This window comes from Marinomonas sp. BSi20584 (assembly GCF_002792415.1).
GTDB lineage: Bacteria > Pseudomonadota > Gammaproteobacteria > Pseudomonadales > Marinomonadaceae > Marinomonas > Marinomonas polaris.
In genome coordinates, this window is sequence record NZ_KZ454875.1 from 57,672 (window position 1) to 173,014 (window position 115,343).

At 43.6% G+C, this 115,343-nt stretch carries 114 protein-coding genes (2 of these 114 cut by a window edge); 85 read left to right on the forward strand and 29 right to left on the reverse strand.

The genetic code is table 11. The features are described from left to right. The 3 genes from TY87_RS08180 to TY87_RS08190 all read left to right on the forward strand — a co-directional run. On the forward strand, positions 1-707 hold the 3' portion of the coding sequence (locus TY87_RS08180; RefSeq protein ID WP_100186691.1) for an SDR family NAD(P)-dependent oxidoreductase. 64 nt of this gene lie to the left of the window's left edge; the window shows 707 of its 771 coding nt (coding positions 65-771); the start codon falls outside the window, past its left edge; the stop codon is at positions 705-707. Next, positions 704-2,464, forward strand: a complete 1,761-nt coding sequence (gene araD / locus TY87_RS08185; protein ID WP_072840813.1) for an L-arabinonate dehydratase — start codon at positions 704-706, stop codon at positions 2,462-2,464. Before TY87_RS08180 ends, araD begins: the two co-directional genes overlap by 4 nt. Before the next feature lie 170 nt (positions 2,465-2,634). Then, positions 2,635-4,143, forward strand: coding sequence for an aldehyde dehydrogenase (NADP(+)) (locus TY87_RS08190; RefSeq protein WP_100186692.1), 1,509 nt, complete (start codon positions 2,635-2,637; stop codon positions 4,141-4,143). Positions 4,144-4,288: 145 nt separating this feature from the next. Here TY87_RS08190 and TY87_RS08195 read toward each other — a convergent pair whose 3' ends face one another. Both TY87_RS08195 and TY87_RS08200 read right to left on the reverse strand, forming a co-directional pair. Next, complete coding sequence (locus tag TY87_RS08195) at positions 4,289-5,233, reverse strand: LysR family transcriptional regulator (protein ID WP_100186693.1); 945 nt, start codon at positions 5,231-5,233, stop codon at positions 4,289-4,291. A gap of 133 nt (positions 5,234-5,366) precedes the next feature. Next, positions 5,367-6,377: an ABC transporter substrate-binding protein gene (locus TY87_RS08200; protein WP_100186694.1), complete on the reverse strand. Its 1,011-nt coding sequence runs from the start codon at positions 6,375-6,377 to the stop codon at positions 5,367-5,369. A gap of 567 nt (positions 6,378-6,944) precedes the next feature. On the opposite strand from TY87_RS08200, the gene TY87_RS08205 reads away from it, so the two are divergent. From TY87_RS08205 to TY87_RS08240, 8 genes are all read left to right on the forward strand, one after another. Continuing rightward, positions 6,945-8,303, forward strand: a complete 1,359-nt coding sequence (locus tag TY87_RS08205) for an amidohydrolase family protein (RefSeq protein ID WP_100186695.1) — start codon at positions 6,945-6,947, stop codon at positions 8,301-8,303. Between the two features lie 63 nt (positions 8,304-8,366). Then, the gene (locus tag TY87_RS08210) at positions 8,367-9,611 is read left to right on the forward strand and encodes a multidrug effflux MFS transporter (RefSeq protein ID WP_100186696.1); all 1,245 of its coding nucleotides are present in this window, start codon (positions 8,367-8,369) and stop codon (positions 9,609-9,611) included. A gap of 100 nt (positions 9,612-9,711) precedes the next feature. Beyond that, on the forward strand, positions 9,712-11,046 hold the full coding sequence (locus TY87_RS08215; protein WP_100186697.1) for an MATE family efflux transporter: 1,335 nt from the start codon (positions 9,712-9,714) through the stop codon (positions 11,044-11,046). 80 nt (positions 11,047-11,126) lie between these two features. Continuing rightward, entirely contained in the window at positions 11,127-11,969 is an 843-nt protein-coding gene (locus TY87_RS08220) for an AraC family transcriptional regulator (protein ID WP_100186698.1), read from the forward strand. A 74-nt stretch (positions 11,970-12,043) separates the two neighbouring features. Next, positions 12,044-12,628 carry a LysE family translocator gene (locus TY87_RS08225; protein WP_100186699.1) on the forward strand — a complete coding sequence of 195 codons (585 nt, stop codon included), beginning with the start codon at positions 12,044-12,046 and terminating at the stop codon, positions 12,626-12,628. Positions 12,629-12,778: 150 nt separating this feature from the next. After that, positions 12,779-13,003, forward strand: coding sequence for a DUF1127 domain-containing protein (locus TY87_RS08230; protein WP_100186700.1), 225 nt, complete (start codon positions 12,779-12,781; stop codon positions 13,001-13,003). Positions 13,004-13,077: 74 nt separating this feature from the next. Then, complete coding sequence (locus TY87_RS08235; RefSeq protein WP_157789878.1) at positions 13,078-13,479, forward strand: hypothetical protein; 402 nt, start codon at positions 13,078-13,080, stop codon at positions 13,477-13,479. A 105-nt stretch (positions 13,480-13,584) separates the two neighbouring features. After that, on the forward strand, positions 13,585-14,220 hold the full coding sequence (locus tag TY87_RS08240) for a DUF305 domain-containing protein (protein WP_100186702.1): 636 nt from the start codon (positions 13,585-13,587) through the stop codon (positions 14,218-14,220). 76 nt (positions 14,221-14,296) lie between these two features. Here TY87_RS08240 and iadA read toward each other — a convergent pair whose 3' ends face one another. After that, positions 14,297-15,466: a beta-aspartyl-peptidase gene (gene iadA / locus TY87_RS08245; protein ID WP_232617096.1), complete on the reverse strand. Its 1,170-nt coding sequence runs from the start codon at positions 15,464-15,466 to the stop codon at positions 14,297-14,299. Between the two features lie 184 nt (positions 15,467-15,650). Between iadA and TY87_RS08250 the strand changes: the two genes are divergently transcribed. The 10 genes from TY87_RS08250 to TY87_RS08295 all read left to right on the forward strand — a co-directional run bounded on the left by TY87_RS08250 (position 15,651) and on the right by TY87_RS08295 (position 24,564). Further along, a complete protein-coding gene (locus TY87_RS08250; RefSeq protein WP_100186704.1) occupies positions 15,651-16,322 on the forward strand; it encodes a GntR family transcriptional regulator in 672 nt (223 codons plus the stop codon). Between the two features lie 256 nt (positions 16,323-16,578). Further along, the gene (locus tag TY87_RS08255; protein WP_012071755.1) at positions 16,579-17,598 is read left to right on the forward strand and encodes an amino acid ABC transporter substrate-binding protein; all 1,020 of its coding nucleotides are present in this window, start codon (positions 16,579-16,581) and stop codon (positions 17,596-17,598) included. A gap of 97 nt (positions 17,599-17,695) precedes the next feature. Continuing rightward, positions 17,696-18,829 (forward strand): amino acid ABC transporter permease, encoded by a 1,134-nt coding sequence (locus TY87_RS08260; RefSeq protein WP_100186705.1) that lies wholly within the window; start codon positions 17,696-17,698, stop codon positions 18,827-18,829. A 1-nt stretch (position 18,830) separates the two neighbouring features. Next, positions 18,831-19,949 (forward strand): amino acid ABC transporter permease, encoded by a 1,119-nt coding sequence (locus TY87_RS08265; RefSeq protein ID WP_100186706.1) that lies wholly within the window; start codon positions 18,831-18,833, stop codon positions 19,947-19,949. A 12-nt stretch (positions 19,950-19,961) separates the two neighbouring features. Continuing rightward, entirely contained in the window at positions 19,962-20,705 is a 744-nt protein-coding gene (locus tag TY87_RS08270; RefSeq protein ID WP_100186707.1) for an amino acid ABC transporter ATP-binding protein, read from the forward strand. A 309-nt stretch (positions 20,706-21,014) separates the two neighbouring features. Then, positions 21,015-21,968, forward strand: a complete 954-nt coding sequence (gene corA / locus TY87_RS08275) for a magnesium/cobalt transporter CorA (RefSeq protein WP_100186708.1) — start codon at positions 21,015-21,017, stop codon at positions 21,966-21,968. A gap of 197 nt (positions 21,969-22,165) precedes the next feature. Continuing rightward, complete coding sequence (locus TY87_RS08280; protein ID WP_100186709.1) at positions 22,166-22,846, forward strand: MotA/TolQ/ExbB proton channel family protein; 681 nt, start codon at positions 22,166-22,168, stop codon at positions 22,844-22,846. Then, positions 22,836-23,258 carry an ExbD/TolR family protein gene (locus TY87_RS08285; RefSeq protein ID WP_072840788.1) on the forward strand — a complete coding sequence of 141 codons (423 nt, stop codon included), beginning with the start codon at positions 22,836-22,838 and terminating at the stop codon, positions 23,256-23,258. Before TY87_RS08280 ends, TY87_RS08285 begins: the two co-directional genes overlap by 11 nt. Next, positions 23,255-23,686 (forward strand): ExbD/TolR family protein, encoded by a 432-nt coding sequence (locus TY87_RS08290; protein ID WP_072840787.1) that lies wholly within the window; start codon positions 23,255-23,257, stop codon positions 23,684-23,686. Before TY87_RS08285 ends, TY87_RS08290 begins: the two co-directional genes overlap by 4 nt. Next, positions 23,683-24,564, forward strand: coding sequence for an energy transducer TonB (locus TY87_RS08295; RefSeq protein WP_100186710.1), 882 nt, complete (start codon positions 23,683-23,685; stop codon positions 24,562-24,564). Before TY87_RS08290 ends, TY87_RS08295 begins: the two co-directional genes overlap by 4 nt. Positions 24,565-24,649: 85 nt before the next feature. Here TY87_RS08295 and mltA read toward each other — a convergent pair whose 3' ends face one another. Next, positions 24,650-25,837, reverse strand: coding sequence for a murein transglycosylase A (gene mltA, locus TY87_RS08300; RefSeq protein WP_100186711.1), 1,188 nt, complete (start codon positions 25,835-25,837; stop codon positions 24,650-24,652). Positions 25,838-25,982: 145 nt separating this feature from the next. Beyond that, on the reverse strand, positions 25,983-26,561 hold the full coding sequence (locus TY87_RS08305; RefSeq protein ID WP_100186712.1) for a DNA-J related domain-containing protein: 579 nt from the start codon (positions 26,559-26,561) through the stop codon (positions 25,983-25,985). Positions 26,562-26,671: 110 nt separating this feature from the next. Here TY87_RS08305 and TY87_RS08310 point away from each other — a divergent pair, with 110 nt between their 5' ends. Both TY87_RS08310 and TY87_RS08315 read left to right on the forward strand, forming a co-directional pair. Beyond that, positions 26,672-27,349, forward strand: coding sequence for a zinc metallopeptidase (locus TY87_RS08310; RefSeq protein WP_100186713.1), 678 nt, complete (start codon positions 26,672-26,674; stop codon positions 27,347-27,349). 445 nt (positions 27,350-27,794) lie between these two features. Beyond that, the gene (locus TY87_RS08315) at positions 27,795-29,729 is read left to right on the forward strand and encodes a bifunctional 2',3'-cyclic-nucleotide 2'-phosphodiesterase/3'-nucleotidase (protein ID WP_100186714.1); all 1,935 of its coding nucleotides are present in this window, start codon (positions 27,795-27,797) and stop codon (positions 29,727-29,729) included. A 104-nt stretch (positions 29,730-29,833) separates the two neighbouring features. Here TY87_RS08315 and betA read toward each other — a convergent pair whose 3' ends face one another. The 3 genes from betA to TY87_RS08330 form a co-directional block, all read right to left on the reverse strand. Next, the gene (betA, locus tag TY87_RS08320) at positions 29,834-31,501 is read right to left on the reverse strand and encodes a choline dehydrogenase (protein WP_100186715.1); all 1,668 of its coding nucleotides are present in this window, start codon (positions 31,499-31,501) and stop codon (positions 29,834-29,836) included. A gap of 35 nt (positions 31,502-31,536) precedes the next feature. Further along, positions 31,537-32,994 carry a betaine-aldehyde dehydrogenase gene (betB, locus tag TY87_RS08325; protein ID WP_100186716.1) on the reverse strand — a complete coding sequence of 486 codons (1,458 nt, stop codon included), beginning with the start codon at positions 32,992-32,994 and terminating at the stop codon, positions 31,537-31,539. 306 nt (positions 32,995-33,300) lie between these two features. Further along, a complete protein-coding gene (locus TY87_RS08330; protein ID WP_072840777.1) occupies positions 33,301-33,606 on the reverse strand; it encodes an isoamylase early set domain-containing protein in 306 nt (101 codons plus the stop codon). A gap of 353 nt (positions 33,607-33,959) precedes the next feature. On the opposite strand from TY87_RS08330, the gene TY87_RS22460 reads away from it, so the two are divergent. Further along, complete coding sequence (locus TY87_RS22460) at positions 33,960-34,136, forward strand: hypothetical protein (RefSeq protein WP_157789879.1); 177 nt, start codon at positions 33,960-33,962, stop codon at positions 34,134-34,136. Positions 34,137-34,143: 7 nt separating this feature from the next. On the opposite strand, the gene TY87_RS08335 is transcribed toward TY87_RS22460, so the two are convergent. The 5 genes from TY87_RS08335 to TY87_RS08355 form a co-directional block, all read right to left on the reverse strand. After that, positions 34,144-35,874 carry a bifunctional ornithine lipid synthase OlsF gene (locus TY87_RS08335; protein ID WP_198432059.1) on the reverse strand — a complete coding sequence of 577 codons (1,731 nt, stop codon included), beginning with the start codon at positions 35,872-35,874 and terminating at the stop codon, positions 34,144-34,146. Between the two features lie 193 nt (positions 35,875-36,067). Then, entirely contained in the window at positions 36,068-36,277 is a 210-nt protein-coding gene (locus TY87_RS08340; protein ID WP_100186717.1) for a hypothetical protein, read from the reverse strand. Between the two features lie 187 nt (positions 36,278-36,464). After that, positions 36,465-36,647: a hypothetical protein gene (locus TY87_RS08345; RefSeq protein WP_072840774.1), complete on the reverse strand. Its 183-nt coding sequence runs from the start codon at positions 36,645-36,647 to the stop codon at positions 36,465-36,467. A gap of 125 nt (positions 36,648-36,772) precedes the next feature. Further along, positions 36,773-37,468 (reverse strand): ChrR family anti-sigma-E factor, encoded by a 696-nt coding sequence (locus TY87_RS08350; RefSeq protein ID WP_100186718.1) that lies wholly within the window; start codon positions 37,466-37,468, stop codon positions 36,773-36,775. A 5-nt stretch (positions 37,469-37,473) separates the two neighbouring features. After that, positions 37,474-38,049: an RNA polymerase sigma factor gene (locus tag TY87_RS08355; RefSeq protein ID WP_072840772.1), complete on the reverse strand. Its 576-nt coding sequence runs from the start codon at positions 38,047-38,049 to the stop codon at positions 37,474-37,476. 266 nt (positions 38,050-38,315) lie between these two features. Here TY87_RS08355 and TY87_RS08360 point away from each other — a divergent pair, with 266 nt between their 5' ends. The 10 genes from TY87_RS08360 (at position 38,316) to TY87_RS08405 (ending at position 47,050) form a co-directional block, all read left to right on the forward strand. Beyond that, on the forward strand, positions 38,316-38,759 hold the full coding sequence (locus TY87_RS08360) for a nuclear transport factor 2 family protein (RefSeq protein ID WP_100186794.1): 444 nt from the start codon (positions 38,316-38,318) through the stop codon (positions 38,757-38,759). A gap of 10 nt (positions 38,760-38,769) precedes the next feature. Continuing rightward, on the forward strand, positions 38,770-39,528 hold the full coding sequence (locus TY87_RS08365) for an SDR family NAD(P)-dependent oxidoreductase (RefSeq protein WP_100186719.1): 759 nt from the start codon (positions 38,770-38,772) through the stop codon (positions 39,526-39,528). A gap of 65 nt (positions 39,529-39,593) precedes the next feature. Continuing rightward, on the forward strand, positions 39,594-40,844 hold the full coding sequence (locus tag TY87_RS08370) for an NAD(P)/FAD-dependent oxidoreductase (protein ID WP_100186720.1): 1,251 nt from the start codon (positions 39,594-39,596) through the stop codon (positions 40,842-40,844). Continuing rightward, positions 40,838-41,629 (forward strand): DUF1365 domain-containing protein, encoded by a 792-nt coding sequence (locus TY87_RS08375; RefSeq protein ID WP_100186721.1) that lies wholly within the window; start codon positions 40,838-40,840, stop codon positions 41,627-41,629. The genes TY87_RS08370 and TY87_RS08375 overlap by 7 nt, the downstream gene beginning before the upstream one ends. A gap of 45 nt (positions 41,630-41,674) precedes the next feature. Further along, on the forward strand, positions 41,675-42,943 hold the full coding sequence (locus TY87_RS08380) for an SAM-dependent methyltransferase (RefSeq protein WP_072840768.1): 1,269 nt from the start codon (positions 41,675-41,677) through the stop codon (positions 42,941-42,943). A gap of 14 nt (positions 42,944-42,957) precedes the next feature. Beyond that, complete coding sequence (locus TY87_RS08385) at positions 42,958-43,467, forward strand: DUF2878 domain-containing protein (RefSeq protein WP_100186722.1); 510 nt, start codon at positions 42,958-42,960, stop codon at positions 43,465-43,467. 32 nt (positions 43,468-43,499) lie between these two features. Continuing rightward, the gene (locus TY87_RS08390) at positions 43,500-44,228 is read left to right on the forward strand and encodes a hypothetical protein (protein ID WP_100186723.1); all 729 of its coding nucleotides are present in this window, start codon (positions 43,500-43,502) and stop codon (positions 44,226-44,228) included. 32 nt (positions 44,229-44,260) lie between these two features. Beyond that, positions 44,261-44,812 (forward strand): DUF3833 domain-containing protein, encoded by a 552-nt coding sequence (locus tag TY87_RS08395; protein WP_084122490.1) that lies wholly within the window; start codon positions 44,261-44,263, stop codon positions 44,810-44,812. 247 nt (positions 44,813-45,059) lie between these two features. Then, on the forward strand, positions 45,060-46,613 hold the full coding sequence (locus tag TY87_RS08400) for an EAL domain-containing protein (protein ID WP_100186724.1): 1,554 nt from the start codon (positions 45,060-45,062) through the stop codon (positions 46,611-46,613). 86 nt (positions 46,614-46,699) lie between these two features. Beyond that, positions 46,700-47,050, forward strand: a complete 351-nt coding sequence (locus tag TY87_RS08405) for a DUF6164 family protein (RefSeq protein WP_100186725.1) — start codon at positions 46,700-46,702, stop codon at positions 47,048-47,050. Positions 47,051-47,074: 24 nt separating this feature from the next. Here the strand turns inward: TY87_RS08405 and TY87_RS08410 are convergent, their stop codons facing one another. Further along, on the reverse strand, positions 47,075-48,040 hold the full coding sequence (locus TY87_RS08410; protein ID WP_072840763.1) for a DMT family transporter: 966 nt from the start codon (positions 48,038-48,040) through the stop codon (positions 47,075-47,077). A 112-nt stretch (positions 48,041-48,152) separates the two neighbouring features. Here TY87_RS08410 and TY87_RS08415 point away from each other — a divergent pair, with 112 nt between their 5' ends. The 4 genes from TY87_RS08415 to TY87_RS08430 all read left to right on the forward strand — a co-directional run bounded on the left by TY87_RS08415 (position 48,153) and on the right by TY87_RS08430 (position 53,393). Then, positions 48,153-49,085 carry a LysR family transcriptional regulator gene (locus tag TY87_RS08415; RefSeq protein WP_072840762.1) on the forward strand — a complete coding sequence of 311 codons (933 nt, stop codon included), beginning with the start codon at positions 48,153-48,155 and terminating at the stop codon, positions 49,083-49,085. Between the two features lie 110 nt (positions 49,086-49,195). Further along, a complete protein-coding gene (gene rlmF, locus TY87_RS08420) occupies positions 49,196-50,179 on the forward strand; it encodes a 23S rRNA (adenine(1618)-N(6))-methyltransferase RlmF (RefSeq protein ID WP_072840761.1) in 984 nt (327 codons plus the stop codon). A 115-nt stretch (positions 50,180-50,294) separates the two neighbouring features. Continuing rightward, complete coding sequence (locus tag TY87_RS08425; protein WP_100186726.1) at positions 50,295-52,601, forward strand: GGDEF domain-containing phosphodiesterase; 2,307 nt, start codon at positions 50,295-50,297, stop codon at positions 52,599-52,601. A gap of 63 nt (positions 52,602-52,664) precedes the next feature. Continuing rightward, positions 52,665-53,393 carry a 1-acylglycerol-3-phosphate O-acyltransferase gene (locus tag TY87_RS08430; RefSeq protein WP_100186727.1) on the forward strand — a complete coding sequence of 243 codons (729 nt, stop codon included), beginning with the start codon at positions 52,665-52,667 and terminating at the stop codon, positions 53,391-53,393. On the opposite strand, the gene TY87_RS08435 is transcribed toward TY87_RS08430, so the two are convergent. Both TY87_RS08435 and TY87_RS08440 read right to left on the reverse strand, forming a co-directional pair. Further along, positions 53,390-54,754, reverse strand: a complete 1,365-nt coding sequence (locus TY87_RS08435) for a DUF3482 domain-containing protein (protein WP_100186728.1) — start codon at positions 54,752-54,754, stop codon at positions 53,390-53,392. The two genes, TY87_RS08430 and TY87_RS08435, sit on opposite strands and share 4 nt — an antisense overlap. A 3-nt stretch (positions 54,755-54,757) precedes the next feature. Further along, positions 54,758-56,083 (reverse strand): DUF2868 domain-containing protein, encoded by a 1,326-nt coding sequence (locus TY87_RS08440; RefSeq protein WP_100186729.1) that lies wholly within the window; start codon positions 56,081-56,083, stop codon positions 54,758-54,760. 354 nt (positions 56,084-56,437) lie between these two features. Between TY87_RS08440 and TY87_RS08445 the strand changes: the two genes are divergently transcribed. Then, entirely contained in the window at positions 56,438-58,051 is a 1,614-nt protein-coding gene (locus TY87_RS08445; RefSeq protein ID WP_100186730.1) for a methyl-accepting chemotaxis protein, read from the forward strand. A 117-nt stretch (positions 58,052-58,168) separates the two neighbouring features. Here TY87_RS08445 and TY87_RS08450 read toward each other — a convergent pair whose 3' ends face one another. Beyond that, positions 58,169-58,630, reverse strand: coding sequence for an Lrp/AsnC family transcriptional regulator (locus TY87_RS08450; protein ID WP_072840755.1), 462 nt, complete (start codon positions 58,628-58,630; stop codon positions 58,169-58,171). A 136-nt stretch (positions 58,631-58,766) separates the two neighbouring features. Here TY87_RS08450 and TY87_RS08455 point away from each other — a divergent pair, with 136 nt between their 5' ends. The 21 genes from TY87_RS08455 to TY87_RS08555 all read left to right on the forward strand — a co-directional run bounded on the left by TY87_RS08455 (position 58,767) and on the right by TY87_RS08555 (position 78,329). Beyond that, entirely contained in the window at positions 58,767-59,723 is a 957-nt protein-coding gene (locus TY87_RS08455; RefSeq protein ID WP_100186731.1) for a DMT family transporter, read from the forward strand. 335 nt (positions 59,724-60,058) lie between these two features. Continuing rightward, positions 60,059-60,541, forward strand: a complete 483-nt coding sequence (locus TY87_RS08460) for a TRAP transporter small permease (protein ID WP_100186732.1) — start codon at positions 60,059-60,061, stop codon at positions 60,539-60,541. Further along, on the forward strand, positions 60,538-61,818 hold the full coding sequence (locus tag TY87_RS08465; RefSeq protein ID WP_100186733.1) for a TRAP transporter large permease subunit: 1,281 nt from the start codon (positions 60,538-60,540) through the stop codon (positions 61,816-61,818). Before TY87_RS08460 ends, TY87_RS08465 begins: the two co-directional genes overlap by 4 nt. A gap of 16 nt (positions 61,819-61,834) precedes the next feature. After that, the gene (locus TY87_RS08470; RefSeq protein WP_198432060.1) at positions 61,835-62,827 is read left to right on the forward strand and encodes a TRAP transporter substrate-binding protein; all 993 of its coding nucleotides are present in this window, start codon (positions 61,835-61,837) and stop codon (positions 62,825-62,827) included. Positions 62,828-62,949: 122 nt separating this feature from the next. Next, entirely contained in the window at positions 62,950-63,645 is a 696-nt protein-coding gene (locus TY87_RS08475; protein ID WP_100186734.1) for an L-ribulose-5-phosphate 4-epimerase, read from the forward strand. Positions 63,646-63,654: 9 nt separating this feature from the next. Then, positions 63,655-64,488, forward strand: coding sequence for a Cof-type HAD-IIB family hydrolase (locus TY87_RS08480; protein ID WP_100186735.1), 834 nt, complete (start codon positions 63,655-63,657; stop codon positions 64,486-64,488). Next, entirely contained in the window at positions 64,485-66,014 is a 1,530-nt protein-coding gene (locus tag TY87_RS08485) for an FGGY-family carbohydrate kinase (RefSeq protein ID WP_100186736.1), read from the forward strand. The genes TY87_RS08480 and TY87_RS08485 overlap by 4 nt, the downstream gene beginning before the upstream one ends. Before the next feature lie 18 nt (positions 66,015-66,032). Continuing rightward, positions 66,033-66,677 carry a 3-keto-L-gulonate-6-phosphate decarboxylase UlaD gene (locus tag TY87_RS08490; protein WP_100186737.1) on the forward strand — a complete coding sequence of 215 codons (645 nt, stop codon included), beginning with the start codon at positions 66,033-66,035 and terminating at the stop codon, positions 66,675-66,677. Positions 66,678-66,683: 6 nt separating this feature from the next. After that, complete coding sequence (locus TY87_RS08495) at positions 66,684-67,442, forward strand: IclR family transcriptional regulator (protein ID WP_100186738.1); 759 nt, start codon at positions 66,684-66,686, stop codon at positions 67,440-67,442. 9 nt (positions 67,443-67,451) lie between these two features. Next, complete coding sequence (locus TY87_RS08500; RefSeq protein ID WP_100186739.1) at positions 67,452-68,321, forward strand: L-ribulose-5-phosphate 3-epimerase; 870 nt, start codon at positions 67,452-67,454, stop codon at positions 68,319-68,321. 361 nt (positions 68,322-68,682) lie between these two features. Beyond that, the gene (gene yiaK, locus TY87_RS08505; RefSeq protein WP_100186740.1) at positions 68,683-69,690 is read left to right on the forward strand and encodes a 3-dehydro-L-gulonate 2-dehydrogenase; all 1,008 of its coding nucleotides are present in this window, start codon (positions 68,683-68,685) and stop codon (positions 69,688-69,690) included. 69 nt (positions 69,691-69,759) lie between these two features. After that, entirely contained in the window at positions 69,760-71,268 is a 1,509-nt protein-coding gene (locus TY87_RS08510; RefSeq protein WP_100186741.1) for a sugar ABC transporter ATP-binding protein, read from the forward strand. Between the two features lie 82 nt (positions 71,269-71,350). Beyond that, positions 71,351-72,400: an ABC transporter permease gene (locus TY87_RS08515; protein ID WP_100186742.1), complete on the forward strand. Its 1,050-nt coding sequence runs from the start codon at positions 71,351-71,353 to the stop codon at positions 72,398-72,400. Between the two features lie 77 nt (positions 72,401-72,477). Beyond that, entirely contained in the window at positions 72,478-73,590 is a 1,113-nt protein-coding gene (locus TY87_RS08520; protein WP_100186743.1) for an ABC transporter substrate-binding protein, read from the forward strand. Between the two features lie 91 nt (positions 73,591-73,681). Beyond that, positions 73,682-74,608, forward strand: coding sequence for an SMP-30/gluconolactonase/LRE family protein (locus TY87_RS08525; RefSeq protein WP_100186744.1), 927 nt, complete (start codon positions 73,682-73,684; stop codon positions 74,606-74,608). A 50-nt stretch (positions 74,609-74,658) separates the two neighbouring features. Next, positions 74,659-75,333 (forward strand): hypothetical protein, encoded by a 675-nt coding sequence (locus TY87_RS08530; protein ID WP_100186745.1) that lies wholly within the window; start codon positions 74,659-74,661, stop codon positions 75,331-75,333. Between the two features lie 175 nt (positions 75,334-75,508). Next, positions 75,509-75,691 (forward strand): type II toxin-antitoxin system HicA family toxin, encoded by a 183-nt coding sequence (locus TY87_RS08535; protein ID WP_100186746.1) that lies wholly within the window; start codon positions 75,509-75,511, stop codon positions 75,689-75,691. A gap of 31 nt (positions 75,692-75,722) precedes the next feature. Then, positions 75,723-76,127 carry a type II toxin-antitoxin system HicB family antitoxin gene (locus tag TY87_RS08540; protein WP_100186747.1) on the forward strand — a complete coding sequence of 135 codons (405 nt, stop codon included), beginning with the start codon at positions 75,723-75,725 and terminating at the stop codon, positions 76,125-76,127. A 32-nt stretch (positions 76,128-76,159) separates the two neighbouring features. Beyond that, complete coding sequence (locus tag TY87_RS08545; RefSeq protein ID WP_198432061.1) at positions 76,160-76,318, forward strand: hypothetical protein; 159 nt, start codon at positions 76,160-76,162, stop codon at positions 76,316-76,318. A gap of 286 nt (positions 76,319-76,604) precedes the next feature. Continuing rightward, positions 76,605-77,726, forward strand: a complete 1,122-nt coding sequence (locus tag TY87_RS08550) for a Fic family protein (protein ID WP_100186796.1) — start codon at positions 76,605-76,607, stop codon at positions 77,724-77,726. A gap of 36 nt (positions 77,727-77,762) precedes the next feature. Continuing rightward, positions 77,763-78,329: a HEPN domain-containing protein gene (locus TY87_RS08555; protein ID WP_100186748.1), complete on the forward strand. Its 567-nt coding sequence runs from the start codon at positions 77,763-77,765 to the stop codon at positions 78,327-78,329. Between the two features lie 64 nt (positions 78,330-78,393). Here TY87_RS08555 and ettA read toward each other — a convergent pair whose 3' ends face one another. Together ettA and TY87_RS08565 are read right to left on the reverse strand one after the other, a co-directional pair. Further along, positions 78,394-80,055: an energy-dependent translational throttle protein EttA gene (gene ettA, locus TY87_RS08560; RefSeq protein WP_100186749.1), complete on the reverse strand. Its 1,662-nt coding sequence runs from the start codon at positions 80,053-80,055 to the stop codon at positions 78,394-78,396. Between the two features lie 155 nt (positions 80,056-80,210). Continuing rightward, complete coding sequence (locus TY87_RS08565) at positions 80,211-81,116, reverse strand: DMT family transporter (RefSeq protein ID WP_072840750.1); 906 nt, start codon at positions 81,114-81,116, stop codon at positions 80,211-80,213. A gap of 162 nt (positions 81,117-81,278) precedes the next feature. Between TY87_RS08565 and nrdR the strand changes: the two genes are divergently transcribed. From nrdR to TY87_RS08595, 6 genes are all read left to right on the forward strand, one after another. Continuing rightward, positions 81,279-81,791 carry a transcriptional regulator NrdR gene (gene nrdR, locus TY87_RS08570; protein WP_072840749.1) on the forward strand — a complete coding sequence of 171 codons (513 nt, stop codon included), beginning with the start codon at positions 81,279-81,281 and terminating at the stop codon, positions 81,789-81,791. Continuing rightward, positions 81,788-82,942, forward strand: coding sequence for a bifunctional diaminohydroxyphosphoribosylaminopyrimidine deaminase/5-amino-6-(5-phosphoribosylamino)uracil reductase RibD (gene ribD / locus TY87_RS08575; RefSeq protein ID WP_072840748.1), 1,155 nt, complete (start codon positions 81,788-81,790; stop codon positions 82,940-82,942). The genes nrdR and ribD overlap by 4 nt, the downstream gene beginning before the upstream one ends. 277 nt (positions 82,943-83,219) lie before the next feature. Next, a complete protein-coding gene (gene nusB / locus TY87_RS08580; protein WP_100186750.1) occupies positions 83,220-83,744 on the forward strand; it encodes a transcription antitermination factor NusB in 525 nt (174 codons plus the stop codon). Between the two features lie 216 nt (positions 83,745-83,960). Then, a complete protein-coding gene (locus TY87_RS08585; RefSeq protein WP_072840746.1) occupies positions 83,961-84,257 on the forward strand; it encodes a DUF6172 family protein in 297 nt (98 codons plus the stop codon). A 214-nt stretch (positions 84,258-84,471) separates the two neighbouring features. After that, positions 84,472-85,422, forward strand: a complete 951-nt coding sequence (gene thiL, locus TY87_RS08590) for a thiamine-phosphate kinase (RefSeq protein ID WP_100186751.1) — start codon at positions 84,472-84,474, stop codon at positions 85,420-85,422. 29 nt (positions 85,423-85,451) lie between these two features. Beyond that, a complete protein-coding gene (locus tag TY87_RS08595) occupies positions 85,452-85,934 on the forward strand; it encodes a phosphatidylglycerophosphatase A family protein (RefSeq protein WP_100186752.1) in 483 nt (160 codons plus the stop codon). Between the two features lie 345 nt (positions 85,935-86,279). On the opposite strand, the gene hydA is transcribed toward TY87_RS08595, so the two are convergent. The 3 genes from hydA to TY87_RS08610 form a co-directional block, all read right to left on the reverse strand. Continuing rightward, positions 86,280-87,719 carry a dihydropyrimidinase gene (gene hydA, locus TY87_RS08600; RefSeq protein ID WP_100186753.1) on the reverse strand — a complete coding sequence of 480 codons (1,440 nt, stop codon included), beginning with the start codon at positions 87,717-87,719 and terminating at the stop codon, positions 86,280-86,282. 119 nt (positions 87,720-87,838) lie between these two features. Beyond that, positions 87,839-89,323 carry an NCS1 family nucleobase:cation symporter-1 gene (locus tag TY87_RS08605; protein WP_198432062.1) on the reverse strand — a complete coding sequence of 495 codons (1,485 nt, stop codon included), beginning with the start codon at positions 89,321-89,323 and terminating at the stop codon, positions 87,839-87,841. A gap of 114 nt (positions 89,324-89,437) precedes the next feature. Then, a complete protein-coding gene (locus TY87_RS08610) occupies positions 89,438-90,679 on the reverse strand; it encodes a Zn-dependent hydrolase (RefSeq protein ID WP_100186755.1) in 1,242 nt (413 codons plus the stop codon). A 249-nt stretch (positions 90,680-90,928) separates the two neighbouring features. Here TY87_RS08610 and TY87_RS08615 point away from each other — a divergent pair, with 249 nt between their 5' ends. From TY87_RS08615 to TY87_RS08650, 8 genes are all read left to right on the forward strand, one after another. Beyond that, positions 90,929-91,576 (forward strand): TetR/AcrR family transcriptional regulator, encoded by a 648-nt coding sequence (locus TY87_RS08615; RefSeq protein ID WP_100186756.1) that lies wholly within the window; start codon positions 90,929-90,931, stop codon positions 91,574-91,576. A 271-nt stretch (positions 91,577-91,847) separates the two neighbouring features. Continuing rightward, a complete protein-coding gene (gene cofG, locus TY87_RS08620) occupies positions 91,848-92,978 on the forward strand; it encodes a 7,8-didemethyl-8-hydroxy-5-deazariboflavin synthase CofG (RefSeq protein WP_100186757.1) in 1,131 nt (376 codons plus the stop codon). Next, entirely contained in the window at positions 92,975-94,180 is a 1,206-nt protein-coding gene (gene cofH, locus TY87_RS08625; protein ID WP_100186758.1) for a 5-amino-6-(D-ribitylamino)uracil--L-tyrosine 4-hydroxyphenyl transferase CofH, read from the forward strand. Before cofG ends, cofH begins: the two co-directional genes overlap by 4 nt. Further along, positions 94,180-95,139, forward strand: coding sequence for a 2-phospho-L-lactate transferase (cofD, locus tag TY87_RS08630; RefSeq protein WP_100186759.1), 960 nt, complete (start codon positions 94,180-94,182; stop codon positions 95,137-95,139). The genes cofH and cofD overlap by 1 nt, the downstream gene beginning before the upstream one ends. After that, positions 95,139-95,855 (forward strand): 2-phospho-L-lactate guanylyltransferase, encoded by a 717-nt coding sequence (gene cofC, locus TY87_RS08635; RefSeq protein WP_100186760.1) that lies wholly within the window; start codon positions 95,139-95,141, stop codon positions 95,853-95,855. Before cofD ends, cofC begins: the two co-directional genes overlap by 1 nt. Next, positions 95,848-96,621 (forward strand): coenzyme F420-0:L-glutamate ligase, encoded by a 774-nt coding sequence (gene cofE, locus TY87_RS08640; protein WP_100186761.1) that lies wholly within the window; start codon positions 95,848-95,850, stop codon positions 96,619-96,621. The genes cofC and cofE overlap by 8 nt, the downstream gene beginning before the upstream one ends. A gap of 43 nt (positions 96,622-96,664) precedes the next feature. Continuing rightward, positions 96,665-97,354, forward strand: coding sequence for an NADPH-dependent F420 reductase (gene npdG / locus TY87_RS08645; protein ID WP_100186762.1), 690 nt, complete (start codon positions 96,665-96,667; stop codon positions 97,352-97,354). 181 nt (positions 97,355-97,535) lie between these two features. Continuing rightward, positions 97,536-98,540 carry a TIGR03842 family LLM class F420-dependent oxidoreductase gene (locus TY87_RS08650; protein WP_100186763.1) on the forward strand — a complete coding sequence of 335 codons (1,005 nt, stop codon included), beginning with the start codon at positions 97,536-97,538 and terminating at the stop codon, positions 98,538-98,540. 268 nt (positions 98,541-98,808) lie between these two features. Here the strand turns inward: TY87_RS08650 and TY87_RS08655 are convergent, their stop codons facing one another. After that, positions 98,809-99,615 carry an amino acid ABC transporter permease gene (locus tag TY87_RS08655; RefSeq protein ID WP_100186764.1) on the reverse strand — a complete coding sequence of 269 codons (807 nt, stop codon included), beginning with the start codon at positions 99,613-99,615 and terminating at the stop codon, positions 98,809-98,811. Positions 99,616-99,724: 109 nt separating this feature from the next. Then, positions 99,725-100,513 (reverse strand): transporter substrate-binding domain-containing protein, encoded by a 789-nt coding sequence (locus tag TY87_RS08660; protein WP_100186765.1) that lies wholly within the window; start codon positions 100,511-100,513, stop codon positions 99,725-99,727. 178 nt (positions 100,514-100,691) lie between these two features. Between TY87_RS08660 and TY87_RS08665 the strand changes: the two genes are divergently transcribed. The 8 genes from TY87_RS08665 (at position 100,692) to TY87_RS08700 (ending at position 111,215) form a co-directional block, all read left to right on the forward strand. Beyond that, a complete protein-coding gene (locus TY87_RS08665) occupies positions 100,692-101,537 on the forward strand; it encodes a hypothetical protein (protein ID WP_100186766.1) in 846 nt (281 codons plus the stop codon). A 31-nt stretch (positions 101,538-101,568) separates the two neighbouring features. Continuing rightward, positions 101,569-102,072: a GNAT family N-acetyltransferase gene (locus TY87_RS08670; protein WP_100186767.1), complete on the forward strand. Its 504-nt coding sequence runs from the start codon at positions 101,569-101,571 to the stop codon at positions 102,070-102,072. 39 nt (positions 102,073-102,111) lie between these two features. Then, complete coding sequence (locus TY87_RS08675) at positions 102,112-102,663, forward strand: DJ-1 family glyoxalase III (RefSeq protein ID WP_100186768.1); 552 nt, start codon at positions 102,112-102,114, stop codon at positions 102,661-102,663. A gap of 262 nt (positions 102,664-102,925) precedes the next feature. Then, entirely contained in the window at positions 102,926-104,056 is a 1,131-nt protein-coding gene (carA, locus tag TY87_RS08680) for a glutamine-hydrolyzing carbamoyl-phosphate synthase small subunit (RefSeq protein ID WP_100186769.1), read from the forward strand. A gap of 23 nt (positions 104,057-104,079) precedes the next feature. Beyond that, entirely contained in the window at positions 104,080-107,295 is a 3,216-nt protein-coding gene (carB, locus tag TY87_RS08685; RefSeq protein ID WP_072842349.1) for a carbamoyl-phosphate synthase large subunit, read from the forward strand. After that, complete coding sequence (gene greA, locus TY87_RS08690; RefSeq protein WP_072842347.1) at positions 107,295-107,771, forward strand: transcription elongation factor GreA; 477 nt, start codon at positions 107,295-107,297, stop codon at positions 107,769-107,771. Before carB ends, greA begins: the two co-directional genes overlap by 1 nt. A gap of 309 nt (positions 107,772-108,080) precedes the next feature. Beyond that, complete coding sequence (locus TY87_RS08695) at positions 108,081-109,973, forward strand: methyl-accepting chemotaxis protein (protein WP_100186770.1); 1,893 nt, start codon at positions 108,081-108,083, stop codon at positions 109,971-109,973. Between the two features lie 228 nt (positions 109,974-110,201). Further along, a complete protein-coding gene (locus TY87_RS08700; RefSeq protein ID WP_100186771.1) occupies positions 110,202-111,215 on the forward strand; it encodes a lipoate--protein ligase in 1,014 nt (337 codons plus the stop codon). A gap of 105 nt (positions 111,216-111,320) precedes the next feature. Here the strand turns inward: TY87_RS08700 and TY87_RS08705 are convergent, their stop codons facing one another. Next, positions 111,321-111,584 carry a hypothetical protein gene (locus TY87_RS08705; protein WP_232617097.1) on the reverse strand — a complete coding sequence of 88 codons (264 nt, stop codon included), beginning with the start codon at positions 111,582-111,584 and terminating at the stop codon, positions 111,321-111,323. A gap of 99 nt (positions 111,585-111,683) precedes the next feature. On the opposite strand from TY87_RS08705, the gene TY87_RS08710 reads away from it, so the two are divergent. From TY87_RS08710 to TY87_RS08720, 3 genes are all read left to right on the forward strand, one after another. Next, complete coding sequence (locus tag TY87_RS08710; protein ID WP_232617098.1) at positions 111,684-112,466, forward strand: AraC family transcriptional regulator; 783 nt, start codon at positions 111,684-111,686, stop codon at positions 112,464-112,466. A gap of 219 nt (positions 112,467-112,685) precedes the next feature. Continuing rightward, on the forward strand, positions 112,686-112,937 hold the full coding sequence (locus TY87_RS08715; protein WP_072842339.1) for a type II toxin-antitoxin system Phd/YefM family antitoxin: 252 nt from the start codon (positions 112,686-112,688) through the stop codon (positions 112,935-112,937). Next, the gene (locus tag TY87_RS08720; RefSeq protein ID WP_100186773.1) at positions 112,934-113,188 is read left to right on the forward strand and encodes a Txe/YoeB family addiction module toxin; all 255 of its coding nucleotides are present in this window, start codon (positions 112,934-112,936) and stop codon (positions 113,186-113,188) included. The genes TY87_RS08715 and TY87_RS08720 overlap by 4 nt, the downstream gene beginning before the upstream one ends. Before the next feature lie 22 nt (positions 113,189-113,210). Here the strand turns inward: TY87_RS08720 and TY87_RS08725 are convergent, their stop codons facing one another. The 4 genes from TY87_RS08725 to pgi all read right to left on the reverse strand — a co-directional run. Then, positions 113,211-113,507, reverse strand: coding sequence for a type II toxin-antitoxin system RelE/ParE family toxin (locus TY87_RS08725; RefSeq protein ID WP_100186774.1), 297 nt, complete (start codon positions 113,505-113,507; stop codon positions 113,211-113,213). Next, positions 113,504-113,719, reverse strand: coding sequence for an addiction module protein (locus TY87_RS08730; protein ID WP_100186775.1), 216 nt, complete (start codon positions 113,717-113,719; stop codon positions 113,504-113,506). The genes TY87_RS08725 and TY87_RS08730 overlap by 4 nt, the downstream gene beginning before the upstream one ends. A 275-nt stretch (positions 113,720-113,994) precedes the next feature. After that, positions 113,995-114,612, reverse strand: coding sequence for a hypothetical protein (locus TY87_RS08735; RefSeq protein ID WP_100186776.1), 618 nt, complete (start codon positions 114,610-114,612; stop codon positions 113,995-113,997). A 661-nt stretch (positions 114,613-115,273) separates the two neighbouring features. Beyond that, positions 115,274-115,343 carry the 3' portion of a glucose-6-phosphate isomerase gene (gene pgi, locus TY87_RS08740; RefSeq protein WP_100186777.1) on the reverse strand. Its footprint extends 1,577 nt past the window's final position, so 70 of the gene's 1,647 nt are visible here — the last part of the coding sequence; its start codon lies beyond the right edge, outside the window; the stop codon is at positions 115,274-115,276.

Sequence of the window (115,343 nt, forward strand, 5' to 3'; positions counted from 1 at the left end):
GTGCAACCGGTATCGGTGCTGCTATTGTCGAAGCGTATGCCAAGCAAGGCGCGAAAACGGCCTTTGTGGATTTGGATGAAAAAGCCGGCACGGCGCTCGCCAAACGTCTTAAAAAAGACGGTTTTGAAGTGCGCTTTGAAGTGTGTGATATCACTGATATTCAAGATTATCAAAGCAAAATCCGTGCAGCCGCAGAGACGTTTGGGCCTATTTCTGTGTTGATGAATAACGCAGCTAACGATGTGCGCCATTCGTTGGAGTCGCTGACTGAAGAGCGTTTTGACGAACTGGTTGGGGTGAACATCAAACATGCTATGTTTGCCGCGCAAGTAGTTGCACCGATGATGCGAAAACTGGGTGGTGGTTCGATTATCAATTTTGGTTCTGTGGGATGGATGATGGCGACAGCAGGTTATCCAACTTACGGCACGAGCAAAGCGGCAACTCATGGCTTAACTCGATCCCTTGCTCGTGATTTAGGTGGCTCTGGTATTCGTGTGAATACCTTGGTGCCTGGCTGGGTGATGACAGAAAAACAACTGCGCATGTGGGTTGATGACGCGGCAGAAGAAAAAATTAAACAAAGCCAATGCCTAACAGGCAAGGTGCTACCTGAACATATCGCCAATATGGCGCTGTTTTTAGGGTCCGATGCGGCGGCAATGTGCTCGGCGCAAAACTTTATCGTTGATGGAGGTTGGGTATGAGTGATTCTGAGAAAGGCACGTTCGTACCGAAAACATGGCCCCGCAAATTACGTTCAACCGAATGGTTTGGCGGTACCTCACGTGATCATATTTACCACCGCAGCTGGATGAAAAACCAAGGCTTGCCGGCGGACTTATTTGATGGTCGTCCAGTGATTGGCATTTGTAATACTTGGTCGCAGCTTACACCTTGCAACGCCCATCTTCGTGATCTTGCTGATCGAGTAAAACACGGTATTTATGAAGCGGGTGGTTTGCCACTAGAGTTCCCTGTGTTCTCTGTGGGTGAAAGCTCACTGCGTCCGACGGCTATGATGTATCGCAACATGGCGGCGATGGACGTCGAAGAAGCTCTACGTGCCAATCCGCTTGATGGTGTTGTCTTGTTGGCAGGTTGTGATAAAACCACACCAGCGCTGCTTATGGGCGCCTGTAGTGTCGATATTCCTGCAATTGTTGTGTCTGGTGGCCCGATGTTGAATGGCTACTTCAGAGGCGAGCGTGTGGGATCTGGCACGGCGCTGTGGCAAATGTCAGAAGACATTAAAGCTGGCAAGATGACCCAAGAAGACTTCCTTGAGGCAGAGCAATCTATGTCTCGCTCTGCAGGTTCTTGTAACACCATGGGTACCGCCAGCACCATGGCCTCTATGGCGGAAGCCTTGGGCATGGCGTTATCGGGTAACGCAGCGATTCCAGCGGTAGACAGCCGTCGTCGAGTCATGGCGCATCTTACGGGTCGTCGCATTGTTGATATGGTTAAAGACGATTTGAAACCGTCTGATATTTTGACTCGCCAAGCTTTTGAAAATGCGATTCGTGTCAATGGCGCTATTGGTGGTTCTACCAATGCCGTAATTCACTTATTGGCTATTGCTGGTCGTGTTGGTGTGGATTTAACCCTAGATGATTGGGATAAATTAGGCCAAGAAATCGCCACTATTGTGAACCTGATGCCGTCAGGCAAATACCTGATGGAAGAATTCTTCTACGCAGGTGGTTTGCCAGTCGTAATCAAGCATTTGGCTGAAGCGGGCAAGCTGCATAAAGACGCGATTACTGTGTCCGGTGAATCAATTTGGGACGAAGTGAAAGAGGTTCGCAACTGGAACCCAGACGTTATTTTGCCAGTTGAAAAAGCACTGACACAAAAAGGCGGTATTGTTGTATTGAAAGGCAACCTTGCGCCACAAGGTGCAGTACTGAAACCTTCTGCCGCGTCACCACATTTATTGCAACATCGTGGTAGAGCGGTAGTTTTTGAAGACATTAATGACTACAAAGCCAAGATCAATGACGAAGCTTTGGATATCGATGAAAACTGTGTCATGGTGCTAAAGAACTGTGGTCCAAAAGGTTACCCAGGCATGGCGGAAGTTGGCAACATGGGCTTACCACCAAAAGTGTTGCGTAAAGGTATTAAAGACATGGTGCGCATTTCTGATGCGCGTATGTCGGGAACGGCTTATGGAACCGTGGTTTTGCATACTACGCCAGAAGCTGCTGCTGGTGGACCATTGGCCGTCATTCAAAATGGCGACATGATTGAACTAGACGTAGAAAACCGCCGCCTTCATGTGGACATTTCCGATGAAGAAATGGCAACACGTTTAGCAAACTGGAAAAGTCATTTGGAACCACCAAAAAGTGGTTACATCAAACTATTCCATGATCACGTACAAGGTGCTGATACGGGTGCCGATTTTGACTTCTTAAAAGGTTGTCGAGGCGCTGCGGTGCCAAAAGATAGTCATTAAATTAAGTTTTTAAGTCTGACCCTGCCTTGTTATGGCAGCACCGCCCCAACGGACATCCCTGTCCGCGAGGGGCGTAACGCCCATCCTTGGGCTTGATGCTTGCCATCACTAGGCTACTTCAGAGCTTAACTTAATGTGTTGAATTTCATTTATTAAAGAGAGGAGTGAGTATGTTAACGGGACAGCATTTTATTGCCGGTAAATGGGTAAAGGGCGACGCAACATTTTCTTCAACGCCTGCTACAGGACCTTCTCATGAATTTGCTGTTGGTCGCGTGTCTGATGTGGATGCAGCGGTAGAAGCAGCCGAAGCAGCGTTTGAGGAGTTTGGCTATTCCTCTCGTGAGGATCGCGCGGCTTTTCTAAATGCTATTGCTGACGAAATCGATGTGCTAGGCGATCAAATTACTGAAGTCGGCGTACAAGAAACCGGTTTGCCAGCAGCACGCTTGCAAGGCGAACGCGGTCGTACAACAGGGCAACTTCGTTTGTTCGCTGAGCGTATTTTATCAGGTGAATACTTAGATCGTCGGTTTGATGAAGCCTTGCCAGATCGCGCACCATTGCCACGTCCAGATATGTACATGGTACAACGTCCTATCGGCCCAGTTGCTGTGTTTGGTGCGTCTAACTTTCCATTGGCGTTTTCAACAGCTGGTGGCGACACCGCAGCGGCTCTAGCGGCAGGTTGTCCTGTTGTGGTGAAAGGACATTCTGCTCATCCGGGAACGGGCGAGCTTGTGGCGCAAGCGGTTGAGGCCGCGATAAAACGTTGCAAGATGCCAGCGGGCGTTTTTTCCTTGATCCAAGGCGGTAACCGTCAAGTTGGTCAAGCTCTAGTTCAGCATCCGTTAATTAAAGCGGTTGGTTTTACTGGCAGCTTGGCTGGTGGTCGTGCCTTGTTTGACTTGTGTGCAGCACGTCCAGAGCCGATTCCTTTCTTTGGTGAACTGGGTTCTGTGAACCCAATGTTTGTGATGCCAGAAGCTGTTAAAAATCGTGCTGAAGAATTGGGCAAAGGTTGGGCAGGCTCATTAACCATGGGTGCTGGACAGTTTTGTACCAACCCAGGTATTGCGGTGATGCTGGATAACGCAGACTCAAAAGCCATGATAGCTGCAGCGAGTGCAGCTCTATCCGAAGTCGCAGCACAAACCATGCTTACTGATGGTATTGCGGATGCTTATCGTTCTGGTGTGGCGGCGATTGAGAAAACCGGTATTCAGGCCGTTGTGCGTTCGGCAGATACAGAAGATCGTACCGCACGACCAAACTTGTTCACGGTAGCAGGTCAAGCGTGGTTGGATCATCCAACATTGCATCACGAAGTGTTTGGTCCTCTTGGCTTGGTTGTTTTAGCAGATAGTGTTGAGCAAATGGTCGAGCTTGCTCGTCATTTGGAAGGTCAGCTGACGTGTACCATTCACCTTGATGAAGGCGATTATGCAGCGTGTCAGAAACTCCTACCTGTATTGGAACGTAAAGCAGGGCGTTTGCTAGCAAATGGTTTCCCGACTGGTGTTGAAGTGAACGATACCATGGTGCATGGCGGCCCTTATCCAGCGTCGACAAACTTTGGTGCAACCTCAGTCGGCACCTTGTCGATTCGTCGTTTCTTGCGTCCTGTTTGTTACCAAAATATTCCAAAAGCATTGTTACCAAAAGATCTAGCTGGCTAGTTCTTATGTGTTGAATGAAATTTATCGATTTTTATTGAAAGAAAGCCCAGGCGGGTTGTTAAGCGAGTTCGGTTTTGAAAGCAACCGACTCGCTTTTTTTTCAGTTTTTTTGTGGTTTATTTCGAGAAGATTAACAACGAGTTATTTACGCGTTGGTAGGTTTCTGTTCCAGTTCGGCAAGCACCAAACGCTTGAGCTGGTTGGCAAGAGGGGATAACTGGCGGCCGCGCATTTGCAATAAATAATAAGGGCTCATGACAATTTTACGGTCTAGTTTGAGTGCTTTTAGATCGGCTTTCACTTTATGACCAACCAACAAGTCACTCACTTCTCTGGCCATAGGCGCTATGGCGTTGGAAGACACAAGAATGGCAATTAAGGCTAGTAAAGACGTACTGTTGGTGATGCTTAATGGCAGCTCGGCACGTTCTTCCATGAAGGCCGCTTCGACCGCTTCACGTATTGGTGCTCGGTGAGATTGCATGACCCATTCAAAGTGCGCTAAGTCGCGAATTTTGACGGTATCTAAACTGGCCAATGGGTGATCTTTGCGAACCATTAGCGTGACGGATTCTGTACGAGCTGGGTAAATTTCAAACTCGTTGGCATCGTATTGTTTGGGAATTCGCGCGAGGACAAAGTCATTATGTCCGGCAATTAAATCCCGCACCAAAATATCACTGGTATCAACATTGATGTCAATCTCGGCTTTTGGGGCGATGGCTCGCAATTGCTGGATAGCGGGAATTACAAAGCCGACTGCGGCGCCTGTTACTGCACCGATGGCCGTGGTTCCGCCGCCGCCTTCTTTTAGTTCGCCTACTTCACGGGCAAGATCTCGCAGCTCAACCAGAAGATTGTGCGCACGACGTGCAACAGCTTGACCTACCAGTGTTGGCTCCATGCCTTTGGCATGGCGAATAAATAAACGTGTCCCAATAGTTTGTTCAATTTCACTCAGCATACGTGACGCGGCAGGCTGTGTCATCGCCATTTCATCCGCAGCGATGCCAAGTTGACCATGCTCTGAAATGACCGAAATCAAGCGCAACTGATTGAGTTTTAAATGCTTGGCCAGACCTATGTCCATATCGACCTCTGTTGTTATTATTTAATCAGGCTATATTAGCGTAAAATGATACGAAATGTTTTTAAAATCAATAAAAAAGCCCAAATAAATGGGCCTTTTAAACGTCTTCTATTTCATGAAATTATGGTATTAATTAAGGAATAAATTGACGATTTATAGCTGACTCTGGATCAAAACTGTCGACAGAAATGTTCTGCGCTTTGGCTGTCCATTTCCATGTGGTGGCGAGTCGTTCTTTGGTAAATGCGCCGTAGCCATCTTTATCGCTGACTGCGTTATAAACTAAGGATTTGATTGAGTTGATAGTGTCTGTCGCAGTGCTTGCATCTACTTCTGGCACCATGTCATGAACGATCCGCCCGCTTTCTTCTGGATGCTCCCAAGTGTATTCAATGGCTTTTTTATAAGCTGCAACAAAGCGTTTGGTCACGTCTGGGTGTTTATTAATAAAGCGATCAGATGCAATGATAGAAGTGGAGTAAAACTCTAATCCGGCATCGTACCAAGGTAATACTCGTAAGGTTTTTCCTGCACTTTTGGCTTGTAGTTGATAAATCACCGTGTCAGTTACCCACGAAATAACCACATCGGTGTTACCGGAAAGTAACATTGGGTTTAAGGCGCCAGCGTCTGCTTTCATCAATTTTATGCTGCTTGGATCAACGCCATTCACGTCTAACAGCAAAGGTAAGAAGACATTTGAAGAAGTATAAGGCGAGGTTGCAATACGTTTTCCTGCGACGTCTTTGACACTCTTAATATCTGAGTTAGAAGGCACAAAGAAAGCATGGGGAGCTTTACTGAAAACCGAATAAACCGCAGAAACCGGCACATCGTTTTGAGCTTTTGCCATTAACAGTGCGACTAGGTCGGACAATCCCAAATCGGCATTACCAGTGGCGAGTTTGCTAATAGCGTCGGTGGAGCCACGGCCGCTGGCAACGGTTACGTCTAAATCGGCGTCTTTGAAAAAGCCTTTTTTGATACCCACATAAATCGGCGCTTTGTCGCCACCCGGTAGCCAATCAAGCTGAAACTTCACTGCATCAGCAGCGAATACGGTACTGCCATTTAAAGCTGTAAATGCCAGGGCCCCAGCTAGGCATAGATTACGAAATAGCGGTGTTTTTAGTTGGTTGTTCATTGTTTTCTCCATGCTTCATCATAGATTCGGCGTTGCTTTTTAAGCAAACCAAACTCAGTCACTGAAACAACCACAAAGAAAACAAGATGAGGAAAGAGCGAGAGGGCTGGGTACACAGTCGAGTTAGGTTGAAACGGCTGTCACTTCCCTTTCGACATCCTCTTTGGGTTGTCGACAAGGCAGTGAGCAATGCCCGAACTTGGTTTGTTGGAACTCGACACCAAATTTGACCGCTTCTACTCATTGCGTCACGCAAACTATTTGCGCTATTTATAACTAAGCAACAAGCAGGCCAAATATATTTGTCTATAAATTCAGCAATTTTGTGGCTTTACGTTCTTGGTCATGCACTTGAATTGGGCGTGTTGCGGTCTCGTCGCACCATAAATATGATTAATAGCATGCGAAATATGATGATTGGTTCGTGCTTGCTGTGTGCTCATTGGCGTTGTGCAGACTGGTATAGGGTTTGCTTGTTGATCTAGTTAAATTGTATGTGAAATAAAGAGTAGAAGCGGTTAAGCCTTGCGGCCTGGACATTGCTCTTTCCTAAAAAAGGAGAGTGTTTTGCCCCAGTATTTAATCCGCCAAGCCAAAGCGGTTTTTGGTTATGAGCTTCCTCAAGACATCCGTATCAAAGATGGCGTAATTTCAGCCATTGCTCCTACACTAAATCGCGAGCCTGACGACGAGTTAATAGACGCGTCTCATTGTGTGGTTTATCCCGGTTTTGTGAATACTCACCATCATCTTGCACAGTCGATACTAAAAGGCGTTCCAGCGGGTTTGAATCAAGGTTTAGGGGAATGGCTGGCAAGCGTTCCCTATCGTTTTTGGCCACAAATCACGCCAGATTTAATGTATGTCGCGGCGAAATTAGGTCTTTATGAACAGCTGCGTTCTGGGGTGACAACCTGCGCGGACCACCATTATTTGTACCATGCGAGCACCTCGCCTGAGTTGGAAGACGCCGTTTGGCGCGCTGCCGAAGATTTAGGTATTCGCTTAGTTTTATGCCGTGGTGGCGCAACGGTTCAAGGCAGTCATAAAGGCATGCGAAACAGCGGCATCGTTCCAGAGTCATTGGATTTATCATTGGATCGTCTTGAAGCTTCCTACAAACGCTATCATGATGACAGCCCATTCAGTATGCGGCGCTTGGTCGTCGCGCCTACCAGTTTGGTTCACACCTCGCCAGCCGAAGATTTACGCAGTTATGCTCAGTGGGCAAAAGAACGAAAATTACTGCGTCATTCGCATTTATTAGAAGTATCTTTTGATGAGCAAATGGCACAACAAAACTTCGGTATGAGCGCCATTGATTACGCCGCCCATTGTGATTGGTTGGGTGACGATGTGTGGTTTGCTCACTTGGTTCAAGCGGATGCTCATGCGATTGAATTACTGGCGCAAACGAAAACGCGAATTGCCCATTGCCCTACGTCAAATTGTCGCCTTGGTAGTGGTCTTGCGCCAGTTCTTGCAATGGAAAAAGCGGGTATTCCGATTACCCTCGGTGTTGATGGCTCCGCGTCTAGTGAAAGTGCTTCTATGTTGCAGGAGTTGAATTTAGCTTGGTTATTACATCGAACCCATAGCGGGCCCTCGGCAACGAATGTCTCGCAAGTGCTTAAATGGGGGACCCAAAACGGAGCCGAGCTTTTGGGCCTAAAAACGGGAAAAATAGCAGAAGGCTTTGCTGCTGATTTAGTATTGTATTCCCTTGATGCACCACGCTTTTCTGGGGTACACAGTCCGTTAGAAGCACCAATCTTATGTGGTGAACCGGTGCTGATTAAACACAGCTTTGTAAACGGTAAGCAAGTGGTTGAAAATGGCCAAGTGCTGGGTGTGGATGAAGCCAAATTAATACAAGACGTAAAAGCAGCTGTGCTGGAATTGTTAGCGAAATCGCCTGTTAATTGATTGCGAGATATTGAAAGAGGCGAGTAAACTATTGATCCATTTTGCTAATCGCTAAGGAAAGTGATGTCACTTTTAAATTCACAGCAGACCATTGAAACTCAGGTAAAGCGTTTGCCAGAGAGAGAATTAGTGGCGCTGTTCGCTTTGATGATGTCTCTCACGGCGTTGAGTATGGACGCCATGTTGCCGGCGTTTCCCAATATTGCTGAGTCTTTAGCGATTGTGGATTATCAGAAAACCCAGTGGATCGTGTCGGCGATGATTCTGGGTATGGTGTTTGGCGAGATTCTTTTTGGTCCTTTGTCTGATGCGATTGGTCGCAAGAAGAGTATTCTGCTCGGCATTAGTATTTATATTATCGGTTCCGTGGTTGCTTTGTCAGCGTCGTCTATCGAGGTGTTTTTACTGGGGCGTATGATACAAGGTTTTGGTGTAGCTGGGCCAAAAATCGCCTCTCGCGCCTTGATTCGAGACATGTACAAAGGCGCGGCAATGGCGCGCATTATGTCGTTTGTGATGATGGTGTTTATCTTGGTGCCCTTGTTGGCTCCAAGTGTTGGGCAGTTGGTGTTAAAAGTAGCGGATTGGCGTTGGATTTTTGCTTTGCTGATCGCGCAAGCGGCGATTGCTGGTGGTTGGTTATTACTGCGTCAGCCAGAAACTCTATTAAAAGAAAATCGCATCCCGCTTAATCGGAAACGCTTAATTGCCGATGTTCGAGTGATATTACGTCGTCGTGACGTGATGGCGTTCACCGTTTTGTTGGGCTGTATTTTTGGTGGTTTGATGCTGCACATTAGTACTGCACAATCGATTTTTCAGGATGTGTATAACACGGGAGATCGTTTTCCTTTGTTCTTTGCCATGTTGGCGATTGGTTCTTCTATTATCAATTTTTCGAACGGTAAAATTGTCCTGCGAGTAGGAATGCTGCGCTGTGTTATTGGCGCTTTAAGCGTGTTGTTATCGACCGCCTTTATCCTGTTGATTGCGGCTTTATATTTCAATGGCGTACCGCCTTTTGTGCTATTTATGGCCTTGGGCATGGTGATGTTTTCCTGCTTTGGCATGGTGTTTGGTAACGTGAACTCCATGGCAATGGAGCCGTTGGGGAGCATGGCTGGACTGGGCGCGTCGTTGATTTCGTCTTTATCGAGCATGATCGCGATTGTTCTGTCGACAATAGCAGGGCAGTTTTACAACTTCACCGTCATACCGTTAGCAAGCGGTTTTGTTATCTTTTCCCTCATTGCTTTAGTGATGCTGGGATATGGGTACAAGTACAGCCAGCGTTATGCTGAAGAATGAGATTTTTCATCGTATAGTTTGTTTGGTGAAGGCGAGTGTCATTCAGTTGTCAGTAAAGTAGGTTAGAATAAACGCTCAGTTTTTTAGTATGAGCACACCTATGTCCTCCCAAGTATCGTCATCCTCTTCCTTAGCTAAGCAACTTTTTTCCATGACATGGCCAATGATGTTTGGTGTTTTGTCGTTGATGAGTTTTCAGCTGGTGGACAGTGCTTTTATCGGGCAGTTGGGTCTTTTGCCTTTGGCAGCGCAGGGTTTTACCTTGCCGATTCAGATGATTGTGATTGGTCTGCAAGTGGGCTTAGGCATTGCGACAACGGCGATTATTTCTCGTGCTTTAGGCGCAGGGGACAAGCGTTATGCCAAGCAATTAGGCGGTTTGGTGCTGATGATGGGAAGCGTGGGGATTGCTTTCTTTAGCGTGATCATTTGGTTGTTACGTCATCCTATTTTGGCGTTATTGAGTGCGCCAGATTCTGTCTATCCTATTATCGACTCTTATTGGCCTCACTGGCTACTCAGTGCTTGGGTAGGCGCGTTAATCTATTTCTATTACAGCATTTGTCGTTCCAATGGGAATACATTGTTGCCTGGCATTATGATGATTGTTACCAGTGTACTAAATTTGGTGCTGGATCCTATTTTCATCTTCACTTTCGATCTTGGTTTGAACGGTGCTGCTATGGCCACCACGGTGGCGTTCGGTTTGGGTACCTTGATTGTTGCACCTAAAGTGGCTCGTAAACATTGGATTACCTTTGATTGGCAAGATCTAAGCATCGCTAAAAGCTTAGGGTCTATAGGCCATATTATGGGACCTGCGATGATCAGCCAGTTGCTACCGCCAGTGTCTTCTATGTTGGCGACTAAACTCATCGCAGGGTTTGGCACGGCCGCGGTGGCGTCTTGGGCATTGGGCTCGCGTTTTGAATTTTTCTCTATTGTGGCTGTGCTGGCACTGACTATGTCCATGCCGCCAATGGTAGGGCGATTGTTAGGCGAAGGCCGTTTGGACGATGTGCGGTATGTGGTGCGCTTGGCGTGTCGCTTTGTATTGTCGTTTCAGTTGGTGATCGCAGTGATTACTTTTTTCATCTCGGGCGTGTTGGCAAACTTGATGACCAGCGACGAAGAAGTCTCGACGATCTTACATTGGCATTTGATGATAGTGCCGGTGAGCCTTGGTTTACTTGGTATATGCATGTTAATGGTGTCTATCTCTAACGCCTTGGGGAAATCCTATACTGCGTTGACGATATCCGCCTTACGATTGTTTGCTTTCTTCTTACCTTGCTTGTGGGTTGGCTCGGAACTTGCTGGACTCAAAGGACTTTTCTTCGGTGTCCTGATTGGCAATATACTTGCCGGTATGTGTGCTTGGCGTATGTACCGAAGAGCGCTTGAGCAGGTTGAGAAAAAGCTGAATAAGATCTAATTCCGCAATATCGTCCAATCTTTTCTGTTTGTCATTGGTTAGTCTATTGTTATGGATTGGGCTAGTTCCGAGAGGGTGTGATGTCGACAGAAAATCGTTTTCAGTTTGCTAAAAGTGCAGTCCTTGATGAGATCATGTTGCTGGAAGCCTCTATGAGCGATTTTTCTTATGGTACTCATGCCCATGAGGAGTTCTCTTTCGGCGTAACTTTATCGGGTCGCCAAGACTTCTTTGCTTTGGGTGAACATCACAAGAGTCATGCTGGCAATGTGATTGTATTTAATCCTGAAGATGCTCATGATGGTCATTCCGGTGCTGACGACCCGCTTCACTACAAAATGCTTTATGTTCATCCTGACCAATTAAGTCCTATGCTTGAGAGTGCTGGCGTTCGCCGAGCACGAGACTTTCGAATCGAACATCCAGTGCAAAACGATACTGTGCTAAAAACGCATATTTTACGTTTGGCAGCTTTAGTGGAAAGTTCGTCAACGTCTGCATTGGAATACTCGTCTGCGTTGTTTGAATTTGCGGAATATTTAGCGCGCCAAAAGGGAATTCAGCGCTCTGTTAGTCTAGTTAAGTCCAAACGTCGCACGAAAGATCCTGTCTTTGAGCGAGTACGCGACTATTTACATGCTCATGTAGGGGAAGAAGTGTCTCTCGATGAGTTAAGCCAATTGGCGCATATGTCTAAGTATCATTTGTTGCGTTGCTTCCGCGATTATTTCGGTATGACGCCTCATCAATATTGGCAAAATTATCGTATTAATCGTGCTAAAGAAGCGCTTGAACTGGGGATGCCATTGGCCGATGTGGCGTTTACTTTTGGCTTCACAGATCTGAGTTACTTTAACCGTCGATTCAAGCCCATGTTTGGGCTCACCCCTTACCAATTTAGGCGTACATTGCTGCGTACCTAGCAGCAACACTCGCTCGATATTTAACTCTTTTTACTATTACTTCTTTTAATCAAATATCCATTTGAGGGATTCCTATGTTCGAAATACTCATCTACGCCTTTGGTGTTATGTACAGTCCTGGCCCTGCGAATATGCTGGCGCTTTTTGCTGGTGTGAACGGTCAGGGTTGGCGCGCTTTTCTGTATTGTGTGGGCGTAGGGCTTGCTATGTTGATCTTGTTCTTACTTATTGGCTATGTAGGTGGCGAAATCATTCCCAAAGAATACCAATCGCTTATTGCCATATTGGGAGGAATTTATATCGCCTATCTTGGTGGGAAAATCCTGCAAGCGAGCTTTCAGTCTGCAACGATGAAGGCTAAAAATACAGAGGTGAGTTTTAAAACAGGGCTGATATTACAGCTTTGTAATCCTAAAGCTTTAGTCGCAATCGTGCCTATTGTCACTGTGCAATTTCCTCGAGAGCACATAAATGGCTGGCAAATTGCTGTATGGTCATTTGGGCTGGCTGTAATGGCTTGCGGGGCGCCGAGTGTTTATTTAATAGCCGGTTCCTGTCTTAAAAAAGCCGCGATGAACCCCAAGATAATGGCATGGGTTAACCGTATTATGGCGCTGTTGCTATTCTATGTTGCCTATCGATTTATTGTTAATCCGTAAAACACACAGAATTTCTAAGAAAATACCATACAGATCGCCTGTATTGTTGTCTGTGTGTCTTTTTAATGATCTGTCTGCGTCTGTTTGATTGCTATTAATGTGCTTAGTATTGTTCGCTCACATACATCTAATTCGGCAAACGAGGTTGATATGATCATTATTGCGTTACTTAAGCATTTTTCTAGTTGTTTTGAGCGCTACAAAACGCGCAGAAAACTCAGCGCGCTGTCTCATGATTTACGCAAAGATCTTGGCATCATGCAAGATAGCTTCGAAGCGGAAGTTGGCAAAGGTAATGTGTTTACTTTGATCAAAGAGTTGAGTGCTTTTTCAAAAGTAGAGGCCGTCAAAAAGAGTCGTGTTCAAGGGGAGTAATTCGTTGTAGCGATGTTTGTCGATTTCGAATTTGAGGAGTATGCTGCTCAGATGTTTTTAATAGGTTTGATGATGTGTTGAAGGTGCCGCGAATCGTTTGGATTATGATGTGTTGTTTGTCTGGGTTGTGGCTGTTTTTATCCGCTTCGACACAGGCGACTTCTTATGCATCTTTGTCCTATACGAATTCTTCGCACGCGGCGCATCAGAACATTGCGTCAATGTCTCAGTTGTCATTATTTCAGTCGTCAATGTCTGATATGAACCTTGCTTCTGCTTCGCATGATCATGCTAAAAACATGAGTTACTCTGATTGTGTTGATCATTGCGCTTTGGCTGTTTTACCACCTTTATTGTTACTATTGGCCATTACGGTTATTTATTGGCCAGCTTTGTCGTTGATTGAAAAATGGCGACATAATTTATTAGAACTGATCACTCCTCCTCCCCGTTTATCTTCGTTAATTGCGAGTTAGCTGTTTATTTAACAGCACCCAATATCACTGATGATCTTAGCGCTATTCATAATGATGAATAACGTCTGAGCTGTTTGTAAATACTCAATAACGTGAGATAAAACCATGACACTTTTTAAAAAATATTTTTCTGCTGCAGCGATGCTAACTGTGAGTTTGGCGATTGCTGGCTGTACTGCTTCGTCATCAACGGACGATATGGACCATCATCAAATGGATCATTCGGAGCATGCTTCTCAGTTTATGCAAGGCAACCAGCAAATGATGATGGATATGCATTCAACGGAACTGACCGGTGATGTTGATTACGACTTTGTGGTTGGTATGATTCCTCATCACCAAGGTGCGATTGATATGGCGACGCAGTTGCTTGCATCAGCGCAAATTTCTGACAAGTTAAAACCTTTGGCGGTTAATATTGTGGCGGCGCAATCGAGCGAGATTGCATTTATGCGAGATTGGCTTGCAAGCCATGGGAAAGCGAGACCATCCGCTGACGCTGAGAAAATTAAAGCAGCGTATGCAGCTATTAATGCAAAAATGATTTTGGATATGAATCAATTATCAGCAAGTGGTGATGTGAATCGTGACTTTGTAGCGGGCATGATCCCACACCATGAAGCGGCTGTTGCCATGGCAAATGTACTTCTAGAGTTTAGCCGTGACCCAGCGCTAATAAAGATGGCCAAAGCGGTTATTAACGACCAAAACCGCGAAATCGCCTTCATGCAGCAGTACTAAGCGCCTCCTTGATAAATAATCACTCCCATAACCCCTCCCGATAATGCTATTGGAAGGGGTTATTCTTGAGGAATTCTTAGTCTTCAAACGTGCCTTTGATTTGAGCTATCCCGTCTCTTACGTGACAAACGCCTTTCGCAAAGGTGTGTTGTATATCGAGGTTTCCATCAAGAATTAAGAAGTCAGCGTCTTTTCCTAGCGATATTTCGCCTTTGTCATTTGCCAATCCTAGGCATTGAGCTGGTGCTTGAGTGAAAGGAATAACCGCGTCAGTGATCGACATATTTTCGACCTGAATCATTTCTTTTAGCTGATAGAGTAAAGAGCCAAATCCCGCTACTTTTAGACCAATCAGCTCGCGTTTTTCATTGAATATCGGCACAGAGCCATTACCGTCAGAGCTGATGCAAACTCGGCTAGTATCAATATTTTGTGCTTTGCAGCGAGTGAGGAACGTGGATGCTTTAACGCTGCCTGTCGCACCTTTGTCTGGGTTGATACCAGCGGTCAAATCAACAAAACCTCCTTGCTTCAACCATTCCATACCTTGATCTGCCAGTAATTCGGTACGATTGACGTGAGTCGGAATGAACTGAGAAACCGGAATGTCGGATTGTTCTACTACCTCAAACAGCGGGCCAAAGCCTTTCTGGGAATTGCCAAGATGTACGACCACGCGACCACACTTTCCAGAAATAAGACCCGCAACACGGGCTTCTGAAGCCATGCGAGATAGTTCTTCGATTGTTGGTTGTGAAGATCGATGGTCGGAAAGGGCGGTTTTTAAGCCAATGACTCTGTCGATAAAGACAATATCTCGCTGAATTGATTGAGTAATTGTTTCGGTTGGAACCTTGTAGCCCCCAGTAAACATATAGGCGCTTACACCTTCAGTAGTCAGGGCTTTTGTTTTCGCGTAAAGGCTTTCATTGTGGCGCGTTGCGCTGTCTGTTCCTAACAAACCAACAACAGTGGTAATGCCTGCTCGTGTTAAATGACTGAGTAACACTTCGGGTGTACGGGTGTGATAGCCGCCTTCACCACCGCCACCAATCAAGTGCACATGACCATCGACAAAACCAGGGATGAGAGTTTGTCCTTGTGCATCAACAATATAGATATCAGCGATGCCTGTGATATCTATATTGCTTTCTATCTTTAAAATTTTGCCCGCAGCGATCAAAATATCTTTGATACCAAGTGCTTCTGGTGCATACACATTTGCATTTTTGACGAGAGTGAACATATATAAAACCATAATGGATACATTTTATTGGTGTTTTTATATTAAATGAATACATTAATCAAGTTTCTATCGTTGTATTTCTATCGTCTACAGTCGCAGATATGACGACTCTATGTTAAAATCTTGTGCATATTTTATGCGGTTTTATTTAGAAACCTCATTAAACTCAATTAGATAGGCTTTCATGAGCGAAAATAACAAACAAAAAGCAGTACTGTCGGTTACGGAAGACATACGAGCTAAGATCTTGGATGGTACTTATCCTGAAGGCATGGCTCTTTCGCAAGTGGATATTGCCAGTACTTATCAAGTTAGCCGCACGCCAGTGCGTGAAGCCTTGCAGATACTAGCTGGAGAAGAGCTGGTTGAAATTCGCGATACAGGTCGAGCAACCGTTACGACAATATCGCCTGAGAGCTTTCTTGAAAAATGTGAGCTTAGAGCTTTAATTGAAGTGAAATTGCTAGAGTTATCGATTCCTTTAATGGGCGCGGAAGACATTGCAAAAGCCCGTGAAATCAATGAAAGTCTGAAGAAATGCGCGCCAGAAGAGTGGACGCCATTGAACTATCTATTCCATGAAGTCTTATATAAACCTGCCAATCGTCCGTTGATGCAAAATGTAATCAAAGACCTACATCATCGTCATTACGCGCGCTTAAAGTCTTTTATTTTGAGTCACCGTAATACGCCTCGCTCCTTACGTGAACACGATGAATTGATAGATCGATGTGAACGCCAAGACATAGAAGGCGCTTGTTACGCGCTAGAAAGTCATATCATGATGAGTGCTTATGCACTGGCTGAACAGCTAAAATCACAGCAATTAAAGCGCCGCCAAACCTCCTCGTTGTAAATTTTCTGCATTAATTGACTTATTATTTTTTATTGCCTTCTTAGGGATTTTCCCTAGGAAGGCGTCGTCTTTCATGTGTTTATCTTCTATGTAGATGTTCCTTTCATAGTTTAACCCTTCTTATTTTGAACTATGTATGTTCTAAAAACTGTAATCATTCTTGTATTTATGTATCCATTTATTCATTATTGACTCTTAATATGTATCCAAAGTATTCTTTGTTTGTCACATCGGAACTCAATATAGGATTACAACAATGAAAAAACTAATTGCGACTGCGATCATTGGTGCTGGGGTTTTATCCGCTAGCGCTTCTGTTTACGCAGCAGATAAGCTTGAAGAAGTAAAAGCTCGTGGTGTTATGAAGTGCGGTATCCATCCTGGTAAAGCGGGTTTTTCAACGCCTGATACAAAAGGCAATTGGACTGGATTGGATGTTGAGCTTTGTAAAGCTGTTGCTGCGGCTGTATTTGGCGATGCCTCTAAAGTTGAGTTCATTACAATGAACTCGCGTAACCGTTTGACGGCTTTAGTGACGGATGAAATTGATATGTTAGCGCGTTCTACCACTTTCACCGCAACGCGTGATGGCTTGAATGGTGTTGATGTCACCACACCTTGGTTCTATGACGGCCAAGCCTTGATGGTTAAAAAAGAATTGGGTGTGAACTCGATTGAAGAATTAGACGGCGCGACTATTTGTACTTACCCAGGTACGACGAGCGAGAAAAACATTAACGACTACTTTGAGTCGCGTGGTTTAAGTTATAAAGCACTCATCGTAGAGGGTAGTGCAGAATCTACCGCTGCTTATCTAGCGAATCGTTGTGATGCAGTGACCAATGATGCTTCTGCACTGGCGGCTGATCGCCAAGGTATGCCGGATCCATCAGCAAACGTCATTTTACCTGAGCGTATTTCTAAAGAGCCACTTGGTGCTTATGTCAAACAAGGCAATGATGAATGGCGTCAAGTTGTCACTTGGACGGCAATGGCATTGATTGAAGCAGAAGAGCAGGGCATTACTCAAAGTAATGTCGATGAAAAACTAAAAAGCACAAAACCTGATGTTATGCGCTTACTTGGCACTGAAGGTAGTTTAGGTAAGAACTTTGGCTTGGATGATAAATGGGCTTACAACGCCATTAAAGCAGTAGGCAACTACGGCGAAATCTTTGACCGTAACTTAGGTAAGGATTCCGCGCTTAAGTTTGATCGCGGCTTAAATAACCTTTATACCAAAGGCGGTCTGTTATACGCCTACCCGTTCCGTTAATCATAATTTGAGCCAGTTTGCCCTTAGGTAAGCTGGCTTTTCATTGTCATTAGCGTTTTAAAGCTCCACTTGTAAGCATCATCTATGGCAGTTGTTTATGCATTCTTTTTTATATAACCGAAAAGTTCGAGACACTCTGATACAGCTCATATTTTTTGCAGTCATTTGTTTTGGGATTACTTATCTTGCCCTAAATGCTGCGACCAATATGCGCGATGCGGGTTTGACTAGCGGCTTTGACTTTCTTTTTCAGCGAGCAGGCTATGATATTAGCTATAGCTTGATTCACTACGATCCAAAAACCTCTACGCATTTAATGGCGTGGGCAGCGGGTATGGTCAATACGATTGCGTTTGCCGTTGTGGCTATTTTGCTAACAACTGTGCTTGCTTTGTGTTTGGCTATTATGCGTTTGTCGCAGAATTTCTTATTGTCTAAAGTGTCTCTTTGCCTTGTTGAATATGTTCGTAACGTACCTATTTTGGTGCATATTTCAGTTTGGTATACCTTGTCGCTGATGCTGCCGAGTGTGCGTCAGGCGTTTAATTTTGGTGATGTGTCGTTTCTTTCAAATCGCGGTTTATCCATTCCTAGCGTTGAATGGAATTACGGTCTGCTGGCATCTTTAGTCTTTGCTGCGTTATGTATTGTATTGTGCTTTTGGGCCAAAAAAAGAGTCTCTACAACTGGACGACGTATTGTCTTTGTGCTGCTGATGACCGTCGTTTTGGTGGTGTTGGCAAGCCTCGTATTTACGCCCGTTATTAGCTTTACCGCACCTAAATTAGTTGGCTTTAACTTCAAACATGGTTGGACGCTTCCTCCTGAATTCATAATGCTTATCATCGCGGTAAGTACTTACTCTGCGGCGCATGGTTCAGAAGTCATTCGAGGCAGTATTTTGGCTATTTCAAAAGGGCAAATGGAAGCCGGTTTAGCGCTTGGCGTTAAACATAATGTGGTGATGAATAAGGTGATTATTCCGCAAGCACTGCATTCTATTATTCCACCAATGACGTCTATTTATATCAACGTATTAAAAGCCGCTGCATTGGGTTCGGTGGTTGGCTTTATGGACATTATGGGCACCATGGGTGGCAGTAGTTTAAACATTACAGGCCAAGCCATTGAGTGCATCGTGATCGTGATGGTGAGTTATGGGGTTTTGAACCTGATACTGGCGGCCATTATGGGACGTTTCAACAAAGCTATGCAGTTGAAAGGGCGATAAGATGAATCATCAAGCGAGCATCGAAAAAATAACCGGTAAGCCGATTGAAGCGAGAGCAAAAAAATCGACTCCTTTAAGCTTTAGCCGAGTTGTTGTGTGGATAAAACGTAACCTTTTCAATACTTGGTTAGACAGTTTAGTCACTTTGGCCATTATTGCACTCTTGTGTTTACTGTTGCCAAAAGCTTTAGAATGGCTGTTTTTCTCTGCCACCTTTAGTGGAACAAGCCGTGCGGATTGTGCTCCGGGCGCTGCGTGTTGGATTCCGATCCGACAATACATGGATTATTACATCTACGGACCTTTTCCTGAGTCTGAGCAATGGCGAGTGAATTCGGCATTTGCTGTGGGGCTTTTTGCCTTTCCTTTATTGTTTAGCCAACGAATCCCACAAAAATGGATCGTGGTTTATATCCTCGTTTTGCCTGTAGCGCTTTGGTTGTTGCTAAAAGGTGGCTTCATCTTTGAAGACATTTCAACCAGTGCGTTGGGTGGCCTGACGCTGACCTTCTTCTTGGGCATTATTGCCATGTGTTTATCATTGCCTGTGGCCATTCTTTTAGCCTTGGGCCGACGTTCACAGTTGCCTATCTTACGTTGGGCTTGCACCGGCTACATCGAGATTATTCGTTCTGTACCTGTGATTACCTTCTTGTTCATGGCGTCTTTAGTGTTGCAGCTTTTCTTGCCAAGTGGTGTGTCTATTGACGTATTGTTCCGAGTCTTGTTCGTGCTGATTTTCGTTTCGGCTGTGTACAAAGCAGAGATCATTCGTGGTGCGATCCAAGCAGTGCCAAAAGGTCAAATTGAAGCATCCTATGCGATGGGCTGTGGCTACTGGAAAACTATGGCGTATGTAGTTATGCCGCAAGCATTACGTAATTCAGTCCCTGCGCTAATTACTAACTTCATTGGTTTATTTAAAGAAACCACCTTGGTGATGATTCTTGGTTTATTAGAAGTGATGGGCGCAATTAATGCGACTTTTCATAACGCGGAATGGCTTGGTCTTCATGCAGAAGGTCCAATCGTTATTTCGGCGTTTTTCTTCATCGCTTGTTTTTCTATTGCACAGTACGGCGCGCATCTAGAGCGACGTATCAAACGCACAAAACATTAATTGGAATGCATTATGTCTGAACAAACAGTAGTAAAGCTGGATCAAGTTAATAAATGGTACGGTAAATATCATGCGCTGCGCGATATCGATTTAGCAGTAGCCAAAGGCGAAACCATCGTAATTTGTGGACCTTCTGGTTCAGGGAAATCCACCTTGATTCGTTGCCTTAATAATTTAGAGCAACACGACGAAGGAGATATCACTATTTGCGATATCACCATCCGTGACAATGTTAAAGACATTGAGAAAATTCGTCGTCATACGGGGATGGTGTTTCAGCACTTTAATCTTTTCCCCCATATGACGGTGCTAGATAACTGTACTTTTGGTTTACGTCATGTGTTGGGTATGTCAGTGGCACAGGCGAATGAAGTCGCGCGTGATTTACTTAATAAAGTGAAAATCGGTGATCAAGAGCAGAAGTATCCAGGCCAACTGTCAGGTGGTCAGCAGCAGCGTGTTGCCATCGCCAGAGCGCTAACTATGTCTCCTGACATTATGTTATTTGATGAACCAACCTCAGCACTTGATCCTGAAATGATTTCTGAAGTGCTGGAAATTATGCGCTCATTGTCGAAAGACGGTATGACAATGATTTGTGTAACTCACGAAATGGGTTTTGCTAAAGAATTTGCGGATCGAATTGTCTTCATGGAAGCGGGCAGTGTGATTGAGATATCGCCGCCAGAAGAATTTTTCGTGAAGCCAAAAACAGAGCGGGCCAAAGTTTTCTTGGATCAAATTCTAGCGCATTGATTTTTTTGGTTTTAGCAATGAACTTTAAAGTTTCTTATCCAACTCGATAAGAAGTAGACCATCTCCTCCCAGGGAAAAGGTCTTTTTTGGGGCAATTCAGCTTAGTCTGTATTGCCTCTTTTTTTTGCTTAGTGATTTGTCACAGACGTGAGATATAACCTAGGTATAATGGTGGCCATCGTAACATCGTGTAATGGTTTCCAATACATCACCAAAAATACATCCACCACATTTATTTTGTGGGTTACGAGTCGTGCCAAATAACATGATTAGGCTGAAATAAGGTACCGAGTATATTGAGGAAGTAGCATGCTAAAATTTTTTAAAATCAGAAACGGGTTGATTCAAGAAGTTTCCAAAGAAGATGAGAATCTTACCACCCTTCAAAAAGAGGCGAATTGGATTGACGCCGCGGAACCTGATGACGACGATCGATTACAGCTTAAGGCGTTGTTGAGAACCGATCTTCCTGAATCTGATGATGTCGAAGAGATAGAAGCGTCCGCACGTTGTTTTGTTGACCAAGCGGGTATCCATGTCCACTCTTTGTTTTTAAATCAAACAGAAGGGCGCCATAAAACCTCAACTGTTGCCTGTATCTTGCAGCAGGACAGGCTAATCACCATTCGTGAAACAGAACTAGCAGACTTTAGATTATTACGAATGCGTGCGCGTCGGGGGCAAATTGCTGTTGATTCGCCAGCTCATCTTTTAGTCACATTACTTGAAAATAAAGTTGAGAATCATGCAGATGCTTTAGAAGATTTACACCGACAATTAGAAGAGGTAAGTCATCTAGTGCTTGAAGATAATGAGTCGGAACTGGATGTCATTATCGAAAAACTGGCGCGCTTAGAAGACAGTAACGGGAAGATTCGCCTGTGTCTGATGGACACACAGCGCAATATCTCATTTCTGTTGCGACACTTGCCTAATAGACAAGATTATTCAGAAACGCTGCGTGAAGTTATGCGTGACGTTGAAACCTTGATGTCACATACGACATTCTTGTTTGATAAAATTAACTTCTTGATGGATTCGACTCAAGGTTTTATTAACATTGAACAGAACAAAATCATCAAGATTTTCTCTATTGCATCTGTAGTGTTTTTACCGCCGACATTAGTTGCCAGTATTTACGGGATGAACTTTAAAATCATGCCAGAGCTGGATTTAAGTTTTGGCTATCCTGCAGCGCTGGGGTTGATGGTATTTTCTGCGTTTGCGCCTTATTGGTATTTTAAACACCGAGGTTGGTTATAAGCCGCCTATATTTTAGTGTCTGTAAAACTGCATGATCATGCTGACCTTGGCATGATTATGCAGCCTTTCCTGTAAGTATTTATTGTTACTGCGCCTTATCAATTCTCCATATCTTTCTATTTGAACATTTATTTATTGAAAATGCGGTTGAGAATGACTATTATTTGACTGATGTTTTTTATTCATTGGAGAAGATTGTGGAAGATTCAGTTCAGCAGAAAATTGTCGACTTTTTGCAGGTCGGTGGGCCTGTCGTTTGGATACTGATGGTATTTTCTGTCGTTGCTCTGACAATTGTCTTGTTAAAGCTATGGCAGTTTTCCTCACTTCGTGCAGAGAGCCTTAAAACAAGTAATTTAGCCTTAGATCAATGGCGCAATGAAGAAAATGGCGAAAAAGCGCTTGAGATACTAGATGAAAAGCGTCCTATTGATGCTTTAGTGGGTTACACAATGCGCGCTTTATTAGCGACAAATACCCAAGCAGATTTGATTCGTGAAGAAGTTGAACGTCGTGCGATGAACCAGCTAAACCAGCTGCGCTCTTATCTTCGTCCTTTAGAAATTATTGCGACCTTGAGTCCGTTGTTAGGTTTGCTAGGTACGGTATTAGGTATGATCACAGCTTTCCAGCAAATGGAAGGTGCGGGAAATCAAGTTGATCCGTCGGTGTTATCTGGCGGTATTTGGCAGGCATTACTGACAACGGCTGTTGGTTTGGCTGTAGCGATTCCGGTAGTGACATTGCACAGTTGGCTAGAACGTAAAGTAGAACGTATTGCTCATAATATGAACGATGCAGTTACTCAAGTATTTACCAGTAAACAGGCTAAAAAATTAGTTAAAAATGCCGACGAAGAGTTGTTACATGCCGCTTAATCTGTCCCAACCTAAACGTAAGAATGCAATCAGCTTAACACCATTGATTGATGTGGTATTTATCTTGCTGTTGTTCTTCATGTTGACTTCAAGTTTTGTGCCTTGGCGCATTGTAGATACACCTTTATCGGTGGCATCCGATGTTCAAAATCCGCCACAGGAAAAAGACAACCTTATTTTGACCTTGAAGCAAAATGATGATCAGGTTTGGGTTGACGGTCAAGCAGTTAGTTTCTCCGATCAATCTCGTTTTCAAACGCTCGTAACAGATCATAACGAGGGTGTTTTTATCATCAAAGCGGAAGATGGCGTCACGTTACAGACCTTGATGCATCTTGCAGATCGCTTAAAACTAAATGGTGCAAAAACCGTATCTATTGCGAATGCTTTTGCTATGCCGGAGACGAAATGAAAATAGGCGAAAAATACGCCGCGAGAAACGCCAGCAGCGATGACAACATGGTGCCACTGATTAACGTGGTGTTTCTGATGTTGGTGTTTTTTATGGTTGCTGGGCAAATTCAAAAAGCGGATCCGATTGCAGTGATTCCTCCTCAATCTATCAATGATAACCGTGCAGCAACCGACCCAAATATTGAAATTGTTTTGGGTGCGGATGACAGCCTTTATGTCGATGATAAATTGTTTGCGGTAGAGGATGTTCAAGCATATCTAGAGCAACAATTTACCTCAGCTCCTAATAAAGACGCTTTCTGGGTACAAATCAAAGCCGATGGTGCCATTTCACTAGAAAAGCTACGTCCGGTGTTTAATCAGGTGCGTTTAGCGGGGCTTACTAAGGTTAGCTTGGCAACACAGCTAGAGCGAGGAAACAAATGATTCCCAAGCGTCATTGGATTATTGCTGGTGGTCTGGCTATTTCTGTTCATGCTGGTGCCTTCTATGCAGTATTTTATGCTCCAACAGTAGGTAGTCAGTCTGCGGGCTCTCAGGGTATTGAGTTTGATCTTGGTATGGTTGGTGATCTTGGTGCTGCAGCACAAACCACAGCTGCTCAAGAAGAAGTGAAAGAAGTTGAAGAAACGGTAGCGGAGCCGATTGAAGAGGTTCAAGAGGAGGTTGAACCGGAAGTTGAACCAGAAGCAGAAGTTGAGCCAGAGCCAGAGCCAGAGCCAGAACCTATTATTGAACCAGAACCTGTGGTTGAACCTGAAATTATTAAAGAGCCAGAACCGGTTGAAGTTAAGCAGGAATCGCCAATTGAAGTAAAAAAACCAGAGCCTAAGCCCGAACCTAAGCCGAAACCCAAGCCCAAGCCAGAGCCCAAGCCAGAGCCAGAGCCGAAAAAAGAAGAGCCTGTAGTAAAAGCAGCTCCTAAGCAGGTTGCACCGCAATCAATGGCTAACCAGAAGGCAACAACAGGAAGTTCGAACTCGGCAACAAGTGGTGGTAATCCAGGTGCTAAGGCAAACTATTTTACACAGTTAAAATCGGTATTGGCCCAGAATAAACGTTATCCAAGAGCATCCCGTCGTCGCAATGAAGAGGGCGTTGTTTCCTTGTCTTTTGTTGCTCACGCGGATGGTTCAGTATCTGATGTGAAAATCACAGAAAGTTCAGGTCATAAACGTTTAGATGATGCGGTATTAGATATGATCAAGCGCTCGACACCTTTGCCTAAATTCTCAAAGGACATGTCGGAAACCGAGCTGCGGATTAACTTACCGGTTTCCTTTAAGTTAAGTGACCTTATGTGATGAGTTAGTCAGGTCATAGGTTTGAATGATAAAAAACGCCGTGCTTTAAATATTAAAGTGCGGCGTTTTTGCTTCAAAAAAGAACTTATTGGGCAATAAGTATCTTCGGTGTTGGGTTTTGCGGTAGCAGTAACCAAACCTTGCCAAAATGCTTTAGCTGACCTGCATGAAAGTGCGCTTCTTCGCCTATGCCTTGGTACCAGTCAATATGCCCCGGCCCTTTAATCGCACCACCTTTATCTTGTGCTAATAGCAGGCGGAATTCATGCCCGACTAAGTTACCATAGGTGTCTAGCTTCGGAACTTGAGCCAATAGAATCGAGCCAAGCGGAATCACTTTTGGATCAACTGCAGCTGAATATAAAGGCGTTAATGGCACGTTAGCGGCACCAACTGGGCTTTGTGGACCTTCGCTAAAAAACAAATAACTCGGGTTAGTGGATAGAATTTCACGATTACGTTCTGGGTGATCACTTAGCCATTGGCGAATGCTTTGTGCTGAAATATTGGCTCGATCAATCTCACCCCTCTCAATAAGTTCTTTTCCTAAGCTGCGATAAGCATGGCCGTTTACACCGCCCCAAGATAAGAGTTTGCGCTCGCCATTCTCATACTCGACTACGCCAGAACCTTGCACGTGCAAGAAAAAATTATCGACTAAACTGGAGGTATAGGCAATTTCTAATCCCTGCCCTGCGAGAGCATTTTCAAAATCTATTTCTTCGCGAGAAGGGTATTTTCCTTCGGCATTTCTTTGTACCGGTTTGCGGTAAAGCGGATAGCGATACACTTCATCTGGTAAGTGTCGAACTGGTAACACAGGCACATAATAGCCCGTGATTTGCACGTTGCCTCTTTGGTCTTGTCCCGCCAATTGATGGGCTATTAGCTGCGGCTGTTGTGCTGGATTTTGCAGCCAGTTGTTGATTTCCTCCGCGACGATTTTCAAATCGGCAACGCTGGTTTGCGTATTTTCAAGGACGAAATCTTTATCGCCAATGCGGTTCAAGTACTTTAGTTGTTGCTGTAAACCACTTTCGAAACTCGCGTCAGGCATTGGTAAGCCCGGTGGCAGGCTTTCTTTTAAATATAGCGTCTCACGTTTCAGTGCTGCTATGTCTCGGCCATTGTTTTCGAAGTCATTGGAACTATCGATCTCGTTAACACTGCAGCTGCTAAGCAGGGTAAAAGAAATGAGGCAAAGTGGACGAATTAGGAAACGGTGATGTGTTTTAGGCGGTAAAAGGTGTCGTAAAAAAGAAGAAAAAATCATAAGCCCTGTTTCTATAAAATGAATCGGTAAAATAATAAAAGGTCGAGTTTTGACCACAAATAAAGAGCGAGGTTCATCTTGAGTTTTTATAGAATCGAAAGCAACGATAGAAGAAGAGTTTTACACTTTGCCAACGCCTTAGAGATCAGAACATTAGGTATTCATAGGCTTGCCTGAGTCCAATGAACGCATCTTGATCGCCGCCTCTGTCTGGATGATGTTTTTGGGCCAGCTTGCGATACTGTTGTTTTATCGTTGCTTTGGTTGGGTTGCTGCTGTCGATTTGTAGGGTTTTAAGTGCAGAGTCTCGGTTACCAGGTAAACTAATGCCTTTGTAGAAGCTATTGAGAAGGCGAGAGACTTCATCCTCATCGGTTTTTTCGTATTCTTCCCAGTCTAGGTAGTAAGCGGCTAACTTTGCGTCTACGCTGTCGTTTAAACTGGTACTAGCAGACAATTGGATCTCTGATGCGCTAAGTAGATGGATTCGAAGTGCACTGATGTTTAACATCAGGTTTTCTTCTTGCCAAAGGCTGCTTTGTAATTGATACAAAGCATTCATGATAAGAAAATGCTGGCGAAATAGCTGCAAGTTGGCATCGTCGGCAAGCTTGCTAAATTCTGGTAGCTGATCTTTTAACGCTTTTAGTATGTCAAACTCACTCATACCATTTGGGTGGTTTTTGAGGATCGCGAGAATCGGACCAACTAAAGGATTTTTCATATCTAGCTCGTATACTTTAGGTATTTATTACAGTGTATGTGATGAACCTAAAAACGGTCAAAGTTGAGCCGGATATTTTTTGTTAACTTGGATAGTAGAAAGACAACGTTATGTTATGGATTGTTGGTATTGTCATCGCTCTTTTATTATTTGTTGGACCAAGCGCTTGGGTAAAGTTTACCTTAAAACGCTACGCCACGGATCGTGACGATTTAGCGGGAACGGGCGGCGAGCTAGCGACACACTTAGTGAAACGCTTTGAGCTAACAGATGTAAAAGTAGAGCAAACTCAAGAAGGTCATGACCATTTCGACTTTGGGCAACATGCGGTTCGTCTGAGCCCAAGTGTTCTCAATGGGCGTTCGTTAACGGCGGTCGCTGTGGCAGCCCATGAAGTAGGACACGCTATTGCTCATGAGAAGAAACAAAAGATCTCTCACTTAAGCTCACGTTATTTACCTTTTGCTCATGGCGCGAGAAAGATTACCGCAGGTTTATTAGTCGGCTGGCCGCTGATTTCTGTGCTGCTGCATTTGCCTTACGCCGTGGCGCTACATGCGCTGGTAGTTGGCCTGTCAGGCTTACTAGCCGTTGTTGTGCAACTGGCGATATTGCCAGAAGAATGGGATGCCAGCTTTAATAAAGCACTACCAATTTTGAAAGAAGGCAACTACATCCCACAGGAAGACTTACCCAAAGTGAAGAGAATCCTCACCGCTTGCGCTATGACCTACGTCGCTGCGGCTTTGATTAAAGTACTCTTCGTGTGGCGCTGGTTTAAACGCTAACGCCTTTCTTTCCTCCGCTTCGTAGGTCGCGGCTTTAGCCTGACAAGACAGCACGGTACATTACGTTTTTCATGATGTCCTACAAAAACCACCACCCTGTAGGTCTGATAAGCCGAGGAACGAGGCGTAATCTGACATATGGTCATCACCGCAACATCTGGGTATTGTAGATCGCGGCTTTAGTCCGATAAGTCACGTCCTCACAAGACTCGAACCAAACGGCGTTTTTCCTCGAAACTACCGCCTACCTCATCAAAACGCCGTTTGGTTCTCATTATATGGATACCTTAAGCCTTGTTGGATGAGGAAGGCACGAGCGTAATCCAATCTCTTTATGTGTCACAAAAAAGGCATGAACTTCGCATAAAATCGCCTTACTATGAAAACTGACTTTTTGGTTAGTATTTTTTGATACGCAAGATGATTGTATGAATGGAGTATTTTCATGACGTTTTTTGTTCCTAAGGGTGCGTCGATTTTCGCCTCTTCTTTGTTGTTTGCTGCGATGGCGCAGGCTTCTACCATTGACTTGCGAGTCATGGAAACCACTGATATTCACATGAATTTGGTGGATTACGATTACTACGGCGATAAGCAAAGTGATGCGGTTGGTTTGTCTCGTGTGGCGACTTTGATCAAAGCGGCGCGTGCAGAAGTAGCGAACTCTGTTTTAGTGGATAACGGTGACTTATTACAGGGCACACCGTTGGGCGATTATGTTGCCAAGGGTCGAGTGCTGCGCTTTGGTGAGACGCATCCTGCATTTAAAGCGATGAATTTGTTAGATTACGATGTGGGTAATATCGGTAACCACGAGTTTAACTACGGCTTAGACTTTTTAATGAAGAGTTTAAGTGGCGCTAATTTCCCTTACGTTAACTCCAACGTGTATGTGGACGATGGCGACAACGATGCGTCTAACGATCAGCCTTATTTCCAGCCTTATATTATCAAAGACAAAACCTTCGTCGATTCTGAAGGCAAAAAGCAAACGGTCAAAATAGGCTACATTGGTTTTGTGCCGCCACAAATTATGACGTGGGATAAAGACAATTTAACGCATAAAGTCATTGCCAAAGATATTATCGAAACTGCCAATAAATACATTCCAGAAATGAAAGCAAAAGGCGCGGATGTGATTATTGCGATTCCACACAGTGGCATGATGAATTCGCCTTACTTAAAAGGCGAGGAAAACGCTTCTTATCATTTGGCGAGGGTTGATGGTATCGATGCGATTTTGTTTGGTCACTCTCATCGAATCTTCCCCGGCGATAAAGCATTAGATGCCTTCGAAGATGTGGATGGTGAAAAAGGTACGGTATTTGGTAAGCCTGCGACTATGCCTGGTTTTTGGGGTTCTCACCTTGGTGTGATTGACTTGAAACTGGAGCCTGCGGGCAGCGGTTGGAAAGTGGCTGACGGCAAGGCGGAAGTACGTGCAATTGCCCGTCGTGAAGGTCGTAATACAGAGGCTTTGGTTGAAGCCGATACGAGTATTAATGACGCTGTGAAAACCGAGCATGAAGGTACTCTGGCTTATATGCGTCGTAAAGTGGGTGAATCCACAGCTGACATCAATAGCTTCTTTGCACTCGTGCAAGATGATCCATCCATTCAGATCGTGAACAATGCGCAGATTTGGTACGTAGAGAATATTGTTCGTGGTACGTCTTATGAAGGCTTGCCAATCTTGTCTGCCGCAGCGCCGTTCAAGGCTGGTGGTCGCGGTGGTCCAGAGTATTATACCGATGTGCCAAAGGGTGATATCGCGCTTAAAAACGTCAGTGATTTGTACATCTATCCAAACGATTTAAAAGTCGTGAAGTTGACTGGTGCACAAGTGGTTGAGTGGTTAGAAGCAGCGGCGGGGCAGTTTAATCAAATCGATGCGACGTCTGCTAAGCCACAAGAATTGGTGAATCAGTCTTTCCCAACTTATAACTTCGATGTGATCGACGGGATTTCTTATCGTATCAATGTGACACAACCTGCTCGTTACAATACGGATGGTGAGGTGGTGAATAACGACGCGCATCGTATTATTAAGGCGATGTTTAATGGCGAACCATTAAGAGCGAAAGATGAGTTCTTGGTCGCAACCAATAATTATCGCGCTGGTGGCGGCGGGCATTTCCCAAATCTTAACGGCGAGACTATTGTGATCGATGCGCCAGATAAGAACCGTGATGTGGTAGCAAATTACTTATTGAGCCAAAAGACCATTAATCCTGCCGCTGACGGCAATTGGTCGTTCACCGGTTTTGGTAAAGCAAAAGTCTTGTTTACAAGCTCGCCAAAAGCAAAAGAAGCCGCAGCTAAAAATATGACTTATCAGTCTTTAGATGAAAATGGTTTTGCTGTGTTTCAGATCAAATAGCTGAGTTGAAATAACGGCCATTGAAATAGCACAAAGCTTATAAACGAAAAAACACCTGCTAAATAACTTAGCAGGTGTTTTTTTATGAGTTTATTTGTCTTTCATTAACGCTGTTTGGTTTCAAACTCTGGGTGAATCCAAACGGGAGCGTCTAGGCTCGGCAAGGCTGCTTTGCCAAGAATCATGTCGGCGGCTTTTTCTGCCACCATGATCGTTGGTGCATTCAAGTTGCCGTTGGTGATGGTCGGGAAAATAGACGAATCCACCACGCGTAGGCTTTCGATTCCGCGGACTTGGCATTGCTCGTTTAGCACGGCCATTGGGTCGTTGTCATCGCCCATCTTACAAGTACAAGATGGATGATAAGCACTTTCCACGTTCTCTTTTACCCATTGGTCGATTTCTTCATCGCTCTGGATATTTATACCCGGTTGAATTTCATCACCACGGTAATCGTCTAGCGCAGATTGTTGAAGCACTTCGCGAGTTAGGCGAATCGTGTCGCGCCAGTCTTGCTTGTCTTGTTCGGTCGAAATGTAGTTAAACAAGATGCGCGGTTTCGCCGCTGGATTAGCGGATTCGATCCACAATTTGCCACGACTTTCTGGCTTATTTGGGCCAACGTGTACTTGGAAACCATGACCTTCAACCGCTGCTTGACCATCGTAACGCATGGCTGCTGGCAAGAAGTGATATTGAATGTTTGGCCATTTAAGACCTGCACGAGAGCGAATAAAACCACAAGATTCAAAGTGGTTGGTCGCTCCTAGTCCGGTTTTAAACAACATCCAGCGCGTACCGATCAAACCTTTGCTGATCAAGCCAAGCTTACTGTTTAGCGTCACAGGTTGTTTGCAGTAGTACTGGAAGTAGACTTCTAGATGGTCTTGCAGGTTTTCACCGACACCAGGCAGTTCGTGAACCAGAGGAACGCCGGCTTTTTCCAAGACGTCTTTTGGACCGACACCAGACAGTTGCAACAACTGTGGTGAACCAACGGAACCTGCTGACAGAATGACTTCTTTGCTGGCGGTGGCTTGTTGAGTTTGGCCGTTTTTGCTGAACTCAATGCCTGTGGCTTTTTTGCCATTGAACAATACTTTATGGCTTAGAACGCCCGTTTTTAGCGTCAAGTTAGGGCGTTGCATAGCACGACGTAAATAGGCGTTAGACGTAGAAGCACGTACGCCATTTTTAACCGTCATGTGCATTGGACCAAAACCTTCCTGACGGAACGCGTTGTAGTCGTCTGTTTTGCCGTAACCGGCTTCTTCGCCAGCATCGATAAAGGCTTGGTAAAGCGGGTTGTAGGTCATATCGTTGCCGTTGTTGGTCGACAGTGGGCCGTCGCCGCCACGGTATAAGTCCGCGCCGCCTTTCCATGTTTCGGCTTTTTTAAAGTAAGGCAGGCAAGTTTGGTAGTTCCAACCTTTGGCGCCGTTTTCTTCCCACTGGTCGAAATCACAAGCGTGACCACGCACATAAACCATGCCGTTAATAGACGATGAACCGCCTAATACTTTGCCGCGTGGACAATGCATTTCACGGCCATCAAGACCGGGCTCTTTGTCCGTGTGGAATTGCCACGCGTATTTTGTCGTGTTCATTGGGTAAGACAAGGCGGTCGGCATTTGGATAAAGACGCTCTTATCTGAGCCGCCCATTTCCAATAGCAACACCTTGTGTTCGCCACTTTCTGTCAGTCGATCTGCTAGCACACACCCTGCGGAGCCAGCACCGACGATAATGTAATCGTACGTTTCGTTTGCCATGACTTGTCTCATCTATTAAGAGTTAAGTGCTTCGCTTAGTAAGGGCTTTGAATGTCGTTTAGATCAACAAAGACGCTCTTCGTTTGAGTGTAGTGGTACAAGGTTTCGATGCCGTTTTCTCGACCGATACCAGACTCTTTGTAACCGCCCACAGGCATTTCAGCTGGAGAAGAACCCCATGCGTTAATCCAGCAAATGCCAGCTTGCATTTGAGCAATGACACGATGGGCACGAGCGAAGTCTTTGGTGAATACGCCAGCGGCCAAGCCAAGCTTGGTATCGTTAGCGCGAGCAATCACTTCATCTTCGTCGGTGAAGCTAAGCACAGACATTACTGGACCGAAGATTTCATCACGTACCTGTGGCATGTCGTCGGTGCAATCAGTGAAAACAGTTGGAGCAACAAAGGCACCTTTGTCTAAGCCGTTTTCAGTAACTTGGTAACCGCCGCATAACAAGGTCGCACCAGCGTCTTTGGCCGCTTGAATGTAGCCCAAGACTTTCTGCATGTGGTCTTTGGAAATCAACGCGCCGACTTGCGTGTTCATGTCCATTGGATCGCCAATAATCATGGCTTCAGTACGTTGTTTTAATTCTTTGGTGAAAGCGTCCAACATGTCAGCGTGCACGAATACACGAGTACCGTTAGTGCAAACTTCGCCTTGCGTGTAGAAGTTGGCCAACATCGCCGCAGAGACAGCCTGATCTACTGGCATATCTGGGAAGATGATCATTGGTGATTTACCGCCAAGTTCCATGGTCACCTGCTTCAACGATTGCGCCGCCGCTGTCATAACTTTTTTGCCTGTTCCCACTTCACCAGTGAAAGAGACTTTGTCGATGTCTGGGTGATTGGTGATCATTTGGCCAGTGCGACCGTCGCCTTGAATGACGTTGAAAACACCATCAGGCAAGCCAGCTTGGGTGTAAATTTCCGCCAGTTTAAGCGCTGTAAGTGGTGTTTCTTCTGATGGTTTAAAGATCATCGCGTTACCCGCAGCCAGCGCAGGACCAGATTTCCACATAGCAATTTGAATAGGGTAGTTCCACGCGCCGATGCCAGCGCAAATACCAAGTGGCTCGCGACGAGTATAGAAGAAGTTGCCATTGCCAAGGTCTTGGTAATCGCCTTGGATTTTGTCGGTTAGGCCTGCGTAATATTCGATTACGTCAGCGCCCGTTTGAATGTCCACGCAAATGGCTTCTTGAAGTGGCTTGCCTGTGTCTAATACTTCAAGACGTGCAAGCTCTTCATTGTTTTCACGCAATAGCTCAGCGGCTTTTTTAAGGATGCGTCCGCGTTCAACAGGGCTCATTGCTGCCCACACTTTTTGACCTTGTTTTGCAGACTCAATAGCAGCATCTAGTTCAGCTTGTCCTGCGTGCTCTACTGTTGCAATCACTTCGCCTGTGGCTGGGTTGATTGTCTCAAAGTGTTCACCGCTGGTGGATGCATGGTAGCGGCCATGAATGTATTGCTGCTGATGTGCCATGATGTGCCTCTTTATGTCTGTTTCAATGCTCTGTTTAGAGTCATTGAGGTATTTGAGTTTTTATTAAACGCGCGTTTAATAAAAACAATTGTACATATTTTGACTATAAATTGCAGCTCGAATCCATGAATTAGTGGTTTTGGGGCAAAAAGATGACGTTATGATACGAGGAATGTTGCTGATTGAATGCGGGAGTATTGAACGCAGAAGACCCCTCAAAGCAAGGTTGAGAGAGGCAAGCGTCTCGGCTTAAAACCTAAAAGCGAGACGCTATGATTGAAATGCTATAAACGTTACGAAGCGTTATTACAGGCTGATGACGCCGTTTGTGTCGTAGCTTATTGGGCTTGGAACGTAGGCGTCTGCCATGTCATCATTTAGCCATTCAGAGCCATCCAGAACATAACGAAATTGGTACGAGGTTTCGATACCCAAGTTAAGCGTCGACACAAAATCGCCAGACTTCTGTTTTTTCATTGGGTTGGCTGTGCAGTCCCAATTATTGAAGTCACCAACGACAGCGACGCTTTTTGCATCACCAATCGCTTCAGCAGGTAATGCGAATTTCACTTTGCATTCGGGTTTGGTTTTTAAATAGGTTTTTTCAATCATTTTTAGCTCCATGATCTAGCGATAGACAAATGTGTAAGGCTACGGCAAAAGCCCGAGGTTAGATGAAACGTGTTGTTTAAATTACTCTTTGAAAAAGCTCTTTAAAAAAGATTCTCTTTTAATAATAAAGCAAACCCTACGCCATATTTACTAACTGATTAATCCCAAAACAAAAAACGTTTTATTTTTAGTCTAGGCTTATCTTCTTCGATCCATTTTAGTATCTATCATGACACTAAATGCGCTATTTCAGGGCTTACCACATCTATACAAACTTAAGACGTAAATTCACATTTAAAGGTATTTTCATGTCCTATACTCAAACGACACCAACAAAAATAATGAGGTGTTTTATGGATATTCAAATGGTCGTTCTTATTGTGTTAAGCATAATGTTGGTCATTAAGATTGTTTATCTGGTTGTCTTTAAACGCCCAGAACAACAAGATGATGACCACACCCATGGTCATCACTCACATAGTCATCATACTCACGGTCGTCACTATCGTGGACACCACCATGATTCGTGATAGCTAATTATGGTTGAGTGCCAGCGTTGTGACCTCGGTAACGTTTGTTTTTCGCTTCTTTGACTGTATTTAGGTCTACTAGGACCAAACCGTCCACACAGTAGCCAAAGTCGGCATCGACACCAAAGTCTAAGAAGCGAACTCCGCCTGTGTCGCACAATTCACTGTACTGTTTGAACAGCGTTGGTACGCTGGCGCCAAAGTGGCTGAGCTGTTCCTTTAATATTCTAAAGTCTTCTTCATAGTTATCACCGCTGAACATGGCTGAAATGATGTCAGAGTGTTCTGTATTGACTTGATAAGGCGTGAACGAACGCGCCAAATGTTCTTTGTCGGCATAGTAGAGCTTGTAAAAGGAGACAATAAAATCTTTTGCCACTTGTGGGTAGCTGTTGCTTAGACTCACAGGACCAAACATGTAGCGAATTTCAGGGTGTCTATCTAAATAGGCGCCAATTCCGTACCACAAATAATCTAAGCTGCGCTTGCCCCAATACTTAGGTTGGATAAAGCTACGTCCTAGTTCAATACCTTGTTCGAAATAAGGTTCCATATCGCAAGAGTATTGGAACAGTTCGGCGCTGTAGATACGATTTGGTGTGTCTGACTTCATGTAACGTGCAACTTCACCTATGCGATAAGCGCCAACGATTTCTAGCTCTTCTTCATCCCATAAGATCAAATGGCGATAGTATTGATCGAACTTGTCTAAATCAGAGCGTTCACCAGTGCCTTCACCCACTTTACGAAAGGCGATTTCGCGCAAACGCCCAATCTCTTTCATAGTCACCGACATCGGATCGTAATCAAACAAGTAAATTTGTTTGTTGTCTTTGGTGCTACCAAGGTGCTCGGCTATTTTGAGCTCTTGTTTGATCATCTGTCTATTTTGCGGATGTTCAACGGTCTTTTCAGTTTTAAGCAGCGGTTTTTTGCCTTTGGCGATGCGGTACAAATGGCGTTTCACCAGTTTATTTTTCTCTTTATCGCTTAAAGGCAGTTGTGCTACCTCTTGAATCGGAATGGCTTGGCCAACTTGCATGGGGATTTTACGATTGCGCTGGCGGAACATCTCGTTGGCGAGCTGCAAAGTTGATAGCGGACGATACAAAATAGAACTGGTATAAAATAGCATAGAATTACGGCCACCGATGTGAACCGGCAATAACGGACTGTTGGTTTTTTGTGCGAGTTTTAGATAGTTCTGATTCCAGTGCTGATCTTTTACGCCGCTTGGCGACATGCGAGACACTTCCCCAGCAGGGAAAATAATCACGGCTTCTTCATTATGCAAGCAGCTCATGATGGCTTTTAGCTGCTGGCGTCCGGTTTTTCCGCCGAGATTATCGACGGGAAGAACGAGCTGCTTTAAGCCGTCAAATCCCATTAATAAATCATTGGCGACGATTTTTACGTCTGGGCGAATTTCACCAATTAATCGGAGTAAAGCGAGGCCATCTAAGGCACCAAGAGGGTGGTTGGCGATGATCATCACACGTCCACTTGCGGGAATGTTTCGACGATCTATTTGACTCACTTGATAGCTAAAGTTGAAGTGATCCAGTATACGATCAATAAATTCGAAGCCAACACAGCCGTGGTTTTTTTCCAGGAATTGGTTTACTTCATTTTCGTGGAATAAGCGTTTTAACACGCTTAACGTTGGGCGAGTGATAAATGGGCTTTTGTCGAAAAACTTAGGAGATTTACTGGCAATCATTTGCTCGACTTGTATCACAGTGGCGCTCCGCTCTAATAAGTTTTTATATATCTTATTAGTGAGAGTAGAGCGTCAATATGACAGCGTCGTGACGTTTATGTGGCGAATATATGACTCGTTAATAAAAGCCTTTCGCGACTGTTTTGTTCGTCAATGCTTTGTTTAAAAATAGTAGAATAGGTTAAATCGACGGCGTGTTTGTGTTTATCGGTTAACTGATAGGGGGGCTGTCTTCATCTGTTCCTTCTTCAAACTTATAAAAGAAGTTCCACAAACAATATAGCGTGATACCTGCTGCAACCATGGCCCAGATAGGTTCATTCGATACCCATTCAAGAATAGCCCATGCAACACAAAATAAAGTTACTACTACTCTACGCCATTTAGGACGGAAAAAAGCGCGATCAGATTCGGTAAGCATAATGTTCCTCTATCTATGAGGTTAAATTGTTATTTTAGGTTTTATGTATAAATAGGGAAATAATAGATAACTATTTGATTCGCCAACCTATTTGCGTTTAAAGGTAATTCTAAAACAGCGTCTATAGAGTTGGCGTACAAACGAAAATAGCGAGGGATATTTACAATCAGTAAAGTATCCCTAAAGCTTATTGTGCTTTCGTTTTGCTATTTCCTAGGGAAATGTGACGTGATCCTGTTAGCTGAGATTGTCCACTAACTCCTGAATCGATTTTATCTATGAGTCCACCGCGAGCTAGAAACTCTTGCATTTGCTTTTCAATAGATTCCGAAGTCTCCGAAGCAGCCGGCTGTTTCTTCTTAGTTGCCATGATAAATAGTCCTTGTTTTTAGATTGAACAAGGACTATACCAGATTTTCACAAAATTTGCTTGTTATTGGCTAACGTCTGCAATCGTGTGGCTATCTTTAGCTGTGAGACCAATGTCACGTAGCTTTATCTACTTGAATGAGGATGGTATCGACGAATAATGGGGTTCAGTAGTCGCGTTAACCAGCCAGTAAATTCAATCGGTGCATCTAACACGGTTAAGCAGATACATTCCGCATCTTTGGTGACTATTGGCTTATGTTTGTGGCTCGCATCACGGTTGATAAAATCTCCTTGGCGATAAACACCGCTTTCATCAGAAAAAGCACCTTCTAAAACTAAGGTGATTTCATCGCCAGTGTGAGTGTGAGTTGGCATGTGAGCGCCAGCTTTTACTCTGGTCAGAGCAATTTGTGCGCCGCCTTCTTCATTATAAAGAGTGGCGATCTTAAACGACGGCGATAAGCGCATCCAATTTAGGTCATCGTAACTTTTCTTAATAAATTGGCGCAGGCTTTTCGGAATAGCGTAGTTATCCCAATCAATCGATGCTGGCTCTTCTTCTATCTTCAGGCTGTCTCTTTCTTGCTCAGCTTGTGCGTTTATCTTTTCGAAAAAGCTGTCTTTTAAATTGCTAAGCTGACGGCTGTCGGTTTTAGTTTGATCAAATAGGTGTGAACCAAGCATTTCCAGTTTACGGATTTGCTGTTGGCATTCATGACAACGCTCTAGATGTGTAGATACACATAAAGAATGCGCTAATGGTAATGAGCCGGCAGCATAGTCGGTCAGTATTTCAATCGATGGATGGTAGTTAATCATCGATACTACCTCTTAACGTAAATAGTGAGTTTGTGCAAAGCAAGGCGAACTCGAGACTTTATCGTTCCGAGAGGAAGAGATAACTCTTCTGCCGCTTCTTTGTGGGTTTTGCCTTCTAAATAGACTTTGGCCAAAACCTGTTTTTGATCCGCTGGCAATTTATCTAAGCCTTGTTGAATCCGTTCCTGATCTCTTTTTTGTTGTGCGTCTTTAAATGGGTCAGCATTTTCGTCGACCACATTTTGCCAAAGATACTCAGGATCAATATCTGATTGATGGCGACTGTTCTTACGCAAATAATCAATACGTGCGTTTCTTGCTAGAGTAAAAACCCAAGTGTTGAGAGACGCGGATTCAGGCTTGTAAGTATGTGCCTTATTCCAGATGCGAATCATAACTTCTTGAGCAATGTCATCGGCCATTAAGTTGGCGCCAGGTTGTGCCGCGAGACAGAAGGCTCTCAATTTCGGAACATAGTGATCAAACAGGCGAACGAGCGCCGCTTGATCTCTGTGCTCCGCAATAGCAAGCATATCTGCTACGCGTTGTTCATCTGGTTCTATTTGTATTGCGCGTTCCATTTATTGCTCCAAAAGGAAGGCTGACATGTCGTTCTCAAATATACGTGATGAGTAGAAGGATGGATCACATTCGTCTTTTTTAATAGTAAAAACATTTGTACTTTTAAACAGGTAAGAATAGAGGGGGATGAAAAATCTTACTTTTCAGACCATCTATTTTAAAAAGAGTGATCCATAATTTGCTTAAACACGTTTAATGGGAATAAATGAAATGAATCGATTTCGATCAATTCTCCAGATCAAGATGGCTAAGGTAAGTGATGGGCATGACGGACTCTAAAATGGATCCCAATTCTTTGTTAATAGAGCGTTTTAAAGCGTTTTATCTTGATGTAAAGCATCCAAAGCTCGACAAAATAGATGACGTATATACAGAAGATGTATTGTTTAAAGATCCTGTCCATGAATTACGTGGTGCAGAAAATTTACATGCTTATTTGTCAGAGATGTGTGTCAACGTTCACAGTGGCCGTTTTGAATACTTGGATCAAATTGTGTCCGAGAATACAGCGTACATAAAATGGAATATGCATTTTAAACATCCAAAGTTAGGCAATAAAACCATTACGGTACGTGGTATTAGTCAGGTGCAATTTAACGAGCGTATTTATTTCCATGAAGATGTTTATGACCTTGGCCAGTTGATTTATGAACATGTGCCTTTGTTGGGTGCTGTGGTGAAAGGTTTAAAAAAGCGCCTAGCGAACTAAGGAGAGTCTCATGAGTCAGGCAATGGATAGAAAAGTCGTTTGGATAACCGGAGCGAGTTCAGGTATTGGCCTTGCGTTGACTAAGTGCTATTTAGACGACGGTTGGAAAGTATTAGCCAGTGCGCGCAAGCAAGGCGAGCTAGAGCCTCTACTAGACAAACACCAGCATTTAACCTTTATTCCTTTTGATATAACGGATGACAGTCAAATGGATTCCGTCCGAGACACACTGAGTTCATATTCTGCTCATTTAGACTGTGCAGTATTAAACGCTGGAACCTGTGAGTATTTGGATATGACGGACACTGATCCAGATTGGAAAATGATGGATCGTATTATGTCGGTTAACTTTATTGGCTTGGTGAATAGTGTCGAAGTGTGTTTGCCATTGCTGAAGAAATCCTCACGTTCGCATCTGGTTGGTGTGAGTTCACAAGCCGTACAGGCTGCTTTTCCGCAAGCTGAAGCCTATGGTGCAAGTAAAGCCGCTATTCGATATTTCTTATCTTCTTTGCGCATGGATTTGAAGCAATTCAATGTCGATGTCACCTGTTTATTGCCGGGTTTTGTTGATACGCCTTTGACGCAGAAAAACACCTTTTCTATGCCGTTTCTAATGTCACCGGATGATGCAGCAAAACGCATGTTCAGTGCACTAGAGTCTCGTCCTTTCGAATACGCCTTTCCTAAACGCCTAACCGCTATGTTGTGGGCAGGAAGGCATTTCCCGAAATTATGGCTTTCGATGTTGGCGCCAAAAAACAAGTAACGATTTCAAATTAAAAAACACCAGTTCGGCTGGTAATAACAAAATATGTTTTAAGGGGACAATGAGTGAAAATTGCCATTATTGGATCAGGGATTTCCGGTCTAACCAGCGCTTATCTTTTACAGCAGCAACATGATGTGACGGTGTTTGAATCCGCAGAGCGGATCGGCGGTCATACTGCGACCGTGCAAGTTGAAGAAGCCGGAAGTACTCGGGCAATTGATACTGGTTTCATTGTCTTTAATGACTGGACGTATCCGAATTTTATTCGCTTGATGGATGAGTTAGGTGTGAAATCTAAAGCAACAGAAATGAGCTTTAGCGTCAGCTGTCAGCGTAGTGGCTTAGAGTATGGTGGAAACAACTTAAACACCTTGTTTGCTCAGCGTCGAAACCTATTGAACTTCTCTTTTATTGGCATGTTAAAAGACATCCTACGTTTTAATAAAGAAGCCATTTTGGACCTAGAAAGCGGCCAGTTAAAAGAAGGCGTGACGCTTGGCGAATATCTAAAGGAAAAGGGTTACGGTAGCCGCTTTGCGAGCCATTACTTGATTCCTATGGGGAGCGCTATTTGGTCATCAACACTGGATGAAATGATGGAGTTTCCTTTGGTATTCTTCGTTCGCTTCTTTAAAAATCATGGCTTATTGAGCGTTAATGATCGCCCGCAATGGCGAGTAATCGAAGGTGGTTCGTCGGCGTATTTACAGCCTTTGGTAGAAAAGTTCAAAGACAGAATACAGCTTGGGGCAGATATTACTCAAGTTCATCGCTCTGAAGATAAAGTCATCATTCACTTTGGTGATGGCTCAGCACAGATTTTTGATCAAGTGGTGTTCGCTTGTCACAGTGACGAAGCCTTGGCTTTGTTGGCAGACCCTTCCCCAGACGAGCAAGCAGTTTTGGGTGCGATTCCTTATCGAAATAACGATGTGGTACTTCATACTGACACACGACTTTTACCGAAGAAAAAATTGGCCTGGTCGAGCTGGAATTATCATTTAGGTGAAGATCGAACCAAGCCTGCAACGCTTAGCTATAACATGAATATTCTGCAGCATTTTTCCAGTGACACGACTTATGTGGTGACTTTGAACCAGACCGACATGATCGCAGAAGACAAAATAGTTGGGCGTTTTCAGTATTCTCATCCTACCTTTACCTTAGAAGGCATCAAGGCTCAGGATCGTTGGTCAGATATTAATGGTGTAAACAAAACATGGTTCTGTGGTGCCTATTGGCGCAACGGTTTCCACGAAGATGGTTGTTGGAGCGGTGTTCGTGTCGCTAATGGACTTGGTATTTCATGGTAGATTTTGTTCCTAAGCACAGCACTATTTATCATGGCATGGTGCGTCATCGTCGTTTTACGCCGCGTTCCCATACCTTTCGTTATCGCGTCTTTATGATGTATTTCGATTTAGATGAATTGGATGATGTACTGGCGATGAGCCCTTGGTGGTCGATGAAGTCTTGGTCTCTCGCTCGATTTTATCGAAAGGATTACTTCGGGGATGACTCGCTGTCTATCAAACAGGCTGTATTGTCTGAAGTGAATGAGCGTTTGGGGCTGAATTTATCAGGTTCTGTGCGCATGCTTACCAATTGTCGCTACTTCGGCTTCATCATTAATCCCATTACCATTTATTACTGCTTTGATGAAAATGAGCAGCTTCAGGCTATGTTGCTTGAAGTGACGAATACGCCTTGGCGCGAGAAAATTCCTTACGTTTTAAAATGTGATCCAAGCGATCAAATGCAGCGTATTCAATTTAATAAGGCAATGCATGTGTCGCCTTTCCATCCGATGGAACATTTTTATGATTGGCGCAGCAATGTTCCGAATAAGAAGCTAGCGGTACACATGCAGAACAAAGAGTTAGAGGGCAAGCAATGTGTGTTTGACGCCACATTATCGCTGACTCAAATGACACTGACGTCAAGCTCCATGGCTAGGGTACTGTTTAGTTATCCTGTCATGACGATGCAAGTGGCATTCGGTATTTATTGGCAAGCACTTAAGCTTTGGATGAAGAAAGTACCTTTTTATTCACATCCGAATTCATCGTCTACCACTACTAAAAAAAGTAATAAGTAGTCAGTAGTAAATTAAGTAGCAAAACGCATTAGGAGACTAAAAAGTATGAACTCCGTCAGTATGGATAATCAAAAAGTGAGAAAAAATCGCACAACAACATGGTTTGATAATTTAGCCCGCAAAATGGTCTTTACTATGCTGGGTAAATTGGAAGTGGGTCATCTTACGTTGGAAGAGAGTGGTGAAACCTATTCTTTTGGTGAGGCGAAAGATAATACTCAATACATTGCTCATATTCATGTTCACGATATTCATGCTTACCGCGATGTGTTTTTAAACAGCAGTATCGGTGCTGGCGAAGCTTATATGAAAGGCTGGTGGTCGTCTTCAGATGTAGTTGGTGTTATTCGCCTGATGGTAGCTAACTTAAACCTGATTAATAAAATGGATGCTAAGCGCCCAATTTGGAGCCGTATTGGTGCCAAGATTGTTCACAAGCTAAACGCCAACACCAAGAAAGGCTCGAAAGATAATATTTCTGCTCATTATGATTTGGGTAACGATTTTTTCTCTTTGTTTTTAGATCCTACCATGATGTATTCCTCGGCGGTTTATCCTCAGATCAACTCTTCTTTAGAAGAAGCATCGGTGAATAAACTGGATCGTATTTGCCAAAAACTACAGCTTAGCGAAGATGATCATCTGTTAGAAATTGGAACGGGTTGGGGCGGCATGGCGATTCATGCAGCTAAGCATTATGGTTGCCAAGTAACCACGACGACTATTTCCAAAGAACAATACGAATTTGCCAAAACGCGGGTGGAAGCCGAAGGCTTGCAAGACAAAATCACTTTGTTACTTGAAGACTATCGAGATCTTCAAGGTCAATACGACAAACTCGTATCTATTGAAATGATCGAAGCGGTCGGCCACGAATACTACGACAGCTATTTTTCTAAGTGCAGTGCGCTCTTGAAACCACACGGTGTTATGGTGATTCAAGCCATTACCATCGCCGATCAGCGTTACGACTACGCACGCAGCTCTGTCGACTTTATTCAGCGTTACATCTTCCCTGGTGGTTGTTTGCCATCTAACCAAGTTATTGCACATAAAATTGCATCGAAAACCGATATGCAGATCGTCGGATTAGAAGATATTACTGAGCATTACGCGAAAACTCTTGCCGATTGGCGTACACGTTTTCATGCGGCACGTCGTGAAGTCACAGAGATGGGATTCGATGATGTGTTCTGCCGTATGTGGGATTTTTATCTAGCTTATTGTGAAGGAGGCTTTAAAGAACGTGCCATTAGTACTGGGCAGTTTGTTTTTGCTAAACCGGATCATCGTTTGTCGATTGGCACTAAGTAAATGGAGTAAATGGCATGAAACCTTTGATTAATGCCATTTTGTTTCAAATCGTTTGGTTTGTCTGCTTGCTTGCTGGCAACGCTTGGGCATTGGTCGCAACTCTGGTTTATCTTTTTTTGCATGATCGCTATTTTATGCAGACTCGTAGAGAATGGCGTTTGCTGTTTACCTTCCTAGCACTAGGTGTAGTCATTGATGGTACTTTATTTCATATCGAGGTGTTTTCATCGAACGTGACCTTATTCGGACAAGCAACATTGCCGCCGATTTGGCTGCTTTGTCTTTGGGTTTGTGTCGGGACCTTATTTGCACATAGTTTGGCTTTTTTGCGCTCCCGTTATGTTTTGAGTGCTTTAATGGGTGTAGTTGGGCCAACGATGAGTTATTTTGCTGGTGCTAATTTAGCCGGTATCAGCTTGTCAGAACCAGTGTTCCTGACTCTTTTTATAGTAGCGATTATTTGGTCTTTGGTGTTACCGTTGGGTGTATGGCTTTGTGAAAAGTGGGCATTATTTCAAAAATGAGCATTGGTTAAATAGTGAGGATAGATAAGAAAATGAAGCGTTCTTTCGAGTTTTTACCGCAGCAGCGGTTTTTTATTGCTGCCTTTTGTGCCTTCTTATTTAGCTCTGTATGTTTGGCTGATACGTCTTTTTCTAAAATAGTAGGCAGTGCCTACAGTGTCGAAACGGGTGCTTTGTTATATAGAGAAACTCACGAAAAACTCGCTGATGGTACTTACAGTGTCGAATACTCAGAGCCAGATGGCCGTGTTTTTGGGCATAAAACGCTAAATTTTTCTCAGTCGATGATAACGCCAAGTTTTTCGCAGTTAAATGAGCGTAACGGTGAAAAGATTGAAGTTACCCAATCTGGCGGAAAGTTAGATGTTGTTTATCAAGAAAATAGTGCTGGCAAAGAAGAAAAGGCATCAGTGAAATTAGCGGCTGGCATGGTAGTTGATGCTGGTTTTGATGCTTTTATTAAACAATACTGGGACGCCTTAGAGGCAGGTAAAAATATGGATATTGAGTATCTAGTACCCAGTAAACAAACGACCTTTACATTTCGTTTTAGTAAAACCACATGTGTAGAGGGAACTCAGGATGGCGCTCAGTGTTTCGCTCTTTCCCCAGTTTCTTGGTTGGTAAAACTTGCGGTCGATCCTATTGTGGTTGCTTATGATCCAGCAGATAAAAGTTTACTGCGCTTTACTGGTCGGGCAAATATCTGTGACGCACAAGGCAAGTATCAAGCAGTCGATATCCAATATCATTATATGTAGTCGATTTTCAACATTAGTTTAGAGGAAGCAATATGAAGCATTTGTGCCGATCTGTTATGGGCAAATTTACTGTTTTACTGTGTTTGTTATTGCTTACGGCATGTTCTACGTCAGACGTGTCTTTGTATGCTAAAAATGAGCCCAAGTTTGACTTACAACACTTCTTTTCCGGGTCTTTAACTGCGCACGGCATTTTGAAAAATCGCAGTGGCGAAGTGACTCGTTATTTCAATGCCACGTTAGAAGGACGCTGGAAAGCTGGTGTTGGCATATTGGTTGAAAAATTTGTATTTGATGATGGTGAAATCCAGCATAGAACCTGGATTATGACGCCTAACGATCAGGGTGAATATTCCGCAACAGCGAACGACGTTGTTGGCTCTGGTGAGATTAAAATGTCTGGCAATGCCTTATTTATGAATTATGTTTTACAAGTCCCCTATGATGGCGATGTAATCGAAGTGAATGTTGATGATCGTATGTATATGGTAAAAGATGGTGTAGTTATTAACGAATCGATAATGAAAAAATTTGGCGTTGAAGTTGGTTACTTGTCTATCGTTATTGAAAAGGTGCCTCAGTAGTACAGATGCGTTTAATTAAATCTGATCATTCGTACAAAAATGCATAATACTATAGATGCTTTATTACCTCGTTGGATAGAGATAGTGAGCACAAGGTTTATTTTCTGTGTTATATAAAAAAGACTGCTTTAGGCAGTCTTTTTTATTGGCGCTTTTAAATATCTATGTAATGATTTGAATGTCTTTTAATAGACCTAAAAATAGTATGATTTATTTCTTTTAGACTAAGTAACAGGGAGGGCGCTTTATGTTTAAAAACATCACTGCACTAGTGCCTTCAAAGAAAAAAGTAGTCTTCCTCTATGCTTTCCTTTCCTTTTTTATTATTTTCACGGTTTTTACTCTAGGGCTTTATTTATCTTTATTGAATGATTTAGATAATCGTACAAATGTCGCCAAAAATGCTTTATCGGATCGAATGAATGCTATTTTTACTGAATTAAAACAGGTTGTTAACGATAGCAGTTTGTCTTGTGAAAAAGCTGATATTACGCGTTTAAGACGCGCCACATTTTATTCCCCTATCTTTAAAGAATTTGGTTTGTTCAATTCAGAATTTAGAGTGTATTGCACAAATCTAGGGGCTATAAATATTAAAATATATGACTCAATTGCGTCGCGTATTACGCAGAGTATGGGGCGAAAAACAGTCTCTTTAGTGAATTCTAATACGTTGGGCGAATCTACATTTTTTGCTTTTTATCAGAGGGATGATGGTCTTGGTGTAAATGGATTAGCGCCGCCAGATAAGATAGCCGCCAGTGTCGATCAAATCCTTTTACCAGATTATTTTTATGAACTGACTCTCGGTAAGCAGATACTCTTTTCAAATAGCAATGACATAGATTCCAGAGTATTGGGTAATACAGAAGTATCCTTAGCTGATTGGTCGATGACATTAGCTGTGTTTTTTCCCTCAAGTTTATACTGGCGTCATTTATGGTCGCTTTTGCCATTTATTATAGTGTGCTGGGTGTTGTTGTCTTTCGTGTTCTATGTCGGGCATTTAGTGCTTGTTTATTATCGACGCTCTTTACGTCATTGCATCAAACGAGCAATTAAAAACAATACGATGGAAGTGCATTTTCAGCCGATTGTTTCACTAACAGAGGGTGGGTTTCATGAAATGGAGGCGCTTATTCGATGGAATTCATTTCGTTATGGTCAGGTCTCGCCATTAGTGATTGTAGATATGGCGGATCGGTTGGGCTTGATCGATCATCTTACTTGGATGGTGATTCGCAAAGTTGGGGACTTTTATAGAGAATATCCTGAGCAACTAAGGCACATTAAAATATCAGTGAACGTTGATAGGCATAGCCTTCTTAAAGAAGGCTTCGCGTCAGATTTGGCCGAAATCCTTGAAGAGTATCCTGAATTGAAAGGTCGTCTTGGCCTTGAAGTAACAGAAACCAGTGTGTTAGACGCTGCAGAGTTGCCTTTGATGGTGAGTCGTTTTGAACATATTAAAGCACTAGGCGTTAGTTTGTCTGTAGATGATTTTGGCACTGGCTATGCAGGGTTAGATTTTCTTCGCCGTTTCCCATATGACACATTGAAACTGGATCAAATTTTTATCGCTAGCTTGAAGGATGATCAGTTCACCCGTCAGATACTAACTTCAGTCACGAAACTGGCAAAAGAACTCAATATGGAGTTGATCGCCGAAGGCGTTGAACATGAAGATCAGCTTAATGCGGTTCGAGAGCTTGGTGTTGACAGGGTACAAGGTTATTACTTTTGTCGACCTCTACCAAAAGAACAAGTTATTGCTTGGTTTGAAGAAAACGCCTCTCCTTAAAAAGTCATTCACAATACAAGATTGTATTATTGTCTGGCTTCTCTTACTCTCTACCGCTTAATTTCTATGCTCAAGGTTTTTACGATATGGCAACTCTGGTTTTTCGGCTTAAATATGTTCCTGATGAGGAAGCGGACGATATTCGTCAACTATTAACCGACCATGACATTGCCTTCTACGAAACCACTGCTGGACGTTGGCAAATTTCCATGGCCGGACTGTGGGTAAAAGATAAAGAGCAAGCCATAAAAGCGAGAGAGTTAATTCTAGAAGATCAAATCGCTCGAGCTAAAACCATGCGTCCCATCACTTTTAGGCAATGGATATTGGGTTATTTACAACACACTCGTCAAAATCCTGCGGAAGCTATTTTTACTCTAATCGCTGTATTGCTTATTTTAGGTATTTCAATCATTCCATTTACGCTATGGCTATAACCGCCTAAAGCTCTGCAGATCAAACTAAGCTGCTTCACTTAGTGGTTTTGTCAGTAACGCGGCTTTACGCTGTACTCTTGCGCTTATCAGTTGCACGTTAATCGCGCTGATGACAACTATCAACATGCCAAACAAACTGAGCAAGTCTGCATGAGATGAGCTTATGCTGCCTGACCACCAACCAAAAGCCACACAGAATTCTGTCAATATGAATGCCATCACAGGCGTTAACGCGATCGAAGCGCTGACTTGAACTGTTTGCCAATAACGCATGGCTTGTGCGAAAGCACCATACGCAATGAGTGTATTAAGGCAGCAAAATGCGGCAATCCAAGCATCATCAGAAGACATTTTTAGCAGTTCGTTTGGTGATGAAAACGGCAGCATAACGACTAAAGCATAAATATAAATCGCTAGTAATATATTGGACGGTGCTAGATGTTTGAACAAAGACTTTTGCAGCAACGCATACATAGACCATGCCGCGGCAGACATCTGAACAATAGCGAAACCAACCCAGATTGAGCCTTGACTACCTTGCCCAAAAATAGGGTGGAAAAAAACCAACATCCCTAAGCCTATTCCTACAAAACATAACCATTGTTGCCAGTTAATGCTTTCTTTTAGAAAAAACAAACCGCCTAAGGCAAGAAACAGCGGTGCGATTTGGAAGCTCAATTGTGCTGAACCAGGGAGTAAAAAATTCAAGCTCCAAGCAAAGCTCGTGTAGTTAACAATCAAAAACGTTCCTGCAGCAAAAAGACGCAGCCAGTCATTTTTAGACAGGGATTTGAACTCGCCTAATTTGCCGCGTTGCCATTGCCATAAGCCCAAAATGATACCAGCCACTGAAAAGCGCAACCAAGTTAGAGTAATAGGATCGGAAAACCCTCCAGAAAGTTTGAGAGCAATGGGCAACATTCCCCAAAACAGCACAGTGACGGAGCTAAAAAAGAGGCCGTACAAAAAAGTCTGTTTTGAAGTTAGCATGGCTTTAGCCTTATTAAAGAGAAGAGAGTTAGAAATTTCATAATGGCTTTCCCTCCTTATTAAATCCAATGCATAATAGTTCTAATCATTATGCATAAATCGAGATTTGGTCATGATTCCTAGCTCGCTACAACATTTGGATCTTAAATCCCTGACTGGGCTCTTATACTTATTGGAAGAACGTAACGTTGGGCGGGCGGCCGATCGCCTCTACTTAAGTCAATCTGCAATGAGTCGATTGCTTAATCGATTACGTGACGCCTTTGATGATCCTTTGTTTATTCGTACCTCAAAAGGCATGGTACCAACGTCAAAAGCATTAGCATTAGAAGCGCCATTAAAGCTCATGTTGGAACAATTGGCAGGGTTGTGGACAGAATCTGAATTTCAGCCGCAAAGCAGTTATCGTACTTTTCGTATGCAAACCACCCATTATCAGGCTCAAGCTTATATGCCTGCGATTGCGGAGCAATTTTATCGAGAAGCACCTTTTGCCTCATTGGAAACCAGTACGCTTACTGAAACCAGTTTACTAAACCAAGCGGAGCATTCTTTAGATCTTGCCTTGTGTAGTGATTACATTCAGCTTCCTAATAGCTTTGAGAAACATCTACTGGGGCGTGAAAAATTTCGCTGTGTCATGTCTGCGAATCATGCATTAGCCATGAAAGATAACATTACCTTAGATGACTATTTGGCTTACTCTCATGTATTAGTGAATTTGGGCGGTTCTAATCCTGTGATTAGTGATGCCTTACTTGGTGAGCGTGCACGTGAGCGGCATTTTGCCTTTCGTACGCCTTACATGTTGGCTGCTTTGGAAACGGTAGGCAGAACGTCACTTTTAATGAGTAACAGTGGTTTGTTGCCAGAACGGTTTCAACAGCAATTTGGTTTGGTAATCAAAGATCTACCGATGGATTTTCCTTTTATTCACTATTATTCAAGTTGGCCAAAATCGGTAGAAAATGATCCCGGTGTGATCTGGTTTAGAGACATTTGTGAGCGAGTAGTAAAAGGCTTAATTCCTTATCCAGAACCATGATATTCATGCTCTGTGAGATTTCACAGCCGTGACCTTCCAATCCAGCACATTTAGTCCAAGCTGAGGAATTCGGTTATACTCGCGTTTTGGTTTAAAACAATGGCATCACAGTGGTCCTAAAAAGCAAGAATACGAAAAGTAAACGCACCAATAAATTAGAGCTTCATCCTCGTAACCCGCATCGTGCGCGTTACGATTTTGCGCTATTAGCGGATTCTTGCCCTGAACTTTCTGGTTTTATTCAACTGAATCAATACGGTAATGAGTCAGTGGACTTTGCCAATCCCAATGCAGTGAAAACCTTAAATCGTGCCTTGCTCAATCATTTCTATGGCGTTGCCTTTTGGGATATTCCACCTGGTTACCTTTGCCCGCCTATTCCTGGTCGAGCGGATTACATTCATTATTTAGCAGATTTACTCGCCGCTAGTAATCAGGGCGTGATTCCTCGCGGAAAAGGTATAAAAGTCTTGGATGTGGGGGTTGGGGCGAACTGTGTTTATCCGATTATTGGTCATCAAGAATATGGCTGGCAGTTTATCGGTTCCGATGTGAATCCAGTTGCCGTAGCGACTTGCGACACCATTGTTAAATCTAATCCGTGCTTGAAGGGCGCAATTAATGCGCGTTTGCAAACTCAACCTGCTAAGCTTTTTGATGGTGTGTGGAAAGAAAAAGACCGCTTTGATTTGACCTTATGTAATCCGCCGTTTCATACCAGCGAATCGGCGATGATTGACGAATCTCAACGTAAATGGCGTGGGGTAAAGGGTAAAGCTGATAAAACTGAAAAGCCAGTGTTGAACTTTGGCGGCACGGCAGCAGAATTATGGTGTGATGGCGGTGAAGCGGGTTTTGTTTCGCGTATGGTAAAAGAAAGCGTGCGGTACGCTGACCGTTGCTTTTGGTTTACGTCTTTGGTGGCGCGTCAGGGGAATTTAGATGCGATTTATCGGACATTAAAAGATGTTGGTGCTCGCCAAGTGAAAACGATTGAAATGGCGCAAGGCCAGAAAATTAGTCGATTTGTTGCTTGGAGTTTCCTTGCTGACGATCAAATAGATTATTGGAAAGATAATTATTGGCAAAATTAGGGTTATTGGGAAATATGGCATAAAAACAAGATAAGCCCTATTATTCTTGATCATTGTTGTGTTTTTTGGTTTTCAGTTAAGCAGCCTAGGTCATTAGCATTAAAGAGGTTTTAAGGTGTTAAAAAGCTTTCAAGCACGACTCATTATGTTTGTCTTGGTGTTGCTTGCTCTGGTTCAGTTAGGAACTGCATTGGCGGTATTGTCGTCTTTAAAAGAAGATAATTACAAACAAGGCGTTCATTCTATCGACGTATCACGCAATGTCTTTGATTTGTTTCTCGAAGCACGCGCCGAGCAGTTAACTAAAGGGGTTGAGATCTTAACCTCTGATTTTGGTTTTAAACAGGCCGTAGCGACTCGAGAAACTGGCACGATTCGCTCTGTTTTACAAAACCATGGCGCACGTATTAATGCGGACATTTCTGTTCTCGTTTCTCCTCAAGGTGAGTTAATTACCGCTACTCAAGAGCTGAATATTAGCAATACGGTTGCAGAGCTAGTCTTTGCTGCTCGCCGTTCAGGTGGTTCATCTATTAGTACTATGATTGCGTTTGATGGTCGCGCTTATCAGTTGGTTTTAGTACCTATTAAAGCGCCTAATGTGGTGGCATGGGTGGGCATGGCTTTTCTGCTCGATCAAGCTTTGGCAGAACAAATTAAAAATGTCACAGGGTTAGACGTCAGTTTTGTTTATGAAGTTGATGATGCACATACTCTTTCCGGTGGATCGACCTTGCCACTAGAAGAAAAAGAAACGCTATTTAAGGAAATTGGCAGCATTAAAAGTATTCTCAAATCCCCAGTTTTTTCTAATGATGAAAAGTATCTATCGCTTGGTGTTGATCTTGGAGTATCAAATCAATGGGGGATTATTCATTTGCCTTATGGTCCTTGGTTGCAGAGTTACAATAACACCCGTAATCAGTTGGTATTGATTTTTACTGGGGCGCTGGCACTGGCGTTGTTATTTGGTGTTGCCCTGGCTCGTAATATGACTCAGCCAATTAGCCGCTTGGTGGATTATGCAAAGCAAATTGGCCAAGGTGGCAATAAAGAAAAAATTAGTGCGCCGGATATGGTGGGCGAATTTGGCGTTCTATCCCATACCATGAAAACAATGCAAGATTCTATTATCAACAGGGAAGACGAAATGACATATCGTGCTTCTCATGATCAGCTTACAGGCTTATTTAATCAGAGCGCGGTAGAGCAGTACTTAAGTGATGAGTTGCCAAAAGAACAAGGTGGTTTGGTGCTTGTGAATATTCGTCACTTTAAAGACATCAACAATATGTTGGGATTTGATGTAGGGAGTTCACTACTTTCGAAAGTAGCTGAACGGCTTCAAAAGTGGGGACATGATGCCAATATGTTGGCTCGATTAAGCGGCGATAAATTTTTGCTGATTTTTGGCCGACCAATCACTCAGCAGGACTGTAGCAATTTAAAATGTCTGTTCAGTGAAGAGTTTGAAGTAGAAGCTGGTTCTGGTATTCGCTTGGATATTAGTATCGCAGTGCTCCCATTTGAACATGCCACCAACAGTGTAAATAGCGCCATGCGCCGTTTGGACATTGTTGCCGATGAAGCGCGTGAATCAAGCGAGTTATGCGTTTTTTATGAAGTAGGTCAGGATGAAAACCACCGTCGTCAGCTGACGATTATTCGAGACCTACCAGCTGCACTAGAAGGCGGTCAGTTATTTGTTGTTTATCAGCCTAAGGTTGGTTTAGCTGGCGACGATTGCCATGAAGCAGAAGCACTAATTCGTTGGATTCACCCTGAGCTTGGTTTCCTTCCACCAGATGAGTTTATTTCTTTATTAGAACATGCTGGTAGCATTCAACAATTAACGAAATGGGTATTGAATACTGTCTTGTCTCAACTGAGCAAGTGGTGGGTTCAGGGTCATGAAGTACGTGTCGCGGTGAATTTATCGGCGCATGATCTGTTAGATGAACAGCTGCCATTTATTGTCTCTGAGGCATTGCAAGCGAATCGTTTACCGACTCGTGCGCTTGCATTAGAAGTAACAGAAAGTGCGGTAATGAAAGACCGAGTGAAAGTTATTAATGTATTGAAAGCATTACAAGAGATGGGTATTCACCTTGCCATTGATGACTTTGGCACAGGGCAATCTTCTTTGGCGTATTTGCGCGAGTTACCAGTCAATGAAGTGAAAATTGACCGAGCCTTTATTCAGTTTATTGATACCAATAAAGGCGATGAGTTTATTACTAAGGCTACCATTGAACTGTCTCATAGTTTGGGCTTTCAGGTAACAGCTGAAGGCGCAGAGAATGCTGAGGGAACGGCACTTTTAAGACAATATCATTGTGATAAAATACAGGGCTACTTTTTCTCTAAGCCGTTGGTTGCAGAAGAATTCTTCAAATGGCGTGAAGCTTTTCATAGGCGATAAGCCATAAATTATAATAAGAGACTAATTAATTTTAAACGCTATTAACGTTAGGTTTAATCCAATATGTTGCTTTTGATACGGATGACATTGCTATTCTTGTTGATTGTAGGCGTGACACTGCTGGGCATTGTGTTTTGTCTGCTGACTTTATGGTCAAAAAACCGTGTGTATTATTTAGGTCGTGTATTTGCTCAAGTTGGTCCTCTGTTTGGTTTATCGGTCGAAGGTAGAGTCGCTGAATCCTCAAAAAATATTCCTCAAGCCGTTTACGTGGCGAATCATCAAAATAATTTCGACTTGTTTACCTTAGCCGTGGTTGTTCCCAAAGGCGTGGTGACGGTTGGTAAAACTAGCTTACGTTGGATTCCTTTTTTTGGCGCTTTGTATTGGGCCAGTGGTAATTTCTTGATTAACCGAGAAAATCGTAAAAAAGCGATTGCCACCATTGATCAGATCGCCGCTAGCATGAAAAAAACTGGTTTATCTATATGGATGTTTCCTGAAGGTACACGCAGTCGCGGACGTGGCTGGTTACCCTTTAAACGAGGCGCTTTTCATGCAGCTGTTCAAGCCGGTGTTCCCGTTGTGCCCGTTGTTTGCAGTAGCACTCATGAACAAATTGATTTGAATCGTTGGAATAATGGTAAAGTGATCGTTGAGATGCTGCCACCAATAGATACAACAGGGTTACATGAAACTGATGTCATTACCCTGTTAGAATCTTGTGAGAAGCAGATGCATGAGGCACAACTGCGTTTAGATCAGGAACTTCTTAATAATCAACAAAGCTAGTCTGATCTCTTATCCGAGTTAAGTGCTTTTTCTAGTACTTTTTGTAAGCCTAATTTACTTGAATGGGAATCTTGCAAGGTTTGAGTTTCCCATTCAGGGTGTTGCTGAGCGTGTTTCCAATAAGGTTTTATCTGCTCAATTAGTTCATCGTCTTGGGCTTGATTAGCTAGCTCGTAAGCTTGTTGAGAAGCATGTCCGCGTTGATGTAAATGGTGAATAGCCGTTAAACCTCGAAGACACAGCAGTGTCAGCGTGGCTTTATCAAGGCATAGATAATAGCGCTTGGTAAATTTGCTTTTTAAGGTGTCTTTGTAATGTTGGCCAGTTTTCCAAGTAGCACCTAAAATAGCGCCAATTGTCGTAGCTGTGCCCAATGTTAACCCTGCCGACATGACATCAATTCCTGCTCCAATCGCTGCACCAGTGAGTGCGCTAGTACTGGTTTCTATTCCCCATTCTTTTAACGTATCGGTATCGAATATATCTTGCTGCCAGCGGTCATTTTTAATCGCCAGTGGCGTGGCTTTTAAGTCTTCTTCTTGGAACTCATAAAGACGCAGTAATCCTGCGATATATCGACTTTCCAGTGCGCGTATCTTATCTTCGAAAGCGGAGGATTCGCTGGGCTTTGGTGGATAGCTTGAGCATTCAATGCGAGTACTGGCAGCTTTTAGTATCAACTCGGCTAATTGATTCGTAGCCATTGTACGGCGTAATTGAGCGGCTTCTTCTCGGGATGCAATAAGATGCTTGATAGCGTCGTAGTCTTCCGGCATCAGGCTCTGAATACTTTGATATAAACGTTTTTCGTCTTCAAAATAAAACGCCACCGTGTCGTATTTTATTACGGCGTGCAAATGACGTTCGGCCAAGACTTTACGCCAAGCTTCTAAGTGAGCGCTGGGGGACGCACTGAAATTCAAAATAGGAATAATCGGTTTATTGGCACTAGCCAATAACGCCAGTTCATCTAGATATTTGCCTAGTGGTGCTTGGCGAATATCTATCACGTATAAAATGATATCGGCCTTGGTTAATTGCTTAAGAATCTTCGCTTCTTGCTCAAACTCATCTTGTGCAAAGTGACTTTCACAAAATGGCTGTAGCCAGTCTGCACCTTGGTAGGAACGGAATGAATCCGAATGGCGAATCTGCCAAAGGCCAATTGAATCTTCAAACCCTGGTGTATCGGTTAAGGTGATCACCGACTCATGGCCGATTTTGATCTTCACACTTTCCACGTGACGAGTGGTTCCTGCTCTGTCATTCACTTCACCAAAATCTTGTCTACGTAACAAAGTACGGATCAGTGAGGTTTTACCTGTGTTCGCGTGGCCAACGACCAAAAGGGAAATCGACACGGTTTAGTCCTTTTGTTTGAGTTGTGTAAAGTGAAGGCGTGTTTCTCTAGCAAGTCGCTGCCAATCCTCAACGAATCTAGCGTTATCATCACTTGATATCACCATAAATAACGAAGGATACGCCATGCTTACTCGGGAGAAAAAACGTCTTGTGCCACGATCTGGGCTTTGTTCGGCATTGACCAAAATATAAATAGGCTCATCACTGGAGGAGGCTAAAAAGCTATCTTGTTCTTCTCGACTGTTTAATAGGGATACTGAACGAGCGGAGCTTAAATAATCTGGTTTAGCATGACTCCATTCAAATAAAGCCCAATGTTGGGAAAGTGCGCTGTCGGCAAGAGGCTCATTATTCGTTCCGTTTGTATTCATCGCAGAAGCAGAATTTTTGTGATGATCCGCATCTAGGATATTTCGACTCTGGCTTTCCTGTTGGCGATAACGATTTTGAATGATTTTTTCTTGCGTGCTGAGTGGTTGTGTTGCTCGCTTAAAGTGATACATAGCCAAACAAATAAAAGTAAAAATCAGCCTTGGTAACACGCCGTAAATGAAAATACTCGCGAGTAGAAAATTCGCCCAATGTTGTCTTGTCGCCGCAGTTTGTGACATTAGGTCGACGCGGCTGGCGAGAATATCCAATTGATTAGGTAGAGAAATACCAAACCACTGAGGAATAATGCTTAAGGTTTGCGTCAGTTGAATAAAAGCATCGTCGCTTAATAGAGTGGTTTCCCAGACAAAGTTGACCTGATTGGTTAGTAGCAAAAGCAGAGTCATTACCCACCCCGCCAGCAAATAGCAGCCCCACGCGCCGTGGGAAATACTGCTGATTAACCATTTATTCGAATGAGCAGGGCATTGCCAATGTATGTAAGCAGAGCTCACATCTGTGTTTATATGTGAGTGCTTACTTATTTTTCGGTTAAGGAAAATCAGCAGGCTTAACAATATACCTTTGCTTTCTGTGTGTTGCTTCATAGTGGCCGTCATGGTGACGAACCAAACAACAAAATTTAGCGCATGAAATCCCAGCAATATAATGAACAACCAGAAAATATTCACCTGATTGGATTGGCCTGTTGCAAAAGCTGGTGGCACTGCCATAAAACCCAAGAACAAAGATACGACCAGCAAACCTAAAATCGCACGATTAAAGTAGCGCTTTAGCATCGTAAACTGAGCTAAGTAGCTAATGGATTTAGGTGAGGTATCTAGTTCTTTTAAAGCACTAGGCAAATCGTTTGCGTGAGCAGACAATCGAAAATTGGTATGCGTTTCTAGCCAAGCTGCGAGGGCAAGTTTGGCACTGGGTGTTGGGAAAGTCATGTTATCGCGTTGCTCTTTTCATTTATTACTCTTTTATTCGTTGTAATGCCGAATGTTTGGAATGACATCATTATCCTCTTATTCACTTTGTTTTACTTGATGTTGTCGACAAAGGCAAAAGCCACGAGATGTTTCTTGAATATTTTTATACTTGTATTTGAAAATAGAGTCTCATCAATCAGTTAGAGATCATGTTTTGTTTTATTGCGCTAGATCAAGAGGACCGTGTTTATAAGTTATTAAGTGCAGTATAAATGTAGGTAATTGTTAATGCAGATTGATTCAGTGTGCTAAGCCACTCTACTATCACATCATATTCCGTAGACACGGTAATTTTTGTTAGGAGACAAAATTATGCGTTTTAATTCCATCAGGGTAAAAAGCTCTTTGCCCGTTCTTGTGATGAGTATTACATTTATTGTGGCCTTAGCTTCAATGGTGTATATCGTTAATCAGCTAAGCGGTGCTCTTAATGCACAGGCAGATTCTTATGGAAAGGCTTCTGCAGTTATTCTGAATGCGGACCGAGATCTTTATCAAGCTAAGCTTGCTGAGCAGCGTATTGTGGTTGGTGTGGGCAAGCTTGATGACGAAGAAAAGGATCGTGTTGAAAATGCTCAACAAGTAAAAGATCGTTTTAATTTATTCCGCCAGTACTTGTCTGCAGAACCTCAGATTTATAAGTCACTGGGTGACTTTGATAAAGCCTTTACTACTTGGTTAAACTCTTCCAACGCCTTTGTTGCATTAGATAAAAATGCTCCCACTTTTACAGCTGCTGAGCAAAAAGCTAATGCAGACTTTAGTGCTCTTAGAGGCATCCTCGATAAAGCGGGCGAAGCGGTAAATAATCATGCAGAAATGTCTAAAAAAACCATAATAGAAGAAGAAAAAGCGTTTGAAAAAGTTGCCATTGTTATTGTTGTTGTAGGTTTGCTTATTGCCGCTTGGTTCAGTTATAAAACACCTAAAACCTTGGCTCACCAAGTGCGTTATTTAGGACAGCGTATTCGTGAAATTTCTGAAGGCGACGGCGATTTAACTCAACGTATCGAATTTTCTACTAAAGATGAATTGGGGGATCTTGCTAATGAATTTAACGGTTTTGTCGATCGTCTCAGAGGTATTATTGGTAGTATTCATAAACAATCCGATGCGCTAGGTGAAATGACTGGTCAGCTTAATAATGTTGCAAAACAGACGTCTGGAATTACGACCGCACTAGCGAATGCTTCGGCTTCCATAGTTAGTGCAGGCCATCAAATGGATATGTCCAATCAACAAATGGCGACGGTAGCTCGTGATACCGCAGACGAAGCGAAGAATTCTAATAGTTTGACGCAAAATGGAATGGCTGCAGTTAATAAATCCCAACATGCTATTACGACGCTAGTGGCTGATATAGAAGTTGCCCTTGGCCGTTCTGGTGAGCTACAAAAGAGTTCAGAAAGTATCGCTTCTGTTTTGGAAGTGATTCGTAATATCGCTGAACAAACCAACTTGTTGGCATTGAACGCAGCGATAGAAGCAGCCCGTGCTGGTGAGCAAGGTCGTGGTTTTGCGGTGGTTGCGGATGAAGTTCGTACCTTGGCTACCCGTACTCAAGATAGCACCAATGAAATTGAAGGCATGATTGAACAGTTAAAAATTAATGTAACGGAATCCTCTAAAGCGATTCAAAACAGTCGTGACAATGCAGAGTCTACGGTTACCAACTTTGGTGAAGTAACTAAAATATTTAATGGTATACAGGCATCATTTGCAAAAGTTCAAGACATGGCTGCCCAGACAGCGCAGGCGACTCAAGAGCAATCTATTGTTTCCAATGACATCAACCGCAATATGGTGTCTTTGAAAGACCAAACGGACTCTGTTCAGTCGGTATCGGACCTTATTCAACAGCAGTCCAAAGACATTACTAAGTTGTATGAAACACTGGATCAGCAAGTCGGTAGCTTTAAAGTTTAGCTCTACCGTGTATCGTAAATCTAAACCGTGTATCGTAAATCTAAACCGTGTATCGTAAATCTAAACCGTTTATCGAAAGATAAGCGGTTTTTTCATTTATAGTCTGAGGTAAGTCGCTTAAGACATTCTTTTTAATGGTAATGGTGCGGCGGTTTTGACCGAACGAATAGCAAAATGGCTTTGAATGTCTTTTACATGAGGCAAAGACTGAAGGGCTTTTAGGATTCGCTCGTAATCTTGTAGATCCACCGCTACTACTTCTAGACGATAATCTGCAATGCCGGAGACAAGATGTGCGCTGATGATGTCTTCCATCTCTAAAATCGCATTCTCAAACACAATATGTTTATCGCCAGCATGGCTTTTCAAACGTACTTCCACAAACACTGTCATGGAAAATCCTGCCTTTTGACGATCAATGCGAGCGTGATAACCCTCGATCACACCAGAGTCTTCTAATTGCTTAACGCGGCGTAAACAAGGCGAGGGCGATAAGTGGATTTCCTCCGCCAATGCCACGTTAGTAAGACGTCCATCGGATTGCAAATGGGAGAGAATATCCAGGTCTGTTTTATTCATATTGGCACACTTAGTAATTTATAGAATTTAATTGAGTGTTATATGCTAAAAAGTAGCCTTTCTTGAGGGTAAATAGCAAGGACATGCTCGCGGATGAGAGCAGATAATAAAGCTATCGATTTCCCGCGAGGTGGTTATGCCCCAAACAGTCACACAACACACATCATCAATGTCCGTTCAAGAGCCACCAAAATACAAACAATACGCTACTGGCTGGGGCTTTCGCCTTGGTTTATTAGCTGCTTTTGTGAGTATCTTGATTTGGGCATCTTGGTTGGTCAGTATGCGAGCCGGCATGACTAATACTTTGACCGCTTTCGATTTGGGTATCCTGCGATTTTCTCCGCCAGCATTATTACTGTTTCCTTTCTTATGGCGCGCTAGAGCACAAGTGAAAGCCGTTTCCCCGATACTTTTGTTAGGTATCGTCTGTGGTGCAGGCTTGCCGTTTTTTTACCTAAGTGCGACAGGTTTGAAATACGCTCCGGCGTCTCACGCAGGTTTATTGATTCTTGGGGCCTTTCCTTTCTTTGTGACCTTGTTGGCGGTACTTTTCTATCAAGAAAAAGTCAGCCGTGAACGCAAGATTGGCTTGAGCTTAGTCAGTATTGGCGTGCTTGTTTTACTCAGCCTGTCACTACTCACAGCGCCAGAAAATACATGGAAAGGCGATTTATTATTGCTTTGCGCTAGCTTCTTTTGGGCTGTGTATACCGTCAGTTTACGAATTGCAGGCTTACCGCCTTTGGTATCAACAGCATTGATGGGCTTGGTGTCCTTGATCGCGCTGGCTTTCTTATGGGCAACTGGGCTAGCTTCTAGCGGACTAGCGGATGCCTCTTGGGATATGTTGGCTGGCCAAATTCTTGTGCAAAGTCTACTTGTCGGCCTCATGACGGGGTTTTCCTACGGCTACGCCATCCAAAAACTCGGTGCGGAAAACATGGCCGCCATCGGCGCCTTTACTCCAGTACTCGCCGCACTCATCGCCATCCCCGTACTTGGCGAACACCTAGAAGGCTACTCCATCGCCGGACTCATCTTCGTCAGTCTCGGCGTTGTCATCGCTAGCGGGATCTTTAAAAAGCGCTAGTTTTGTTGGTTTATTGCTTTGAATAGCTGCTGCTGATGTAAATATTGTAGTGTGTTTTATCTAACCGCCTATCTTCGATTTGAAGGTCGGCGGTTTTTTTTGCTCAGATTTACAGGAGAAATAATTTTATAAAAAAAACTGTACAAAAAAGCTTCATTTTATTTGTTTTTATGTCATTATGCGGGAATAGTGTTTATTAATATTTCGTATTGCGGAATTTAATGTTTTTTATGTCTCTTTTTTGAGTGATCTTAAATTATAAGGAAGTGACATTTATAAATATAAAAAAGTGAAACCATTGGGCCTTCCCAAAGAGTTTACAGAGGTTTTAGAGCATGAAAAAAATAATAAAATGGATGTGGCAAGGCATTGATGTGTTGATCACTATTATTCTTGCCGTAATGGTTGTCTTGGTATTTACCAATGTCGTTTTACGATATGGTTTTTCTTCTGGTATACGCTCTTCTGTTGAGTTGTCTCGTTTAGGTTTGGTATGGATCGTTTTACTGGGTGCTGCCGTGGTACTGCGCCGAGGCGAACATCTTGTTGTTACGGAGTTTTCTGAACGTTTTTTCCCTTCTGCTGTGCCTATTTTAAATCGGTTTATTTGGTTGGTCATTCTTATCTCGTCAAGCATGTTGTTTGTCGGTGCATTGAATCAAACCCTAGCAAACTGGCATAACATTTCTCCTTTAACTGGTCTTCCTAGTGCGCTATTTGCTTTGGCGGGGGTTGTTTCAGGTCTACTTATAGGGCTGATTTCTTTGGTTCGAATATTTAATCCCAGTTGGTTATTGGAACAGGAGAGTGACGAATGACTCTGATTATTTTTCTTGGGGTATTGATCGCCTCTATTCTGCTTGGGTTACCGGTTTCTTTTGCTCTGTTGTTGTCTTCCATGGCGTTGATGCTTCATATGGATTTGTTTAGTGCCGACATTCTGTCTCAAGCTCTGATCGGTGGTGTTGACAGTTTTACCTTGTTGGCGATTCCTTTCTTTTTAATCGCTGGTGAAGTAATGGCAACGGGCGGGTTATCTGAACGCATTGTTCGTCTTGCTAATACTTTTGTAGGTCATCGTAAAGGTGGACTAGGTTATGTTGCTATTTTCACTTCTATTTTATTGGCTGGTCTGTCTGGCTCGGCGGTGGCAGATGCTGCAGCTTTGGTAAGTATTCTTTATCCAATGATGAAAAATGCTAAATATCCAGAAGGTTCGTCTATAGGTCTATTGGCGTCTGGAGGAATTATCGCTCCAGTTATACCACCTTCTATTCCTCTAATTTTAATAGGTGTTGCTGGTGGTATTTCCATTAAGAACTTATTTATTGGCGGTATTGTGCCCGGTTTATTAATGGGGATGACGTTGGTGTTCATGTGGGGCTTTATTGTTCGTAAAGAAAATTTAGATGTTGAGAAAAAAGCGACTTTCTCGGAAAAAATGGCTGCGTTAAAAGATGGTATTTGGGCGTTGTTTTTACCCATTATTATTTTGGGCGGTATTCGTTTTGGGATATTTACACCCACTGAAGCTGCTGTTGTCGCTGCAGTATATGCCATTCTTGTGTCGTCTTTTATCTATAAAGAACTGAATTTCAAACGTTTGTACTATGTGCTTGGTCGTGCTGGGCGCTCCACAGCGATGGTCATGTTTTTGGTGGGGTGTGCCATGGTTGCTGCTTGGCTGATTACTGTGGCTCAGTTGCCTCAGCAATTGGCTGAGATTTTAGCGCCTATGATAGACAGCCCTCGTTTGCTGATGGCCGTCATTATGCTCTTGGTGTTTTTAGTCGGAATGGTGATGGATTTAAGCCCTACCATTTTGATTCTAGTTCCTCTATTAATGCCCATCGTCAAAATGGCAGGGATTGACCCTGTTTACTTTGGTTTGATGTTTGTTATCAACACGTCTATTGGTTTGATTACACCACCTGTTGGCACGGTTTTAAACGTTGTTTGTGGTGTTTCTCGAGTTTCTATTTCTACTTCTGTGAAAGGAATTCTGCCTTTTATAGGAGCCTATGTTGCTCTGTTAATACTATTCATAGTATTCCCCAGCATTATTACTGTCCCGATGAAATTTATTATTGGATAACCCAAGGAGAAAAATAATGAAAAAAATGACAAGGTTATTTAAGCAAGTAGGTCTTGTATCTGTAGTGTCTTGTGCCGTGTTATCAAATTCGGCACTAGCTGCAACAACCTTGAAGCTAGCTCATGCAGCCCCAGAATCTGATTTGCAGCAGGATATGTCTCTGTTCTTTAAAAAAGAAGTGGAAGCTCGAACCAATGGTGATATTAAGGTGAATATTTTTCCTCAAGGTCAGCTTGGTAATGATGAACAGATGATTCAGAGTACTCGATTTGGCTTAGTCGATTTTTCTATTGTTGGGCTGAATAATTATTCTGGTCTTTTGCCTGAATCAGCTGCTTTTACTTTACCTTTTATGTTTCCAAATCGCAGTGCTGCCTACAAAGTGCTCGATGGCGAGGTGGGACAGTCAGTATCTAAACAATTGGAAGCATTCGATCTAAAAGGTCTAGGTTATCCAGAAAATGGCTATCGTAATATGACCAATAGTCGAGGTCCAATTCGAACACCAGCCGATGTGAAAGGTCTGCGTATGAGAGTGAATGGCTCTAAAGCATTAAATGATATGTTCAACCTCTTAGATGCTAATCCAACACAGATTCCTGTTTCAGAGCTTTATACCGCTTTGGAAACTGGTGTGGTAGATGCTCAAGATCATCCTATTGGCGTAACCCTGTCGTTCAAATTTTACGAGGTGCAAAAATATCTGAGTTTAACTCAGCATGCTTATTCCCCTCTTGCGTTCACGATGAATCTTAAATCTTTCAATAAATTGAGTCCTGCTAATCAGAAGATTATTACTCAGGTAGCAAAAGATGCAGTAGATATGCAGCGTAAACTGAGCATAGATAAAGAAGATTCAATGATTGCAGACTTGGAAAAAGATGGCATGAAAGTCAATCGTGATGTTGATGGCGCAGCATTTCAAGAAGCAGTTAAACCAGTTTGGGAAGCATTTATCAAAGAGCATGGTGACAAGATGGTGAACGACATTTTAGCGGCTTCTAAATAGTTCTAGCACTCGAACCTTATCGGTAATTAGTGAATGTCAGTTTTTATTTTTAAATTACTTTTTGTTCATCTGCTTATCATGTTAAAGCCATGATAAGCAGATATTACTAGTCGAGAATTATCATGTATCAGACATTAAAAGAAAGAGTATTGAAGGCCAATTTGCAGTTGCCTGAATATGGTCTGGTGACCTTTACATGGGGCAATGTGTCAGAAATTGATCGTGACAGAAAGGTGATAGCCATTAAACCTTCTGGTGTGAAATACACCGATATGACAGTAGATGACATTGTTGTCATTGATTTTGATGGGAATTGTGTAGAAGGAAAGCTAAACCCTTCTAGTGATACAGCAACTCATATTGAACTCTATAAAGCCTTTCCAAGTATCGGAGGTATTGTGCATACGCACTCCCGCCATGCCACGATATGGGCTCAAGCTGGTTTAGATATTCCTGCATTAGGAACCACCCATGCCGATTATTTTTATGGTGATATTCCTTGCACCAGAATGTTGAGTGCGGATGAAATCTCTAAAGATTACGAGAAGAACACAGGCATAGTGATTATTGAAGAATTTCGCAAGCGAGGAATCAGTGAGACAGCGGTGCCAGGGACTATTATTTCTGGTCATGCGCCTTTTTCTTGGGGGAAAGATGCCTTTGATGCGGTGCACAATGCGGTTGTATTGGAAGAAATATCCGCGATGGCAATCGGCACTCGGGCTTTGAATCAACAGATCAAAGTACAGGATGAATTGCTGGATAAACACTATATGCGTAAGCATGGTGAGAATGCGTACTACGGTCAGAAGAAATAAGGCAATACTATGTATGAATTATTAGCACTCGATTTGGACGGCACTGTACTCAAATCAGATCGTACTATTAGTCCTATTCTGATCGCCAAAATCCGCGAACTTTCCGAGCATATTCCGGTGATGATAGTAACTGGACGCCATCATACGACGGCGCGTCCGTATTATTTACAGCTTGGCTTGAAAACACCAATTATTTGCTGCAATGGTGCTTACGTTTATGACTATCAAAATGAGCAAGTACTCCAGCATAACGCTTTATCAAAAGATGTTGCTAAACAGTTTATTTCGCTAGCAGAAGAGCATGATGTGACTGCTGTTATGTATGTTACTAACGCCATGTTGCATTCGAAACATCGCCCTTTACCTTATGTTGAAGCTTTGTCCGAATGGGCAAGTACCTTCCCAATAGAAAGCCGTCCACAGATATTTAAGGTCGATAACTTCCATCAAGAAATTGAACACCACGCCTTCGTCTGGAAATTTGTCTTAGAGGGGAATGAGGTAGATCGCTTTGCTGCATTGCCTTTTGTTCAGCAGCATTTTAATGGCGAATATTCTTGGACGAATCGCATCGACTTTGCTCGTATTGGGAACACTAAGGGCGCAGCGCTGACTGAATACCTCGAAAAAATAGGCATTAGTGCTGATCGTATTGTTGCTGTAGGAGACCATCATAATGATATCTCTATGTTGACGATAGCTGGAATGGGTGTCGCTATGCTTAACGCTGATGAACATATTCAACAACTGGCAGATAGGGTGACAACAGCTACTAATGACGATGATTTTGCATTAGCAGACTTAATTGATCAGCTTTTTCTGACCGAGGGAGAAAGCAAATGAATTATTTTATTGGTATAGACTCGGGCGGCACCTTCATGAAGGCCGCTTTGCTAGACAGTAATGGTAAGCAAATAGCGATTGCAAAAGTGTCGGCCAAAGTGTTAAACGAGCAACAGGGCTGGGTGGAACGCGAGCTAGATGACTTATGGAGCGATGCGAAATCGGCGATTATTAAGCTACTTAAATCCGTTGACATTGATGCTGCAGATATAAAAGGTTTAAGTATTTCAGCACAAGGCAAAGGGGTGTATCTGTTAGATAAAAAGGGAGAAAACTTACGTAATGGAATTATCTCCTCAGACTCCCGCTCACTAAACATTGTTAAAAGATGGCAAGAAGAAAAAATCCCCGAAGCTATTTATCCAATTACTTTACAGACCTTGTGGACAGGACATCCTGTTTCCATTGTTCGTTGGCTAAAAGATCACGAGCCGCAAAACTACCAACAAATCGGATCAATTTTAATGGCGCATGATTATTTGCGTTATCGCCTGACTGGTAACATTGCTTCAGAGTTAACCAACATTTCAGAGAGCAACTTCTTTAATGCTACTAGCGGTGAATATGATCCTGAATTGCTGAGAGTGTTTGGTATTGAAGAGGTTTTCTCTGCGCTACCCCCGATTATTAAACCAGATGAGCTTGCGGGCTATGTTACCCAAAAAGTTGCTGAAGAAACTGGTTTAGAGGCAGGCATGCCGGTGTTTGGTGGCTTATTTGATGTAGTTTCTACCGCGATTTGCTCTGGTATTAATGCTAATGAGGATACTCTTAATTATGTGACAGGTACTTGGGCTGTGACCTCAGGTATTGCTACTGATATTCCTTCTGAATCAGACATAAATGAGTCGAATTACAACTACGTATATGGTCATTATGTCTTGGATAAGCAATACATCATCCATGATGCCAGTCCTACATCGGCTAGTAACTATGAATGGTTTCATGATTATTTGGGCAAGAATGGTGAAATAGATCATCAGACTAATCAACAGCTGGTCTCTGAGTTGCCCGCTGCAGCTAGCGAGTTATTTTTTGTACCTTTCCTTTATGGTTCCAATATGGGGTTGGGTATTAAGGCAGGCTTTTATGGCATGCAGTCCCATCACACTAAAGGTCATCTAATTCAAGCGATTTGGGAAGGCATTCTATTTTGTCATAATGTTCATTTGGATCGAATGCGTACTCGTTTCCCTAATGCTTCTGTTCTGAGGGTAACAGGAGGTACAACTACTTCTGAAGCCTGGATGCAGATGCTCGCTGATTTAACAGGCATGTTAGTTGATATACCTAGTCTTGATGAAACTGGGTCTCTTGGTGCTGCTTTAGTTGCCATGGTGGGCGTTGGGCAATATGAAAGTATTGAATCGGGTCTCGCTGCTATGGCGATTGATGCGAAACGCATTGAGCCGAATCCAGCTCATTATCATGCTTACCAGCGTAAGTATCGGCGTTATTTGAAATTGGTGAGCCTATTCAAAGAATTTGAGAGCAAAGACTTTGAAGAGACAGAGTTTGAACTTTAAATATTTAAGGAAACGTTTATGACTAAACCTTTATTACAGATTGCGTTAGATGCAACCGATATACAGACAGCAATAGCATCTGTAGAGAATATTGCGGATTATGTTGACGTTATCGAGATAGGCACTATCTTAGCTTTCGCTCATGGGGTGAAAAGTGTCAGTTTGCTGCGCGAAAAATACCCTCAACATGTTATTGTTTGCGACATGAAAATTACTGATGCCAGTGCTATTTTAACTAAAATTGCATTGGCAGAAGGGGCTAATTGGGTAACGGTAAGTGCTGCTGCACACATTGAGACGATTCGGGCTGCTTATCAAGTGGCTGAGGAATTCTCTGGAGAGATTCAAATTGAACTCTATGGTCATTGGACATTGGACGATGCCAAAGCTTGGGTCGAGATAGGTATTACACAAGCTATTTATCACCGTTCACGTGATGCCGAATTAGCTGGTGTGACTTGGACAGAAGAAGATTTAACTAAAATGAAGGCGTTATCTGATTTAGGAATCGAATTATCTATAACGGGTGGAATTGTGCCCGAAGATCTACATTTGTTTAAAGATCTTAAAGTAAAGTCTTTTATTGCTGGCCGAGCATTGGCGAGCGCTGAGGGGCGTTCGATTGCTGAATCCTTCCATAATGAAATTGAAAAATATTGGTAGGTATTAATGAGTGAACAAATAAAGTCACTTCTGAAATCGTTAAGTGTATTGGAGTTTCTAGGTCAATTTCCCAATGGGGCGCCATTACAGACCATTGCGAAGCAAACAGGAATGACCAAGTCCTCAGCTCACCGCATTCTTTCTACTTATGAAAGCGCGGGTTATGTAACTCAACTATCTAGTGGTCGTGATTATCGACTGACGATGAAATTGTTACATGTGGGCCAGGTGGCGCTAAATTCAGATGTGACTGGTTTTGTGAAACCTTATTTAACTCAGCTGTTAGATAGCATTAATGAAACGGTGAACTTCTTGGCTTTTGATGGGGACAATATCCTTTTTAAAGATAAGTTGGAGCCGAGTAATGCCTCGTTTCGTACTCGAACCTATGTTGGGCTACATTCACCTGCCTATTGTTCAGCCGCCGGAAAATGTTTTTTAGCGTTCGCCTCAGATCAGATACGTGAAGCCTATTGGCAACGTAATAACAATACTATGCGGCAGCTAACTGAAAATACTATTTTAGATAAAGGCGCCTTTTTTAAGGAGCTAGAGCGGGTAAAAGAGCGTGGCTATGCTATTGACGATGAAGAAAACGAAGCAGGCATATCCTGTGTAGCCATTCCTGTTTTTAATAAAGACGGAATGCCCATTTATGCCATCAGTGTGTCTTCATTGACGCCGAAGATGGCTCGATTAGGCTTTGACTCTCTAGCTGGCACAATTACAAAGACCGCCAAGCTAATCGAGGAAAAGTTGTTTTGAGGTGAAGTAATGATTCATTTTGCAAAGAAGTTTCGTTTAGGTATTTATGAAAAGGCATTGCCAGCTGGTTTGAGTTGGCGTGAACGTCTAGAAAATGCCAAGGCGCTGGGGTTTGATTTTCTAGAAATATCCGTTGATGAAACTGAAGATCGGCAAGCTCGCCTTGATTGGTCTGATGACGAAATTTACACCCTGAGAAATCTTTGCATAGAACTTGATATGCCATTGCAGTCAATGTGTCTGAGCGCGCATCGTAAATATCCTTTTGGTTCCATGGATGACAAAGTTAGAGAGCGAGCCTTTGACATTATGGAGAAAGCTATAGCACTCGCTTACAAGCTTGGTATTCGTTGCATTCAAATGGCGGGTTATGATGTGTATTACGAGCCCCAGTCAGAAGAAACACACCAGCGTTTTGTCGCAGGTATGCAGCGAGCTACCAAAATGGCCGAGCGAGCAGGCGTTCTACTTGGTTTAGAAATCATGGATACCCCTTACTTGAATTCTTTGAGTAAGTTTGAGGTACTAAAGCGAGAAATTCCGTCACCATATTTTATGGCTTATCCTGATGTTGGCAATATCTCTGGTTGGAATCATCATGTACCCACTGAGTTAAAGTTAGGACAAGACCATATTGTGCAGATCCATTTAAAGGATACATTGCGAGTATCTCCAGATAGTAAAGGGCAGTTTCGAGATCTGGTTATTGGCGAAGGTGAAGTTGACTTTCATGCCATTTTTAAAACCCTTGTCGAGATAGATTACGCTGCGCCATTTGTGATTGAAATGTGGGCGCAGAATGACAATTGGTATGAAGATATTGTTCAGGCCAAAGCGACACTTGAACGCATAGCTCATGAGTCCGGCTTAGCGCTTTAATGCCTCGCTAAAAATTCACTTATCTCTGGTTACAATAAAACCTCCGTATATTCGTGATGATATTACGGGGTATTCTGGTGCAGGCGGTAGCTTCGACGGAAGTGCTGTCTGCTATCCAAACCACCTACTGCCATACTTTTCACTTCTTCGATCCCTCGAGTAGTTAATCGTGTTCCTAAGAATAGTCATAGTGACGTGATTTTTACTTAATAGTTAAATGATTAACTCTGCTTTTTTACCCTTCTGAATAAAAAAAATAAAAAAATGATCAAAAAAACTTCACATATCTTGCCTTTGTGTCATTATACGGAAATAGAATAATAACATATTCCGAATTGCGGAATTTAAGGTTGAGTTTAATATGCCCATCATTTCTTTAGAATTACTTCAAAACACTTATGAGAAAGCCTTGTTAGCTCGTGATATGTCGCCAGAAATGGCTAAGCGTTTAGCGATTGGCTTTGCTGATATGGCGAACGAAGGCGTTTACTCTCATGGTATCAATCGTTTCCCTGTTTTTATTGGTCAAGTTGACAAAGGGCAGATTCAACTAAACGCCACCCCTGAGTGTGTTAACAGTATGGGCGCATTAGAACAGTGGGATTGTCATTATGGTCCAGGTGTTTTGAACGGGTTGATTTGCGCGGATCGAGCGATGGAATTGGCACGTGAGTATGGCATTGGCATGGTCGGTATGCGCAATTCAAATCATTGGATGCGCGGTGGAGCTTACGTATTGGAAATGGCTCGCCAAGGCTTTGCTGGTATTGCGGCGACCAACTCTATTGCTGTGATGCCTGCTTGGGGTGGGAAAGATCACCGCATCGGAACCAACCCGTTAATTATGGCGATAGCAGGTGATCCACCAGTATTGGTTGACTGCTCAATGTCTCAATTTTCTTATGGTCAGTTACAAAATCATGTTCTAGCCGATAAAGAATTACCTGTAGTGGGCGGTTATGATAATGAAGGTAATTTGACCAAGGACCCTCATATTCTTTGGGAAAATAAACGTGTCTTACCAATGGGTTTCTGGAAAGGCTCTTCCATGTCTATTGTTCTCGATATGATGCTGACCGCTATTACTGGTGGACGCTCTGTTCCTGCCATTACAGAAGACCAAGACGGCGAATTTGGTGTGTCGCAATTCCTCATTGCTATTGATCTAAGCAAAACCATAGAAAAAGCTCAGTTTGCAACCGAAATGCAGCGTATTCGCGATTATGTTCTGGCGTCAGAGCCTGCTGAAAGTGGTGAAGTGTCGATCGCTGGATCAAGAATACAAGCCTTTATCGACAAGCATGAAAAAGCCGGCGGTATTGATATCCACCCTGAAATCTGGAATCAGATCCAACAACTTGCTCAGTAGTATTAAGAGATACCAGCGTTAATAGACATCAATTACTTAACAATAAAAATAATGTAAGTGGGGTGAGGTATGTTGGAAACCAGTGAGCTGAAAAAGTCAGAAACGTCACTTTTGCAGTTTAAGAATGTTACTAAAAGATTTGGTAATAGCATCGCAGTGAACGATGTGTCTTTTAATGTAGGTTCACATTCTGTGGTGGCCTTATTGGGAGAGAACGGTGCTGGAAAATCGACTTTGATCAAAACTTTGGCGGGTATTTACCAAGAAGATCAAGGCGAGATTATTTATCAAGGTGTACCGTTAGATCAGAAAAATAGACATCATGATGAGATTGCCTTTATCCATCAGGATTTAGGTCTAGTTGATTGGATGACAGTGTCAGAAAACATGGCGTTAGCTATGGGCTACTGTAAAAAATTTGGTTTAATCGACTGGCCAGCGACTGATGCTCGAGCAGCAGACGCACTCGCTAGCGTCAATGCAGATATAGACCCACGTACTCGAGTATTCCGCTTATCCCGCGCAGAACAATCCTTGATTGCGATTGCTCGTGCCGTTTATTGCAAAGCCAAAATTCTAGTTTTAGATGAACCTACTGCGAGTTTACCTGCTGCCGATGTCGAACGATTATTTGAAGTAATTCGCGACCTTCGTAAAAAGGGCGTGGGAATGATTTATGTTTCCCACCGCTTAGATGAAGTAATGGAAATATCCGATAGCATGGTCATTATGCGAGACGGTTTGCTGGTTGCTGAATGTCTAACAGAAGGTATGAAATCTAAAGAGCTTGTTGAGCTTATTGTTGGTAATGCTCAAAAAGACTTCCATCGACTTAATGTTGCTCCTAGTTCTCCTACTGTACTTGATGTCTCTGATTTTGAAGCCGGAAATGTGGGACCCGTTTCCTTTCATGTAAAACAAGGTGAAATTCTTGGTCTAATTGGCTTACGTGGCGGCGGTCAAGGTGAAGTGGGGCGTGCTTTGTTTGGTGACTATCCAATATTTAATGGTCAAGTCCGGCTGGATGGTCAATTGCTTAACTTAGATTCTACTTCTGCTGCCATTAATGCTGGTATTGGTTATGTAGCGGGCGAGAGGGGAGAGAATCTCGCCATGTCTATGTCTGTTCAAGACAATCTTTTTATTAATCCTTTATTAGGTGAAACGCCTTTCTTGTCGCTCAATGCTCTGTCTAAAGAGCAAGATATAGCGAGTGACTTGATTGATCGCTTTGACGTTCGCCCTAGAGATCCTAATCAGACCATTGAGAACTTAAGTGGTGGTAATCAGCAGAAAGTCATTATGGCTCGTTGGCTGAATTTGAAAAAGCGCGTTTTGATTCTGGATGAGCCTACAGCAGGGGTAGATGTAGGTGCCAAGGCTGAAATATACAATTTGCTCAAAACGGCAGTTAGCAATGGACTGACAGTGATAGTAGTTTCTACTGACTTTGAAGAGATAGAGAAGATTTGTAACCGCTGTTATGTATTCAGCAAAGGGCATATTCATAAAGAGTTAGCAGAGGAGGAAATGACCTTTGCCAATATGCTGAAAGTTGCTTCGGCGGATGGTGAATAGTTACCGAGTTGCTCGTTCGTAACGAATGAAAACGTGTTTCCTATTGAATAGCTAAAATAAAAATTATAGAGAGTAGCAGACAATGACAACTTCTATTAAATCCACGGCATTAGAGCCGGATCACAATGATAAAAATTCAGCCAACGAGGGGCTTTTTTCCCATGTTGGTCGTTATCTTCCAGTTTATGGCCTACCTATTTTAACCCTACTATTGATCATGTTCTTTTCTGTTTTATTACCGGATACTTTTCCAACCATGCTGAATTTACGCTCTATTTTAAGCGATAAATCCATCATCGCGATTTTAGCGCTTGCGGCCATGGTTCCTATGTTAACAGGCAAGATGGATCTGACAGTTGGTTATGGCATTGTACTTTGGCATATTTTAGCAATCAGCCTTCAAACTAAATTTGGTATGAGTTGGCAAATGGCGGTATTCGTCGTTTTAGTATGTGGCATGCTATTTGGTCTTCTTAATGGTCTTTTAGTTGAGATGGCTAAAATTGATTCTTTTATTGCTACGTTAGGTACTGGCACTGTTATCTATTCCGTTGCACTTTGGTATACCGGAGGGCGTCAAGTAATTGGCTCTCTAGATGCTGATTTCTACTCACTCTCGAATGCATTTTTCTTTGGTTTGCCTGCGCCTGCATTTTACGTGTTGGGGATTGCTATTTTGTTGTGGATTATCACTGAGCGTTTGCCTTTGGGGCGATGCTTGTATGCTATTGGCGCTAACCCTAGAGCGGCTGCGCTGAATGGTATTCCAGCACGCAAGTATGTTATTGGCGCGTTTGTTACATCTGGTTTATTGACGGCTTTTGCAGGCGTGCTTTTAGCAGCAAAATTACGAATTGGTCAGGCAAATGTTGGCCTGGAGTTTTTATTACCAGCTTTGGTTGGGGCTTTTCTAGGATCTACGACCATCCGACCCGGACGAGTCAATGTGCTTGGCACCATTATTGGTGTGTCTATTCTGGCCGTTGGTATTTCAGGTATTCAGCAGTTAGGCGGGGCATTTTACATTGAGCCATTGTTCAATGGCGCAACCTTATTGATATCCATTGGTATTGCAGGATATGCCCAGCGTCGAGGTGGCCGCATAAAACGAATTATGAAAAAGAGTGAGTAGCAAGCCAAGTGAAATGAGTGAATGAGTTTGTAATTTAACTTCGAGATATAAAAACAAAAAACACAGATGAGGTTACCATGAAAAAATATCAATCTATCTTAAAATATAGTTCTTTAAGCTTATCTATATTGCTAGCCGTAGGGGCAGGCAGTGCCAAAGCAGATGATTTTTTAGATATAGCTAAAGCCAAGGTTCAAGCCGCAACAGCACCTTATAATAAGTGGGACGGTCCAACTTCGGGTCCAAAAGCTGAGGCTGAAAAAACGATTGTATTTTTGGCTTCTGATATGCGAAATGGTGGTGTGCTTGGGGTAAGCAATGGCGTAGAAGAAGCCGCAGTCTGGACAAAGTGGAAGGTTCGTGTGCTGGACGGGCAAGGAACCGTATCTGGCCGTACAGCAGCGTTTAATCAGGCGATAGCTCTGAAGCCAGATGGTATTGTATTAGGGGGCTTTGATGTTAATGAACAGGCTGCCGCACTTGAAACAGCAACGAAGCAGGGTATTAAGGTCGTTGGGTGGCACTCTGCACCAAATCCAGGTCCCATTCCAAGTAAGAACTTATTTTCAAACATTACGACTAGCGCTGATGATGTCGCTGAAATTGCAGCATTATCGGCTGTTGCTGGCTCTGATGGTAAAGCTGGAGTCGTTATCTTTACTGATTCTGCTTATGCTGTTGCGATTGCAAAATCGGATGCTATGGCTAAAGTCATCAAGCAATGTAGTGGTTGTACTCTAATATCCGTTGAGGATACACCGTTATCAGACACTTCTACACGTATGCCTCAGTTAACAACATCTTTGTTGCAGCGCTATCAAGGTAAGTGGACTTATTCTTTGGGAATTAATGACCTTTATTTTGATTATATAGGCTCTGCTTTAAATGCATCTGGTCTGCCTGCGGATAAGCTTCCTCGTAACATTTCAGCTGGCGATGGAAGCCAATCGGCTTATTCACGTATTCGCTCTAATTTCAACCAAGTAGGTACAGTGCCTGAGCCGCTAAATATGCATGGCTGGCAGGTTGTTGATGAATTAAATCGAGCGTTTGCTGGTGTGGCTGATAGTGGTTTTGCAACACCTGTTCACTTAGTTACTCCTGACAATATTAAGTTTGATGGCGGTCAAAACGATATTTTCGATCCAGACAATAATTATCGCGAACATTATAAAGCGATTTGGAAATAGTCTCTGAGAAGTAATAAAGCCCCTTTTTCTATTTAGATGTTAAAAAAAGGGGCTCTTTATTTCAGTTTTTATGCTGTTTTGGATATTGAATATGTTAGCTGTCGAAAAATTTGATAATAGAATTGAGCGTATTTTATTAACAGATTCTGTTCTAGAAAAAGTTTGTACAGGCGCGACATGGAGTGAAGGCCCTGTCTGGTTAGAAGCTTCTCAAACTTTGTTGTGGAGTGATATTCCCAATAACAGAATACTAAGCTGGAATAGTGAAAAAGGAGTAAGTGTTTGGCGATCTCCTGCTAATTTCACTAATGGTCATTACTTAGATCTTCAGGGTTATCTGTTACATTGCAGTCACGGTGGTAGATCAATTGAGAGGACGGATTTAAAAACAGGTAAAACGACGACTTTAGTCGACCGATATCTTGGTAAGCGTTTGAACTCGCCAAATGATTTAGTGGTTAAGTCAGACGGTAGTGTTTGGTTTTCTGATCCACCTTACGGCATTTTATCTAATGTAGAAGGCTACAAAGCAGAGCCTGAACAAGAGGGTAATTTCGTATATCGTTTCGATCCTATCACCAGTGAGCTATCCGTTGTTTGTCATACCATTGAAGAACCAAATGGTTTGGCTTTTTCACCAGACGAATCAAAACTTTATATTGCTGACACTTCTGCGGCATTGAGAGAAGACGGTTCGGGAAATCATCATATTAAAGTGTTTGATGTCGAGCAGGGGCGGAAGCTAAGTAACGAAAGGTTGTTTGCCGTGGTGTCACCGGGTTTAGCCGATGGCTTTCGAGTGGATCAACAAGGTTGGATCTACACTTCGTCGGAAGACAGTATCCAAGTTTATCACGATGACGGCACCTTGTTAGGCAAAATATTTGTTCCAGAAAAAGTCTCTAACTGCACTTTTGCAGTAGATCAATCCTCTGAACATCAAGGGGAAACTTTGTACATTACCGCTTCTACTTCTATTTATCGTATTAGATTGAATACTCGTGGGGCTCGTCCTTAGGCTTCATGTATTCGTGTTTGATATCGAAATATTTTTTAAGGGATTGTTAAATGAATTTTACAGAATACTCAGCCATTGTTCGCGCTTTTAATGGTGGTGTTTTTGCTTCTATTCTAGATAGCTATGACGATATTTGTGATGCACAAGATCAACTAATTGCCGAGTTGACTAGCAAAGGTGCCGTAATAAAAGGCTGGAAAGTCGTTGAAGATTCGGGTGTTTTTATACTGTCTCCTATTTTTGATTTTCAAATCTTTGAGAACAAGGGAACTCAGCTACCAAAAGACAAGTTATCCGGAATAGAAGTCGAAATTTGTTATCAGTGCAGTGTCCCGCTCTTGGTAAGTGATATTGAATACGCAATTAGCCACAGCCAGCCACTGGTTGCTATAGAGGTTTTACGTCCCAAGATTAATGACAAGAGTTATCAATCTTGTGACTTTTATTACAACTTCGGCATCTTAGTGTCGAGCCAACCTATCACAAGTGATTTTTCTCTCAAAAGTGGACAAACCTACGATTACTCAATTAGCGCGCCAGACTTTTTTGAACAGAAAAAGGCAGTGTTGTTGAAGGGCGTACAAGAGTGTGTTCGTCGAGGTTATATTGATGATTTCTTTTTCATGACTGGCAGCCTAAATGGCCTTATTGAAACTGATATTTGTTTGGGTAAAAACGAAGTGATTGCATCAAACGGCACGTTAATTAGCGTGGATGTTGTGTAGCGTCTGACACTGTTTTTAAAGCCGCTTACTGAAAGGTAAGCGGCTTTTTTGTTTTTTAGTATCATAGTGATTGTTTTTCAGAGTTATTGGAGTTATATAAAAAAGCAATTGGTTTTCAGGAGTTATCAGGGTTATTGTTGTTAATCCTAAGGAAAGGAGCAGCGAAAGGATTAATATGAAAAGCCGAGAGGTAATCCAAATGCTAGTCGAAGATGGATGGTACGAAGTTAGAGTAAAGGGCAGTCATGTGCAGTTTAAGCACCCTAATAAAAAAGTCACAGTGACGGTTCCTCATCCGAAGAAAGACTTACCGATTGGCACTTTTAATAGCATAAAGAAACAAGCTCAGCTCAACTAGTTCATTAGTGGCTTTAGCAGAGGTACGATCAATGAAATATCCAATTGTATTACATACCGACAATGGCGTTAGTTATGGCGTGACAGTGCCAGATGTGCCCGGCTGCTTCTCTGCTGGCGATACACTTGATGAGACACTAGAAATGGCCGAAGAAGCGATTTTTTCTCACCTTGAACTCTTATTAGAAGACGGTGAAGACATTCCAACCGCAAGCCCAATCGCCGCTCATAAAGACAACCCAGACTACGCCGATGGTGTATGGGCTGTGGTGAATATAGACATCACACCATTGCTGGGTAAAAGTGAAAAAATCAACGTCACCTTACCGCATTTGCTGATCACAAAAATCGACAAAATGGTGGCCGCAAATCCGAAATACAAATCGCGCTCTGGGTTCTTGGCAGAAGCATCTAAGAAAGTGCTACAGTTAACCTAATCTTTTTCTGGCTAAACGAAGGAGTTGTAGCCATGAGTGATATTTTAAAGTCTGTTCATAAGACAGCCAAAGGCCTTAAAAAAGCGGGTGCGATTGATAAAACCACCATGCGACAGTTTGATGCTTTATGTTCTGTAACTAGACGTCAGGGTCAAAGCAAGGCGAAAGTAAACCCAGAGGCGCTGCGCTGAAAATGCTGTCTCGTGGAGAGAAAAGGGGTTGAGGTGATTGCTTAGTCTGACCCAGGTCAATCTGGACTCGTAGAAAGCTTTGTCTCTCACTTTTGGTAATAAATGAGGCTATACGTTCCTTGTCTCTCACTTATGTATATCAAACCGATTAGTTCCTCATTTTTTTATAAAAGTGAGAGACAACGACTTTTGTCTTTCATTAATTCATGTCAAAATCGATAGACTCTCATTTTTTTGTGAAAGTGAGAGTCTATACTGTATGGTGTCTTTGTTAGAGGTTTTGAATATGAATTTAAATTTAGAGAATGCTGTCCATTACCACTACGATAAGTTTCCTCCTGCAGAGCTGAATTATGTGACTTTCATTGATGGTATTATCAAAGCGACGGATGCCATTGCTCGTTATGATCAGATGCTTAAGAATATGCACAATAGTGAAATATTGCTTGCTCCTCTGAGAAACCAAGAAGCTGTGATCTCTTCTAGGATGGAAGGAACCGTTAGTACAATGGATGAAATTCTAAAGTATGAGGCAGATCATGAAAGTGAGGCCTCAGACACATCAAATGTACGTTCGGAAGTCATAGAAACGATTCTTTATCAACGGGCGTTAAAAGCTGCTCAGGGTGCAATGGCTGACGGATATCCTATTTCACAGTCTTTGGTTAAAGCAATTCATCAGCGCCTTTTGTCTTTTGGTCGTGGTGCACAAAAATCCCCAGGTGAATTTAAGACTGAACAAAACTATCTTGCTGATAGGGGGAAAAGACAAATCCTTTTTGTCCCAATTCGGCCTGAACAGCTACAAGACGGTTTAGATAATCTTTTTGACTATATAACGAATAGTCGTGATCCTGCATTACTAAAAGCCGCCATGGCGCATATCGAATTTGAAGCACTACATCCTTTTAAAGATGGTAACGGCCGAATTGGCCGCATGCTAATTACCTTGATGTTGTGGCAGTCAAAAACAATCTCTGCGCCTCATTTTTATGTAAGTGGTTATTTTGAAGAAAATAAAGACCAATACATTGATATTATGAGGCATGTATCAGAAACCGGAAACTGGGAAGAATGGTGTTCATTCTTTCTGGAGGCGATTGAGCAGCAAGCCATAAAAAATCTCGCCATCGCTGAAAACATAAGAGCATTGTACGAGGAAATGAAACAGAAGTTTTCGGATGTTCTATCCTCAAAATGGAGCGTCACAGCACTGGATTTTGTCTTTACCAATCCTGTCTTTCGGAATAATAAATTCACCACGCATAGTGGGATTCCTGCCGCGAGCGCTGCCAGATTTACAAGAGCTCTTTTGGAGGAAGGCATAATCGATACACTTGAAGAAGCTTCAGGAAGAAGGCCTGCCTTGTATTCTTTTGAACCGTTAATGAACTTAGTTCGGGTGTAGATAAGCTCGTTAAAAATTGAAACAAGGTGCGTATATATGAACCCCTTAGAAGCTGCTTATAAATATAGAGAAGAAAGTTCATCGTTTTGGTATCAGAAATCAGTTTCATTGTATGCTTCTGCAAGTTTGATTAGGGATGGAATGAACTCATCAAAAGAGCGTGAATTTATAAAGGGGTTAGGTTTAAAAAGTGAGTTTTCATTAGAGCTTGGCTGTTTAGATAATTATTTAATGATGTTTGGTTTGTCTTATGAAGTAATGTTGAAAGCAATATGTATAGAAAAAAGTATCAACTTTGAAAAAAGTCATAAGATCCAAGAATTGGCTGAACAGGCAAAAATAGTTCTAATTGAAAATGAGAGTCTCTTATTAAAACTGCTGTCAGAGTATGTAATCTGGGAAGGCCGATATCCAGTACCAAAAAACCATCGCTTTATGACAGAACACTGGGATGCTACGCGAAATGCTCTTTGGGAGGAGGGTAAGGAAATTGGTGGGATTTCGCGAACAGGTGTTTTTGAATATGAGAGTCTGAAAAGTTTATGGTTAAAATTATCGGATGTATATTTTGGCCTACGAGCGTTAAAACAGAGATCTCAATAAAAAAAACCGCTTCCATTTCTGAAAGCGGCTCTCCATTCAAACCAACCAATCCTATTAAATAGAATTACGCATCAATACGTTTGTATTTGATACGTGTTGGTGTGGCTTCGTTGCCAGTACGTTTTTTGTAGTCGGCTTCGTATTCTGCGTAGTTACCTTCGAAGAAGACGGCTTTAGAATCGCCTTCGTACGCTAGGATGTGTGTCGCGATACGGTCTAGGAACCAACGGTCGTGGGAAATAACAATCGCGGCGCCTGGGAAGGCAAGTAGCGCGTCTTCCAGTGCACGTAAAGTTTCTACGTCAAGGTCGTTGGTCGGTTCATCCAGTAGCAATACGTTGCCGCCTTCTTTAAGCAGTTTTGCTAGGTGCAAGCGGTTACGCTCACCACCAGACAAATGCTTAACCAATTTTTGTTGATCCGACCCTTTGAAGTTAAAGCGGCCAATGTAAGCACGAGACGGCACTTTGTAGTTGTGAACCGTGATCATGTCTAGGCCGTCAGCGACTTCTTCAAAGACGGTTTTGTCACCATCCAGTTCACGCATTTGGTCAACGTAAGCAAGCTGTACTGTTTCGCCCAACGTCACTGTGCCAGTGTCTGGTTTTTCGATGCCAGCGATCATTTTGAATAGCGTTGATTTACCGGCACCGTTACCACCTACCACACCAACGATAGCGCCTTGTGGCACCACCATGTTGAAGTCTTCCAGTAGCATCTTGTGTTCGAAGCTTTTACTGACGCCTTCGATTTCGATGACTTTAGAACCAAGACGTGGTCCTGGTGGAATGTACAATTCGTTGGTTTCGTTACGATCTTGGAACTCTTGTGAGTTCATTTCTTCGAATCGAGCCAAACGGGCTTTGGATTTAGACTGACGACCTTTGGCGTTTTGGCGAACCCACTCAAGCTCAGATTTAATGGCCTTTTGGTGAGAGGCTTGCTGTTTCGCTTCAGTTTGTAATCGAGCGTCTTTTTGCTCTAACCAAGAAGAGTAGTTGCCTTCGTATGGAATACCGTGGCCACGGTCAAGTTCCAGAATCCAGCCAGCTGCGTTATCTAGGAAGTAACGGTCGTGGGTAATCGCCACAACAGTGCCTGGGTAATCTTTCAAGAAGCGTTCTAACCAAGCAACGGATTCAGCGTCCAAATGGTTTGTTGGCTCGTCTAGAAGGATCATGTCTGGTTTGTTAAGCAATAGACGACATAGCGCAACACGGCGACGTTCACCACCAGAAAGATGTTCTACTTTCGCATCCCAGTGAGGAAGACGAAGAGCATCGGCTGCTACTTCAAGGGCGCGCTCTAGGTTGTGGCCTTCTTTGGCTTCGATCAAGGCTTCAAGTTGACCTTGTTCTTTTGCTAGGGCATCAAAGTCCGCATCTGGCTCCGCGTATTCTGCGTACACCGCATCCAAACGCGCCATGGCAGCAATCACGTCAGCGAAGGCTTCTTCCACAATACCACGTACGTTTTTTTCTGGATCAAGATGCGGTTCTTGCTCCAAGTAACCGATTTTGAGGCCCGGCATTGGACGTGCTTCACCATTATGCTCGGTATCAACACCTGCCATGATGCGTAGAAGAGTCGATTTACCAGAACCGTTAAGACCCAATACACCGATCTTAGCGCCAGGGAAAAATGAAAGAGAAATGTCTTTTAGAATCTCGCGTTTAGGAGGAACAACTTTCCCAACGCGGTTCATGCTGTATACAAACTGAGCCATAAATAGTCAACTTATCCTATGATTAAAGCCCCGTGCAAGACTGCCATCGTGCAAGGGTTTCGTTAAAACGCTCCATGGTTCGCCAAATACAAAGTAGGCAAATCGATGAAGAGCCGATTGAAAAATGAGTGTATTAAAGGATAGCACAGCCAAGGCTATTTCAGAATAATCAAAGCTGCGCCAGCCACAACGAAAATGGCACCAATCCACGCACCAAATGCAGGGCGTTGGCCTGTGGTAATCCACAAACCTGGTAAAATTAGCACTGGAACAACTGCTGACAGAGTGGTGACGATACCGACGTTAGCATTGCCGACCCCCCAGACTAATACGCTCATGCCGATAACCATGCCAATGGTGGCGAGGGTAGCGATGCCCATGAAATCAGCACGAGTAAGTTGACCAAATGGAATCGCGTCAGCAGGTTGTTTGTGTCGATAAAATAAGCCATAAGCCAGAACGAGAGCTAAAGCGCCAGTACCAACGCGTAATGCAGACACGGCAATCGGATCGGCACCATCAATTAAAGCTGGCTTGCTAAGCAAAGCACCACTGGCCTGACCAAGCGCTGCGCCAAGAGCAAGCAAAATCCCGATACTCAATTTGCCTTTAGTTTGTTCCCAAGCATGAAGACTGTTTTTGCGACCAAACAGAATGGCAATCACCACGCCAATTAATACCAGACCGCAGGCAAAAAGTTGATTGAAGGACAGGTTTTCACCTAAAAACAACCAACCCAATAGAATCGACATGGGCGCGTTGGTAGCAAAAAGCACCCCTGTGCGTCGAGGGCCAAGGCGATGGACTGCGGTAAACAGCATAGTGTCGCCAATGAAAATTCCTAGCAAACCAGACAGCATGACTATCTCGGCATGTTGCCACAAAGTTGCATTGAATCGCTGGGTGATTAAGCAAATCGCTAACAGAATGGAACTAGCGATAACAATACGAAAGGTATTAAAACGCATGGTGCCAAAACGTTGAATTAAGTTTGGCGCCATTAGGCTTGAAATGGTCCAACATAAGGCAGCGACCAAGCCCGATAACTCTGCGAACGGCATATAAATCCTTATAAACTCATCCATTCCCTGATGTAGAAGAATGGTAAAAGCGCACACAGTAGCTTGGTAGCTATATTATGGCGGGGTTGGTATGATTTCACCCATCAAACGATGGCCTAATCTCAGGCATTCTTACACCAAATTAGCGATATTGGAAGCACCATGCGATGCCCTTTTTGTGGAACTCAAGATACTAAAGTAGTGGATTCTCGACTGGTTTCTGAAGGCGCACAAGTTCGCCGTCGTCGTACCTGTATTCATTGTCAAGAGCGCTTCACCACCTTTGAAGTGGCTGAATTACAAATGCCTAAGCTGATCAAAAGTGATGGTAGCCGAGAAGCATTCGATGAGGACAAATTGCGCAATGGCATTATTAAAGCCATTGAGAAGCGTCCGGTCAGCATTGAAGCGGTAGAAACCGCAATCACTCGAATTAAAGAAAAAATGCAAGCCACTGGCGAGCGTGAATTGCCTTCTCGTTGGACTGGCGAAGCTGTGATGGAGGAACTGCAACGCCTTGATCAAGTGGCCTATGTTCGCTTTGCTTCCGTTTATCGAAGCTTTAAAGACATCAGTGAATTCCGCGAGGCGATAGACCGCCTAGAAAGCCACAGCGTCACCATCCCAGAATCGAAAAAAACCGCCCCAGAATCGAAGAAAGAAGACCAAGTATGACAGTTTATAACCACGAATACTGGATGGCGAAAGCCATTCAACTAGCGAAAAAAGGCCGCTATACCACTCATCCGAACCCACGTGTTGGTTGCGTATTGGTTAAGGATCAGCAAATCATCGGCCAAGGCTTTCATGTAAAAGCCGGAGAAGGTCACGCAGAAGTCAATGCATTGGCGGATGCAAAACAAGATGCGGTTGGCGCAACTGCTTACGTCACCTTGGAACCTTGCAGCCATCAAGGCAAAACTCCGCCTTGTGCAGATGCCTTGATTAAAGCGGGCGTTGCGCGCGTTGTTTACGGTATGCAAGATCCAAATCCTGAAGTGTCAGGTAATGGTTTGGTAAAAATCAAAAAAGCCGGCATTGAAATCATCGGTCCTGTGTTGGAATCTGATTGCGAAGCGCTGAATCCTGGTTTTATCAAACGCATGCGTGAAGGTCTTCCTTATGTGCGAGTGAAACTTGCCATGAGCATGGATGGCCGCACGGCAATGGAGTCTGGCGAAAGCCAATGGATTACTGATTCTGCGGCGCGTCTTGATGTGCAACGTTTACGTGCGCAAAGCGACGCCATTGTCACAGGTATTGGCTCGGTGCTGGCAGACAACCCAAGCATGACAGTTCGTATAGATAACAATGACCAAGAAGCCGATCCGAAAAGTGTGCGTCAGCCGATTCGAGTGGTAATGGACACAGCTTTGTCAATTCTTCCAGAAGCAAAAATTCTTTATCCAGCAAATCAAGCTTGGGTATTTTCAGTAGAAGAAGAGGTCGAAGCAGAACATTTAGAAGTGCTAACTAAAAAAGGCGTAACTGTACGTTTTGCACCACGTGGCGAAGATGGTCGACTCGACTTGCTGGATGCGATGGAACAACTTGCTGATGCAGGCATTAACGAAATTTTATTAGAAGCTGGCGCAGAATTGGCTGGTGGTTTTTTAGAAGCGGGTCTGATCGACGAAATAGTGGTTTACATGGCACCGAAACTATTGGGTTCCAGCGCACGTCCGTTATTTAAATTGCCTTTAGAGGCGATGGACGAAGCAGTAGAGCTGACGCTTAAATCGGTACGCCAAGTTGGGCAAGATGTGCGCTTGGTCTATATACCAAAATACCTTGATGAAGATTTTGAAGGCGATTTTGACGAATAGCCAAAAGCTGAGTCATTGCTTTCTCAGGTTTTTTTTTGAAAATCCCTGGAAATTGTTTTTTCTTGCTGATATTTCGCCAACTTTGCCGAGAAACCTAGAATAAATGTTGCTATAATCGCCGCCCAAGACAACCCGTATATTCGTACCTTTGGTCGATATGACTCAGATACTGTCCAAAGGCAGTATCTAATATAGCTCTTTAACAACCAAGGGTACTTTAAAACAGACAAAAGCGTCAGCCCATAAGGCAGCGTAGTCTGGACAATTGAGGCAAAAAATGAGCGAAGTGGAAACAACAAACGACCAAACTCCAGCACCAAAACGTAAGGATAAGAAGCCTTCACGTTCGCAATTGCGCAGTGCTTCACGTCGTTTGGCATTACAAGCGGTCTATCAGTGGCAGATGAACAAAACTGCCGTTAGCGAGATAGAAACCCAATTCGTGATGGACCAAGACCGAGACATGGATTCTTGCGATAAAGTCTACTTCCGCGAATTGCTACAAGGCGTTACGGCAAGTGCTAAAAAACTGGATGCTTTGTTTGAAGAACTACTAGATCGTCCATTAAGCGAACTAGACCCAATCGAATTGGCCGTTATGCGTATTGGGGCATTTGAGTTGTCTCAACGTTTAGATGTGCCATACCGCGTTGCGATCAACGAAAGCGTAGAGCTAGCAAAAGGCTTTGGCGCGACGGAAAGCCACAAATATGTTAACGGCATTCTAGACAAACTAGCACAGCGCGTGCGCCGCGAAGAAATCGCCGCTCGCCGAGAAGCGAATAAAGAGTCGAACAAGTAATAGAACCTATTACTAATAGATACCTAAGAGCCCCGTTATTACTTGCTAATAACGGGGCTTTTTTATGTCTTCATATTCAGCCTTGGCTAAAGCCAACAAATAGCGATTTGTTTCGAAACATTTCTCTTATTGATGGCTGGTTTATTCTTAACCCGCTATCATAGACGGTATCAAGGTGGTTGTTACGCTGCCTTACCCAACATTTTTAGGATCATAATGAAAAAGAACTTTGTTTTATCTCACCCAAAAAAACCATACCAACGTCTCATTGAAGAAGCGAAAAACGAAGTTAAGCAATACATCAAAGCAGAGCGTAACAAGGCATTGCCAGAAGGCGCGGACTTTTGGGGATTTAACTGTAAGTTTGGTCAAGTCGCAGACAAGGCACGAGCGATTCACGAAGGTGATATCAACGCCAATATTAGTTCTGCACAAAGCCAGCACTGGAAGTCTTTTTACCTAGAAGTAATTCCAACGCCTAAACAGCGTGCTAAGCGTTCAGAAGACGAGTAATACTGCGAGCGTTTAACTGACGATTTACGATAAACAAGGCAGATCTGCGTCAAGCGGTCTGCCTTGTTTTGTTTCTGGCTCTAGTGATTTCTTCCTGCTTTGTTTCTGACATCCCGCTGACAATACGGTATCCTCTTTGTCATTAAATTGGCTTGCCTTGATAGATAGGCGAATGCCTTTGGTTGATCTTTAATCGAGACTAAAAGGATCTTTTTTGAAAGAATTCGAGTTGATACAAAACATCTTTCAAGCGTCTGTGATGGCAAGTACACAAGGACGTGGCGATCTTTTGTTGGGAATTGGTGATGATTGTGCTCAGGTGCAAGTGCCGCCAGGTCAGAGTCTGGTGTTTTCAATGGATACCTTGGTCGAAGGGCGACACTTTCCGTTCGATGCAGATCCTGTGGATATTGGTTATCGTGCAGTAGCAAGCTGCGTCAGTGACTTAGCCGCGATGGGCGCGAAACCGGCGTTTTTTACCTTGGGGCTGACGATTCCTGAATCTGATCCGCAATGGTTAGCGGGTTTGGCGCAAGGTATGGCGGAACTGGCCGAGCCAATTGGTTTGGCTTTGGTTGGCGGCGATACTACTAAAGGTCCATTAACTATTACTCTGCAAGTGCATGGTTATGTGGAAGCAGACATGGCGGTAAAGCGCAGTGGGGCAAAGGTTGGTGATGATATTTATGTCACAGGTTTGCTAGGCGATGCCGCTGCCGCTGTGCCGATTGTCACGGGTGAGTTACAAGTATCGAGTGAGCGCTTTGATTATTTTTATGATCGTTACTGGCGACCGCAGCCAAGGCTGATTGTCGGCATGGCGCTGAAGCGTGTAGTTCATGCCATGATGGATATTTCCGATGGCCTTGCTCAAGATATCCAGCATATACTTAAAGCGTCTGGCGTCGGGGCAAATATCGACGCGAGTCGTGTGCCGATTTCCGCTGAGTTAAGTCGCTGGCAGCCTGAATCTGCTGTGGCATTGGCATTAACCGGTGGCGATGATTACGAGCTATGTTTTACCGCGCCGAAAGATCAAGCAGAAGAGATTGCCTTGATCACGCAAACACTTAGCTTGCCTTGTACCAAGGTGGGGGAAATTGTCGACAAGGGTTTTGTGATTCAAAACTATGATGGCGAGATAACAGGTTGGCAACACTTCTAATTTTTAATTTAACGAGTAGGTAAAGCTTCATGGCAAACTCTGCCCCCGCGTCGGTATGGCGTAATCCGATACATTTTTTGGCGTTTGGTCTTGGTTCTGGTGCCGCGCCAAAAGCACCAGGAACCTTTGGTACGCTTGCTGCTGTGCCCCTGTTTATCTGGTTCCTACAAGATTTAACCGCCACAGCGTACTTCATCGTACTGGTAGTGACATCGCTGGTGGGAATCTATCTTTGTGGTAAAACCTCGAAAGACATGGGCGTACATGACCATGCTGGTATCGTCTGGGACGAATTTGTTGGTTTCTGGATCACCATGTGGCTGGCGCCTGCGGGGTGGTTTTATATTGTGCTGGGCTTCGTATTGTTTCGCCTGTTTGATATTTTGAAACCTTGGCCTATCTCTTGGGTCGATAAAAACGTCCATGGCGGCTTCGGTATTATGCTGGACGATGTGCTAGCAGGTATTATGTCTTTTATCGTGTTACAGGCGCTGGTTACCTTCGTTTTTTAACAGCCGAAAATACTCAGTATCTTCCTCTTTTTTCAAGGGGAAGGTCTGGATCTTTGTTCTGCGATGTCTCTCATCGACCGAATAACATTTCTTCTCGAAACTAACGCCTCCCTCGTCGAAATGTTATTCGTTCATGATGTTTAGGGTTATTGGTGAAGCGTCTCTGTTCCTTCCCCTTTTGTCTTTCAAGGGGAAGGCTAGGATGGGGTTGTTTTTGTTTCTTTTATTGCGTTGCTTCTCATCGACCGAATAACATTTCTTCTCGAAACTACCGCCTCCCTTGTCGAAATGTTATTCGCTCAATCAGTTAAGTGCCGCTGTTTCTTCCTTCGTTAATGTCTGTTTTTAACGCGCAACCGCTTTGGGTTTATTCAGTTCTCTGCGCTTTCTTAATGATTCGTAGAAAGGCGCGTAAGCTGGACGATCTATGTATTTACCATTGCCAGATTCCGCGATTAGCACATTGTCATGCCAAGCGATTTTGCCATTACAGATAGTGGTTTCTGGCACACCGTGGATTTCCATGCCTTCAAAAATGCTGTGTTCGATTTTCGAGTGATGCGTTTTCGCGGAAATCGTTTTAGTCGCGGCAGGATTCCAAATCACTAAGTCGGCGTCAGCGCCGACGCGAATACAGCCTTTGTTTGGATACATATTGAAGATTTTGGCTGTGTTGGTCGACGTTAGGGCGACAAATTCATTCATGGTGATTTTGCCTTCGTTTACGCCTTTTTCCCATAGCACCATCATGCGTTCTTCCACGCCCGCTGTACCGTTAGGAATTTGCGTGAAGTTGTCTTTGCCCATGGCTTTTTGTTCGGCACAAAAGGCGCAATGATCGGTGGCGGTGGTTTGTAATGTGCCGCCTTGAACGCCTTTCCAAAGCGCATCTTGGTGATGTTTGGGTCTAAATGGTGGGCTCATAACATGAGCCGCAGCCGTGGCCCAATCTGGATTTTGATAAACGCTTTCGTCTACGGTTAGATGACCTGCTAACACCTCGCCAAATACGGTTTGGCCGTGGTCTTTGGCGTAGCGAATGGCATCGACGGCTTCTTCTGTGGAGACATGGACAAGATAGATTGGCGCGCCGAGTGTATTGGCAATGCTAATCGCGCGGTTTGCGGCTTCGCCTTCTACAGAAGAAGGACGAGACAATGGATGGGCTTCTGGTCCGGTCATGCCTTCAGCCATGAGTTTGTTTTGTAGGTGATAAACCAATTCACCATTTTCCGCATGAACGGTTGGAATCGCGCCTAGTTCTAGGCACTTGGTGAAGCTCGCAACCAGAATGTCATCGGTTGCCATGATGGCATTTTTGTAAGCCATAAAGTGTTTGAAGCTGTTCACGCCATGATCTTTTACCAGTATTTTCATTTCTTCTGCGACTGTGTCATCCCACCAGGTAATTGCTACATGGAAACTGTAATTAGAATGGGCTTTTTTTGCCCAGCCGCGCCATTGATCATAGGCGTCTAATAAAGATTGCTGAGGATTGGGAATCACAAAGTCGATAATAGTCGTTGTACCACCGGCGAGTGCCGCGATGGTACCGGAAGCAAAGTCATCTTTTGCGACTGTGCCCATGAAAGGCAACTGCATGTGAGTATGTGGATCGATACCGCCAGGCATGATGAGTTTGCCTGTAGCGTCAATGGTTTCAACGTCTTTTGGTAACACGCTGATGTCGCCTATCTCGACGATTTTATTGCCCTTGCAAAGAATGTCTGCTTTGAAGGTTTCTTCGTGGGTGACTATGGTTCCACCTTTGATTAGTAGGGTCATATAGCATCCTTTTTTAAGAGAGCGCTTTGCACATCGTCAGATGACGGAAGATGCACAAAGGTCGACGAATTAAAAATATCGACGATGCCCGAAAGCACCGCCGACAAAATAAAATAGAATTAAGATTGCAACGCGTCAGTTTGAGTTGCAGAAGCGGTTTGCATGTTGGCAAGTACGAAGTACACGATGGCGCCGGTGAATGCACCAGTGAACCAACCGTAGTTGTAGAACCAACCAAGGGCCGGCATATTTAGCGCGATTAAGGTAATGACAACAGGCACTGCAAAGGCGATTAGTCCCGCATTGTTGAACGCTGGATAAAGGCTGTTTGGCGTATAAAGTGCGACCAAATCTAAATGCTGACGTTTGATTAAGAAGTAATCGACAATCATGATGCCAGCAATCGGACCAAGTAGACTTGAATAACCCAGTAGCCAGTTTGAGTACATGCCTTCTACGCTGACATCCGATTCCAACAAACCTAATTTTTTTAGTAATTCCCAACCCATTAGCAGAATGCCAATCAAGCCAGTTAGCAAAGCGCCACGAGTATGATTAATCAGTTTTGGTGCTAAGTTCTGGAAGTCGTTAGTCGGAGAAACCACGTTGGCTGCAGTATTCGTTGAAAGCGTGGCAATGACGATCAAGATCATCGCAATCGCGACCCAGAATGGGCTGTCGATTTTACCAATCAAAGAAATCGGATCAGAAATGGTTTCACCAACCAGCGTGGTTGATGCAGCCGTTAGCACCACGCCTAAGGCCGCGAAGAAGAACATAGTGATAGGCAACCCAACGATTTGACCGATAACCTGATCTTTTTGCGATTTTGCATAGCGGCTAAAATCGGGAATGTTCAATGATAATGTCGCCCAAAAACCAACCATAGCCGTTAGACCGCCAAGAAAGTAACCCATAAAACCAGCGTCCGCAGGACGGCTTGCTGGTGTTGCAAGCAGTTCAGTAAAAGATACCTTGTCGCTCGCCCAAAACATCAGACCAATGGCAACGATTAATAACAATGGTGCAGATAAGGTTTCCATCCACTTGATAGATTCCGCACCGCGAATTACCACGTACATGTTCAGAGCCCAGAAAATGAAGAAGCCGATCACTTCGCCGACGCCACCTAAACTTGCCCAACCATCGGATACAGCAGACAAGAACAAATGAATCGCCAAGCCACCAAACATGGTTTGAATACCAAACCAGCCACAGGCCACCAGAGCACGAATCAAGCACGGAATGTTTGATCCGATCATGCCGAATGATGAACGCAATAACACAGGAAAAGGAATACCGAACTTAGTGCCTGGGTAGGCATTCAATGTCAGTGGAACCAGCAAGATAATGTTGGCGACGAGAATCGTAAATAACGCTTCCATCACCGACAAACCAAAGTAGGCGGTTAGAACACCACCCAAAGTATAGGTCGGCACACAAATAGACATACCCACCCATAACGCGGCGATATTCCATTTGCTCCAAGTGCGATCTTTCACTTTAGTTGGCGCTAAATCGTCGTTATACGCTGAACTTTGTTGCAGGTCGCGATCGACCTCCAACTCATAAAACTCACCTTGTTTAACAGACTTGCTGGTCATTTTTGCCACCTCTTCTATTTGTTGATGTATTTATAGGTCTTCATTCAAGTTGAGCTGCTTTATGAATCTCAGCCCGCGTTTTTTCTTCTCTTGTATTCTTTCAACGTGCTAATTTTATTGATGTTCTTTAGCGATGCGTTCGCTGGCTTCGAGCATGGCGTGCAGCAGCACATTGGCTCCGGCAGCACATTCTTCTGGTGAGCTGTATTCCGCTTCGTTGTGACTGATGCCGTTCAAACAAGGCGTAAAAATCATTCCCGTTGGAACAAGATCTGCCATGTAACAGGCGTCGTGTCCCGCACCGGCGTAAATGTCCATGTGGCTATAACCGAGTTTTTCCGTAGCAGCTTTTACGTCATCGGATGCGTTGAATTCCACTGGAGCGAAATACCAAAAAGGATCGACGTTGACGTCTAAACCATGGTCGAGAGCAATTTCTTTGCAAAACGCCAATAGCTCTTCGTGCATGGTAAGTAAGACATCAGGTTTGGGGTTACGAAGGTCGGCGCTGAATTTCACATTGCCCGGAATCGTATTGCGTGAGTTTGGCCAGACTTGCATAAAACCCACCGTACCCAATCCATTTTCATGACGATTGGCGATGGCATTTATTTCTGTGACAATGGCAGAAGCCGCTAACATAGCGTCCTTGCGAAGATGCATTGGCGTGGTGCCTGAATGAGAAGGGCGACCTACAACCTCGATGTTGTACCAGCGAATACCTTGGCCTAGTCGGACGATGCCGATGGCTTTTTCTTCGTCTTCAAGAATCGGGCCTTGCTCGATATGCGCTTCGAAAAATGCGCCCATGTGTCGGCTGCCCAGTTCCATATCGCCTAAATAACCAATACGCTCTAGTTCGTCGCCGAGTCGAATGCCATTGACGTCAGTTTTATTTAATTCGGTTTCCAGATCGAATCGGCCGACATAGGTCCCTGAGCCTTGCATAGCTGGTTGGAAGCGCGATCCCTCTTCGTTGGTCCAGACTGAGAACTCCATTGCGGTGGGCGTTTCAATGTTGTTTTCATGAAGTGTGCGTAATACTTCAACACCAGAAAGAACGCCAAAGACACCGTCGAACTTGCCGCCAGTAGGTTGAGTATCAAGGTGGCTACCTGTTCCAACGGCGGGTAAATCATTGTTTTTGCCAGAGCGACGGGCAAAGATATTGCCGATTTTATCGACTTCAACGGTACAGTCGCAGGCTTCACACCAAGAAACAAAAAGGTCGCGGGCTTGCTTGTCTAAGTCTGTTCCTGCAAGACGGTTACAACCGCCTTTCTCTGTACCGCCAATGTCGCCCATTTCCACTAGGGTGTCCCATAGGCGTTGCTCGTTGATACGAAGGTCTTGCATAGCTTGCTCCTACTCCTGCTTTTTACTACCTTTACCAAAAGGTAAAAAACGTCGATAAAAAAACATCAACAACTTGTCTTTCAGGTCAGCAATAAGCAGGCCAAGTTTTAATCAAGTTTGCTGAGAAAGGCTCGTTAGAGTCATCTGACTGTGTTATTTTAAAACCTGAAAAGAAAGATAATGTTTAATAAAAACAGCGTCTTATAAGATTGAAAAAGATTACATTTTTTATTTAAGGCGGGTTGAATTTTGGTTGAGAAGAAAACGAAACGCACAAGACAATCAATTAATAGAGAAGAGTTAGAGTCTCGTATATTGCGTTCTGCCGAAGTGTTATTTGCAGAAAAAGGCTACAGCGGTTCGTCGATGGAAGCGATAGCTGTGACGGCAAATATTTCCAAGCAAAATCTTATTTATTACTTTCCAAACAAAGAGTTACTCTACAAACGCGTGTTAAAAGAGATGCTCGATATATGGATAGAAAAGCTGTCTTTCCTCGAAACTCAGGGCGACACACCCGAAGCGGTTATTCGTCGCTATGTGCGTGAAAAAATGCAGCTTTCACGACTGTATCCCAATGGCTCTAAAGTCTTTGCACATGAGATTATCAGCGGTGCACCAGTTTTAAAAGAATACTTAATTAGCCATTTAAAACCTCAATTTGATCGTGATGTTATATTAGTTAAGTCATGGATAAATAAGGGATTAGTTGACGATATAGATCCTGAACATCTATTTTTTACCATCTGGGCAGCGACACAAACCTACGCAGATTTTTCTGTACAAATGGAAGTGCTATTAGGCAAACATCGCTTGGATGAAGATGATTTTGAACGAGCGGAATTAGCAGTAACAGATTTCGTTGTGCGCGCTCTTGGTGCCAAAAAAAATAATTAAAAATAATTTCATAGATTTTTTCTTCGGTTATTTCAATAAATGGCGTTTTTTATGATCAATTGAATTGTGTAAAAAAACGCCACTTTTCATCACCTTAACCTTTTGGTTAACTTTTTGCTTAACTAAACTTTAGAACGCTAGCCCTTTATCAGTGCGTGTTTTGCACTAATAAAAACAATTTACTATGCGCAAAATGATTGCTATTAATTTTTATACCAAATGGTAAAAAAGTTAATAAAACCTCATTTAATCACTAAAGCGTGGAGTGAATATGATCTCTGATTCTGAAGCCATATCTTATGAGTTTGCTACTGGGCCAGACTTGTACGCACTCTGCCAAGAAGCCGCTAAAGCGCGTGATAACGCTTGGGGCAAACAGCTAACTTATTCAAAAAAGGTTTTTATACCTTTAACTAATATGTGTCGTGACACCTGTGGTTATTGCACTTTTGTGCAATCGCCAGATTCGCCTCACGCTAACTATATGACGCCGGAGCAAGTGTTAAAAACTGCACGAGAAGGCGCAGCATTAGATTGCAAAGAAGCTTTGTTCAGCTTGGGCGAGCGTCCAGAAGAACGTCATCAGAAGGCTCGCGACATGCTTGCCCATTTAGGTTACGACAGCACCTTAGATTATCTGCATGACCAATGCGAAAGCGTGTTAACTCACACTAGCTTATTACCTCACGTGAATGCGGGTGCCTTGTCGTTCGACGAACTGAAACGCCTAAAACCCGTCGCCGCCAGCATGGGGATGATGCTTGAAAACGTGTCCAACGATTTACTCAAGAAAGGTCAAGCCCATTATGCTTGTCCAGACAAAACGCCAAAACGTCGACTCGACACCATAGAGCAAGCGGGTCGACTTGATATCGCCTTCACTACGGGAATCCTTATTGGTATTGGTGAAAGCTGGACAGACCGAGTAAACAGCCTTATCGCCATTCGTGATCGCCATCTTGCCTATGGGCATATCCAAGAAGTCATCATTCAGAACTTTCGCGCCAAAGCAGGCACGGCAATGGCCGATTATCAAGAACCCAATTTAGACGACATGAAGCGCACCATCGCCGTTGCCCGTTTGATCTTACCCGATGACATCAGCATACAAGCGCCACCCAATTTGGAAGTCGAATACGGCAGTTACATCAATGCGGGCATCAACGATTGGGGCGGCATTTCGCCTTTGACCAAAGACTTCATTAACCCAGAACGAGCATGGCCGCAGATCAGTAGCGTGGCACAAGCTTGTGAAGGTTTGGGTTATTCGCTGGCAGAACGTCTGACCATTTATGACCGCTTTCAGCATCAGGACAATAAATATCTAACACCTAATTTAACGCAACGAGTCGCGTCGCTGGTTAGCCGTGCAGCTCAAGTGAGTGGAGGAGTTATCGCATGAACCTATTTCCTTTAACGTCAAACAATGCCCAAGTAAGTGAATCTGTTCGAACTATTTTGGATAAGTCTTTATTGGGCGAAGAGCTGAATGTCGAAGACGCCTGTGTGCTGTTTGCTACGCAAGGTGCAGAAGCCCAAGCGGTGTTAGACACCGCTGATAAAGTGCGTGAAAAACGCGTCGGCAATGTCGGCACCTTTGTCATTACGCGCAATATCAATTTCACTAACGTGTGTTACATGGGCTGCCGATTTTGCAATTTCGCCAAAGAGAAAGGCGATAAAGAAGCGGAGTTTTTAACCGTTGAGCAAGTTGCAGATCGAGCCGAAGAAGCTTGGCATCGCGGTGCGACAGAAGTCTGTATTCAAGGTGGATTGCATCCAGATATAGACGCAGATTATTACCGTAACCTAATAATCGCCGTGAAAAAACGTGTGCCAGAGATTCATATTCACGCCTTTTCTCCATTTGAAATTTGGTATGGCTGCAAAAAAGGTCGCCTTGAGCCAGAAGCCTTTTTGACCGAGTTAAAAAATCTTGGTTTGGGGTCTATGCCGGGCACAGCTGCGGAAATTTTAGACACCGAAGTACGTAAACAACTGACCAAAAACAAACTCACCACAGAAGAGTGGGTGCGTATTATTAAAGCCGCCCATTCGGTTGGTGTGCCGACGACGTCGACTATTATGTACGGTCACGTGGATCAGTCGATTCATTGGGCAAATCACCTCAAATTATTGCGCGATATTCAAAAAGAAACTGGTGGATTTACCGAGTTTGTTCCCTTAGGTTTTATCCATTACGAAACCCGTTTATACAATGACAACCCAGATAAGGTTCGCCCTGGCCCAACGCAAGACGAGCATTTCAAAATGCACGCCATTGCTCGCCTGATGCTGCAAGGTCATATCGATAATATTCAAGCGTCATGGGTAAAAATGGGTCCTGATGTAGCCGCTAGGATGCTGCGCTCAGGTGCCAATGATTTGGGCGGCACCTTGATGAATGAAAGCATTTCCCGCGCAGCAGGAGCCACTCATGGGCAAGAAGTGTTTCCAGAGGACATGGTCGCCAATATCCAAGCGGCGGGTTTGCATGCGGTACAGCGTAGTACCAAATATGAAGTGGTAAAGGACTATTTAGTTGAAGGAAATGGCGTCAGCTCAGCATTAACGAACCGCATTGCGATTCAGGGAGTGGCGTAATGGCAAGTTTAAATATTACTTTGTTGGCGGGTGGTGTTGGTGGTGCCAAAGCCGCAGAAGGCTTGGCAAAAAGCCAATACGCCAGCTCGACTAAGATTATTGGCAACATTGCTGACGATGATGAATTTCACGGTCTTTGGGTCTCGCCAGATATCGATACCTTGATTTATTCCTTAGGCGATCAGATTGACCGCCAGCAAGGTTGGGGACGTAAAAACGAAACTCACCAAGTACTCACCGAGCTAAAAGCCTTAGGGCAAGACACTTGGATGACCCTTGGGGATTTGGATCTCGCCACGCATATTTACCGAACGAATTTAAAACACCAAGGCGTCAGCGCTAGTGAGATTACCGAACGTTTGGCGAAGCGTCATGGCGTTAGCGTGCCGATTTTGTTGCCGACTAACGATGTGGTGCAAACCCGAGTGAAGACACCTCAAGGCTGGTTGTCTTTCCAAGAGTTTTTTGTACGTGAGCATTGTCAGTCCGACGTGCTGGATATTGAATATCAAGGCATCGCAAACGCCAAGCCGACTCCTGAAGCCTTAGAACAAATTGCTAACAGTGACCTGATTATCATCGCGCCGAGCAATCCTATCGTCAGTATTGGCGCGATTCTCGCTGTGCCGGAAATTCAGCAAGCAGTGGAAAAAAGTGGCGCTTATGTTATTGCCGTTTCGCCATTGATTGGCGGAAAAACGGTAAAAGGTCCTGCGGACAAAATGCTCGAAAGTGCAGGGAAAAGCATCGATTCAAAAGGCATCTATGACTGTTACAGCTCCTTTTTGCATGGCATGGTGATTGATAATGTGGATCAGCAAGACGCCGCATGGTTACAAGGGCAAGGCCTTGATGTACTGGTCACACCAACCCTGATAAAAACACCTGAGGAGAAAACCGCCTTGCTCACTCAAGTGGTCGAGTTCGCCTTGTCTTCTAAAAAGCAGAGGGCGGCCTAATGACACATCATTCAGCAATGTATTCGCCAAGTATTTATCACTTAATCGATAAGCTTTGCGTAGTGATTCCGATGAAATCGCCCAAGCGCTCCAAACAAAGACTGGTTGGCAGTTTGTCGGATGCGGCTCGTGAAAGCTTGTCCCTGACACTGTTTGAAAACACCTTGGCATTTTTTCAGCGACATTTCCCCATGTTAGACGTGCTGGTGGTGAGTGAATCCCTTGAAGTACTTAGTATTGCTCAATCTTATGAAGCAAACACCTTGTTTGACGATGGGGAAAAGGGTTTAAACGGCGCGTTGGATTTTGCCTGTGATTGGGTGAAAAAATCCGGCTACGACAGCCAACTTATTGTTCCTAGTGACATTGCGGTTTTGGACCCTAAAGAAATCACCACGTTGATGACGGCAATTCATGACGCGCAAGTAGTGATTGCCGTTGCCAAAGACGGCGGTACTAATGCGTTATTAACATCGCCTCCGGATGCGATTCATTTTGAATATGGTTGTGATTCGGCGTCTGCCCACAAAGCTAACGCCGCGAATAATCGACTGGTTTGTCGTAGTTTGCATCTTGCCAATCTCGCGTTGGATATCGATCAGAGTGAAGACCTTAAAGTTGCCGTGATTCGTCAACCTGAACGCTTCAAAGCATGGCGCGACACTGGTTCCTCATTGATGAAAAAATCGCTCATTAAGGAACGCCACTATGCCTGATTCAATGAGTATGTTCCGCTTGATGGGCTTGCCGGATTTTCAGCAGGGCGACGATTTAGCACAAAAAATTATTGATACCTTAACTACGCAAAATCAAACCTTGGTAGCTGGCGACATCTTGGTCATTGCTCACAAAGTGGTATCTAAAAGCGAGGGTGCTTGTGCCTATTTGGAAGACATTACGCCCAGTGAAGAAGCCATCGAGTTGGCGAAAACCGTTAATAAAGACCCGCGTAAAGTTGAAGTTATTCTTTCGCAATCAACACGTATTGTTCGAGCGATGAAACGACCTGATCAAGAAGAAGGCGTGCTGATCGCAGAACATAAAAATGGCTACATCTGCGCCAATGCGGCGGTGGATGAATCCAATGCCGACCATCCCGGTCAACTGATTTTACTCCCCGAGGACCCAGACAAAAGTGCGCAATTACTGTGTCACAAATTAGAAGCCCATTTTTGCTGTGATTTGGGCGTGGTGATCAGCGACACCTTTGGTCGTCCTTGGCGATTGGGGCAAACCAACGTGGCGATTGGCTTGGCGAATGTGCCGGGCGTGATGCACATGTTGGGTGAGCTGGATGCCTTTGGACGACCTTTGAGTGTCACCGCGCCAGCCTTTGCGGATGAACTGGCTGCAGCATCTGGCTTACTGATGGAAAAAAGCGCCAAGTCACCAGTGATAGTTTTTCGTGGTTTATCTTGGCCAAAAACAGACAGCTCAAGTCGAGATCTTATTCGAGCCCACAATGAGGATCTTTTTAGATGAAAAATCCGATGACAGAATCAATGAAAAAAATGGTGAATAAACTATGAATGACTCTACAAATAAAGTCGCCATCATTGGCGGAACTGGCCCACAGGGCAAAGGACTTGCGCTGCGTTTGGCACTGGCTGGCGTCAGCGTGGTGTTGGGTTCTCGTGATCCTGCCAAGGCAGAGGAAACCGCTAAGGCATTGGTGGCCTTGTTAGCTGAAAAAGACTGTCAGGCAGACATTACTGGTTTGTCGATGGAAGACGCGACCAAAGCTGCAGAGGATCTGGTGATTTTATCTGTTCCTTATAGTGGTCACGATGCCACCTTGACCACATTAGCGCCATTGCTCGTCGGAAAAACTTTAGTCGACATCGTTGTGCCATTGGCTCCGGGTAACCCAAAAGCTGTGGTGATGCCAGCAGCTGGCTCGGTGACAGAATCGGCGCAGTTGTTATTAGGCGACGAAATTCCTGTTATTGGCGCCTTACATAACGTGTCGGCAGTGACTTTGAATGACTTATCTCGTGGCATCAACTGCGACATCTTGGTGTGCGGCAATGACCTTGATGCCAAAAAACGTGTCATGGCGTTAATCGAAAAAATGGGTACCAAAGCTTACAACGCTGGGTTAGCTGAAAGCGCTCGTTGCGTTGAAGCGCTAACGCCGATTCTGATTCGTTTGAATATTTCGAAAGAGGTGCCGTTTTCTCATGCGGGAGTTCGTATCTGCCCACCCGATCATTAGGTGCGATTACTGAGCTCACCAATACTTTGTTAAAAACAGACTCAAAATGCTCATTTATAACTTATAGACTCCGCTTTTTCGTCTGTTTTTGCCTCGTCTTGGTTTTGCTCAGTACATCTTAACAAGTTATCTGAAACATATTATTTAGTAATTAAAAGCATAATCACAAGAGGAACACATTATGGAATTTGGCATTACGTTTAAAGGCTTCGTCAGCCCAGATCGCGCACGAAATCTTGTTCGTCAGGCGGAAGCCGCTGGCTTCACTTATTGCTGGTTTTACGATTCTCACATTCTTTGGCGTGAGTCATTTGTCGCCATGGCAATGTGTATGGAACACACCAAAACCATGCGTTTTGGTCCTTGTGTGACCAACCCGAATATTCGTGACTGGTCTTTGTCAGCCAGCTTATACGCGAGCTTAGCGCATCAAAGTAATGGTCGTTTCGACATTGGTCTTGGTCGTGGTGATTCTTCTATGCGTGTCATGGGCAAGAAACCAGCGACACTAGCGCGTCTTGCGGAATTTACCACCAAGGTAAAAGCTATGGTGCGCGGCGAAGAAGTGGAATACGGCGAATGTCCTGAACCCGTTAAATTGCCTTGGGCGACAGGCTATGAATTACCTGTTTGGATTGGCGCTTATGGCCCGAAAGCCTTAGCCACCGCTGGTGAAGTTGGCGATGGTTTGATTTTGCAAATTGGTGATCCTGATTTGGTGAAATGGTTTAAAGATCAAGCCATTAACGCTGGTGAAGCTGCAGGTCGTGATATGTCTAACTTCAAAGTCCAAGCCGCTGCGCCAGCTTACTTTGGTGATATGGATTATTGTATCGAGCACACTAAATGGTTCCCTGCCATGGTGGGTAACCATGTGGCAGATATCGTTGAACAATATGGCAGCGACTCCGGTTTAGTGCCAAAAAGCTTAACGGATTACATCGAAAAACGCCGTGGTTATGATTACTCCAAACACGGTCAAAGCGACAACCCATTCTTGGATTTCATCACCGAAGACATAGTGAAAAGCTTCTGTGTATTGGGAACCGTCGAGGATCATATTGCCAAGATTAAAGACCTAGAAACAGCGGGAACCACGCAGTTCAACATTTACCTAGACAGCGGCGACGAAGAAGAAATCATCGCCAAATACGGCAGAGACATTATCCCCGTGTTTAATGGTTAAGCTTAGAAGGTCTAAGCCTTTGTGATCATCGACCGAATAACATTCTCCTCGAAACTACCGCCTACCTCGTCGGAATGTTATTCGCTCATGATGTTTGAGTCAGCGGATATGTTTTTGCGGTCATCGACCGAATAACATTCCTTCTCGAAACTACCGCCTCCCTCGTCGGAATGTTATTCGCTCATTATGTTTGGGGCGTTTGCGGATATGTCTTTGTTCCTTCCCCTTATCACTTCCAAGGGGAAGGTTAGGGTGGCGTCGCCTTGAGTCAATGATGATCATTGCGCCTCAGATGGCTTTCAAAAGCTCGTATCATCAGCGATAAGCTGAGTGTGAGTACGAGGTACATGAAGGCGACGACGTTGTAGGTTTCGAAGAATTGGAAGGTGGAGGAGCTGAAGACTTTGCCAAGTTGGGTGATGTCTTGCACGCCTAATACCGAGACGAGCGCAGAGTCTTTGATCATGGCGACGAGGTCGTTGCCAAGAGGCGGTAAGATTTTACGCATGGCTTGGGGAAGGGTGATCAAGCGGAAGCGATGCCAGTTTGATAAGCCTAATGCTTTTGCGGCTTCTATTTGTCCTTTGCCCACTTCTTGAATGCCTGCGCGGAAGACTTCTGCAATGAAGGCGCTGTAACTAATCGCAAGGGCAATAATGGCGCGCCATAGAAGAGTAAAGTCTCGTGTGCGAGCTTCTTCTATCCAGCCCGCTTCTATCGGCATTTGTAATGCCCAGTTGTAGAGTTTTACCATTTCCGGTGCGCCGACAAAGGCGATGTAGAACAGTAGTACGAGAACGGGCACGCCGCGAAATATTTCTACATAAAAGCGTGCAAATTCACGAAGAATGCGATGACGAGAAAATCCTGCTAGTGCAATTAATAATCCAAGAAAACTTGCCAGTATAAAGGCGGTAAATGTTACGCCGATTGTCGTCAGTAATCCTTCGCTTAGTGCGCCGGCTATGCGTTGGTAGCTTTGGTCGGAAACCATGTTCCATAGCAGAACCAGAGCAATAATAATGATGGTGACGAGCCACCAAGGCGTGCGTTCTAGGGATTTTTTAAAGGGCATAATACATTCATAGCAAGACCGTTCCGTGGTGGTTAACAATAAAAAACGGATCGCTATAAAAGTATAAGATCCGTTGCTGTGAGTTTGTTGTTTCTATTGACGGGTTTTTTTAGCGGTTATAGTCGAAGAACCATTTTTTGTTCAGGGCTTCTAATGTGCCGTCTTTTTTCATGCTTTCGATTGCCGCATTGATCGGTTTAACAAGGTCTGAACCCGGAGCCAAAATGAAGCCAAAATCTTCAGAACCCAACGGGCCGCCAACAATTTTGAATGCACCAGGATTGGCGCCGATGTAACCACGGGCAGACGCGGCGTCCATTAGTACGCTGTCGACATCGCTAGATTTCAGCGCTTGAACTGATGCTCCAAAGGTGTCTAGTAAGGTGATACGAGGGTTGTTTTCATCGTCATCAAGCACATCGTAAACGGCTACATAAAAGTTGGTTGTGCCTGCTTGTGCACCAAATTGTAAGTCGGGGTTAGCGGCAAAGGATTTGGCATCATTAAAGCGTTTTTCATCGGCACGAACCAACATGAACTGTTGAGAGGTCATGTAAGGAATGGTGAAGTCAATTTGCGCGGCGCGTTCTTCATTAATTGTGATGCCGTCCATACCGACATCGTATTGGCCCTGTTTGACGGCTTGGATCATGGTGTCCCAGCTACTTAGGTGCCATTCAATGTTAGCGTTTAGACGCTTGCCAATTTCGTTCATGGCGTCGTATTCCCAACCAATGCCTTCGCCCGTTGCTGGATCGACAAAGTTAAGTGGTGTGTAGGCATTTTCGGTGACGGCTAAAATAGTACGGCCTTTAAGGTCAGGCAAGCTGTCGGCGAAGCTGAAGCTGCTGATCGAAACGGCAGCGATAACCATCAAACGAGATAACAGAGACACCATGTTTTCATACCTTTTATAGGGTTGCTTTAAATTGGTTGTGATTATACACAGCCATAGTGCAAAGATCTCTAGCAAGCTTTAGGCCATCAAGTGGCATCTGGTGGCGTAAGCGAGTATATTTGCTTACCAGTATTTAAATCGATGAATGTGCATTTTTTAGGCTGCGATTAAGGTTACTATGTCCCGCGAATTACCACCTCAACAGGCTTTTCAAACCCATTGCTTAGCGCAAATGGGCGTGGTGTCCTGGTTGTCTATTGAGAAAAATGAGTCTGTCACGGACAGTGTTTCGGGTACGGTTTTCATGCCAGTACAGCCTTGGCCTATTGATATGGACGCGCCGTCCAACTCTTCCTTTGCAGACTCTTATCGCGATCAGCCTTCAGCCGGATTTAGATCTGCTGAGCCTGTGCCCGCTCCAATGCCTAAATTATCGCCTGAAGAAAAAGAGCCCTTGGTTCATAACCTTCGTGAGCAGTTAAATGCGGGACCGGAAATTATCGTCGAAGATTTGCAGCCAATTGAAGAATTGGCTGTCGATATTGTGGTTGAGCCAGATCCAACGCTGAACACCCAAATTACGCGATTGAATATTCATGCTTACGCCTTGTCTAATAAGCTTTTGATTCTAAGTGATGTACCTCAAGTATTTTCCCAAGCAGAAGACATTGAGCGTTTGGCGTTAAAAATGGGGCAAGCCTTGTTAAAACAGCCGATTGATGAATGGCAGGGCAGTGCGTTTAGTTGGCCGGGGCAATTGCGCAATCCGTACTTCTTGAATCGTACCGATTGGCTGTTTGGCGCGTTAGAAAGCTATGTGGGCCGTTTGGTAAAAGATTTTCCTGATACTCCATGGCTAGTGCTGGCTGGTGCACAAATTACTCAGTTGGTGGAAGATTTACCGCCTGAAAGCCTTTTAAAACAATATCCTACTGCGCACATCGTAAGTTTGTCTGAATTGTATCGTATTCCTGAACTGCGCAAGGACGCATGGCAAGCGATGCAATCAAGCTTTTTCCGTTAATCTCTTTGCCTTTGATGAGGCGTTTAATTTTATGATTCCTTCTGTTTCTATTCGTCTGGCGATTCAGTCAGATTTACTACCTATTATTCAACTTGATGCCTTGTCTAACCCTCACCCTTGGGGTGAAAATTTGGTCGCTGAAGCATTACAAACGCGCAAAAATTGGGTTGTTGAATTAGGTGATGCGACGCAAAAATCGATCGTTGGTTGGTTAACTGCTTCGGTGGTGCTTGATCAATCCGAATTAGAATTAATTGTGATTGATTCCTCTGTCCGTAGACAGGGGCTAGCCAGACAGTTGATGATAGTTTGGTCAGAAGCGGTCGCGCAGCAAGATGTCAGTGAGCTGTTATTGGAAGTGCGCGAGTCGAATCTAGGAGCCATTTCGCTGTACGAATCGTTAGGGTTCGAACAAGTTGGTCGCCGAAAAAATTATTATCAAATAGAAAAAAAAGGACAAACAGAACAAGGCCACGAAGCGGCATGTTTGTTTACGCTAAAAATAGAAAAGTTTTTAAACGCAGTAGTCGCATGAAAGCTTTTATGAATTTAATGTATCTGAAAGAGGTAAGGTATGAGCAAGGTATTGGTTCCTATTGCTAACGGCAATGAAGATATTGAAGCCATTACGATTATCGATGTGTTGCGACGTGGTGGCGTGGAAGTCACTGTGGCGAGTATTCACGAGACCAAACAGGTTGTTATGGCGCACGGCACGAAACTCGAAGCCGATGTTTTATTAACCGAGGTTGGCGAGCAAATCTTTGATGCCGTGGTGTTGGCTGGTGGAATGCCAGGTGCTGAGCATTTACGTGATTGTGAATTGCTAATCGATATATTGGAAAAACATGACATCCAAGATGCTTTATTAGCGGCTATTTGTGCGTCACCGGCGGTAGTGTTTGGTACTCATGGTTTTGTCGTAGATAAACAAGCGACGTGTTACCCAGGTTTTGAAGATGGATTGATTGGCGCTGAGTACATTGCCAATGAACCTGTAGTAATGGATGGTAACATTTTGACAGGCAAAGGGCCTGCCGCAGCTATGGTTTTTTCATTAACTGTATTAGGTAACTTAAATGGTTACGACGCTGCCAAAAATGTAGCTGATGGATTGTTGTGCTAAGAGGTTATTTTGCTCTATTTTTATTCTTGACTAAGAAGTCAAGAAAAAATGCGTTCAAATTCCGTGTTTTTGCCTGTTTTCTCGGCAATTCGGTGGACGCAAAAGCCGTATAAGAGTAGAATTAGGCAGATTTTTTGAACGCGAGATCCATTGGTTATCCATCATTGGAAGAACGGCAAAAACGCAATTTCTTAAAAGCGAGATGAGCCGCCGGTTTATCTCGCTTTTTTGCAACCTGATAGTCTCTAAATGGGAGGTTCCTTTGGCAACATCAGCGATTCTGGCTCTGGAAGACGGCACTATTTTTAAAGGGGTGTCGATCGGAGCAGATGGCTCCTCAACGGCCGAGGTAGTATTTAACACCTCGATGACCGGTTATCAAGAAATTCTTACTGATCCTTCCTATGCTCGACAAATGGTCACCTTGACCTATCCCCACATCGGGAATACTGGCGTTAACTCTGAAGACGAAGAATCCGACAAAATTTGGTGTGAAGGTTTGATTATTCGTGATCTTCCTTTGGTTGCTAGCAGCTGGCGCTCACAAGAATCTTTAGATTCTTACTTGAAGCGCAAAGGCGTGGTTGGTATTGCCGACATTGATACTCGTAAATTGACACGTATTCTACGAGAAAAAGGCGCGCTAGCAGGTTGCATCATGGCAGGTGAAAGCCTAGATGAAGCGGCTGCGGTTGCTGCTGCCAAAGCTTTCCCAGGCTTGAAAGGCATGGATCTAGCGAAAGAAGTAACGGTAGAGAAAGCATACGAGTGGACTGAGTCTACTTGGGATCTTGTGAAGGGCCACTCTACGCCAGAATCTTTCGATTTCCACGTGGTTGCTTATGACTTCGGTGTGAAACGCAACATTCTTCGTATGTTGGTTGAGCGCGGTTGCCGTTTAACTGTTGTGCCAGCAAAAACTCCAGCAAGTGACGTTTTGGCGATGAATCCAGATGGCGTATTCCTATCCAATGGACCTGGTGACCCAGAGCCATGTGACTACGCGATTCAAGCTATTAAAGAAATCCTAGAAACAGAGATTCCTATCTTTGGTATCTGTCTTGGTCATCAGCTTTTAGCTTTGGCTTCTGGCGCGAAAACCAAGAAAATGAAGTTTGGTCACCACGGTGCAAACCATCCGGTACAAGCTATTGAAAAGGGCACAGTGATGATCACCAGCCAAAACCACGGTTTTGCGGTAGACGAAGACACTTTGCCAGCTAACCTTGTGATGACTCACAAATCTTTGTTCGATGGCTCTTTGCAAGGCATCGCGCGTACAGATAAGAGTGCATTCAGCTTCCAAGGTCACCCTGAAGCGAGCCCGGGGCCACATGATGTTGCACCCTTGTTCGATCAGTTCATTGAAAACATCAAAGCCACTAAAGCCTAAAAGTAGGAGCGGAGCGAAATATTATGCCAAAACGTACTGACATAAAAAGCGTCTTAATTTTAGGTGCAGGCCCTATTGTTATCGGTCAGGCTTGTGAGTTTGACTATTCTGGTGCGCAAGCGTGTAAAGCGCTGCGTGAAGAAGGTATTCGCGTTATTCTGGTGAACTCAAACCCAGCGACCATCATGACAGACCCATCTATGGCGGATGCGACTTACATCGAGCCAGTTGAATGGAAAACAGTAGAAAAAATCATTGAAAAAGAGCGCCCAGATGCGGTTCTACCGACGATGGGTGGTCAAACTGCATTGAACTGTGCGTTGGATCTTGAGCGTCACGGTGTTCTAGCAAAATACAATGTTGAGATGATCGGTGCGACAGCTGACGCTATCGACAAAGCAGAAGATCGTAGCCGTTTTGATAAAGCGATGCGTGCGATTGGTCTTGAGTGTCCACGTGCGGGTATTGCCCATAACATGGAAGAAGCGCTTAAAGTTCAAGCTGAAGTAGGCTTCCCTTGTATCATTCGTCCTTCTTTCACCATGGGTGGTACCGGTGGTGGTATCGCGTACAACATGGAAGAGTTCGAAGAAATCTGTACTCGTGGTTTGGATTTGTCTCCAACCAACGAATTGCTAATCGATGAATCTTTGATCGGTTGGAAAGAGTACGAAATGGAAGTTGTCCGCGATAAAAAAGACAACTGCATCATCGTTTGTGCGATTGAAAACTTCGACGCTATGGGGGTTCACACAGGTGACTCCATTACAGTAGCGCCAGCACAAACCTTGACGGATAAAGAATATCAAATCATGCGTAACGCTTCTTTGGCGGTATTGCGTGAGATCGGCGTAGAAACGGGTGGTTCCAACGTACAGTTCGGTATGGATCCTCTAACAGGTCGTCTTGTGGTTATCGAGATGAACCCTCGTGTATCTCGTTCGTCTGCTTTGGCATCGAAAGCGACAGGTTTCCCAATTGCAAAAATCGCAGCAAAATTGGCGATTGGTTACACCCTTGATGAGTTGCAAAACGACATCACTGGTGGCCAAACTCCAGCGAGCTTCGAGCCAGCAATCGACTACGTTGTGACTAAGATTCCTCGTTTCACGTTCGAAAAATTCCCAACAGCGAATGATCGTCTAACCACGCAAATGAAGTCTGTTGGTGAAGTTATGGCGATTGGCCGTACTTTCCAAGAGTCTTTGCAAAAAGCATTGCGCGGCTTAGAAGTTGGTTCTGATGGCTTCAATCCTCAGTTGGATTTTGCTGAAGAAAACAGCAAAGAGAAATTGGCTTACGAGCTTCAATCTCCTGGTTCTGACCGTATTTGGTACATCGGTGATGCCTTCCGTTCTGGTATGACAGTCGACGAAGTTTACGAAGCAACAGGTGTTGATCATTGGTTCTTGGTGCAAATCGAAGACTTGATCAAAGAAGAAGCAGCGTTGGCAGACAAAGGTCTGATAGACATGACTTACGACGTAATTCGTCGTTTGAAGCGTAAAGGCTTTTCTGATGCGCGTCTTGCTAGCTTGTTAAGTGTGACTGAAAAGTCTATGCGTGAGCGTCGTTACTTAATGAACGTTCATCCAGTTTACAAGCGTGTTGATACCTGTGCAGCAGAATTTGCCACTAATACAGCGTATATGTACTCAACGTACGAAGACGAGTGTGAAGCTGCGCCAACGGATCGTGAAAAAATCATCATCCTTGGTGGTGGCCCGAACCGCATCGGTCAAGGTATCGAGTTTGACTACTGCTGTGTACACGCAGCGTTAGGTCTACGTGAAGACGGTTACGAAACCATTATGGTGAACTGTAACCCTGAAACTGTATCTACTGATTACGACACATCTGACCGTTTGTACTTCGAGCCAGTAACGCTTGAAGACGTGTTAGAAATCGTTCGTAAAGAAAAACCAAAAGGCGTAATCGTTCAATTCGGTGGTCAAACACCACTGAAAATTGCTCGTGCTTTGCAAAACGAAGGTGTGCCAATCATTGGTACAACACCTGAGTCTATTGACCGTGCAGAAGATCGTGAACGTTTCCAAAGCATGATCCAACGTTTAGGTTACAAACAGCCTCATAACGCGACAGTGCGTAGTGTTGATCAAGCTGCAGCGAAAGCCGCAGTTATCGGCTATCCACTTGTGGTGCGTCCATCCTATGTATTGGGTGGCCGTGCGATGGAAATCGTTTATAACGAAAAAGAATTGATGCGTTACATGACCAGCGCTGTGAAAGTGTCTAACGACAGCCCTGTTCTGCTAGACCACTTCTTGAATGCAGCGATTGAGATTGATATCGACTGTATCTGCGATGGCCATCAAGTGGTTATCGGCGGCATCATGCAACATATCGAACAAGCGGGCGTTCACTCAGGTGACTCAGCATGTTCTTTGCCACCATATTCTTTGTCTAAAGAAGTGCAAGACGACATTCGTGAGATGATCAAAAACATGGCGCTAGAACTTGGCGTTGTCGGTTTGATGAACACTCAGCTTGCGATTCAGGATGGCGAAATCTACGTAATTGAGGTTAACCCTCGTGCATCACGTACTGTGCCTTTCGTTTCTAAGTGTATCGGTCGTTCTTTGGCGCAAGTTGCTGCATTGGTTATGTCAGGTAAAACACTGGAAGAGCTTGGTTTCACCAAAGAAATCATTCCTTCTTACTACAGCGTGAAAGAAGCCGTTTTCCCATTCAACAAGTTCCAGGGTGTCGATCCGATTCTTGGGCCTGAAATGAAGTCTACGGGCGAAGTGATGGGCGTGGGTGATACCTTCGCTGAAGCGTTTGGTAAAGCGGTTCTTGGTGGCGGTACTGAATTGCCTACATCAGGTCGTGCTTTTATCAGTGTTCGCGATATGGACAAAGAAGGTGCAGTAGACGTTGCTCGCCGCTTGGCTGAACTAGGATTTGACCTTGTCGGTACCGAAGGCACAGCTAAATACCTAACTGAGCGCGGCGTTGAAGTTCGCAAAGTGAATAAGGTGAATGAAGGTCGTCCTCATATCGTTGATATGATGAAAAATGGCGAAATTGATTACATCATCAACACTACGTCTGGTACGCAAGCGATTGCAGATTCTTCTGTTATTCGTCGTACAGCTTTACAGCGCAAGGTTTGTTACACTACGACATTGGCTGGTGCTGAAGCAACGAGTATGGCGATTAGCCTAACAGGTGAAACGAAAGTTAGAAGACTGCAAGATTTGCACTTGGGGAAATAATGAAAAAAGTACCAATGACAGTAGAAGGTGAAGCTCGTCTTCGAGAAGAGCTAAATCACTTGAAAACTGTCGTCCGTCCTCGCGTGATTGCGGATATCGCAACCGCGCGTGAGCATGGCGACTTAAAAGAAAACGCAGAGTATCACGCCGCTCGTGAAGAACAGGGATTTGCTGAAGGTCGAATTAAAGAGATCGAAGGTAAACTTGCAGATTCACAAGTGATTGACGTTAAATCTTTGCCTGTATCGTCTAAAGTAATTTTCGGCACGACAGTAACACTGTTTAATGTAGATACCGAAGAAACGGTTACTTATAAGATTGTCGGCGATGATGAAGCGGATGTGAAAGTGAAGAAAATTTCTTACGCTTCACCTATCGCGAAAGCCATTATTGGGAAAGAGGAAGGTGACGAAGTTGCCATTCAAGTTCCTAGTGGTGAAGTTGTTTACGAAATCGAGAAAGTCGAATACCTATAATAGGTATTAAAGGCTTGCTTTTAAAAACCACGATGTGAAAGCATCGTGGTTTTTTTATGGCTTGAATTTATAGGTTGGTCGTAATCATTTGGACACAAGGCTTGGCTATTATTTCACAATAATTAACTAAGTTGTTTTGACTTCGGTTTATTTCTTAACCTATGATGAATTTTGGTGCCTATTGGGCGATAGTACTAGTTGATGTTTATATAAGGTAATTTTCATTTCTCTTAAAAATTAAAATAAATGTAATTGGCACATGTGCAAGCATGTTGTTTTGATCCTTGATTTAATCGATGGGTTGGTATTATGAAAAATTTCTCATTACGTAAAAAAATTCTTATCATTACTGTTATTTGTTTCTTTGTATTTTTTGTTGCTTTAGTTATTCAGAGTGTTACTACATTACAAAAGAATATTGAGTCAGCACTGGAAGAGGAAGTTGATCTAGTATCCGAAGTATTTAGTGATAACGTTGGGAACTGGCTGAAAGATAGACAAAATGCGGTAAGCAAGCTTGCCAAGACAATTTCAGAATACCCCGACATTCAACCCTATATATTGTTAGATCAAGTCAGAGAGGGCTTAGGCTTCTCGATTACTTACTATGGTAACGAAAAGGGGGAAATGTACCGTAATGACCCTAACTTAAACCCACCTAATTATGACCCAAGAGTGCGCAGTTGGTATAAGGGTGCAAAAGAGGCTAATGGTCGATTCTTGGCTTCGCCATTTGTTTCCGCTAGTACCAATGAATACGTTGTCACATTATCCGAAGCAGTAAAAAAAGATGGCCAGTTTATCGGTGCTATTGGCGCCAACCTTACCTTGGAACAACTCACGGTATTTGTTAATAAACTCAAAGTGCCTGGTGACGGTTATGCCATAGTGGTTGATAAAAGTGACCAAATAGTTGCGCATCCGGATTCAAAACTACAAAGTAAAAAAGCCTCAGAACTAAATGAAAATTTTGCAGGTACTCTTTTAGAAAAAATTGTTGCTAAACGTACGCTTCAAGATATGTCATTAGACGGCCGTGACCGTCTTATTTATGTGACAGCTATCCCTAATTCAAATTGGTCTCTTATTTTAGTAATGGATAAAGAGACATTATTTGCTCCAGTACGCAGTCAGCTTATAAGCCAAGTTATCATCAGCTTTATTATCTTGGCTGTTATTTTGATTATCATGTCTTTGTTATTGAAAATGATGTTGAAAAATCTCAGTGCTATTACTAAAAACTTAGATGAAATTGCTAATGGTAATGGTGATTTAACGATTCGTTTAGAGGTTAAAAGTGGCGATGAGATTGGTCAATTGGCAACGAGTTTCAATCGGTTTGTCGGACAACTGCATGGCATCATTAGCCGGTTGAGTGATACGTCTAAGGACTTGTTGTCTGAAGCAAGTGGTGTATCGAAAGTTTCAGATCAGCAAAACGATAGGTTGCAGCGCCATCAAAGTGAAATTCACATGGTAGCGACTGCCGTGACTGAGATGGCGGCAGCTACCCAAGAAATATCGTCTAATGCAGAGCAAACTGCTTATTCGGCAAGAAGCTGTGTCACCGTAAGTGAAAAAGGTCGCAAAGAAGTTGAGAAAAGTCAGCGTTCGACAGAAACCTTAGCCGAAGAAGTAGGTCGAGCAAGCCAAATAATTAGCGATTTAAATAAGCATGTACAGAGTATCAACTCTATTCTATCAACCATTAGCGGCATATCTGAGCAAACCAATCTACTTGCACTAAACGCAGCGATTGAGGCTGCTCGGGCAGGTGAACAAGGTCGTGGTTTTGCTGTGGTAGCTGATGAGGTAAGGGTTTTGTCGCAACGTACTCATAGCTCAACTCAAGAAATTCAAGGCATGATAGAGTCTTTGCAAGCTGCTGCAGAAAGCGCTGTTAAAGCAACTGATAAAGGTAAGGAGATGGCTAACCAGAGCGTTTCTGATGCAGAGGAAGCAAACTTAAGTTTAGGTCAGATTCTTGAGTCCATTAATCAAATCAATGATATGGCAGCACAAATAGCGACTGCTGCTGAAGAACAATCTTCCGTTACACTCGAAATTAGTCGCAATACTGAAACCATTCGAGGTGTTGGTGATGAGATGTCGGAAGCAAGTAAACTTGCCGCCGAACAAGCTAAAAAACTGCATGACTTGGGACGACAAATAAACCAAGAAGTCGCTAAATTTAGACTTTAAAAGTACTCATTTTTAAACACTTATTTAAAAGCGTTAATTTAAAAAGGGGAATCACTCACAGTGATTCCCCTTTTTATTATTTACCTTTTTTTATCGGGTATTTATTCAAAGAATAACTCTTCATCCTTAGTTCTGTTGTCTTTGTTGCTAACGAAGTCGTTGTAAGTAAGAACAGATGTTATTAACATCGGGTGCACTGATTTACAGTTACTTAAACGAGAAAGTGCCATGGCTAGCCGAATTCTACTATCCCATTCCAATAACCCTCATTTTAACCTCGCGGTGGAAGATTGTATTTTTCGCTCCATGTCTGCTGATCAGCGCGTGTTGTTTCTATGGCGTAATGCCGACACTGTGGTGATTGGCCGCTCTCAGAACCCTTGGAAAGAATGCAATATCAACAAGATGGAGCAAGATAAAATTCACCTTGCTCGTCGCCAAAGTGGTGGCGGAGCGGTCTTTCATGATTTGGGCAATACTAACTTCACCTTCATGGCGGGCAAGCCTGAGTACAACAAAGAAGTCTCCACCGATATTGTTTTGCAAGGCTTGAAGAAGCTAGGTATTGAAGGTTACGCCAATGGCCGAAATGACTTAGTGGTGGGCGAAGGTGAAGAGATGCGTAAATTCTCAGGCTCCGCCTACAAAGAAACCAAAGATCGTGGCTTTCATCATGGTACTTTATTGTTACATGCGGATTTAAGTCGCTTAGCCAATTACCTAAACCCAGATCTGAAAAAGCTCCAGTCTAAAGGCATCCCCTCCGTACGTTCACGAGTCAGCAATCTAAATAGCTTGTATCAGACTATTGATCACCAGCTTGTATGTGACGCCATTGTTGAAGCGTTTTGTGAATACTTTGGCGAAGTACCTGTCATAGAGGAAATTTCCCCTGAAACCTTGCCTGACTTGCCCGGCTTTGTTGAAAAATTCGCCCAGCAACAAAGCTGGGATTGGAACTTTGGCAAATCACCGCAATTTACCCACACGTTAGACGAACGCTTCAAATGGGGCGGCGTAGAGATTCATCTAGACCTGAGCAACGCGCAAATTACCGCCGCGCAAACTTTCACCGACAGCCTATTCCCAGATCCAATTGAGCTGCTTGCAGAAAAACTCGTCGGCGTGACTTACCGACCAGACGCCATTGCGGCATGTATCGACTCGGTTATTGAGAATTTTCCAGATCATAAAAACGACTTAGAAGAGATGAAAGCGTGGTTGGTTAAGGCGGTTTCTTAGCTAATTATTCGATTGGCCAGTAGTTAGGTCTTTGATGATTAGAGGCGATAGCAACGATTAGTAACAAGGTCGCCTCTAATTTGATAATTAAGCTAAATCGATAAACTATAGTTCTTCACTTAAAGTTTGAAGCGTCTTATTTTGAAACTGGAACACCTCAAACATGCCTAATACTCGCAGAGAGGGAAGCGTCTCTTTAATGGTCTCGAAGAGTTTCGCTTTTTCTTCCTCGGTGGTGGTTGGGTCTTGCCAGAGTTTAGCATTTTGCAAAAATGCGGCTACTGTCCCTTTGCGAATGTGAATGCCTTCAAGATTAGCTTGGTTAACATCTTCGGGCAAAATGTCTTCTGGTTTGATAATGGATGTCATGATGAAACCTCTTATATTGATGAATGAGGGCTCAGTATAGTGCTGGAATTTTGGCTATACTCCATTAGTTAAGACAACCAATACTGAGAAATCGCCAAAATGAAAAGCTCCCTGTCGTTTGCGGATATTATTCACCAATCTGATGCTGACTTAATCTTGTCAGTAGAGTTAATCGAAAATCAAATAAGAGAAACAGAACTGCATCGACATGCATTTGGTCAGTTGGTTGGTAGCTTGGAAGGGCTTTTGTCGGTGCAAACAGAATCCGGTTGGTGGGTCGTTCCTGCAACCCATACCGTATGGATTCCACCAAATACATTGCATGGCGCGAAATCCCATGGCCCTTTTAGAGGTTGGAGTGTTTACCTTGACCCAAAAAGAAGCCAATTACTTGATAGCTCACCAAAAATCTTTCAAACAACACCATTACTAAAAGAGCTAGTGCATCGAGCTGCCAGCTGGTCTGACGATACGTCTCAAGCTGTAAAAAATCGCTTATCCGAAGTGTTGTTTGATGAAATCGTGAACTTGCCAGAAACTTTGTTTGGTTTGCTGCAACCTGGATTACCATCCCTGAAAAAGATGACCGATGGGCTACTATCTAACCTTGCTGATAATCGAAGTTTAGAGGAATGGGCTAGATCCATTGGCTTGTCTTCGAGAACCCTAGCGCGACGCTTTAACGAGCAAACAGGGTTAGGTTTTTCTGAATGGCGGCAACGAGCAAGAGTGTTGAGCGCTATCGAAATGTTGGCCGACAACGTACCCGTAACCAATATTGCGTTCACCTTGGGCTATGAAAATGTCAGCGCCTTTATTGCTATGTTTCGTCGTGTAATGGGGGTAACACCGGGGCAATATATTCAGTTCAATAACGATTGATTCATTGTTTGAGCTGAATAGGGGAAGTAATAAACAGTTACCAAAGCCACTGTTACAACTTGGTTGAAAAGTAGCTGTTTGTTCCGCTTGGAAGGCGGTGGAAGGAATGATACCTGATTAGGATGGTTCCACTGATCGCAGCTTGCGGGTTAGCTGTTGATTTGCTTTGGGTGTTTACTTTATACTCAGTGGTACAGAATTAAGTACAGGAAATAAATTATGGATGCTATCAGTTATACAACAGCTCGAGCTAATTTGGCTAAAACGATGGCAAAGGTCTGTGATGATCATTCGCCAGTCATTATCACGCGTAAAAGCGAAAGCCCAGTTGTGATGATGTCATTAGAAGATTATGAGTCCATGCAAGAAACTACCTACTTGCTGCGTTCGCCAGCGAACGCCAGAGTCTTGTTGGAGTCTATTGCTGAACTGGAAGCGGGTAAGGGTGTTGAAAGAGAGTTAATCGAGTGAGGCTCACGTTTTCAACTGTGGCTTGGGATCAGTATCTTTACTGGCAGGGCACAGATAAGAAAGTATTAAAGCGTATAAACTTATTAATCAAAGATATTCAGCGCGAACCTTATGAAGGAATTGGTAAACCAGAATCTTTAAAACATGGCCTTGCTGGTTATTGGTCTCGCCGCATCAATGATGAACACCGAATTGTTTATAAATATCAAGATGATGCGATTTGGATCGCTCAGTTAAGATATCACTACTAAGTTTTTATCTTAGTTTGTCGTTCTAGCTACTAGTTCGCTTAGCCCAGTAGTTAGGTCTTTGGTGGCTAGAGGCAATAGCAACGACCAGTAGCAAGTCGCCTTTAATTTGATAAATAATTGAATATGGAAATCGGTTAAGTAAGCACTTGTGCGTAACTGCGCTGGCTTTTTGCCAAGCATCTGGGTGTAATTTAATTCGTTCTATCGACGACTCTAGTTCAGTAATGAATCTCAACCCTAGACCTTTATAAATACCATCATAGTATTTGAAGGCATCATCGAGTTCCCTTTCGGCGATGTCTAAAAATTCTACGTTCATTTATATTTACTTAGCACTTCAGACAAGGGCTTGGAGTTTAGCTGTTTTTTTTCATACGCTTCAATGCGAGCATCTGCCTCTCGTGCCCAAATAGCGTTTAGCTCAGCATTCGGTGCGTCTAAGCTTTCAAGTAGCTTTTCGACAAGCTCTACCCGTTCGTTCGTTGAGAGTAATAACGCATCTTCAACGATGTTTCTGTTTACTTGAGTCATTTTATGTCCTCCTCGATTAAGTGAAAGAATAGCACTGAAAAGATTGGAGTTGTATCTACCCCAATACTGAATAAACAAGATTGAGCTGAAAAGCTAATTTATTCGGCTCAAGAGTCGCCATATTTTGAGCCGAATAATTAGCGTAATCGGCTCAAAGTACCTTTAACAGCTCCAAAGCCACCGCAACCCGAGATCCTGGAGACTTAGTTGAAAAAGGCTGTTTATTCCGCTTGGAAGGTGGCAGTAGGAATGCGAGGTATGGCATAAACCTAGTTCTATAGTCGTGCTTTATTCTCCATTTGTAAGTCAGCAATTGGTTTTGCTCTTCGATACATAGCCATCAACATTTTTAATTCAACTAGTTGATCACCTTTGGATATTTTTGTAAGACTCATTACTTGGCGAGGGGATAAATTTAATTTTTCATGTAATTCAATAACCGAATCTCTAACAAAGTTTTTATCTTCTTCATTGTCTAGCTGAGCCATTTTCTTTTGAGCCATCTGCCTTGAAATATATTGTTTATGAATGACGTAGTAAGTAGTCGATATTGATGTTAATGATGCGCAGATAGAGACAACCAGCTCTTTAATATCACCAGCAACTTCAATTATTGCTGACAGTTCCATAACTCCGGGAGATGCATATTGAATTCTATGTACATTGGGTAGTGCCTTCGGATGGATGTGATTTTTCATCGACGAGAAAAAGTTTACGACAGAGCCCCCACCTAACCATGGCATTCTTTCATACTCTAGAGTGGAGTTATTTTCTTCAACTAATCTCAATCCATAGAAAAAACCGTAAATTTGTATGTATTGTTTTGAGAATACAGAGAAATCTTCCAAACTCCATTGCTCATCTAGATAAATGCTCACTATGCCTTGTTCCACTGTATTCTCCTGAGTTTGGAATAATTTAATAGTGCGGATTATATTGTTGATCCGCAGCAGATTACTTCCTTTTGAGTGTAATGTTGTTTATTGATATTAAAGCGATTTTTTATTTCTACTAGTATAGATGAGCAAAGCACTTTATTAGGAAGGTAAAAATAGACTGAATTCTGAAAAAGCCAAGCGGCGTTTTGATGAGGTAGGTGATAGTTTCGAAGAGAAACGCCGCTTGGTTTGATGTCATGTGCCAAAGCCAGTGCTGGGTTGATGATGGTCTCATGCGTAGAGGTTGTCGGGCTGTAGCCGCGACTTACATGAAAGCTTCGCTTTCTTCGGCACATTACGCTGTCGCTTATGATGCCCTACGATTTTGTGTCATGAGCCAAAGTCTGTATCGGGCTGATGATGGTGTCATACGGAGAGGTGTCGGGCTGAAGGCGCGACTTACATGAAAGCTTCGCTTTCTTCGGCACATTACGCTGCGCTTATGATGCCCTACGATTTGGTGTCATGTGATGTAGGGAAGTTGTCGGGCTGAAGCCGCGACAGTTCAATAACCCCTCCCTAACACTCCCCTTGAAGAGAAGGGGAGGGAACAGAGAAAACAAAAACACCAGCCTCGGCTGGTGTTTTTAGTATCGCTGTACAAAAAGCTAAACGGTTAAGATTGAGCTTTTTTGAACGCGTTGATCAGTGCTTGAGTAGAAGCGTCTAGTGCGCTGTTGTCGCTG

Bases quoted from the DNA above. Each gene is read 5' to 3' on its own strand.
- TY87_RS08360 (WP_100186794.1), top strand. From the start codon at position 38,316: ATGACGGACTCTAAAATGGATCCCAATTCTTTGTTAATAGAGCGTTTT.
- TY87_RS08495 (WP_100186738.1), top strand. From the start codon at position 66,684: ATGAGTGAACAAATAAAGTCACTTCTGAAATCGTTAAGTGTATTGGAG.
- TY87_RS22460 (WP_157789879.1), top strand. From the start codon at position 33,960: ATGGATATTCAAATGGTCGTTCTTATTGTGTTAAGCATAATGTTGGTC.
- TY87_RS08730 (WP_100186775.1), bottom strand. From the start codon at position 113,719: ATGACTCAAGTAAACAGAAACATCGTTGAAGATGCGTTATTACTCTCA.
- TY87_RS08265 (WP_100186706.1), top strand. From the start codon at position 18,831: ATGAATCATCAAGCGAGCATCGAAAAAATAACCGGTAAGCCGATTGAA.
- TY87_RS08430 (WP_100186727.1), top strand. From the start codon at position 52,665: ATGTTGCTTTTGATACGGATGACATTGCTATTCTTGTTGATTGTAGGC.
- TY87_RS08270 (WP_100186707.1), top strand. From the start codon at position 19,962: ATGTCTGAACAAACAGTAGTAAAGCTGGATCAAGTTAATAAATGGTAC.
- TY87_RS08295 (WP_100186710.1), top strand. From the start codon at position 23,683: ATGATTCCCAAGCGTCATTGGATTATTGCTGGTGGTCTGGCTATTTCT.
- TY87_RS08215 (WP_100186697.1), top strand. From the start codon at position 9,712: ATGTCCTCCCAAGTATCGTCATCCTCTTCCTTAGCTAAGCAACTTTTT.
- nrdR (WP_072840749.1), top strand. From the start codon at position 81,279: ATGCGATGCCCTTTTTGTGGAACTCAAGATACTAAAGTAGTGGATTCT.
- TY87_RS08585 (WP_072840746.1), top strand. From the start codon at position 83,961: ATGAAAAAGAACTTTGTTTTATCTCACCCAAAAAAACCATACCAACGT.
- TY87_RS08450 (WP_072840755.1), bottom strand. From the start codon at position 58,630: ATGAATAAAACAGACCTGGATATTCTCTCCCATTTGCAATCCGATGGA.
- TY87_RS08250 (WP_100186704.1), top strand. From the start codon at position 15,651: ATGAGCGAAAATAACAAACAAAAAGCAGTACTGTCGGTTACGGAAGAC.
- iadA (WP_232617096.1), bottom strand. From the start codon at position 15,466: ATGTTCACTCTCGTCAAAAATGCAAATGTGTATGCACCAGAAGCACTT.
- betA (WP_100186715.1), bottom strand. From the start codon at position 31,501: ATGGCAAACGAAACGTACGATTACATTATCGTCGGTGCTGGCTCCGCA.
- TY87_RS08220 (WP_100186698.1), top strand. From the start codon at position 11,127: ATGTCGACAGAAAATCGTTTTCAGTTTGCTAAAAGTGCAGTCCTTGAT.
- TY87_RS08525 (WP_100186744.1), top strand. From the start codon at position 73,682: ATGTTAGCTGTCGAAAAATTTGATAATAGAATTGAGCGTATTTTATTA.
- TY87_RS08225 (WP_100186699.1), top strand. From the start codon at position 12,044: ATGTTCGAAATACTCATCTACGCCTTTGGTGTTATGTACAGTCCTGGC.
- corA (WP_100186708.1), top strand. From the start codon at position 21,015: ATGCTAAAATTTTTTAAAATCAGAAACGGGTTGATTCAAGAAGTTTCC.
- araD (WP_072840813.1), top strand. From the start codon at position 704: ATGAGTGATTCTGAGAAAGGCACGTTCGTACCGAAAACATGGCCCCGC.
- TY87_RS08230 (WP_100186700.1), top strand. From the start codon at position 12,779: ATGATCATTATTGCGTTACTTAAGCATTTTTCTAGTTGTTTTGAGCGC.
- cofG (WP_100186757.1), top strand. From the start codon at position 91,848: ATGATCTCTGATTCTGAAGCCATATCTTATGAGTTTGCTACTGGGCCA.
- TY87_RS08535 (WP_100186746.1), top strand. From the start codon at position 75,509: ATGAAAAGCCGAGAGGTAATCCAAATGCTAGTCGAAGATGGATGGTAC.
- TY87_RS08675 (WP_100186768.1), top strand. From the start codon at position 102,112: ATGAGCAAGGTATTGGTTCCTATTGCTAACGGCAATGAAGATATTGAA.
- TY87_RS08415 (WP_072840762.1), top strand. From the start codon at position 48,153: ATGATTCCTAGCTCGCTACAACATTTGGATCTTAAATCCCTGACTGGG.
- cofE (WP_100186761.1), top strand. From the start codon at position 95,848: ATGCCTGATTCAATGAGTATGTTCCGCTTGATGGGCTTGCCGGATTTT.
- TY87_RS08655 (WP_100186764.1), bottom strand. From the start codon at position 99,615: ATGCCCTTTAAAAAATCCCTAGAACGCACGCCTTGGTGGCTCGTCACC.
- nusB (WP_100186750.1), top strand. From the start codon at position 83,220: ATGAGCGAAGTGGAAACAACAAACGACCAAACTCCAGCACCAAAACGT.
- TY87_RS08375 (WP_100186721.1), top strand. From the start codon at position 40,838: ATGGTAGATTTTGTTCCTAAGCACAGCACTATTTATCATGGCATGGTG.
- TY87_RS08545 (WP_198432061.1), top strand. From the start codon at position 76,160: ATGAGTGATATTTTAAAGTCTGTTCATAAGACAGCCAAAGGCCTTAAA.
- mltA (WP_100186711.1), bottom strand. From the start codon at position 25,837: ATGATTTTTTCTTCTTTTTTACGACACCTTTTACCGCCTAAAACACAT.
- TY87_RS08350 (WP_100186718.1), bottom strand. From the start codon at position 37,468: ATGATTAACTACCATCCATCGATTGAAATACTGACCGACTATGCTGCC.
- TY87_RS08340 (WP_100186717.1), bottom strand. From the start codon at position 36,277: ATGCTTACCGAATCTGATCGCGCTTTTTTCCGTCCTAAATGGCGTAGA.
- npdG (WP_100186762.1), top strand. From the start codon at position 96,665: ATGAATGACTCTACAAATAAAGTCGCCATCATTGGCGGAACTGGCCCA.
- TY87_RS08330 (WP_072840777.1), bottom strand. From the start codon at position 33,606: ATGATTGAAAAAACCTATTTAAAAACCAAACCCGAATGCAAAGTGAAA.
- TY87_RS08480 (WP_100186735.1), top strand. From the start codon at position 63,655: ATGTATGAATTATTAGCACTCGATTTGGACGGCACTGTACTCAAATCA.
- yiaK (WP_100186740.1), top strand. From the start codon at position 68,683: ATGCCCATCATTTCTTTAGAATTACTTCAAAACACTTATGAGAAAGCC.
- TY87_RS08385 (WP_100186722.1), top strand. From the start codon at position 42,958: ATGAAACCTTTGATTAATGCCATTTTGTTTCAAATCGTTTGGTTTGTC.
- TY87_RS08315 (WP_100186714.1), top strand. From the start codon at position 27,795: ATGACGTTTTTTGTTCCTAAGGGTGCGTCGATTTTCGCCTCTTCTTTG.
- TY87_RS08520 (WP_100186743.1), top strand. From the start codon at position 72,478: ATGAAAAAATATCAATCTATCTTAAAATATAGTTCTTTAAGCTTATCT.
- TY87_RS08260 (WP_100186705.1), top strand. From the start codon at position 17,696: ATGCATTCTTTTTTATATAACCGAAAAGTTCGAGACACTCTGATACAG.
- ettA (WP_100186749.1), bottom strand. From the start codon at position 80,055: ATGGCTCAGTTTGTATACAGCATGAACCGCGTTGGGAAAGTTGTTCCT.
- cofH (WP_100186758.1), top strand. From the start codon at position 92,975: ATGAACCTATTTCCTTTAACGTCAAACAATGCCCAAGTAAGTGAATCT.
- TY87_RS08500 (WP_100186739.1), top strand. From the start codon at position 67,452: ATGATTCATTTTGCAAAGAAGTTTCGTTTAGGTATTTATGAAAAGGCA.
- TY87_RS08540 (WP_100186747.1), top strand. From the start codon at position 75,723: ATGAAATATCCAATTGTATTACATACCGACAATGGCGTTAGTTATGGC.
- TY87_RS08405 (WP_100186725.1), top strand. From the start codon at position 46,700: ATGGCAACTCTGGTTTTTCGGCTTAAATATGTTCCTGATGAGGAAGCG.
- TY87_RS08380 (WP_072840768.1), top strand. From the start codon at position 41,675: ATGAACTCCGTCAGTATGGATAATCAAAAAGTGAGAAAAAATCGCACA.
- TY87_RS08695 (WP_100186770.1), top strand. From the start codon at position 108,081: ATGAAAAATTTCTCATTACGTAAAAAAATTCTTATCATTACTGTTATT.
- TY87_RS08485 (WP_100186736.1), top strand. From the start codon at position 64,485: ATGAATTATTTTATTGGTATAGACTCGGGCGGCACCTTCATGAAGGCC.
- TY87_RS08305 (WP_100186712.1), bottom strand. From the start codon at position 26,561: ATGAAAAATCCTTTAGTTGGTCCGATTCTCGCGATCCTCAAAAACCAC.
- TY87_RS08255 (WP_012071755.1), top strand. From the start codon at position 16,579: ATGAAAAAACTAATTGCGACTGCGATCATTGGTGCTGGGGTTTTATCC.
- TY87_RS08565 (WP_072840750.1), bottom strand. From the start codon at position 81,116: ATGCCGTTCGCAGAGTTATCGGGCTTGGTCGCTGCCTTATGTTGGACC.
- TY87_RS08605 (WP_198432062.1), bottom strand. From the start codon at position 89,323: ATGACCAGCAAGTCTGTTAAACAAGGTGAGTTTTATGAGTTGGAGGTC.
- betB (WP_100186716.1), bottom strand. From the start codon at position 32,994: ATGGCACATCAGCAGCAATACATTCATGGCCGCTACCATGCATCCACC.
- TY87_RS08700 (WP_100186771.1), top strand. From the start codon at position 110,202: ATGGCTAGCCGAATTCTACTATCCCATTCCAATAACCCTCATTTTAAC.
- cofC (WP_100186760.1), top strand. From the start codon at position 95,139: ATGACACATCATTCAGCAATGTATTCGCCAAGTATTTATCACTTAATC.
- ribD (WP_072840748.1), top strand. From the start codon at position 81,788: ATGACAGTTTATAACCACGAATACTGGATGGCGAAAGCCATTCAACTA.
- TY87_RS08440 (WP_100186729.1), bottom strand. From the start codon at position 56,083: ATGACTTTCCCAACACCCAGTGCCAAACTTGCCCTCGCAGCTTGGCTA.
- TY87_RS08390 (WP_100186723.1), top strand. From the start codon at position 43,500: ATGAAGCGTTCTTTCGAGTTTTTACCGCAGCAGCGGTTTTTTATTGCT.
- TY87_RS08595 (WP_100186752.1), top strand. From the start codon at position 85,452: ATGGCAAACTCTGCCCCCGCGTCGGTATGGCGTAATCCGATACATTTT.
- TY87_RS08190 (WP_100186692.1), top strand. From the start codon at position 2,635: ATGTTAACGGGACAGCATTTTATTGCCGGTAAATGGGTAAAGGGCGAC.
- TY87_RS08715 (WP_072842339.1), top strand. From the start codon at position 112,686: ATGGATGCTATCAGTTATACAACAGCTCGAGCTAATTTGGCTAAAACG.
- TY87_RS08710 (WP_232617098.1), top strand. From the start codon at position 111,684: ATGAAAAGCTCCCTGTCGTTTGCGGATATTATTCACCAATCTGATGCT.
- TY87_RS08515 (WP_100186742.1), top strand. From the start codon at position 71,351: ATGACAACTTCTATTAAATCCACGGCATTAGAGCCGGATCACAATGAT.
- TY87_RS08455 (WP_100186731.1), top strand. From the start codon at position 58,767: ATGCCCCAAACAGTCACACAACACACATCATCAATGTCCGTTCAAGAG.
- TY87_RS08650 (WP_100186763.1), top strand. From the start codon at position 97,536: ATGGAATTTGGCATTACGTTTAAAGGCTTCGTCAGCCCAGATCGCGCA.
- TY87_RS08490 (WP_100186737.1), top strand. From the start codon at position 66,033: ATGACTAAACCTTTATTACAGATTGCGTTAGATGCAACCGATATACAG.
- hydA (WP_100186753.1), bottom strand. From the start codon at position 87,719: ATGACCCTACTAATCAAAGGTGGAACCATAGTCACCCACGAAGAAACC.
- TY87_RS08610 (WP_100186755.1), bottom strand. From the start codon at position 90,679: ATGCAAGACCTTCGTATCAACGAGCAACGCCTATGGGACACCCTAGTG.
- TY87_RS08345 (WP_072840774.1), bottom strand. From the start codon at position 36,647: ATGGCAACTAAGAAGAAACAGCCGGCTGCTTCGGAGACTTCGGAATCT.
- TY87_RS08310 (WP_100186713.1), top strand. From the start codon at position 26,672: ATGTTATGGATTGTTGGTATTGTCATCGCTCTTTTATTATTTGTTGGA.
- TY87_RS08475 (WP_100186734.1), top strand. From the start codon at position 62,950: ATGTATCAGACATTAAAAGAAAGAGTATTGAAGGCCAATTTGCAGTTG.
- TY87_RS08285 (WP_072840788.1), top strand. From the start codon at position 22,836: ATGCCGCTTAATCTGTCCCAACCTAAACGTAAGAATGCAATCAGCTTA.
- TY87_RS08395 (WP_084122490.1), top strand. From the start codon at position 44,261: ATGAAGCATTTGTGCCGATCTGTTATGGGCAAATTTACTGTTTTACTG.
- TY87_RS08210 (WP_100186696.1), top strand. From the start codon at position 8,367: ATGTCACTTTTAAATTCACAGCAGACCATTGAAACTCAGGTAAAGCGT.
- cofD (WP_100186759.1), top strand. From the start codon at position 94,180: ATGGCAAGTTTAAATATTACTTTGTTGGCGGGTGGTGTTGGTGGTGCC.
- TY87_RS08470 (WP_198432060.1), top strand. From the start codon at position 61,835: ATGAAAAAAATGACAAGGTTATTTAAGCAAGTAGGTCTTGTATCTGTA.
- TY87_RS08290 (WP_072840787.1), top strand. From the start codon at position 23,255: ATGAAAATAGGCGAAAAATACGCCGCGAGAAACGCCAGCAGCGATGAC.
- TY87_RS08660 (WP_100186765.1), bottom strand. From the start codon at position 100,513: ATGGTGTCTCTGTTATCTCGTTTGATGGTTATCGCTGCCGTTTCGATC.
- TY87_RS08365 (WP_100186719.1), top strand. From the start codon at position 38,770: ATGAGTCAGGCAATGGATAGAAAAGTCGTTTGGATAACCGGAGCGAGT.
- TY87_RS08465 (WP_100186733.1), top strand. From the start codon at position 60,538: ATGACTCTGATTATTTTTCTTGGGGTATTGATCGCCTCTATTCTGCTT.
- TY87_RS08670 (WP_100186767.1), top strand. From the start codon at position 101,569: ATGATTCCTTCTGTTTCTATTCGTCTGGCGATTCAGTCAGATTTACTA.
- TY87_RS08665 (WP_100186766.1), top strand. From the start codon at position 100,692: ATGTCCCGCGAATTACCACCTCAACAGGCTTTTCAAACCCATTGCTTA.
- greA (WP_072842347.1), top strand. From the start codon at position 107,295: ATGAAAAAAGTACCAATGACAGTAGAAGGTGAAGCTCGTCTTCGAGAA.
- TY87_RS08400 (WP_100186724.1), top strand. From the start codon at position 45,060: ATGTTTAAAAACATCACTGCACTAGTGCCTTCAAAGAAAAAAGTAGTC.
- carB (WP_072842349.1), top strand. From the start codon at position 104,080: ATGCCAAAACGTACTGACATAAAAAGCGTCTTAATTTTAGGTGCAGGC.
- TY87_RS08725 (WP_100186774.1), bottom strand. From the start codon at position 113,507: ATGAACGTAGAATTTTTAGACATCGCCGAAAGGGAACTCGATGATGCC.
- TY87_RS08550 (WP_100186796.1), top strand. From the start codon at position 76,605: ATGAATTTAAATTTAGAGAATGCTGTCCATTACCACTACGATAAGTTT.
- TY87_RS08240 (WP_100186702.1), top strand. From the start codon at position 13,585: ATGACACTTTTTAAAAAATATTTTTCTGCTGCAGCGATGCTAACTGTG.
- TY87_RS08200 (WP_100186694.1), bottom strand. From the start codon at position 6,377: ATGAACAACCAACTAAAAACACCGCTATTTCGTAATCTATGCCTAGCT.
- TY87_RS08445 (WP_100186730.1), top strand. From the start codon at position 56,438: ATGCGTTTTAATTCCATCAGGGTAAAAAGCTCTTTGCCCGTTCTTGTG.
- TY87_RS08555 (WP_100186748.1), top strand. From the start codon at position 77,763: ATGAACCCCTTAGAAGCTGCTTATAAATATAGAGAAGAAAGTTCATCG.
- TY87_RS08355 (WP_072840772.1), bottom strand. From the start codon at position 38,049: ATGGAACGCGCAATACAAATAGAACCAGATGAACAACGCGTAGCAGAT.
- TY87_RS08530 (WP_100186745.1), top strand. From the start codon at position 74,659: ATGAATTTTACAGAATACTCAGCCATTGTTCGCGCTTTTAATGGTGGT.
- TY87_RS08410 (WP_072840763.1), bottom strand. From the start codon at position 48,040: ATGCTAACTTCAAAACAGACTTTTTTGTACGGCCTCTTTTTTAGCTCC.
- TY87_RS08460 (WP_100186732.1), top strand. From the start codon at position 60,059: ATGAAAAAAATAATAAAATGGATGTGGCAAGGCATTGATGTGTTGATC.
- TY87_RS08195 (WP_100186693.1), bottom strand. From the start codon at position 5,233: ATGGACATAGGTCTGGCCAAGCATTTAAAACTCAATCAGTTGCGCTTG.
- TY87_RS08705 (WP_232617097.1), bottom strand. From the start codon at position 111,584: ATGACATCCATTATCAAACCAGAAGACATTTTGCCCGAAGATGTTAAC.
- TY87_RS08510 (WP_100186741.1), top strand. From the start codon at position 69,760: ATGTTGGAAACCAGTGAGCTGAAAAAGTCAGAAACGTCACTTTTGCAG.